Raw genomic sequence first — 115343 nt, 5'->3', positions numbered from 1 at the left:
TTAGCTAATACAATAAAATCATACCATATAGCAAATTGTGGTTAACTTAAGAATTTTAAACTGACAATTAATACAATCAAAATGACTGCTCTACAGAATATAAAATCTAGTTTTATAATTCTCTTGAACAGTCATTTTTTTATACTGAATAGGTAATACCTTATAAAATTGATTACTTAGTAAATCAACATACAAAAATAACTTACTAGTTTTTTATTACTTAACATCAATCTTATATCTAATTATTTATTTTTATTATAGCATCTATAGCACTTTTTACACTATCTACTACATAATTTGCACTTTGTTTTACTTCTTCTCTTGCCTTTGACATTACAAAACTGTATTTAAAGCCTTCTAACATACAAATATCATTTGGAGAATCTCCAATAGTAGCAACTTCATCTGGACTTACATTCAGAGTTTTTATTACATGTTCTATACTACCTCTTTTTGATACACTTTTAGGAACTATGTTTAAAGTATAAGTACTAGAAAAATATATTTCCAACACTTCGCTAAACTCACTTTTTAAATATAACTCTATTCTAGACAACTCTTCTAAATTTTCAGAGCATATACCAATATTACCTATAAGATTATCAAAACTATCTCTTTTCTCAAAATCAGGGTCCACTATAAAATCACTAGAATAATGTCTAAAAGCTGTCGTATCACTATCTACAATTACATCTCCTTTATATTTAAAATACAATTGTGCATCAGTTGATTCAAATCTATCAATAACTTTTTTTACTAATTTATCATCTATAGTTTGCTTAAAAATCACATTATAATCTTTATCGTGTATAAATGCGCCATTTTCACATATATAATAGCCATTCATATCTAAGCTCCCTTCAATAATATCACGAGCTTGCTTAAAAACCCTACCTGTAGCAACATTAAACTGTACTCCGCTTTTTTCTATTTCCTCAATTGCTGTTATGTCCTCTTTTGTTATAGCTCCATTTTCATATAAAGTTCCATCTAAATCACAAAATATATGTTTTATCATAAATTAAAAGCCTCCAAAAATGATTTTATATTATACCAATACTTTAAATATGCCCAATATCATAATAATTTAAAGTTTTTCTAATTGTATTCTCAGTTCATTAAGTAAATCTCTAGTAGCTCTTAATCTTATCTTTCTTCTATCTCCATTAAATATATTTTTTTTCACTATTATCTTTCCATTTATATATATTGCAGTATAAACCAGTCCTACAGGCTTTTCCTCAGTCCCTCCACCAGGTCCAGCTACTCCAGTTGTAGATATGCCTATATTAGCTCCAAGCCCTTTAGCAATGCCCTCAGCCATTTCTATTGCTGTTTGCTCACTTACTGCTCCAAAGTCTTCTAAAGTTTCTTTTTTTACTCCCAATCTTTTCATTTTGGCTTCATTAGAATATGTTACACATCCTTCAAGAAATACAGAAGATATTCCTGGATAGTTTATAAGAGATGAAGATACCAAACCTCCAGTACAAGATTCAGCCACTGCTATTGTTAAGTTTTTTTCTACAAGAAGCTTAGAAACAGCATCCTCTAATGCAGACTCTCCTTCAGATACTGAAATATCGCCTTCAGTATATACATATTTCCCTACTCTGTCCTTTATCTTTTCTTCTACTGGTTTTATCAATTCAAAAGCTAGTTCTTCATTTTCAGCTTTTGCAGTTATTCTTATTGTAACTTCTAATTCCTTTGCATACAAAGCAACTGTTGGATTAGTTTGCTCATCAATTATATCTAAAATTTCCAATTCTAGATTTGACTCACCTATTCCATACAATCTTAAAGTTTTTGATACTAGCATTTCCTTTGTAAATTGTTGTAGGTAAGGTTTGACACTCTCATTAAACATTGCCTTCATTTCTCTTGGAGGTCCAGGTAGTACTATTATACTTTTATCATCTTTCTTTAAAATTGCTCCTGGTGCTGTTCCATTATTATTTTTTAATACTATAGCATCCTTTGGAAAATATACCTGTTTCATATTATTTTCAGCCATTGTCTTTCCTGTTTTAACAAAGAATGATTCTAAGACTTCTAATGATGGTTTATGTAATTCTAATTCTTGTCCAAAATACTCTGCTGCAGTTTCTTTTGTCATATCATCACCAGTTGGTCCAAGACCTCCTGTAGTAATTACTAAATCACTTCTTTTTAAGCTTTCATCAAAACATTCTAAGAGTCTCTGCTTATTGTCTCCAACTGTACTTTGATGATATACTTCTATTCCCAATGCTGCAAGTTCTTTAGCTAAAAATTGAGAGTTAGTATTTACTATATCTCCCAACAATATCTCTGTTCCTACACTTATTATTTCTGCTTTCAAATTTTATCACTCCTTGATTTATAGCCATTAAGACTAGTCTTAAGTTCATACCACTAATTTTAGCAAAAATAAGAACATAAATAAAGTTAAAAAATCATTCAACTCTATCTGTAAGTTAGATTATCACTCTAAAACCACACATAATATAAACTTAGCATATAGTGGTACTTTCATCATCAACCATTAATTCATATAATTAAGTAAGTAAATTAAAAAATTTAATTTAAAAATAATAAAATTTAAAATAGGAGTGTATAATATGAAAATAGCAGTTATAATGGGTGGAATATCATCAGAGAGAGAAGTTTCTCTAAATTCAGGAAAAGAAATATATAATAACCTTGATAAAAGTAAATACGATGTTGTAAAGGTAATAATAGATGATAAAAGAGATATATTTACAAAAATACCAGAAGATACAGATTTTGCAGTACTAGCACTACATGGAAAATTTGGTGAAGATGGATGCATTCAATCAGTACTTGAGACTATGGATATACCATATTCTGGATGCGGACCTCTTTGTAGTGGAATGTGTATGGACAAAAATATCACTAAAAAAATGCTTAGAGATTCAAACCTTCCTACTGCTCCATGGGCTTTAGTAAAATCAGTTGATGAAATAAATTATGATGAGATAGATAAAATAGGATATCCAGTATTTATAAAACCAAATTCAGGAGGTTCAAGTGTTGCTACATTCTTTATTCATTCCAAAGATGAAGTTGAAGAAGCAGTTCGTAAAGGTTTAGAAGTTGATGAGTTTGTAATGATTGAAAAATATATACCAGGTGGAGAATATACTTCATTTATATTAAATGGCGAAGTATTTCCTACTATATCTATAAAATCAGACTCAGGATTCTTTGATTACGAAGCTAAATACTCACTTGAAAAAGGAGCAAAAGAAGAAGTTGTTTATTTAGATGATGAACTCCAAAAAAGAGTAAATGAGATTTCTGAAACTTGTTGGAAAATTTTTAATTGCAAAGCATATGTAAGAGTTGATATGATTATAAGTGAAGGTATTCCTTATGTTCTTGAGCTAAATACTCTTCCTGGCATGACTAAAACTAGTTTAATACCTAGAAGTGCTGCTGCTAAAGGTCTTGAGTATAGCCAATTATTAGATAAACTTATAGAATACTCTTTAAATTAGATAATACAATTTGAGGTGGTAATTTGATATTTTCAAATCTAAGATTAAATGATAGTGAACCAATTTATATACAAATTAAAAATTATATAAGTGATATGATATCAAAAGGATTAATTCCAGACAATAGTAAGCTCCCTTCTACAAGGGAGCTTAGTCAGCTTTTACAAGTTAGTAGAAATTCCATAGTCTTAACTTATGAAGAACTAAAATCAGAAGGCTTAATCTACTCTGTTTCAGGAAAAGGTACATTTGTTAATTCAAAAAATAAATCTTCAAACACTACATGGTCTTTAAATTGGGATTGTTTAGAGAATACATACTCTAAAAAAGCTAATGAATTAGATATTATAAAAAGCGAAATACCTTGGAGCTCTAACCTAATATCATTTAAAAGTATATCTCCCGATGGAGATTTATTTGATATGGAGGAATTAAAAAAATCTTTTTTAAATAGAATCTCATTAGAAGGTCACAAACTACTTAACTATGGATATGCACAAGGTTATAAACCTCTTATTGACTATTTGCTGGAATATATGACAAATAAGGGGGTTGATATTAATAACAAAGATATATTAATTTCAAATGGATTTACAGAAGGCTTTGATATTATTATGTCCTCTTTCACTCAAGAAAAAGACTATATAATCTGTGAAAATCCTACTCACAACACAGCTATAAAAATTATGAAGTCACACAATCTCAATATTTTAGGTGTGGATATATGTGAAAATGGTTTAGATTTCAATATTCTCGAAAATCGTTTAATTGAGTACAAAAATAAAATAAAATTTGCATATATTACGCCTTCTTATCACAATCCAACGGGAATTGTAATGACTCCTGAAAATAGATATAGATTCTATAATCTTATGAAAAAATACAATATAGCAATTATAGAAGATGGCTTTAATGAAGAGTTACTCTACAATAGTTCTCATATATTTCCCATCTGCTCTCTTGATAATATGAATAATGGTGTTGTGTATATTGGTAGTTTTTCAAAAATTTTATTTCCTGGAATGAGGATTGGATGGATATTTGCAGATAAAAAAGTTATAGATAAGTTAGAAAGTGTAAAAAGGTGCAGAAATATACATGTATCTTTTTTAGACCAAGGTATTTTATTTGATTATTTAAGTAATGGGGGATTTGAAAAATACGTAAAAAAAATACGTAAATTCTATGGGGATAAATTTAACTTCGCCTATGAATGTGTAAAAAAATATATACAAACGGAATATATCTTAGGTGATGGTGGCTTGCATATATTTATAAAGCTTAAGAATATAGATACTAGAAAGTTACTAGAAAAATGTTATAAAAAAAATGTTATCTTCATGCCTGGAGATTTATTCTTTACAGATGGCTCTGGTTCTGACACTTTAAGACTTGGATTTTCGAGACTCTCTTTTGAGGATATTGAAACTGGTATAAAAATAATAGGAGAAACTATAGATGAAATGTCCTAGGTTAACTAAATATTGTTAGCCTAGTTTATTTTTATGATGTATAATATATATAGTTTATATGAATCTAACATGGGGGATAATATGAGTAAAAAGTCAAAACGAAAGAAGATTAATAAATTAAAACTAACAATTGTAATAACTGTATTATTTCTTGCCTTACTATCTATATATGAGATATTTTTCTCTAAATCCAACAAAGAAGATAATATAAAAAGTCAAGAAACTATGCAAGATAAAAATAATACAACAGATGATTCTAAAAATAATCAAAACTCTATCAAAAAGCAGGAAGATAACAATATTAAGCCTACTTTTTCATCTTCTTCAATACCAGATAATATAAAAAACAAAATGATTGGTAAATCTATGCCTTCTGATGAACCTATAAGCTTTGATAGTTTATCTTACTTGAAACTTACCTACTACGGATTTGATGAAAAAACTCATCAAGGTGAGATGATAGTAAATAGTGAACTAGCTCCAGAAGTTGTCGATATTTTTAAAGAATTATATGAAAAAAAATATCCAATTGAAAAAATTAAATTAATAGATGATTATGACGCTGTAGATGAAAAATCTATGTCTGATAATAATACATCTGCATTTTGTTATAGAACTATAGCTGGTACAAATACTGTCTCAAATCATGGTAAAGGACGTGCTATAGATATAAATCCATTGCAAAACCCACATGTTTCTGGAGACAATGTTAGCCCTAAGGTAAGCACTGTTTATGCAGATAGGTCTGCTTTAAAATTTGGAATGATAAAAAAGGGTGATGATTGTTATAATGCTTTTGTAAGCAGAGGTTGGAGTTGGGGTGGATATTGGAAAAACCCAGATTACCAACATTTCGAAAAATAATAGATTAGAAATAAAGGTGAATTATATGAATTTAATGACATTGGAAAACATAAGTAAAAGCTATTCTGAAAAAAAATTACTTGAAAATATATCTCTTGGTATCAATGATGGAGAAAAAATAGGACTTATTGGTGTAAATGGTACTGGTAAATCTACTTTACTTAAAATCATTGCAGGAGCTGAAGAAAGTGAAACTGGCAATATAACAAAGGCTAATGGTACTAGAGTAGAATACCTTCCTCAAAACCCAACTTATAATGAAAATTCAACTGTTATAGAACAAGTATTTAATGGAACTTCAGAAGAATTAAAACTACTTGGTAAGTATCAAGAAACTTTAGAAAAACTTAATTCTAATTTTACAGATGAACTAAATAAAAAATTATTATCTATGCATGAGAAGATAGATGCTTTAAATCTTTGGGATTTAGAAAGTGAAGCCAAATCTGTACTTACTAAGCTTGGTATAAATGATTTTAATCAAAAAATAATAGAGCTTTCTGGTGGTCAAAGAAAAAGAGTTTCTCTAGCCTCAGCTCTTATTACTCCTTGTGAACTTTTAATACTAGATGAACCAACAAACCATCTAGATAACGATACCATCGATTGGCTTGAAGAATATCTAAATTCAAGAAAAGGTTCATTGCTTATGATAACTCATGATAGATATTTTTTAGACCGTGTTACAAATAGAATAGTTGAATTAGATAAAGGTAGATTATTTAGCTATGATGGTAATTATTCAATATTTTTAGAAAAGAAAATGGAAAGACTTACATTAGAATCAAGTATGGAAGATAAACGACAAAATTTAATTAGAACAGAGCTTGCTTGGGTTAGACGTGGAGCTCAAGCTCGTAGTACAAAACAAAAAGCTCGTCTACAAAGATTTGATGAACTCGTAAATAGAGACTCTTTCAAACTTGATGAAAATATCGATATATCTGTTGCCTCAAGTAGACTTGGAAATAAAATAATAGAAATACACAATATATCTAAATCTTTTGAAGAAAATATAGTTATAGATAATTTAGAATATACTTTAGCACGTACAGATAGAATTGGTATAATAGGTAAAAATGGTATGGGTAAATCAACTCTAATAAACATAATAAATGGGAAATTGGACCCTGATAGTGGATATATCTCAATTGGAGAAACTGTAAAAATAGGTTGCTTTTCTCAAGATGATTCTCATATGGACATTAATATAAGGGCTATAGACTATGTAAAAGAAGCTAGCGATTATATAGAAACTTCTGATGGTACTAGGATTACAGCTTCTCAAATGTGTGAAAGATTCCTTTTTAATGGTACTATGCAGTATACTTTGATAGGTAAACTATCTGGTGGTGAAAGAAGAAGACTACACCTTCTTAGAATTCTTATGACAGCTCCTAATGTACTTCTTTTGGATGAGCCTACAAACGACTTAGATATTGAAACACTAAAAATATTAGAGGAATATCTTGATGAATTTAAAGGTGTAGTAATTACAGTATCACATGATAGATACTTCCTAGATAGAATCTGTAATAAAATATTCGCATATGAAGGAAATGGAAAAATTCATATTTATACAGGTAATTATAGTGACTATCTTATTTATAGAGAAATTCAAGGAATTGAATTTGAAGAATCTAAAAAAGAATCACTTAAAAATGATGATTCAACTGCTCCAAAAAAAGAAAAGCCTAAAAATGATAAAAAACTTAAATTCTCATATAATGAGCAAAGAGAGTTTGAAAATATTGATTCTGACATAGAAAAACTTGAATCTAAAATTGCAAAACTTGATGAAAGTACTTCAAAATTTGCAACTGATTTTACTAAACTTCAAGAAATTTTAGATGAAAAATCAAAACTGGAAAAAGAACTTGAGTGCAAATATGAAAGATGGGAATATCTAAATAATTTAGCTGACGAAATAGCTAATAATAAATAATATTAAAACATCTAAGTTTAGTGACCTTTACTTTAAGTTTATAAGTTATAAATATTTAAAAGAGCTATATGTTTTTAAAAACATATAGCTCTTTTATAACTATCTTCTAATTTTTATATTCAGATATATCCTATAATAATTCTTTCTTATATGTCTATATCCATTCTTTCAACATAGTGACAATTGACATCAATATGATTAAAAAAAACCAACAACCTTTCATAAAGTGGATGAGATTCTTCTCCATATTTAGATTCTAAGTTTTCACCTATTTCTCTAACAGTCTTTTGACCATCAATTTGTAAAAATACGAAACTAGAATATTCATCTAGCTCTATTTTTTTATATTTAGGTATTCTAGCTTTTAACTTTCTAAAAAATCTTTGAATCTTATGGTCCTGTTTTTCAAGTATAGTTACAATACTATTTTCATCTACTTCATATTCAAGTCCATCAGTAATTTTAAATACAATATCTAAAACATCATTACTCTTGCTCATTATTTTTTACTTTAGATAAAATAATAGGTAATGCTGTAAGTACAACTAGAACTACTAGTAAAGCAATTGCCATTGAATTTGTCGCAGCAAATCCACTTGGTACTTTTGGAGTTATAACTCCAGTTACTTGTAATATTATACCTATTAAACCAATGATAGATCCACCTGCAACAAGACCAGAAGATAAACTTATACCATTAGAAACTTTAGCTTCTTTTTCTTTTTCAGATTTAGATACTAATTCAACAAATAGACGAATTAACGCTCCAACTAATATTATAGAAGTTGTTGCTATTGGTAAATAGAATCCTATAGCTATAGTCATTATTGGTAATTTTAATGCATATAACACAATTGCCATAAATACTCCAACAATAATCATAACCCAAGGTAAACTACCTGACATAATACCAGAAGTTAATGTTGACATTAAGTTTGCTTGTGGTAGTGCAAATTGTACATTATCACCAGTAGCTTTAAGTTGGTCAGAAAGTAATAAGATTACTCCTACAACAACTATAACACCAACTATACTTGCAATTGTGAAGTAACGTTGCATTTCATTTTTGCTACCACCAATGATGTAAGTTACTTTTTGAGATTGAGTATATCCTCCAGCTATAGCAATAGCAACAACTATAAATGACCCAAATAAAAGTAATGATTTATTAGCTTCTAAATCAGTCCATCCCATTACAACAAATACTAATGTTACAATAACTAAAGAAGCTATAGTCATACCAGAAACTGGAAGATTTGATGTTCCTATTGTTCCTGTTAAACGTCCAGCTACTATGACGAATAATAAAGATAATAAAAGAGATATGATAGCTCCAATAATTGCCATAGCAATGTTACCAGAAATTAAGAACGCTGCTAAGAATCCAACTACTACTCCACCTAATAAAAGTATCATTTGTATAGATGAACCTTCTTCTGCATCTCCAGTACTTGATTTAGCTTTAAGTGTTTCTTTTATAGAAGCGATTATAGTTGGGATAAGTTTTATTGCACCAATAATACCTCCACAAAGCATCATCCCAGCACCTATATATTTTACATAACTACTAGATATAGCTCCAACATCCATTTGGTTAAGAGGCATTGCAGTATTATTCCATACCATAGCTCCATCTTTAGCCATATCAGTAAAGTAACCTATTAAAGGCGCAATACCAAAGTTTGATAAGATACTTCCTGCAAACATTGTTAAAGAAACTTCAAGCCCTACTATAAACCCAATTCCTAAAAGTAGAGGGTTTACTTCAATATCAAATTTCCATTTGTAGAATTTACTTCCTACAAGACTCATTACGTTGTTTGCTACATTTAAAAATGAACCAGTTAATACAGTGATAAATCCACTTATTACAAATCCAATTCCCATGTATTTAATTGAGTCTCCACCAGCCTCTGAAGCAACAAGTGTTTCAGATATAGCCATTGATTCTGGATACATAAGTTTACCATGTTCTTCAACTATTAAATAATTGTGAACTATTGCTGCAACTCCTATACCAAATAAAACACCACCAACTCCAACAGCTAAGCCTTCTAAAAATGTAATTTGGCTTCCAATTAAGATAACTGCTGGTAATACGAAAATGAATCCACTTGCAACAGATTCTCCACCACTTGACATACCTTGGATTAAATTCTTACCAAGAATACCCTTTTGACGAGCAAATGCTCCAACAAAAGCAGAACCTATTATAGCTCCTGGAATACCTGCTGCAACTGTAAGACCAGCTTTCATTCCAGAATAAGTTGTAGATGCGGCAAAAATGGCAGCTAAAATAATACCGATAATCAGTACAGCTACATTTCCACCGGTTCTGGACTTATCTGTGATGTATGGAACGTAATCTTTTCCACTAACCTCACCATAAGCTCCCTTAGGTAATTTTTTGTTCATAAAATTTTCACCCCTTTTCAGTTTGTATATATTATAACATATATACATATAAAACTTAACTTTTTATTATTTTACAAATAGCGAGTAAAAACTACTAAAATTTAATCTCATATTATTAATTTCTACTTTTAGATATTTTTATGCTAATTTTCTTTTTATTTTTCGATTATACTAAAAATGATTAAGATAAAAAGTAAAAAAAAATTTTATGTTAAAATTAAATTTGTTATAAAAACACTTTAAAACACGGAAAAGTATAAAAAATACAATAATCATCCTTATAAACATATTTTCACCACAGTAAAAATGTACAGAAAATTCTTTCTTTTATGTCAATTGATTAATTCTTAAAAATAGGTGTCATAAAGAAACTTTTATAGTACCTTTATAACACCTGTCATAATACAAAATCACTCTGGCAATGCCCTTTTATTTACTTTTCCAATTGGGGTAACTGGTATTTTATCTATCCTCATTATTATCGTTGGAATCATATATGGAGGTAAATGCTCATTTAAATATTCTCTAACTGTTATGTCATTTATTTTTTCGCTATCATCATCATCAATCACATAATATGCACATATATACATATCTCCGTCCTCATTTGTTCTTGATATACAGACAACACTTTTAATTTCTGCAATATTGTTTATTATGTTTTCAATCTCATACAACTCTATTCTAAATTCATCAATTTTTACTTGATTATCCATCCTACCAATATAATCTAAATTTCCATCATCTAACCATCTTACCAAATCACCAGTTCTATACATTAATTTATTATGTTCACAAGTTTTGTAAGGATTTTCTACAAATACTTGCTCTGTTAACCCTTTTTTATTTAAATAGCCTCTTGATATTTGGATTCCTGATAAACAGAGTTCTCCTGGAACTCCAATTGGACATAGTTTATTTTTTTTATCTAATACATATGCATAAGTATTAAAGATTGGCTTACCTATTGGTATTTTCCCATACTCTTTATCCACATAAAAAGAAGTTGATACAACAGTAAATTCTGTTGGTCCATACTCATTATATAACTCATAGTTACGTTTTCTATATCCTTTTAATCTTTCTCCTCCAGTCTGCACAACCCTAAGTGAACTATTGTTACAGTTTTGTATAAATAATCTTGCAAACGCTGTTGGTAATGCTAATATAGTTATATCATTTTCCTCACAATACTCATTTACTGTATATTCATCAAATTTTGCTTCTTCTGGCATAATGTTTATTGAAGCACCCATCAATAGATATGGAAATAGTTGTTTCATTACAGCATCAAAACTAAAACTTAAATATATTCCACATCTATCATTTTCTGTAGCACTTATAGCTTCTATACTATAATAACACATGTTTACTAAACTCTTATGCTCTATAGCTATAGTCTTTGGCCTACCAGTTGACCCTGATGTAGATATTGTATATGCACAGTTTGATGGTGTTATTTTTTCAGTTAAGTCATATCTGTTTTTAAATATGTCTTCATCATTTATATCAATTACTATTGTGTTTTCATTTATAACCTTACATCTAAGTTCGTCTGTAGTTATTACTACTTTTGCATTACTGTCTTCAAGAAGGTAATTTAATCTTTCTTCTGGATTACTTGTGTCTATCGGAAAGAATGCTCCTCCTGATTTCATAATTCCTATGGCTGTAACAATTATATTAATGTCTCTTGGCAACATTACAGCTACTATATCTTCACTTTTTACCCCTATATGATTTAAATAACCTGCAAGTCTATCAGTTAATTCATCAAGTTCTCTATATGTCAAATTTCTATTTTCATCTCTAGCACCTACATTATTAGGTGTTCTCTCAACTTGTTCCCTAAATAAATCAATATAACTTCTGTCATATGGTATCTCACATTTATTATCATTAAAATCTTTCAATAATATTCTTTCTTCTTTTTTACATACAAATTCCAAATCTTCTATTAAAATATTGTTATTCCTTATTATCTGTTCTATTATATAATCAAATTGATTTAATATTCTTCTAATAGTTTCTCTTTTATATATAGATGGCTTATATTTTATTTTTATTTTTAATGCCCTTTTAGTATAAACTATTACAGATAAATCATATCCTTTTTTTTCTATGTCATAGTCATATGATAAATCAAAACTTTTAGCTACAAATATTGTATTTATAAGTTTAGTGTTCAAATGATTTTTATTCTCTATATCTGATAGTAAATAATATCCATATTCTAAAGACCTACTCCATTGCCTTTTCAATTTTTTTACAACATCTATAAATTTTTCGCTTTGTCTAACCTTAACTCTTATTGGAATTATATTTATTGTTTTTCCAAAAACTACATCATCTTCATATGTATACTTTTGTAATATCAGTCCATAGATAGTTTCTATAATAGAACTTATGCTTATATTATTCATTTTAGAATACTGAATTAATTTTTCATATTTTTCAATATCAATCTTAAAAATTTCATCTACAACTTCGTCAGAACAATCTTTATAAAAAAAATCATTTGGAATTTTTGCTAGATTGGTATAATCATCTAGCAAATCCATCCAATAATTCATAGCTCGTTCTAAATTAACTTCATACATATCAAAATTCCCCCTTACTACTAAATCTATAGAAAAAATTCTTTTGGAATTTTATTTTTTTAAGTACAGAAATATATTAATAATACATATGCAAGCTCTAAACACATGAGCTTGCATAAACTTATACTTATATATTATGACTATTAAATTCGTAATATTTATAATGTTTAAAATATATTATAACACATATATGATTTTATTTTCTTACATTTATATAATATATAAATTATAAATTGTTATTTAATTAATGCATAATTATATTGTTTAGAATATGATATATTATATTAATTAAAATTTTATAAGAAGAAGTTATATTTATTGAAAGGAGTTTTACAAATGAACATTTATGCTCACAGAGGTTTTAGTGGAAAATATCCAGAAAACACTATTCTCGCTTTTAAAAAATGCTTAGATATGGATATATACGGAATAGAACTTGATGTTCACAAGACTAAAGATGGAAAAGTTGTAGTTATTCATGATGAAACAGTCGATAGAACTTTTAATGGACATGGTTTTGTAAAAGACCTTACTTTAAGAAAACTAAAAACCTTAAACTCATCCTTTGAAGGTTACCAAAACAATAAAGAATGTAAAATTCCAACTTTAGAAGAAGTATTAATTTTAATTTCGCCTACAGACTTAATCTTAAATATAGAACTAAAAACTGACAAAGTAAATTACACTAACATAGAAAAGGATGTTTTGAAACTTATTTTAAAATACAATATGAAAAATAGAGTTCTTATATCTAGTTTTAATAGTAATAGCTTAAAAAATTTTCATAAATTAGACCCCAGTATAAAAACAGCTTTATTGTGCTACTTGCCCATAAACAATGTAGTTGAATTTGCTAAATTTCTAGGAAATAGCTATCTTCATCCTCCTTTAATTCTAGTAAATGAATCTCTAGTTGAACTTTGTCACAAAAACTTACTAGGTGTCAATGTATATACTGTAAACGAAGAAGAAGATATGCTACACTGCCTAGCCCTTAATGTAGATGGTATTTTTACTAACTATCCAGATATAGCTTTAAAACTTTTACAATCAAAGCAATACAGCTAGTTATATAGTAGTTTATACTCCTTGACTTTTATATGATTAATATGTACAATTTTATTAAATTTAGCTTGGAGGTATACTTATGGATAACTTATTAAATGAATTTGAAGCTTTAAAAAGTAATTTAGATAATTTACCAATAGAAAAAATAGAAAATTACGATTTGAGTAAGACAGCTTTATTTATAATTGATGTAAATAATGGTTTTGCAAAACAAGGTGCCTTATACTCCCCTAGAGTAGAATCTTTGATAAAGCCAATTGAAATTTTCACAAAAGAAATATCAAATAAACTAAATAAAGTAATTGCATTTACTGATTGTCATACCCCCAAATCTATAGAACTTTTAAGTTATCCAGTTCACTGTTTAGAAAATGATGTGGAAAGTGAATTGGTTGATGAACTTAAATCTATAGAAAATCTACAAGTTCTACCTAAAAACTCTACTAACGGATTTTTCGCACTAGAAAATCTGAACTTTGATGGTATAGATAATATAATTATAGTTGGTGATTGCACAGATATATGTATATATCAATTTGCAATAACACTAAAATCTTATTTTAATCAATATGATATGAAAAAAAATATAGTTGTTCCTATGAATTTAGTAGACACTTATGACATTCCCAATGTTCATCCTGCGGAGATTTTAAACCTAGTATTTTTTAATAGTATGCTTCAAAATGGAGTTAATGTATTAAAAGAAATTCGTTTATAATAAATACTTTATATATTTGTATAGAGATACAGTTTTGATAATAAGATTATTCTATACAAATATTACTTAATACAATTAATTTAACATAACTAAAGTATGTAAATATAAAAATCGCAATTTAAATATTCTTCTACACATCTTCTGTAAGAGAAATTAAATTGCGATTTCTATTTTTTACATAATACTAATCAACTATACTGCTTCAATAGTTAAATTTATTTTTTAATAATCGTATTTATTTGTAGTTTCACACATAACTACTTTTATCTTTTTATTAAACATATTCTTATATTCTAATAAAAACTCATTTAATTCTGAGTCCATAAGATTTATTTTTTTATCACTACAAAGCATTATTTTTTCTTGATCTATTATTACATTAATATCATTTAAATCATTTTTTATGAATGTTGTTATACAACTCTTCGGTTGAATTTTCTCACCATATTTCTCATAAAATCCTGCACTCTTTTTAAACGATTCTAAATCTTCTGTAGATACTTTGCTGGAAGTATTATTACTCATAAAACCTGCTGTAGAAGGGTCGATTCCAAAGTTTCTAAGTTGTTTTTCTACTTCTTCAGTGTCCATACCATATCTTTCCATGAACTGTTTTTGTATTTTCATAAACTTTTCTTGAGATATGTCATTATCTTTCATATAATCAAATATTTTTCTTGAAAATTCAGCCATCGACATCTTTCCATCCATAACAGAAAAATATAAGTTATATATGTATTGCTCAAATTTATCTACATCAGAATCTTTAACTTTGTTTTTTAATTCGTTAAAGTCAATTATTCTATCATCAGACATTTTTTATCCTCCTAGCTAAATTTTTACTTGTATAAGATTATACCATACTTCTAATATATTTATATACACACTATTTTTTTAATTTAACCATTTTTTCTGTTGCATCTAATTCACACATTCTTCCTAAAGGAATAGTTATCATTGGTATACAGTGCCCAGATTGTAGATTATATATAGCTGGCTTATTAACCTTCTGTGCAAATTCTTCCAATAGTTCTATTAAATCATCTTCTTTGATACAGTTTTTAAAATCTCCAAAAATTATACCATTACATTCATCCAGTTTTCCTAAAGAATACAATTGAGTTAACATCCTGTCTAATTTATATTGACATTCTCCAATTTCTTCAATAAATAAAATTTTATCCTTTGCATCTATTTCATATTTAGTTCCTATTGTAGAAATTATTAGAGATAAGTTTCCTCCCATTATTATTCCCTCTGCTTTGCCTTCACATACAGTATAAATCTTTTCTTCTTTTGGATTTTCTAAATATAGCTCATCTTTAAATTCTAAAGCATCTACTAGAGATTTATAAGTAAATTCATCCCATTTTGCTACATCTGCTGCCATTATTCCATGATATGGTAAAAGACCACAATTTTTATAAAAAGCTAGATTTAAACCTGTTATATCAGAAAAACCTATAAATGGTTTAGGATTTTGTTTTATTATTTCATAATTTATTTTATCTAGTATTCTTGTTGTTCCATAACCTCCTCTTAAACACATAATCATATCTACTTCTTCATCTAGGAACATCTCTTCTATATCTCTTACTCTAATATCATCATTCCCAGCTAAATAACCTTTATAATTTAGTCCACAACTTTCAGAAAATTTAACTTCATAACCATACTTCTCTAAATTAAATTTTATTTCTTCTAGACTTGTATTTCTCAATGGTCCAGAAGGCGCAATTACTCCTAACATCTAAACACCTCTTATTCTAAAATGATATATTCTAATTTATGCTAAACCTCTCTACTATAATTATAAGACATTTTATTTATACTTGATACAGAATAATGATTTATATAGAATAATATAATTATAATAATGAAGAAAAATAAATTTTTAATATAGTTAGGATGTGTTTTATGATTAATATTAAAGCTCTTTGCCATGATATAAATGATTGGGTTATAGATATTCGAAGAGATTTACACAAAACTCCAGAACTTGGATTAGAAGAATTTCAAACTAAGAAAAAAATTATTAAGTATTTGGATGAAATAGGTATAAGTTATATTGAATATGAAAATCACACAGGAATAACTGCATATATAAATGTAAATCCAAACTTTGAGACAGTTGCTATAAGAGCTGATATAGATGCTTTACCTATAACAGAAGAACTCAATCCACCTTATAAATCCATTAATCTAGGTAAAATGCACGCATGTGGCCATGATGCACATACTGCTATTTTACTCGGTACTTGTAATATACTATTTAAATTAAAGTATTATTTAAATGTAAATGTAAAGTTTTTTTTCCAACCTGCTGAAGAAACTATTGGTGGTGCCAAACTTATGATAGAAGATGGATGTATGAAAAATCCAGATGTAAATTATATATTTGGTCTTCATGTAAATCCCAATATTGATAAAAGTTTAATTGAACTAAAATACAATACTTTAAATGCATCAACAGATACACTTTGTATAACTGTATATGGCTCAAAATGTCATGGAGCTTATCCACATCAAGGTGTTGATGCTATAGTTATCTCTGCTCATATCATAACTGCTTTGCAAACAATTGTTAGCCGAAATACAAACCCTACTGATTCTGTAGTTATTTCTTTAGGAAAAATTGAAGGCGGAATTAAAGAAAATATAGTTTGTGATAAAGTTATTATAAAAGGAACCTTAAGAACTTTAACCCAAGAAACCAGGGACTTTTCAAAAAAACGAATCAAAGAAGTTTGTTATTTTACTTGCAAAACATTTGGAGGAAAGATTGATGTTGAAATTGAAGAAGGTTATCCTGCCCTTATAAATTCAAATTCTCTTGTGGATTATGTTAAACAAAATGCAGTAGAATTATTTGGAAAAGAAAATATTTTGATTAAAGATACACCTACTCTTGGTGCTGAAGATTTTTCATATTTTTTGAAGTATTGTGAAGGTGCTTTTTATCACCTTGGTTGTGCAAATCAGGAAAAAAATATTAATTCTCCTCTTCATACAGCTACCTTTGATATTGATGAAGATTGTCTTATTACTGGCGTTATGCTTCATGCTAAAAATGTATTATCCTTTTAATCATATACTTCTGTCTCCTTTTTATATTGACTCTCACATGGTGTTAGGGTTTACTCTAAAATTACAAATGACAAACCAAATAATTGGAGGTAATATTATGAAACAAATTTTAGTAAATCCTATAGGAAAAATACGTGTTCAAGGTGAAGAAATTTCTATCGAATTGGATAAAAAGTATATACCTGCATTAAAAGAGCTTGATGAATTTAGTCATTTAAATGTAATCTGGTGGTTTGATGGATTTGATAACGTTGAAGCAAGAAGTATCTTAGAAACTCCAAAACCTTATAAAAAAGCACCTGATGTTATGGGAATATTTGCAACAAGGTCACCTATTAGACCTAATCCAATAGCATTAACTACTGTACAAATTATTAGCATCGACCATGAGCATGGTACAATAAAAATTCCATATATTGATGCTAATGATAATAGCCCTGTTATCGACTTAAAACCATATACTCCAAGTATTGATAGAATTGAAAATCCATCAGTTCCTGAATGGTGTAATCATTGGCCTAAATGTGTAGAAAAATCAGAAGAATTTGATTGGGAAAATGAATTTGAATTTTAGTTTATTTAAAGTAGAGTATTAAATTAAGAGATTTTAATTTAATACTCTACTTTATTATATTTTAATTCTATAAAGTATTCGTTGTATTTAATTTTCTTGAATTATATAATTGCTTTTATCCACTTTCATATTGGCAAATTATCTTGTATACTTAATGTAAATAATTATAAAGGAGAATACTCATGACAATATTTAGTCTACAAGCAGCAAATTTATTTGGATGGATAGCTATGGTTCTTGGCGTTATTATGTCAATTAATGATAGTAAAAAGCATTTGCCAAAATTTAAGAACTTAAACTATATTTTCTTTGCTTTTATGGGCTTATTCTATGCATTTACTTTATTTGCACTTGCCCAAAGTTTTACATCACATATATTTAGAATAGTAAATTGTATCATTTATATAATAGTTTTAATTGCATGCAATAAAGTTTCTACAAATAAAAATCTCAACAGTAGTTTTTGGACATTAGTAGGATTTTCAATAAATCCTATTTTAGCAATAATCATTGTATTTTTTATAAAAAACAAAAAATATAATTAGAACAAAATATTTTATTAAGGGTTATTTGATAACTACAAGATATACTTGAGTATATATTATTAGTTTATTATAACCCCCTAAATATCTTCTTTTTACTAATTCTATAGAATAATTCTATAACTCAACTCTTTCTACTAATGTTAAAACGCTACAATCATTAAACAAACTTAAAAATAATATCTATCAATGTTTTAAGTATGTTAAACTAGTAAATGTAACTACTTCTATGTTACAATCTTATATAAATATTGTATATAGCGAAACTGGTCTAATAGATACTAATAGTGTTATATTTTTAATATCAGTTATTTTTCAGTTACAGATTTAATAATAATTAATAATGAGACATAATATTTTTCTGCCTTTTATTAATTGTATATTTACTGTTATCTATTGTTATCATTAATAATAAATTTAAGGGGGATTATATTATGAAGTTATATTTAAGTGCCGATATAGAAGGTACTTGTGGCATTGTAAATTGGGATGAAACAAAGCTTGAATGCGAATTTTCAGAGCACTATAGAACACAAATGAGCAAAGAAATAGCTTCTGCATGTAATGGAGCTACTCAGTCTGGTATGCATGAAATACTTGTTAAAGATGCACATGATAGTGGCAGAAATATTAATCCAGATATTTTGCCTGAAAATGTCAAAATACTTAGAGGATGGACTAAAGACCCACTAGTTATGATGGCTGGGATTGATGAAAGTTTTGATGCATGTGTATTTACTGGTTATCATTCTGGAGCTACTTGTAATGGTAATCCACTTTCTCATACTATGGATATTGACTATGACTACTTTAAAATAAATGATGAGATAGCATCTGAATTTACTATAAATGCTTATGCTGCTGCATACTATAATGTTCCTGTGGCATTTTTAAGTGGAGATGAAATGCTTTGTGAAAGTGCAAAAAAACTAAACCCAAATATAATCACTGTTCCTGTTTCAAAAGGAATTGGAAATGGCTCAATTTCAATTCATCCAAATCTTGCACTAAAAAAAATAGAAGAAGGTGTTAGAGAATCTTTATCTGGAGATTTATCTAGACATTTAATAAAATTACCAAACAAGTTTAAAATTGAAATAAAGTTTAGAGAACATTACAAGGCTTTTAAAGCTTCTTTCTACCCAAATATGAAGAAAATAGATTCTCAAACAATACTATTTGAAACAGAAGATTATTATGAATTTTTAAGAATGTTGTTATTTATATAAATTTCATGTTATACATAAGGAGTTGATTGAGATAAGTAATAAAAGAAGGATTCCTTTAGGCGAATTTATTTCTGTATTTTTATTTTTTGCTGTTTTTTTTGGTATAACTTTTTGTATTTTCACTGTTATAGGAATTGGCTTCTTATCATTCTTAGGTTTTGAATATAAATCTCTTGGGTCTGTACTAATTTTCTTTTTAATATATTTTTGTATAACTATGCCAATTGATTTTCTATGCACTACCATTTTAGATATATTTAGATACGTAAACAAATTGCCGTATTCAATTTACAAATTTTGCGAATTTATAATTGATTTTATACTAACTTTTTTAGCTATGAACATAATTGATACATTTATGGGTTCAATAACGATTCCTTTAAGTACAGAAATTTTATTTGCCTTACTTTCTTATCTCTTATCTGAATGCATGGATTTTTTTGATAAAGATAAGAAAAAATCTTAATAAAAAGATAGATTACTTAATAGAAGATTTATATATTCCTATTATCTAATCTATCTTTATTTGTGTAATCTTTTATATTTAAAATATAGTTTCTTCTATTTCTTTAGTCATCTTTATAGCATCATCGAAAAATTTATCTATATGCACCACTTCATCACTCACTCTTGAATACTCTGCTGCAAATGCCATTATATGACTTTCTATAGCATCTTTTGCTGCTACTTTTCCTTTTTCTAAGTTTTTACTTGAAACTAATTTAATGAACTCAGCTATGAGATTTCTATCATATTCTTCTACCATATTTTTCTTATTTGATGGATTTATAACTACTTCTTCATTTTTTCCAAATTCTTTAATTCTTATCTCATTTTTATTTAAATCTCCACCAACTTCTCCATGACTAAACATCATCTTTATAGTTCTTCCATTTTCTTTAGTAAATGCACATAGATTAAAAGTAGCTGTTACTCCATTTTCAAATTGTAATATATTTACCATGTTATCTACAACATTATTATCACATCTGTAAACACATCTTCCATATGGGCTTGTTTCAAGTATCTTTAAAAGATTCTCTTTTGTAGGATTTATATGTACAGCTCTATTTATATTTCTGTCATTTTCTAGGTAAATTTGTTTTGCAGAATATGGACATTTCTTTTCTACTAAACATTGAAGGCAATTCTGTGCCATTTCTCCCCCAGCACTTTCATTATTAAGATGCTTTAAACTTCCAAATGCAGAGATTTTTTTACATCTACTACCTACCAAATATAATAGAATATCCATATCATGACAACTCTTCGCCAAAATCAAAGGGCTTGTCTCATTACTATTTCTCCAATTTCCTCTAGTAAAACTATGAGCAAAATGCCAATATCCTATATTCTCATTATATTGTATACTAACTAACTCTCCTAATTCTTTGCTTTCTACAATTTCTCTTAATTTATTGTAAAATGGAGAGTATCTAAGTACATGACAAATCATAAAAATCTTATCTTTATATTTATCACACAGGTCATTTATATGTACTAATCCATCTAAACTATTAGACATTGGTTTTTCCAATAATATATGATAACCCTTTTGAAGAGCTAAACTTGCTACGTCATAATGTCTATCATCATTTGTAGCTATTATGACTGCATCTGCCATTTTATCCTGTTTAAAGAATTCTTCTAGACTTTCAAATACATTTTTGCTATTTAAGTTATACTTTTGTGCAAACAATTCACGTCTTCCTTCTTTAGGTTCTGCTACAGCAACTATCTCACATATATCAGAATTTTCATAAACATATGGAGCATACGCATATGTACCTCTATTACCTGCTCCAATCACAGCAACTTTTACTTTTTCCATACTTTAAATTATCCCCTTTATATTATTTCTACTACTTTATTATATTCTATTTTTATATATATTTGGATATTTTTGATAAAAGAAACAGCAGTTATAGTTTTTTACTTTTAACTGCTGTTTTGACTTAATATGCTATACCTTTTTAGCTTAATATTATTTATTTTTAATATAAACTTTGATACTATTTGTTCATTTATTTTGCTTGTCAATTTCTTTATCCAATTTGTCTAATTTTTTATTGTATAAAAACATATAAAATGCTGCTGAAAATACTATTACATATCCCACAATACTTAGTGTATCTGGATAAACATTAAACAAGAATATACTCAAGATTGCTGAAAATATTATATTACTATAGTCAAATATAGAAATTTCTTTGGCTGGCGCATACTTATATGCTAAAGTTATACCAAATTGACCTAAACTTGCAAATACTCCACCCAATAACAAATACACAAGTTGCATAAGAGTCATTGGTTCATACACTGCAAAAGCTATTGGTCCTACAGTAACTAATGAAAAAACTGAAAAGAAAAACACAATTGTATAATAATCTTCTCTATCTCCAAGAATTCTTAAACAAGTATATGCCATTGCTGCAAATACAGCTCCTGCGACTCCTCCTAGATATGGAATTACTTCAACACTAAATGTTGGTTTTATTATAAATAAAGCTCCTATAAATGCAATTATAATTGCCCCTATCTGTTTTATGTTTATTTTTTCTTTTAGAATAATTGCACAAAATATAACTACGAGAAAAGGACTCATTTTATTTAGCATATTAGCATCTGAAAGCATCAACTTATCAATTGCATAATAATTAAATATAACTCCTAAAGTTCCAAAGATTGACCTATATAAAAGAACCTTCATATTTTCTTTTTTACCTGTTAAACTTCCTTTATGTTTTATAATAAGCCAAAACGCTATTATAGCCGATACCAAGTTTCTAAAAAATACTTTTTGAAAACTTGGCAAATCGCCTGCCAGTTTTACAAATGCAGACATCATTGCAAAACCAAGAGCTGATGCCATTATAAACATTATACCTTTTATTCGATTTGATTTGATTGTACTACTCATATTTACCTCTTTTCTATACAAATACATAAACCTATATTTAAAAACCACTTAAAAACTAAAATTTATAAATTGAAATAATAATTATCTAAATATTCCAATTTATACTATAATTAAAAGTATAAATTATGTCAAGTAACTAATAAATCTTTTCAATTAATAACAATAATAATTATAAGTAAAAAGTTATATCTTTTTATAGATTATTCTCCAAATATATAATATAATTCTATATAGTATAGACTTTTTTTAATTTATTATTTAGATTTTTAGTGGATTTTTTAATTATGGAGGTATTTAAAATATGGAAATAAAAAGATATGAAGGAACTGGAAGAATGAGTAGAGCTGTAGTTCACAACAATACAGTTTATTTATGTGGACAAACTCATGCTGAAGGAGGAGTAGTTGAGCAAACTACTGAAGTTTTAAATAAAATAGAAGATTTATTAAACAAATACGGTTCAGACAAACAACATTTACTATCTGTTACTATTTATTTAAGAGATATGAAAGACTTTGAAGCTATGAACTCTGTATGGGATGCTTGGGTTGAAAAAGGATTTGAACCTGCTAGAGCTTGTGTTGAAGCTAGACTTGCTAGAGAGCACTTATTAGTTGAAATGAGCGTTGTTGCAGCTACAAAATAATTTCTTTAACTTTAATAAGTAAATATAATCACTTTAACCTATAAAGAGATATAGTATTGATTTATACTATATCTCCTTATTATTTAATTTATTAATTTAATTATTTTCTATTGGCAATATCAATCTAGATGGGTATTTACCTCCATGATAAATTGTATTTTTTGCTTTTATATACTCAATACTGTTATAACCATCTTTAGTGTTACTATTTGGGAATATAAAGTTTTTTGCACTAGATGTTATATCTAACCTAATTCGATGTCCAATTTTAAATGTATTTGATATTTTTGAAGTTGTTATTGTGAACTTATAAATTTCTCCTTCTTCCATAAATTCTGACTTATAAAAACTATTTCTGAATCTAGCACTTAGTATACCATCAGCTAATTTAATTGAGTTTCCATCTGAATCCACATCCATAATTTTTATAACCCAATCAGTATCTCTTGCAGAACTTGATGCAAAGAATTCCAACTTTATATCACCTGTTATAGTAAATTCTTCACTAAAAGCATCTGATGTATAACACAACATATCACTTCTTTTCTCCAAATCTTTATAATTATTTGGAACTCCCACTTCATTTTCTGACATATCAATCAACTGTATTGAAGGGTCTTTTGGATTATATATGTAGCTATCATAACTATATTTTGAACATTCTTCAAAAGATAGTTTTCCATCCCCTAAAGATGTATTAGCATTTCCACCACTTATTAAATAGATACTTTTATCTATTTTATTTTCTATTGGCCAATTTTCTGCCATCTTCCATTCATTCGAACCTACTGAATAATACTCTATTGGAGCAGTCTTATCTATATCATTTTCTATTCCTTTTAAGTATTTATCAAACCATAATAGATAGTTATAGTCTACATCATACCTCAATGAATTATCTCCAAAAGGAATATCATTTATATCCCTTATAGTGTTTGAATTATGCATCCAGGGACCTAATATAGCCTTTCTCTTTCCTCTTTCATAATTTTTTATTACATCCAAAGCTTCTGTAGTACCCATACCGTTATCATCATACCATCCAGATATGACTAATGCAGGCACATTTATTTTATCTTTTTTTAGATGCCAATCTATCCTATCCCAATATTCATCCTTTTCTACTCTTTTTATCCACTCTTCTAAAAATTCTATTCTATATCCAAGTGCTTCAATAGGTATATTTTGTATCGGTCTTATATTTAAAACATCATCCCAGTCATCTCTTATCATTTTACTTCTATCAACTTTATTTCTTGATACCATAAATGCCCATGCAAGCATTCCAGATACAAAAGCTCCACCTTTTCTTGGTATATCAATGAAAGGGCTACCTGCTGTAACTATACTAATTAAAGCTTTTAGGTGTTTGTTTCCTGAAGATGCAGCTGCCCATTGAACATAACCAAGGTATGATGCTCCCAGCATTCCAACAACTTCATTTGACCATTCTTGTGCTACTATCCAATTTATAGTACTATCTCCATCTTCTCTTTCATATATCATAGGCTCCCACTTACCTTCTGATTCATTTCTTCCCCTGACATCTTGTATGACAACAGCATATCCCCTTTGTACATACTTATAATATATTTCTTTATCACTTTCTTTTCCATATGGAGTTCTCATAAGAATTGTGGGTACTTTTTTAGTAGAGTCTTCAAACTTAGGAAGATATACATCTGTAGAAAGTTTTATTTCATCTTTCATATCAATCATGTAATTTCCATCAAATTTTATAGGATATATCTCTTCATTTTCATGTGTTTTTTTCCACTCTTTTAATATCGTATAATCCTCATATCCATCCATAATTAATATAGTACAAGTTTCCCTAGACAAACATATAAATCCAACTACTTTATTATCCAAAACAATTACATCTAAAGGAAATTTTTTATTTCTTTGAACCCAGATATAGTCATTAAACTTAGAATATGTTTCTCCTAACTCATTTACAACTATACTTTTGTCTGTGTTTATTAAACTATTGCTATAAACATTGAAATTTTCAAATAAAAATTTCAAATCTATTTTTGTAAGATTTAAATAATATGTGCCTTCCTCTTTACTCATAGGTTTTATTTCTTCTATTTCATTTGTAAAAGGATTCAGCTTTTCAATAAGTAAAACTTCGTCAAATACTACATTACCACTATATAAACCAGATATATATAACTTAAACTTTCTCAATAAAGTCACCTCCTATAGACCAAGAAACATTTTTATTGCATATGCCACCGATATGCCTGCATAATTTCCTAATACTCCACCAATTACCCCCATAACTACAGCTACACTTACAAGCGAATTCCATTTTGCTGAAGCAGCTACTAAAGCTGATGTTGGACCATCAGCAATTGCTCCTACTATAGAAAGTATTACATATTGGTACTTTATCTTTAACATTCTAGTTACAAATAGATGGAAGGCAAATGAAGCAAATATTATGCTAAAGCAGTAAAACGTTATAGTAAAAGTTGAACCTAAAAACTCTTTTATATCTACTGAAAATCCTATTGTACATAAAAAGAATAATGCAACAAATAATCCTAAATCTAAATTACCCTTTAATTTTTTTACTGGTTTTAACTGAGCAATTATAATCGAAATTGTTGTAACTAAAAGAATTCTTGCTGCACTACTAAAACTTGAACTAAAATATCCTGAAAGTATTGTTGCAATCTCTGTAACAACAAAACCTATAGCCAACATCCAAGCAATATCTTTTATACTCCACTCTTTTGATTGCATAAATTCTTCGTTCTGGCAATCTTCTAATTCCGATTCTTCTACATGATATGGCCAAAGCTTTTGAAATTTCTTTGAATTTTTTAATACTGCTGGAAGTGCAAACATAAATATTAATGTTGGAACTCCAATTACATAATCTGCTGCATTTGCTGCTGCTAGAGTCTGCCTACTTACATTAAGACCAGTTCCAATAGCTGTAAGATTAGCGCTTCCTCCAGTATATGTACCTACAAACATCCCTGCGACTTTCCATCCTTCTGATATTTCGCCTGCAAATACCAATCCAAATAAAAACGCCATTATACTTACTGTCAATACTGCCACAAAAATTGCTATTAAAGGCTCTCTTGATAGTTTTGTCATTTCTTTTAAGTCAACACTCATCAACATTATAGTCATGGAAACTGGTATAGCATATGTAGAAATAGTTCCATATAATTCTGTACTTACTGGAACTACTTTTAAATTTGAAAGTATTATTCCCATTATGATTATTGTAAGTGCTGGCCCTAAACTTTTAGTTACTTTATATTTTTGTAAGTAAAGTCCAAATGCAATCATAGCTGTCATTATTGCAAGTATACTGCCTGTACTTGAAAAAAGTGTATTCATATTTACCCCCCTAATTTCATCATAAGTTCACTTCTATTCCTAAACCTGGTTTATTGACAAGATTCATAATATCTCCATCCATTTCAAATCCTCCAGATATACTTTCTAATTCTTCACAAAACATAAAACTATCAAGGTCAGCTTCTGTTATATTCTTCTTAGATGCTATTAAATTTGCTGCTGCTGTTATACCAATCCTTGTTTCAAGCATACATCCTAACATACAATTAACCCCACTTGCTTCAGCTATATTGTTGATTTTTATTGCAGGATAAATTCCGCCAGATTTCATTAACTTGATATTAAATGTATCAACTGCATTTTTCTTTATAGCTTTAATTGCATCTATTGGTGAATGCAATGACTCATCTATCATAATCTTGGTATTACTCTTATTTCTTATGTAGGAAGTTCCATCTAAATCCCAATGTGGAAGTGCTTGTTCAATCGCATCAACACCAAATTCTTCTAGTTTTTTGATAGTATTTATACTACTATTTACATTCCAACCTTGATTTGCATCTATTCTAATTCTTATATTATCTCCAACAGCTTCTCTAATTAATTTTACGGCTTCAATATCTTCTTCAGGTCTTATTCCAGCTTTAAGCTTCAATATTCTAAAACCTTCTCTAACTCTTCCCAGTGCTTCTTCTGCCATTTTCTCTGGTTTATCTATACCTATAGTTACATCTGTTTGAACTTTGTTATCATATCCTCCAAGAACCTTATAAAGAGGTACATTCATAATTTTACCTTTAAGGTCATACAAAGCTATATCAATTGCTGCTTTAGCAGAAGTATTACCTATTATGATTCCATCCATAATTGTATGTATAGTTTCAATATCTAATGGGTCTTTACCTATAAGTTCCTTCTTAAACATAATTAATATAGAAAGTACAGTATCTAAAACTTCACCTGTAACTGCTGCAAGAGGAGCAGCTTCTCCAAATCCATAGTAACCTTCATCAGTCTCAATTTTTAAGATTATGCTCTCTCCATATTCAATTGTTCCAAACGAAACTACAACAGGCTTTCTTAATTTGATTCTTAATTTCTCAAATTTAATATCTGTTATTTTCATGTTAACCTCCTTATTTTTGAAGTAATAATTTAATTTTTTTACTTTTATACTTTAAATTATATTATTACTTCAATACTTCTGTCAATATAATTTACTGAAAATTTACTTTTTTCTAAAATATTCTACAATAACACCCTTTAAATTAATAATCATATATTAAATTCTTCTGCATTATATTAATTCATCAATAATTTATTTTTATAAGATTTTATTTGCATCTCACTAATTGCTAATTCTTAAAATCTTCAATACATCTTTCTTGCTACTACTTCTATGTTATGCTATAATTACTTTGTTTTAATCGAATATTTTGTATAAATTTTATTATTTGGAGGTTCTTATGCTAGGGGAAAAGATGAGAAATATAAGAAAAAACAAGAAAAAAACACTAAGTGATGTTTCCAAATTGACAGACTTATCTATAAGTTATATATCTCAAATCGAAAGAGATGCTATCGAACCATCCTTGTCTTCATTAAGAAAAATCGCTGAAGTTTTAGATACTCCTTTATATATGTTTATGGATGATAATAATACTGATGATTTAGTCATCAGAAAAGAAGATAGAGTTATGATGAAGTTTCCAAAAAGTGAAATGTTTTATGAGATAGTATCTCCAATGCCAACAGCTGATTTTGCACCTTCAATTTTACTTGTAGAATTTGAACTTAATCCAGAAAGTGAAGATGCTAAAGATTGTATCTATCATGCATCAGAGGAAATCATGGTAGTAACAAGTGGTGTGGTTGATATTTGTATGGGTGAAAAGATAGTAAGATTAAATCCAGGAGACTCAACATTTATAAAAGCCAATGTACCTCATAAAATCATCAATCCAAGTAAAGATACAATAGCTCGTGGATATGGTGTTATATCACCTCCCATTTGGCCGATAAAGTCCAAGTAAATATCTATAATACAATTGTTTAATACTTAAAATGTTTAATACATAAAACCAAAACGTAAGCTCTTTTAAAATTAATGTATCTACTCAAACAAAAATAGCTATTTGACTAATTCAAACCATTTTAATAATGGCAAATAGTAAATAGCTATTTCTAAATTGTATTTTAAATTGTAACAAAAATTAATATTAATTAAATTTAAATTAAACCGCTATATCATTTAATACTTTGGCTTTAACAACTCTTATATTTTTCATACTTTTATATATATCTTGAATCTTATCTTCTTGTTCTCTCAATAATCTATGAGCTTCATATATATCTACAAATTCAAACTTTACTACATCATTTGGTTTTGCTTGTGCCAACTTATATAAATCTACACTTATAACATTCCCTATTTTAGTATATCCACCACTAGTCTGTCTATCTGATAGCATTATAATAGGTTTCCCATGTCCAGGTACTTGTATAGCTCCATAAGAAATACCATCAGAGATAATATCTGCTCCATTAAGGTGCTTTATACTCTCTCCATCTAGTCTACAACCCATTCTATCTATTTCATTTGTAACTTTGTATTCATTTGATAAGAATTTTTCTACTTCATCTTTAGAAAAAGCATCAAATTGAGGACCTTTTACAATTCTCAGTACTATTTCTGAACTATAATTTGGAATATATTTTGAATTTAATTTTTTATTTATTGTAAAATCTTTTTCCTGAGCAAAAGTATTTATATAATCACCTTTTTTAAGTGCTCTACCTTCAAATCCACCAATCTTAGCTCTTGTATAAGTTGATTTACTTCCCATTGCAAGCGGCACATCTATTCCACCAGCTATTGATACATATGCTCTAGCTCCTGATTTTACACCTCTAAATGATAATATGTCACCAGGATTTATTTGATATGACCTCCAATTTTGAATCTCTTTTCCATTTATTCTAGCTCCTAAATCTCCGCCAGTTACTGCTATTTGTGTATATTCATCAAAGGTAATTGTAGGACCTAACATTAGAACCTCCAAAGAAGCTTCATCTTCAGAATTTCCAACTAATATATTTCCTACTCTATGTGCATATTCGTCCATTGCTCCACACCCAGATACACCATATTGTCCATATCCAACTCTACCTCTGTCTTGTATTAATGTTTGGAAACCTCCTAATTCTACTTTAAATCCCATATATACCACTCCCTGCATTATCACTATTTTTAAACACTTAAATTATTTTTTTCAATTTCTATAAATTCATCTAAAGTTATTGGAACAAACTTTATAAAATCTCCAGCTCGAAGTAAAATTTGCTCTTCTCTATTTTCATCATATAGTTTTAAAGGTGTTCTACCAATTATTTGCCATCCACCAGGGCTATCTATAGGATATACGCCTGTCTGAGAACCAGCTATTCCCACACTTCCACCGTAAATTTTAGTTCTTGGTACTTCTAATCTAGGTGTAGCTATTCTTTCATCCATTCCACCTAGATATGGAAATCCAGGAGTAAATCCTAACATATATATTAAATACTCTCTGCCTGTGTGTATATTTATGACTTCATCTACAGTCAGATTATTGTAGCTTGCAACAGTTTCAATATCTATACCAAATACCTTATCATAACATACTGGAATTTCATGTATTTTAGGTTTTGGTAGCTCTATACTTTCTAAATTATTTTCTATTTTTTTTAAACTCTCAATTAAACTATCAAAATCTATTTTCAAGGGATTGTAACTTATCATAAGTGACCTGTATGTTGGCACCATTTCTGTGACAATACCTTTAAGATTGGATATTTCTATCGCTCTCATAAACGAAATTACTTTTTTATTTATATCTTCTGATATCTCATTTCCAAATTCAGCAACTACTGCTTTGTCTCCTGATAGCAAGTATCTAATTTCCATAAATGTCACCTCTTCTAAATTAAGCAAATAAAGTACTTAGACTACTAAGAGAAGTTATTCCTGCATAAGCAGATATTAAAACTACTATTAATCCAAATATCAAAAGCCATGTAGGATGTTTATAATCACCAACAATATCTTTTCTCTTAGATGCTATAAGCATTATTCCTAAAGTTATTGGAAGTATTAAACCATTTAAAGCACCTGCTAAAATTAATAAAGTTGCTGGTTTACCTATAAATGCCATTATAAGTGTTGATATAGCTATAAATGCTATTATAAAGTACTTTTCATTTTTTGCTATAAAAGGATTTAGCGTCTTTAAGAAAGAAACTGATGTATAAGCAGCTCCTATAACTGATGTAATTGCAGCAGACCATAATACAAGCCCAAAGAATTTATATCCTATCGCTCCTGCACTAAACTTGAAAGCTGAAGCTGCTGGATTTTCTGGGTCAAGTTGAAGCCCTTTTGAAACTACTGCTAATATTGCTAAAAATAGAAGTACCCTCATCATAGTTGCAACTAATATCCCTAAAAGAGATGATTTAGTTATTTCTTTTATATTTTCTTCACCTGTTATTCCAGCATCTATTAATCTATGTCCTCCAGCAAATGTTATATATCCTCCAACACTTCCTCCAAGTAGAGTTATTATTGGAAATATCAATATCTTTGGATTTTCTGGTTTTACCATTCTATAAACTGCTTCTCCAACAGGAGGATGATTTGATATTGCTACATATCCAACTATAATTATCATGCCTAATGCTAAAAACTTAGTTATCTTATCTACTAAAGAATTTGAATTCTTTGACATAAATACAAATATTGCTATTAATCCACTTAATATAGTTCCTAATGTCATATTCATATTAAACATTACATTCATACCAAGTGCAGCTCCACCAACATTTCCTATATTAAAAGCTAATCCACCAAGACCTACTAAAAAAGCTACAAAGTAACCCAATCCAGGTACTATTTTATTTGCTATATCTTGACCTCTAAGCCCTGATACACCAATTACTCTCCATACATTTACTTGAGCTCCTATAAAAAGGATAGTTGTAATTAATACTACAAATGAAAAACTTGGCCCAAAATCTTGAGTAAACTGTGCTGTCTGAGTTAAAAACCCTGGCCCAATTGCTGATGTTGCCATTATAAATGCGGCTCCTATAAGTGCCCCAACGTCTTTTTTACCTTTTTCGTTATCAGTAATATTTTTTGTACTCATATTTTATTTCCCCCTCATATTATCAACCTTACAATATGTCCTCTGATGAACAAACTTCCATATTTTCTAATGGACAAACTTCTATACTTTCTAATTCAAAACGTTTTCTTATTTCTTTAACAAACTCTATTGCTTTTGGATTGTCTCCATGCACACATATAGAGTCTGCTTTAATATGTATAATTTCACCAGTTATGGTTTCCACTGTTCCTTCTTTTACCATCTTAACAACTCTATCTATTGCAGTTTCTGTATCATGTATAACGGCTCCTTCTACATTTCTTGGAACCAAAAAACCGTTGCTATCATAGGCTCTATCTGCAAATACTTCATTTGCAAACTTAAGTCCAATCTCTTTAGCTGAACTTATCATTTCACTATTATATAGCCCTAACAAAGTAATATCTTTATTAACTTCATATATAGCTTCACAAATAGCCATGGCCAAATTTTTGTCTTTTGCAGCCATATTATATAAAGCTCCATGTGGCTTTACATGCTGTATATTACATCCATTTGAACTTGCAAATGCCATTAATGCTCCCAATTGATACTTTGTATAATCTTTAGCTTCTTGTTTTGTTATTTTTATCTCACGTCTTCCAAATCCTATTAAATCTAAAAAACCTGGATGTGCTCCTATTTTAACTCCATTTTCTTTGGCAAGTTTTACTGTTTTATCCATGTGACTAGGATCTCCTGCATGAAATCCACAGGCTATATTAGCTGATGAAATATATTTTAAGACTTCTTCATCTAAACCAATCTTATATGTTCCAAAACTTTCTCCTAAATCGCTATTTAAATCTACTTTATACAATTTATGACCCCCCTTGCTAACATTTTGATAGAATAAGTAGTTTTAATTTTTAAATTTTGTTTATTATATATATTGCATGAAATATTTTATTACTTGTATGCATTTTTATTTTTCCAACTATTTCAATACATTTAATTAATATAATTTTACCATTTAAGGAATTTTTTTGCAATTATTTTAAATCGACATTCATTTGTAGTTCTTTTTCAAAAAACATTTTTCCTATTTTTTAGTTAATAATTAATTATTTATAGATAAATTATAGCTTTTGACTTTCATTTTTAAAGCATTTTTCAATTTTAATAACTTTATATGCAAGACAGAAGTGTTTTTTTTCATTCATTTGTTTATTTCATCTATATAATTATTTATTTTTCTCCATAGAATGTCTTTAAATTCCCTTAAATACTTCATTACATACTTTGAAGAGCAAAATAAAAATATGTATACTAAATGCATGTTAAAATATTATTTTAAAAAAACGACAATATTTGTACATAATGTAGACATATAAATTTATAAATTATACAATAGTATTATTAAGATTATATATTTTTTAACATAAATTTTATATTGGAGGAAAAACAATGGAAAAAAACTATACTATGCCAATATACCAAAAGATAGCTTTGGATATTGCAAATAAAATATATACAGGTGAAATACAGGAAGATTCAGTATTGTTTGGACGCTCTGTTTTGGCTGGTAAATACAACGTATCACCAGAAACTATAAGGAGAGCTGTTAAAATTTTAGAAGATATTGGTGTTGTTAAAAGCATAAAAGGTAAAGGTGTTATTGTATTATCACCAGGCAAAGCTTCTTCTTTTATAAAAAAATATAGAGACATTACAAATATATCATCATATAAATCAACACTTTACAATTTAATAGATACTAAATCAAATCTAGAAAATGAAATCTTAGATACTATAAATAAAATTATAGATTATTCTAATAGACTCGAAATAATAAACCCCTTAGTGCCCGTTCAGTTCACAATAAATTCTAATTGTAAGTACATTGGCCAAACAGCTGCACAAACTAAGTTTTGGCAAAATACAGGGGCTACAATCGTTGCAATTAAAAGAGGTGAGGAACTTATAATCTCTCCTGGTCCATATATTGAATTTTTAGAGGGAGATATTCTTTTGGTTGTTGGGGACCAGCATATTTATAATTCTATACCAATGTTTTTATACGAAAATGAAAAATAGATTATACTACTTGGTTACAACTATACAAAAATATAAATTTGAGAATAAAAAAGTAAAAATAAAAAAGTAGAGCTTTACAAAAGCCCTACTTTTAAATTCAAATGCATCTAACCTTTAAAGGTCTTGCTCATCTTCTTTTTCCCAACTTAAAGCTCTTGACACAGCTTTCTTCCAACCTTTATATAATCTACTTCTCTTCTCTTCACTCATATTTGGATTAAACTCTTTTTCGACTGACCATTTTGATGTAATTTCATTTCTTCCAATATAGAATCCTACACACAATCCTGCTAAATAAGCAGCTCCCAAAGCTGTAGTTTCTACTATTTTAGGTCTATCTATATCTACATTTAGTATATCTGACTGGAATTGCATTAAGAAATTATTATTACTTGCTCCTCCATCAACCTTTAATGACTTTAATTTTAATTTTGAATCGTGTTGCATTGCTTCTAATACATCTTTTGTTTGGTACGCAATTGATTCCAATGTTGCTCTAATTATATGCTCTTTTTTTGCACCTCTTGTAATACCCAATATTGACCCTCTAGCATACATATCCCAATATGGAGCACCAAGACCTGTAAATGCAGGTACTACATACACACCATTAGTATCTTCTACTCTATTTGCATAAATTTCACTATCGCTTGCAGATTCAATCATTTTAAGTTCATCTCTAAGCCATTGGATAGATGCCCCTCCAATAAATATACTTCCTTCTAATGCATAAGTTACTTTTCCATCAACACCCCAAGCAATTGTTGTAAGCAAACCATGTTTAGATTTAACTATATTGTTACCTGTGTTCATAAGTAGAAAGCAACCTGTTCCATAAGTATTTTTTGCAGTACCTTCTTCAATACAATTTTGACCAAACAAGGCTGCTTGTTGGTCTCCTGCGCATCCAGCAATAGGTATTTTAGCTCCTGATAGCATACGTTCATCTGTATGACCATAGACATAGCTAGAAGGTTTTACTACTGGTAACATACTTATTGGTATATCTAGTTCTCGTAGTATGTCTTTATCCCACTCTAAGTTATTTATATTGTACATCATCGTTCTAGATGCATTTGAATAATCTGTTATATGTACTTTTCCACGCGTTAAGTTCCATATTAACCATGTATCTATAGTACCAAATAATAATTCGCCTTGTTCTGCTTTTTCTCTAGCACCTTCTACATTATCTAGTATCCACTTTATCTTTGTTGCTGAAAAGTATGCATCTATCAAAAGACCCGTTTTTTCCTTTATCGATTCCTCTAATCCTTTACTTTTGAGTACATCACAGATTTCTGATGTTCTTCTACATTGCCATACTATTGCGTTATAAATCGGTTTCCCAGTATACCTACTCCAAACAATGGTAGTCTCTCTTTGATTAGTTATACCTATTGAAGCAATTTCTTCTGGTCTTATACCTGCTGTTTCTATGACCTCTCTCATTACCCCACTTTGTGAACCCCATATTTCCATAGGGTCATGTTCTACCCAGCCAGCTTTTGGATAAATCTGTTTAAATTCCTTTTGCGCAATTTTTACTATTTCACCTTTTTTATTCACAGATTTCTGATGTTCTTCTACATTGCCATACTATTGCGTTATAAATCGGTTTCCCAGTATACCTACTCCAAACAATGGTAGTCTCTCTTTGATTAGTTATACCTATTGAAGCAATTTCTTCTGGTCTTATACCTGCTGTTTCTATGACCTCTCTCATTACCCCACTTTGTGAACCCCATATTTCCATAGGGTCATGTTCTACCCAGCCAGCTTTTGGATAAATCTGTTTAAATTCCTTTTGCGCAATTTTTACTATTTCACCTTTTTTATTAAATAATATAGCTCTTGAACTAGTTGTTCCTTGGTCTAGTGCCATTACATACTTCTTTTCCATCATTTTACTCTCCTTATCATATAATAATATTATTAACTTATTAAAAAGAAAAATCTAATATTACATAATTTTAGTACATATTCCTGTTTAAATATAAAAAATATAAATTTAATTAGATTAAATACTTATATAATAAGACATTTATTTTACATCATATCTATATATTAATATTATACATTATAGCTTTCATATTGATTAATAAATTTTAAAGGTTTATAATAAACAGTGTTCATAATAATTTTAATAGAAGAGGTGGTCATATGCCTAAGATTTTAGAAAACGTAAAGGAAGATATACTAAAAGTGTCTCGAGATATGATTTTGGAAGAAGATTACTCAAATATTAGTATAAGAAAAATAGCTCAAAGGTGTGGTATAAGTGCAGGTACAGTATATAATTACTTCAAATCAAAACGAGAAATAATAGAATATATTACAAAATCAGAATGGGATTTATTGATAAGGCGAATTGAATACTCTAATAAAAATAGTGATAATTACATTGAAAAACTAAATATTATCTTTACAGAAATAAGAAATTTTATAAACAAGGTTCATAATATTCAATATGATGATTTTTTAGATACTTTTGGAATGGAAAGATTTATCGAAATGAAAAAACATAAAAATGATTTTCATGAGCAACTTTCAAATAAAGTATATGAAGCTTTAGAACAAGAAAATTTCTTTAATAATGATAAATTAGTATGTAATATCATAATCAAAATGTTTTTTTCATACTCAACATATCTTCATATAGAATTTGAAGATTTAAAGCCGTATATTGAAAAATTAATACATTAAGGTGGTGTTTACCTTGAATTCTAATACTAGTGTTCAAAGCAAAGATAATAATCCAAAGTTATTTTTAGTACTCACTCTTTATCTTCTAGGTATATTTATGGGAGCTATTGATACTGGAATAGTATCACCAGCAAGAACAATTATACAAAATAGCCTAGGTGTAAATGAAAAAACAGGAATTTGGATGATTACTATATATACACTAACATATGCGTCTGTAATCCCTATCTCTGGTAAATTAGCAGATAAAATAGGAAGAAAATATGTATATTTAGTTAGTATATTTCTATTTGGTAGTGGCTCATTAATCTGTGGATTATCATCATTATTTTCCAACTTTTATATTTTACTAATTGGCCGTGTTATACAAGCTATTGGTGGAGGCGGAATTATGCCAATTGCTACAGCAGAATTTGGAACCACTTTCCCAGAAAACAAAAGAGGCATGGCTTTAGGTTTAGTTGGAGCAACCTATGGTATTGCAAATATTTTAGGCTCAAGTATAGGTAGTACAATACTAAGTATATTTGGAACTCAAAATTGGAAATGGTTGTTTTTTGTTAATCTTCCAATATGCTTGGTTATAATTATTGGAGGAATACTATTTATTAAAAATAATAAGTCTCCATCTACAGAGAAAATAGATAAATTAGGAACATTAATGTTGATATGTATAATAGTATCTTTGTTATATGGTCTTATGAATATAGACTTTTTTAATTTTAAAAATTCTATACAAGATACATCAGTTTATCCTTATTTATTGACATTTATAATACTTATACCTATTTTTATATTTGTTGAAAATAAAGCTAAAGACCCTATTTTGAATTTCGAATATTTTTTAAATCCAAGAATACTAATAGTACTCATTCTATCTTTAATTGTTGGCATTGGAATGATGGGTATGGTATTTGTTCCACAATATGCTGAAAATGCATTAAAAATAAATGCTGGTTCTGGTGGATATTTTGTTGCCATATTAGGATTGTTTGCAGGTATCGCTGCCCCTCTGAGTGGAAGACTTATCGATAAATTTGGTGCAAAAAAGATACTATTACTTGGATTTTCAGTATCTATGATAGGCTCTCTTTATCTAATTTTAATTGCACTAAAAACCAATACAGTATTTAGTGTATGTGTAAGTCTAATATTTATGGGATTAGGAATGGGATTTACTATGGGAACACCTTTAAATTACATGATGCTTTCAAATACAAAAATAGAAGAATCTAATTCTGCACTTGCAACACTATCTCTAATACGCTCAATTGGAACTTCAATTTCGCCTGCAATAATGATTGGATTTATAGCACATGCGGGATTATCTGTACAGGATAATATTATGGATATAGTTGGTAAGCCATCAACACCTAAAATAGTTCAACTTGAAGAACTTGAAACTATGATAGATGATTTAAAGTCAGACCCAGAAATGGCTAAGAATTTAAAAAATATTTCTATACCAAATATGAACGATTCATCAAGTATTAATATGGATATGACAGATGGCAAACTACCAAAATACTTACTAGACAAAGTTCAATCAGCAGATACAACCAATATTACCAACATCACAAAAGAAATATCAACAACAATGTTTGATGAAAAAGTTCCTTCTGTAATTACAAAAATAGAATCAAATGTTCAAAAAGGAATAGATGGTACTCAAAGTGGAATAAATGGTATTGAGGAAGGCGAAAACAAACTAAACAGTGGCATCAAAGGAATTCAAACTGGTATTGACAATATGGTAAAAGCTAGAACTGGTATTAATCAAGGAATAGCTGGAATAAAAAAAGGTATCGCTGGAACTGATAAAGGCATAAAAGGTATGGAACAAGGTATAAAAAAACAAGATAAAGCTATAAATGAAATGACACTTGCTTATAATAAAATACCTACAATACCACAAGGTACTACTCCTCCTGATAACGAAAATTCATCAAATAATCAAGAACAAAATAACACTAGTAATTCTGACTCAAACAGTAATAAAAATGATTCTACAGAAAATAAAAATAATAATTCTAGTGAGAATAAACCAAATTTAAATGAAAAAAAAGAAGCTCTAAATGCTCAAATACAACAACTTAAAAAAGCAAGAGCTGAGTTAAATACCAAATTACAAAAAACTAAGTCTCAAAGAAAACAATTACGTAAAAAACTTAAAAACATGGAATCTCAAAAGAAAGAACTTCAGACAAAATTAAATGATTCCATGAATAAAAAACAAGACATGGAAAAAGGTTTTGACACAATGGAGCAACAAAAAAAATCGCTTCAATTAGTTCTAGCAAAGACACAGGAAGTAAAAGATGAAATCCCAAAAGCTTTTAATAAGTCAAAACTCGATTATATAAATTCTATAGAAAACAATAAAATAAAAATAGAAAATACACTACAATCTACTCTAAATTTAGGATTTAGACAGATGTATATAACAGTTTTTTGTGTAAATTTACTTGCATTCATAATATTGTTATTCTATAAAGAAAACAAAACTAGATAAACAAGTCCAATAGTATTATATTGTAAGCCTATATTATATTTTAAACATTTGAAATTCTTTATCTTTAACTAATATAAACTACAATATAATACTATTCTCTTTCTAATATCTATTCTTAGTATAATTTTTATATATTCTTCATTATTAGAAAATTATATTTTCATACCCAAGTATACTTTAAAAGTAATCTATAAAATATATTATTGAAACTACTTTATTTTCAATATCTACTTTTGCCTATTAAAAGATATCTATAAATCAAAATAAACCATATATTTTCAATTATAATATGTTAAAATCATAGTATGAGTATATTAATTTAAGCAAAATGTCATTTAGACTTTATTTTAGTAATTTTATAGAACAAAAGGAATATACCTCGATTTTTAATGTCATCTAGACTTTTATTTATGAAAAGAAAGGAGTGTGTTTCATGGATACTTTAGGAAAAAGAATTGCTTATTTGAGAAACTCCAGAAAACTTACCCAGCGTAAACTTATGGATATTTTAAAATTTGAAAACTTAGGTAAGTTTGAAACTGGAGGTAGGAAGCCTAATTGCGATATATTAATGTCAATAGCTGATTATTTTGATGTTAGCACTGACTGGCTTCTATATGGAAAAGAAAAAGTAAACTCCAATAATAGTGTTGAAGAAAATAAGGAAGATTATTTGTATAATCTACATGTAACTGATGATGAAATGATGATATTAAATCTCTATAGGCAATTGAATGAACGTGATAAAATAAAAATAGAAGGAATGCTAGAGTTTAAGATATCTGAATATAAGGAATTAGAAAAACATTCTCCTACTGATAGTAACGATAAACCAGTTTAAACATACATAATTTGATACGAATTTACATCATTTATAAAGATTCTTTTTTTGTGCTAAATTAACAACTAAAATATGGATATTAAGTTGCTCAAATAAACTATAATTTAATTACAAACACATTTATTGTAGTTAGATTAACATATCCATATTTTAGTTTATATGTTTTTTATATATTTTTAAAAATATTCTATCTCACTATGTAATTCTTTCTATCTCTAATTAATATATTATTTATGTCTTTAATTCTTCCAACATCTTTTTATATACAATTGTACATCCTTTGTAATTTTCCTCTCTAAGAAGGATTGAACATGAAGTAGAATATTTAGTTAAAATATCCAGTTTTTCCATGTTTAAACTTCGTACACCATTGAGAGCCGTAATAAAATCATCAATTGCTCTACAGCACTCTATTACTCCTTCTGAATCTAATTTACACATAATAATATGCCCCTTCTTCATATATTAGTTATTAATATTAATCTTCTTCTGAATATTCTATATTAAGCAATTGATAAATTGATGATTTATATTTTTTTCCTGTTCTTCTGCCATTTAAAATAGCTGACAAATAGTTTTCATTAACACCGACTTTTTTTGCTAATTCCCTTTGAGTCATGTTTAATTCAATAAGCCTTTGCTTGACCTGTATTCCCAAAAAAGGTATCCATTTTTTTCGAGTATCCATTTAATCAAGTTTCCTTTCTAAGTGGATTTATATTTAATTTTATTATTAAATTTATACACCTCCCTCTGTTTAGTATATTTTTTAAATATGTACAAATATTAAGTACATGAATTTATTTAATACTAAATAAGATTTTTTGATTACTTTGTGCTAAAATTAGGATGTAATTTCGTATCATTAAATTAATTATAAAGTCATTTTGACCTTAAGTCAATATTTTTATGTCATTTTGACCTTAAATTTGCAACTATTTATATTTTAAAAAGTCTTTCTGACATTAATTGAATGGAGAGTGTTTATGGATACTTTAGGAGAAAGAATTGTTTATTTAAGAAAAACAAAGAACCTTAAGCAATATGAATTAGAAGAAATGTTAAACTGTGATAATTTGAGTAAATTTGAAAGAAATATTAGAAAACCAAATTATGAGATATTAAAATCCATAGCTGATATATTTAATGTTTCTGTAGACTGGCTATTAAATGGAGATAATATATCACAAGAATCAAATTTAATTTGCGATTCCTCACCAAACTATCCATTTAATAGCATAAGTTCTGATGAAATAAAACTTTTAAAAAACTTTAGAAAACTAAGTGATTATGATAGAGCAAAAATAGAAGGTATGATTGAATTAAAACTTCATGAATATGAAAAAGAGAAAGACTTTGAAAAAACTGAGTATAATAAAAATAAAGATAAAAAAATAGATAAATAATTTTTATGTTGCTTTTGATACGATTTTACATCATTTCTTTGCTCTAATATTTTTATTTCATTTATTTTCTTTTTTATAGTTTTATGATAAAATAATTAGTATATTTTGCTTTACTTGAATGTAATTATTTATACAAAAGTCAAACATAATATAAATGTAGTAAATTTTTAGTTTCAAGTAATCTCTCGTTATTATAACTAAATATTTATTAAAATTAGGAGGATAAAATGGGCTTAAAAGACAAATTCGCGCAATCATTTGCTAGATCAAAAACTATGAGTGGCCCTGAGAAAAAGGCTAATGAAATAATGGGTAAATTACTTCTTAAGAAGGCTATATTACCTATCGTTTTAATGTTCGTGATAATAATCGCTGGAGCTATGCTGAAAATCAATTCTTGGGTTACACTTGGCATAAATTTAGTTATTGCTGTTGGTGCTTTCTTCTACATAAGAAATTCTAGTAAAAAGTATCAAAACTTTAAACCTTATGTTGGCAATTTGATTAGTTTAGAGAAAAAAGGTAAAAAAGAGTATGTTGCTATTATAAAACAAGGTAAATTACCAGTTAAATTACAAATTGCTTATGGTGGTGAAGACCTTGAGCATATTAAGAAAAATCAAATGGTTCAAATAAGTTATAATCCAGATGCTAAGATAGCTATTTTAGTTAACAGACAATAATTTTATAGTTTAATTATAAAAAGAGGTAGCATTTAATGCTACCGCTTTTATATTTGTTCATTTTTTTAATTTGTTTCGTTTTATTTAGTTTTCTAATTAAGCTAATTTATTCAAGTTTCCTATCTATTTGTTTTACACATTTATTTATATATATTTCTTTATTTATATTTTAATTATGCTTTTCTAAGTACTTTAACACAAGCTCAAAAGTTTCTTTTCTATCATTCCCAACAAATTCAATATATTTATCAGAATAATTTTTTACGACTTCAGTAGATTTTCCACCTATAGAAAAAATGTTTTTTGCCATTTTATTTTTATAGTCCTTTATATCAATTAATAAGCTTTTTTCTATATAAAATGACATTATGGTTGCAATTGCTTTATCAACTTCTCCAGAATATACTATTACATTTTCATAAGATTCCTGTAAGTTATCTTCTTCTTTTATATTTTTATTTAAAATGCCCTCTGCTATTAGTTTTGCAATTGTGTGTTTGCTTCTAATATAATAATCAGTGTCTACTTTACTGTCTACAAAACAAGTTTCGATTAGTATTGCTGGTGCTTTTGTATGATTAAGCCAGTATAGGTTTCTTATATCTTCTTTCGCTCCTCTATTTTTAAACACAGTTGAAAGTTTTGAGTTTACTCTTTTTGCATATATTTCTCCGTTATTTGTTTTATATATTGTTTCTGTTCCCATAGGATTTAGAGTTGTTTTATTTGCATTAAAATGGATTTGTACTGCTAGGTCTACATCTTGTTTGTTGGCTATTTGACATTGTTCTGATAGATATTCATTTGATTTGTCTATTTTACCAGTATATGTTGTTGCTCCTCCTAGTTTTAGCCATTTTACTATTAGGTCTGTTAGGATTCTGTTTTCTTTTCCTTCGTCTATATAGCCAACTGCCCCAGTTCCTTTTCCTGACAATGTGTGACCTGGTACTATTGCTACTTTCATATTATACACCTTCTTTTTGTAACATATCTTTTATATCAGTTACATTTTCTTTAATTTCCTCTACATCTATCTTCATTATTCCCATCTGTACAAGTATATTTTTATTTATTTCTTGTTGTTGAGTAGATAATTCTATAAAATTCTCTACAGTTTTTTTGTACATATCTCTATCTTCTTTTTTCTCTTCCATAGTGTTTTTAAATAGAAGAGCACATAATATCCCTATTGCCCCTAGACTACTCAATTCGGTTATTAACTTATCCATTATAGTCTCCTATCATCTAATTTTTTTATACTTACATCTTGAATTTTTACTATATTTTAATATCATATAGTACTCTATATTTTGACACTGCTACTTATATATTTAGTGTTTTAATTTTTTATTTCTTTTATAAATTAATTAAATCTATAAAATATTAATATAGCAAAAAATAAGTACAAGGTCTTGACTTTAGTAAGTAAGACCTTGTACTTTGCATAAAAAAAATAACTACTCTATAGTTATTCTAAGTTTACTATTCAACTGGTATTTCTAGTTCTTCACATCTAATTCTAACTTGTTCTCTAATTATTGTTGGTACCTCTTCTATAGTTTTCTTTCCTCTTAAAATTAATGCTACATATACTTCTACCATTCCACTTTCACCTCCAGATTTTGATGTATTAAATGCGCTTATACTGCGAACTTCATTGACAGGATTTTGACTTAATAACATCTCATATATTTCTGCATTTGCTATAAAGTTACTTGTTATATCATCATCTTGCTTTACTTGACCTGCACTTATGTCTGAAATATCTTTATATTGCATTTCTACTTTTCTACCTTGTTTGATTTGCTCTATTTTGTTTTTATCAAATTTAAACAATTTTTAACACCTCCATTTTAAGCTTCTGATTCGTTGTTTTCTGCATCATATCTAAAAATCATAGATGGACGTTTTATAGCTGTCCATTTATCTCCTTTTTCTACTATGATTTTGGGTTGAGCACTTTTTATGTTGGCTTCTTCTAATTCATAGATTTCTTGATAGCTTGAGTCTGATTTTTTGATTTCAACTAGCTTCATGTCTTTAAATAAATCAGATTTATTTATTTTTACTTGAACCTTGGTTTTATTTATTAATTGATATATAGGGTCTCCAAGATTTAAATCTTCTTCAAGCCCTCTATCTAGTGTAATCGTAATGTCTTGTTCATTAGATGTTGTATTGACTACCTTGTATATTCTATTACCTATCATAACATAAGAATCTTTAATTATAGAATTTCCAGTGCTCTCTTTAAAAATAAATAAAGAGGCATATAAATCATCACCTTTACAATAAGCTCTAAATAGTATCTTATTCTCTCCTATTTTAATTTTATCTGATGGCACTTCAAATGATATTTTTTCAGTAGTTAAATCATTTACAGATTTTACACTTTCACCATTTATAAGCAATTCTATTCTACTTATATCTTTATTAGGATCTTGTATTTTTATCTTAATTGATGAAATCGACTTTTCAGTAATTTCTATAGCAGCATTTGTTGTTCCTACTTCTGATATAATATATAATGTATTGTCTGTTGCAAGTACATCCTTTACTGTATTTACATCTTCAGAAATAGGTACTATAGTGAATTCTTTTAAAAATTCTACTGGTTGCTCAATTTTATATACATCTCTATTTTTTCCAGTAACCCATACTGAATTATCATTTTTAAGTACTAATATATGGTCACTTCCATAAGATTTTATTTCTCTTATGTCTGTCAATGCTTTTGTAAAGAATTTAATTATAGTATTTTCACTATCACTTCCTAATCCTAAAGTACCTTTATCATTATACCCTTGTACAAATAATTCATTGCCTGTAGTTACTACTAAAGTATAGTTTTTACCACAATGTACTTCTTTACAGCTAGATACAGTTGTAATTCTTTGTAATTCAGTAACTGGATTATTATGCCCTATACCTAATTGATACTCTGAGTTTTTACCAATAGACCAAAGACTATCATCAGATTTTATAAAGTAAGTAAAATTATCTCCACATGAAATATGTTTTACATCTGATACATTAATCTGTACAAATTCATCTACTTGATTTATAGATAAGTCTTGTAATAGTTCTCCATGATAGTTTGTACCACATCCATACATTGTTCCATCATTAAGCAATACAATAATATGAGTTTTAGAAATAGATACTTCTTTTATATTTTCATATGGAAGTTCAGTATAAAGGTCTCCTTTATATAAGTTTCCTAATACTAAGCCATAGTCTATATCTTTTGTAGTAGGTATAACTATCTTATTGTTTAGAAGTATAAAATTATGTCTATTTTTAATAGATGTTAAATCTCCCATTACAAAATTCATATGCTTATAATTAAATATTCTATTATCATTATTTCTACTATCATATCTATTACCAACACCTAATTGCCCATAATTATTTAATCCACAAATATATATATCATTAGTATCTTTTATTGCTATATTAGCATACTCTAGAGGAAGTATTTTCTTTACTCTTGTATTGGTTTTTATAAATGTATCTCTTTTTGCTACATCACCAAGACCTAATTGTCCATAATCATTAAAACCTGTACCATATAAGTCCCCATTATCACTTACATAATATCCACATCTATAATTCATTCCAATATCTTTTGCTTTTGATGCTATTTTTTTAATCTTCTCTGGAGTCTCACTTCCTGTACCTGCACCATTACTACATTTACCTGCAGTATATACATCCCCTTCACTTGTAAGTAAAAGTACTGCATTATTTCTGTTTGGTGCTACCTTTACCACATTTGAAATTGGAATTTCAGAAAATGCACTTTGGTTACTATTACTATTTAGTCCTAAGCAATAATCAGTATTTAGCCCTGTACTATATGCAGTATTATAGATTGTTATTATATAAGTATTTATTTCATTTGGTATAACTTCTTTTACATTTTCCATACATTTTATAAAACTATACTGGTCAGTAGTATTTCCCATACCTAGCTGTGAATTATTATTGTATCCACAACAATATGCAATATTTGTGTCTTTTACAATGAATGTTGTTGTATCTGAGCAGTATACATCTCTCACATTAGTTATGTTATTTACAGTAAATGTCAATACATCTGGATGATTACTTTCACTTCCCATACCTAGTTGCCCATGAGTATTTTCTCCACATGAATATAATGTGTTATCCTCTTTGATTGCATGTGAGTGAGTAGTTCCCAAAACAACATCCCTTATATTTTGTATATTTACTTTTGTAAATGTATTTCTATTTACTATATCACCTAGTCCCAATTGTCCTTTGGTATTTAATCCTGTAGAGTATAGTGTTCCATCATTTTTAATTGCAAATGTTGTGCTACCATCTATACTTGTTGATATTTTCTTTATATTATCAAGGTTTATTTGAGTAAACTTATTTCTATTTATTGTATCTCCCAAACCTAATTGTCCATAGTTATTATTTCCTGTGGCGTAGGCTGTACCATCATTTTTGACTATAAACATTGTATTTCTTGATGTTGTAATTTCTTTTATATCATCCATAAATATAAATGAGTTTGATTGTTCAGTTATATTTGTGAATTTTCTTATTGGTTCATTATTATATTCTCCTATGCCTAGTTTATTAAATTGATTTGCTCCTGTTACATATATATTGTTATTTTTATCTACTACTACAACAGTGTTATTTTTTACAATTATATCTTTTATGTCTTTTAACCCTGTATCATAATTACTTACACCATCTAGGCTTGTTATATTTCCAAATTCTCCATTACTGGCAACACCATCTCCAAGTAATTTAGAATTAGAAGATTTAATTATAAAATTGTTTCCTAAATTTGAGTTTTCACATCCTAAACTTGAATATCCTCTGTATCCTGTAAAATTTGAACCAAATGTTTTTGGATAACCAGTGATATATGTAGTTCCTTTTTTAATATATAGTATATTACTAGGATTACCAACTACCTTTTCTATGTCAGAAAAATCTGGACTTAGTACAAAACTATAGTTATAATTATCATTTGTTCTATCAACATATTTTCCATATCTAGAGAAATTGTTTATAGTAATATTGCTAGATTGTGTATTTGAGTAATTATGTAGTCCTGTTAAATAAACCTTTCCATTTAAATCAACAATTGCGCAACCATAATCAAAAGGAAATACATTAATTATCTTTGGTAGATCAACCAACTCTTGATAAGTACTAGATTGTGAATATGGTCTATACTGTTTTACTAATGAAATTCCATAATCACTACCATAAGTGTTAACACCAAGCTGAGCATAATTATTTAATCCTCTAACATATAACCTTCCTTCATGGTTTATCATATAAATAGAATAATTATATGAAGCTATTTTTTCTATATTAGCAATATTTTGCTTATATGGATAATTTGATTTTGAATCTATATTTGTATATATACGATTACCCCATCCATACACTTCTTTTGAGTGATTTAAAGCTATAATATAATCATTTTCTACAGAAAAATCTTTTACATTTTCTAGCTCAATTTTTGTAAATATATTTCTATTAACTTCATCCTTTAAACCCAATATCCCATAAGTATTTAAACCACATGAATATAATGTTCCATTATTCTTAAGCACAAAAGTCGAGTTTCCATTTCCCTTTATATCCAAAACATTATCTATATCTACCTTAGTCATAACTGACCTATTAATAGTATCTCCCAGTCCTAACTGTCCATTATTATTTAAACCACAAGCATATAATGTCCCATCATTCATAACAATAAACATATTACTATTTGTTAATTCTATCTTCTTATAATCTTGAAAATTATCACTTAACTTTACATTTAAAAATTCACTATTATCCTTTGTAACATACAAATAATCATCATTGACCAATAGACCTGAATAATTATCTAAACTTGAAGATTGTATCTTTGAAAACTCATACAGAAAAGTTGTATGAAAAAATGAACCAAGTTGACCTGCTAAATTACAGCCAGATACAAATATCTCTTTTAAACCATTTATTAAAAAGTTAAATTGAGAACCACACTTAATATCCTTTATATTTTCTACGTTAACCTTAGCAAAAGTATTTCTTGCTGCTACATCTTTATTGGCATTTGCTAGTTGACCATAATTGTTTTGTCCTGTACTAAATAGTGTATTATCATATTTTAATATCATAGTATGGTTATTTCCACAAGAAGCATACTTAACATTATTTATACTAGAAAGAGTAAATACAATTGAATTGTTATTATTTCCTGTACCAAGCTGACCAACTCCATTATATCCTGTAGTATACATAGTTCCATCATTTTTAATAAGAATTGTATGACTACTACCACACGCTATCTGTTTTACATTATCCATACCTTCTATTTTATTAAAAACACTCTTATTTAAAGTACTATTAATTCCCAACTGCCCACTTGAATTTAATCCACATGCATGTGCTGTTCCATCCATTTTTATGATAAATACAGATTGATTATAAGTTACTACATCCTTTACACTATCTATATTCACCTTAGTGAAAGTGGCTCTGTTGTTAGTATCACCTAGTCCAAGTTGACCACTTGAATTTAAACCTGCTGAATATAATGTTCCATCATTTTTAAGTATAAAAGTAAAGTCATAACCACATGCAACAGTTTTTACATCATCTATTGGTAACTTAGTAAATTCATAATATACTGTAGACTCAATTACACCTAATTGACCTACATTACTCGTTCCTGCTCCATATGCAAATCCATCTTTAGTCACTGCTACACTATGCTTTGAACCACAAGATACATATTTTACATTGTCAATCTTTACTTTGCTAAACATCCTTCTTTCTGATGAATCTTTTCCCACACCTAATTGAAAACCTATGTTGTCTCCACAAGCATATAAATTACCATCTGACTTTAAACCAAAGGTACTATTACTTATACCAGTAAAAAATTCTGCAAAATCATAATCATTATATCTTTTATCAAAATCATCAATCAATATGTTCTTATCGTTAAAATAAGCACCACGTTGTAAAAGTTTATTTTGCTTCATTATCAGAACTCCCCCCTTTATTTATCTTATTTCATATGAATACTTATTTAGAGTTATATCTTTTTGTTCTTTTAAATAAGTATTACTAGATTTTGTCTCAACAAAGTTATTATCCATCTCATGTATATATCTAACTCTATTTGCACTAAATGGCAATACCACATCTCTAAAAATCACATTACCCATTTCACCTGTTATACATTTTCTATTTAAATCTAACTTAAGTCCTTCTATAGCTACTATGTTATTTCCATTTGCTAATGTATCATACCAATAACCAGCCTCATCTACAGTTACTTCTGACTCTAATTCTAGGTATATTAATATATCTAGCACTTTTTCAGATAATTTGTTATAGCTATTTTTTAATACTGATATATCAGTTTGTATTTGACCACTTATAACATCATCAAAAGATATGTTTTCTATTTTTTTAACTACCTCATTTATAGCTCCTGATAAATCTTTGGAATCTGTAGTTAATATATTTACATCACCAATGTTTACTTTTATTTCTTTTATATTCTTATCAAACTTATCATCTAAATCTTGAATATCCTTTTGAGTTACAAAAACCAATGTAGGGTCTACTTCTAATGTAATATTTGAAGTATTAGACAGCTGTAAAATCATCTTTACAACTAAATCTTTAATACTTCCATCTTCAGCACGTGGCTTATACGTCTCTGGATATTTGCCTATAGCTATTATATTATTTTCATTATCCAAAACAGCAGCTTCTCTTATCATAAATCCACCAACTGTTCCTGGTAAAATAGTCTCTATAACTATCCAATTAGGATTCTTCTCATCAATTCTTAGAGAATTTATATTTCCTTCCCAAACTACATTTTTTAAAGCAGTTTGCTCTTCTGTCGGCTCATAATATTCTCCATTACTATCTCCAACTTGAAACTTGGTTAATCCTACAAGCTCTCCTAGTGCAGTCGCATTTGCTATTTTTTCTCTACCAATTTTGGTTAATATTATATAAAACTTTTCTTCCAACTATACCACCTCCGATTTAGGATAAACTATTACATTTTCTACACCAGTATTATTTGCAATAGCTATATTAATCTTACAATTACTCTCAATACATTTAATACTTAAAGGATAGACCTTTATTTCTTCTCTACTTATCATTCCAGCTCCGCAATTTACAACAGCGCTACACTTTATAATTGGTTCAAAGTATGGATGAACTTTTACCTCTTCACTGCACACCATCCCTCCACCACAATAAACCATACTTTCATCTAATATTATAGGCTCTAGATAATGTAACAAATGCGCAGGCTTTACCTTTTCAATCATATCACTACAATCTAAAAGAGTTTTATAGTCACAATTATTTGCTATAAAACTCAGTACGAATGTAAACTTATCACTATAAACTTTTATATCTGTTTCTGATTTTGTATATGCCTCACAGATACTTTTTATAACCTCAATAGTACTAGTACCTCTGCTTCTCATTTTGGCTTTTATATTACTACGTCTTGTATTAAAATCAAGGTCTTTTTTTTCAATGCAGAGTATATCTTCCCACATATCTAGTCCCCATGTTGCTGTATCAACAAATAATTGGTTAAAAGTATCATCAATATCTTCTTTAAGAATATTTAATTCTGTATCATATGCACCTTGTATCTCTTCTACAATGTGATTTCTATCAAATGATGGTAGTTTATCAATTAGTTTCATTGATTTTCCACCTCACTAAAATCAACAGATGTTACACTTGGTATTTTGTCCTCATTAATAGTTATATTGTCTGTACTTCCATTTATAAGTAAATTGCTTAAATCATGTACACCAGTAGTATTTATAAGTATTCCCATGACTTTCGTATAGATTATTTCCCCTCTAATCTCTCTAAAATACGAATTTATACTTTCTAAGAAAGATTCTTTGACATTATCTAATGTATATCCATCTTCTAGTTTCATCACTGCACTTATATTTATTTCTATTGGTAATGGTGTTGTAACTGTTACAGTTGGCCCAATAGGTTTTTCTTCATCTATATGTTGCTGACATCTTTCAATTGTTTCTGTATCAACAGCCTGATTGTTTTTCCCAAATATCAAAACTTTAATTGTTCCTGGACCACCCCACCTTGGATAAACCTTAACATTATAGACTCCATCTACCTCTAAAGCCCATTCTTCATAGTGAGCTTTATTTCCACTTGTAGCTTTATTTTTCTGTATTTTATAAAATCTTTCTTTTAATTCTTCATCTGTCTCTATATCTGTACCACCTTCAAAGCTTTTAGTGTTAATAATCTTTGTTACTCCAGATATGTTATCAACTAATTTAAATTCACAATTTGTAGGTAGATTATATCTCTTTCCAACTTCTAGAGCTTGAACTGGACTATTATCACCTTCTTCACTACCAATAGTTACATCTTTTATTACTACAAATAGTAAATCTCTATATGATATTACTGTGCCATTAGTTATTACAGTTCCTTTCTCTCCAATAAATTCAACTTCCCCATTTGACTCTGTTCCCAACTTTCTATATACACCAAATTCATTAACTCTTTTATCAAGAAATTGGTTATATGTGTCTTGTATAAAAGCCATTTTATGTATTTTAGAAAGTTCTATATACATTTTTGCAAGTTCTAGATTATTTCCAGATACCATGTTGTTTATAAAAGAACCCTCACCTTTATAAATATCAAGCTTAATATTTTCAAGAGTTCTATTTTTTATTATTTCATATGTCTGGTCACTATACATTTAATTCCACCTCCCCATAGATAGTGGATACTTTTACATTTGCACTCAATATGTCTCTGTTAAAGTTAGCATTTTTTACATTTACTTCTAATATATATGGATTTATTAAAAGAGCTTCTTTTATAAATCTACTAGCTTCACTTTCTGTAAGACCTTTTGTATACTTTTGTCCTATAAGTTCTGAAAGCTCTGTACCATACTCTAAAGAGTATATCTCATGTTCATATCTATTTGTTTTTATACACTTGTATATCCAAACTTTTAAAGCTTCTTTTTTTTCAATTATTTTAAAATCACCTTTTTCTAAAATAGGTTCATCTTTTTCAAAATCCCATGCCACTTCACGAAAGATTGGTAACTCTTCAGTTTTAGGTAAGATATAATCTTCTGGGACACCTATAAAAGGGAATATTGTACTCATTATAAGCTCACCAACTTACTTACAACAGCAAATTTTTCGCCTATTCTAAACATTATTACCATATCTCCAGATTCAAAAGTATCTATAAATGGATTTTTTACTTCATGTTTGTGTTCTTGATTGGTTTCTGTATCAAATGATTCTATCTGTCTATCAAGCATCCAACTATCTATCAAAATATCTTCTTTTTCTAATATGATGTTATTTGTCTCTATTTTTAAATCTGGTAATTTATTTTCAATTTTTCCAATAAAAAAAGAAGGTTGGTTATGATACTTTCCTTCTTCTCTCATTATTCCTATAAATTCATTTATTGGATTAGCCATTATATCACCATCCTTTTATAATACTCTCCTAGCTGTATTAAAATCTTTTCTACTGCTTAACTTACTTATTTTAACTACATCACCTTTTTTTGGAGCATGTAAAAACTCTCCATTGCCTATATATAGTCCAACATGGCTGACTGGATTATGAAAAAATACTAAATCTCCTGCTTGAAGATTTTTTTGTTCTACTTTCTTGCCTTTTTTAGATTGTTGATTTGACGTTCTTGGTAAACTAACATTAACTTTTTTAAAACAATAGACCATTAAACCAGAACAGTCAAAACTACTTGGTCCATTTCCACCCCATTTATAAGGTTTACCTAGATGTTTTTTTGCTTCTGATATTACTATTTTAGCTTTATCAGATACATTACCAGAATAACCACCAATAATAATTTTTCCTTTTCTTCTTCCAAATTTACTAGCTTCTTCAACATTTCCAAATAAAATATCTATGTGGTATGTTCCATTCTTTTCTATGGTTATTGCAGGTCCTACATCATTTACTTTATAGACTCCATCACGACCAGAAACTCCTGTAATTACCTGTATTTCATCTCCATAGTTCAATAGAGGATGTTTATTTAAAAACTCTTTTGTATAATAAGTTTGCTCATATTTACCAACCATAGGAGCAGCACAAGTTTTTTTAGATGGGTCAAGTTTTTTCTTTCTACAATCTGTATCTCCACCTTCTTCTTTTCTAGGACAGTAAGCTGTAAATTCTGCTGTAAACTCTTTTCCCCCTGTATAACCTTCTCCTCCTAAATTACTTTCTTCCTTAGGTTCATCCTGTCCTGCTGATTTTTCATCCATAAGATTTTGAAAATTAAGTTCAAGTTCAATTTGATACTCTCCATTTTGCCAGGTATGCTTATCTGTATCTATATAAAATAGTCCTACAAGCTTTGTATAAGAATCTTTAACTTTTACCCCTCTACCAGTTATACAACTTACATCTCCATAACCTTTAAGAGAACAGCTTTTTTCTATACCTTTAAACTCACTATCCACATCTACATCTTGATTCTCTTGTTTCTGAATTACTTTTTGCATTATTACATTTACTTCTTTAAAAATTTCATTATCTATTTTTTCACTAATTTTACTTCCATACTGGTCTACTACTATTACCTTATTTTTTACATTTTCCATACTCTCTGAAAAGGTGGTATTTATAATATTAAATCCCTCTTCAAACATAACACTTAATGTAACAGTTCCTTTTTCAATAACATTAAACTTATCTAAATTGGCTTCTATCATATACTTTTTCTTTGTCTTTTTACTTGCCTCTGTATATGCACTCATTATCGTGTCATATCCATTTACTCCTATAAACATCTTAGTATACTTAACATTAGTCTTTGCTATTGTACCAACTGCAAGCTTATTTTCAGCAAATACTTGCTTTGCTATATCTTCAACTAACTTGTCTTTAAAATTGTATGACACTTCACTTTGTGTAAGTAGAAATCCCATATCTTTGGATACAAAACTAATTTCATTACTACTTGAATCTTTAGACCTATTAATTATCATTCCTCTAAAAAGCTCTTTCTCATCTAAATAAAAACAAATCGTACTAGCTATTGGTATATCTATTTGTTGAAAATTCACATCAAAAGAGGATTGGATTATTGAAAACTCTAGAGTTCTTGATGGAGATTTATAATCACCTGACCAAGAAACTTTATCTACTATATCAGTTATATCATATATACTTCCATTTTTTATGTGTACCCAAATTTTAATAATAAAAATCACCTGCCTTTTCATTTAACTCTATCAGCAGTTATTTACAACTTATTATCCATAATAGCTATTTTTTTGGAGTTACTTTTGGTATTTTTATTCTCTTATATTCTTTTAAGTCTAATGTAAAATACACATCTCTAGTCCCATCTCTTTCTTCATAGCTAAAACCCTCAATTATGACCTCCATATTTATATTTGTTTCTGTAATTATAAATCTTAATATAAGCCCTTCATTCATCCATTTTTCAATCTTATTTACACAGTCATATGGTGATGGAAAACCTGTATAATCACAGAAAGTATAGTCTTTATTTGGAAAAAAACTTGATATTGAAATACTTTTAAGAGCTACACCTCCAAAAGTTGCTATTTCACCTATTTTGAGTATACTAGAAGAGTTTACAGCAGCTTTTCCATTAATACTAAAGGAAGATGGAAATACTGGAAATCTAAATCTATCTTCTGCTTGTCTAAGCCATATTTCCATTATAATACACCTCCCAATTGTGCCATTTTTATACTTGAAACTAATTTTGATGTAACTTTTTCTATATCAGCTTCTTCTCTAATTACTATTGTGTCAGCTAATTTTGCTATACTTATATTTCCACCACTTTTTCCACTTCTATATTGATTGGCTTCTTGTTTAGTTAATACCATTTCTCCCTCATGAAGCCTTGTTGGATAGTCATTGTAAGGTACATAATTTAATCCAAATGCATTATTACCAGATTTATTTGCACCTGAATTCCAGTCATCAATTATAGACCTAACTGTATCAATAATTGGATTTTTATTAATTTTATCAATTAAATTTTGCCACCATTTACAAACGTCTTTTATAATATTACATATATCATTAAATAGACTAAAAATTCCCCCTAAAACTGGTTCTACAATAATCCAAGCATCCTCTAAAAGCGGTCCTATTGTTGCCCAAACTGTTTCCCAGATAACACCTAGTGTCTGTATAAAGTTATTTATTTGGGGAGCATATTCACCTAAGAAAGTAAAAATTCTTGTGATAATAGGACTAACAGCCTCAACTACAGGCCCGATTAGTTGAAATGCCGTAGTTACTATCGTTCCAAATATACTTATTAACCCTTGTGCAACTGGTGATTTATTGTTTATATTGTCTAGTAAATTATTTACTAAGTTTACTACTGGTAATAATGAATCTATCAATGCAGTAAAGTCAATATTTTGTAATAGTGTACTTCCTGTATTAACAATTGCTTTTGGAGCATTCCCTATCATTGTTGCTGCATGATTCTCAAAATTTTCTTGTTTATTTTCAGCCATCATTTTTCGCTTTTCAACTGCATTAGAAATTCTATATTCATTAGAATCAGAAAACTCTTTTCCACTTTTCATACTTCTAAACTGCATTTGGTCATATTTATTACCAATAATCACCTTACCATTCATTACATTGCCTATCTTACCAGCCATTTTTTCAGATAAACCAGCTAAATTTCCTAATCCACTCTCTATAAAATCTTTTATTTTACCTATTCCTTGACCTAAAATATCATCGAAAGGTTTAACAATACTCTTCAATCCATTATTAATACTTGTTTGAGCACCTGCTATTATACCTGGTATTGTATTACTCATTTCTTTAGCTAATCCCATCTGCTTTATACTTATACCTTCCAATGCTTCATCAAAAGTTTTATAATTTTCTCCTACCAAAGTATTAAGAGATTCCATATTACCCTTTGCTGCACTTAAAAAAGCTGCTGATACATCTTGTGTGCTACTTGTATCCATATTTAAAGCTCTAACATCTACCATAGCCTGAGTTATATCTTCTTCTTTTTTACCCCCAGTAATATTACTAATCATTTTAGCTTTAGTTCCCATTGCAACAACATCTTCAGGATCAAAAGGTGTATCATTTGCCAGATCTACTAAACGATCATAATACTTATCAACATCTTTTTTACTAGTACTCCCAGTATTTCTTTTCATTACACTTTCTAGGACAACTTTCTGATTTTGCTCTTGACCAAGTAAGTCAACACCCTTTTTCACAGCAACACTTATAGTAACACCATTCGTCAAATCTGATATCTTCCCTTTTATAGAGCTAAGTATTCCACTCGCCATGTCCTTTACAGCTATTGCACCGTTCCATACCTTACCTGCAAACAATCTTAACTTAGGAAATACCCTACTTATAATACTACTTGCCATATCCTTTATAGCTATTACACCTCTCCAAAGCGAACCTTTAAATAACATTAATTTAGGTAAAATTTTTCCAATAATACTACTTGCCCTATCTTTAAGATTAACAATTCCTTGCCAACGATTTTTAGTCAGTTGTTTTAATTGTTCTGAAAGACTATGTGCTTTATCGATAGCTTTCTGTACACTAAAACTTTCTATCTTTAACCTTATATTAGATGCAAGACTTTTTAAGGATCTTATTTTTGAATTAGTTTTTTCTATTACATTATTCTTAACTCTAAATATTAATGTAATTATAGGATTTGAATTAAACTCATTTTTCTTTTGAATCAGCTTACTAAAATAATCAATACTCATAGCTATAGTTACTGCTAGTCTCATAATACTTCCATTTAAACTTCCAATCGTTCCTGAAGTAGCATTTATACTAGAACTTAACTTTGTCATAGTGGAACTTGCACTACTAGCAGTAGTCTGAACTTTTCTTAAAGAAGAATTCAAACTATTTAATCTACTACTTGCACTTCCAATAGAATTTTTTATACTACTAGCCATCACATTAGTTGAAAGTGAAACCGCCACAGTTGCTCTTCTAAAAGTATCCGTTACTGATATAATTTGATTCATCTTTGGAGTGTAATTATCTGTAAGATACATATTTATACCTTCTTCTCTTACATTACCCACTATATACCACCTCCCGTCAAAGGACAAACTCCATATCCATGCTTCATTTTCTCAACTTCTTCCTCAATTTCTAAGGCGAAAAAAGCTTCAATAAGCTTTAATTCGCCTTTATCCATTGCATAAAAAAGGGACGGTCTAATACCTTTTTTCTTCCAATAATAATACATTATTGTAGTTTTAGTATCCGTCCCTATTAGTTTTTTACCTCTTCTATTACTGCATTTTTACCATAACCCATTACATCTTGAAGGATTCTATATAAATTAGTAATTTCACCTGGTAACAATAGCTTTCTCGCTAATTCCTTTGGAGTTGGAGCCTTAAATTTATCCATTAACTCCTTATTTTTAAATAAAAGATTTCCATCTAAATCACATATACCTTCTATAACTGTAAGCATCTGCATTTCTGGCAAATCTATATCTGTTTTCATGTTTTCATCAATTTTAAGACATGTATTTTGTATCTCTTCATCTTTACTTATTGTCAATGCTCTACACATTACTTTAAACTCTTGGCCAAATACATTAGATAGTCTTTTTAGTTCAACTATAGTACTTGGTCTTTCTAAATTTTCTGTATCTGCATTTAAAAGTAAGTCTACTATATTTATATTTTTTTGTAATCCATTTTCACTCATTGTTATTTACTCCTTTATCAATAAATTTCTATTCACTGACTATTTATATTTATTAACTATCTATACTTATCAACTCTTCACACAAAACTAAATTATATCAAGAAAGTCATACTCAGTAAATGTAAAAGGAGCTTCTATTTCTCCCTTTACTCCAACTTCCCAATCAGCTAAAGTTAAATCATCAAAAGCTATATTTTTTACTGCTATTCTTTCCGCTCCATAAGAATCTGGGTCATTTAACTTAGATATAGCTACAAATCTAGGTTCAGAACCTCTTTTTATTTTCTCTCCAATTAACTTATGCATTCTTGAGCTAACATGATATAAAGTTATTGAGCCTTTCCCTTTATATCCCATATACTTCGTATCAGTTCCCATTTGACCTGCTATTATAATATCTTCTTTTGTAAATTCCATCTTTGCTTGAAATTTCTTTACTTCCGCTACTTTATCTCCATCAAGCCAAAGTTCTCCCCAAGTACCACTCATTACATTTCTAGCTTCCATATTTGCCATATTAACAATCCTCCTATATTTCTATTGATAAATCTATATCTTCCATAGCATCTAGTGCTTTTATTGTTGCTTTTAAAAATACTTTAGAGCCAGTATTAGCTTCTTTTATTTCTTGTGAAGTCATATAAGATAAATCTATTCCCTTTGATTTCAGATACGATTTTTGTGCTTCAAAATCTATTTCAACAGTAGAATTGGACTCTATAAGAGCAGATTTTTCTAGTTCTTCTAAATAACTTTTTATAGATACTATTAATAGACATTTATTATCGTAACTATTAGTAACTTTTCCTATATAGTCATCTATAATTACCTTTCTTATATCACTATGTATAATATCCAAAGTGTCAACTATCTTGATTTTTTGGAACATCTCTCCTTTTTCTTCAGTTAAATCAGTTAAAGAATTTATTCCTCTAGCAATTCTTATAGCTCCAGCTTCTTTAATAAGGATAAGCTCTCCATTATTAACTTTTGACTCTGCATCGGCTTTAGTACTTTTAGGTATATCAACAACATCACTAAGCTTAGTATAAGTTATTGATTGACTTAAAGGTGTCCCTGTTATAATACCAGCTATCCTACTCGTAAACTCATCAGCACTATACTTCTTTGTTCCAACTAGTGCATCTTCTGTAGTAAAATTAATTATTCCCTCATGATTTCCTGCAACTTTGCCCAATATAGCTTTAACTTTAACTTTGTCTGTATCTCTAAGTTTAATTATCCAGCTTTTGATAACAATCTTATCAGCTTCTATTGCTTTAGGCATACATAAATAATTAAATTCTTTAGTTTCTAAAAAGTCTAAGGCACTTTGAACCTCTTCCTCTTCTCCTAACACATAAACTAATACTTTATTTGGTGCATTGACATTTCCCATCAAAGCCATATTTATATAGTCTTTATTTTCAGCAGATAAATCAGCTGGTATATCTTCTTTTTCATGTATCTCATTGAATCCTAGTGCTTTGGTATCTTTAAGCACTATTGCAATTATTCCTCTAGCTGAACGCTCTTTAACAGTTGTAGCTAGCTCCTTAAATGATATATTGATACTTGGTAATCCTATAGCCATACTATCACTCTCCTAAGTTTAAATTTATTTCTTCCATATTTTCATATACTTCTTCCTCATATATACTATCAAGAAAGTTTAATGTAATTGAAAAGTTCAATGTATAAATTGACTCTTCTTTTTTAATACTTTGTTCAATTTTAGTTATATTTAATTTTCTATTTCTTACATTTACAGTTCTATTAAATAGTTTATCAAGTTCATCTGAAACTTCATACATTCTTATATTATTTGATTGTGGTCTTGGTAAATATTTTATAGACATAACAACATCTTTGTTGTTTGTCTTTAACATTATGGGTGTACAAAGAGCTGATACCATACTTACAAAAAAACAAGACCCTTCAGAGCCTTGCACACTTTCATCATCAATAAAAATACTTTCATCAAAACTTTTTTTAAGTATATCAATAATTGTTTCTAATATTTCTTTGTATTTAAGCAAATAATCACCACTCTATCACTAAATATTTTTTTACTTAATGTGACAATCTTCTTATGAGTAGCATAAGTAATTTTTAAAGATACATCTAATTTCTATATTTTTAGGTAATATCATATTTTTCAATTCCTCACCTCCCTCACTATAGATTTCTTTCACAATAACATTATCTCACATATTTTAGGGGCTGTTGTTGCTATAATGTGTATAAAGTGTTGTAAAAGTGTTATGTTTTTTATAATATTTCACTTAGCTTACAAATCATCTTTTTCTTTAAGTTGTAGCAAGAAGTTCTATCTAAATGCAATTTCATAGAAATATAGGTCATGTTATTTTTTGTCTTACTATTATAGAATAGATTAAAAAATTCCATTTCCATATCATTTAGACAAGTTAAAGCATTTTCTATTTTTTCCTTTTCTATTTCTATATCATCTTTTTCTATTTTTAATTTTCTTAATCTCTCCTCTTTTTTTACAACTTCATTTTCAACAGAAGAGCTTATATTATATGTAGTACTAGTCTTTTCAGTATAAACTACAGCTCCACATCCAAAGTATTCATTTTCACATCTTTTTATATCTAGGTTAATATTCTTTATTTTTACATCCAAATACTTGTAATTATGTAATCTTTCATCTATTTCCTTAAGTAATATATCTTTTTTATTATCCATTATATTTCTCCTTTTTATATTTTATTGTCTTTAGCTTTAACTTTATAATGATAGTTTATAATCAATAGTATTATTGCAAATTCCACAATCTTTAAAGAACATTTTGTTCTATATATATTCAAAAAATTTTAGCTATATTTTGTTCTAAAATAACAGAATTTTTTTATGCAAAATGAATCATAAATTTTTATGTTTCTTTCTATTCTTGATACATAATTATTTGTAATTCCTACTTTTTTCAAGTTTAGCTTGTGCCAGACTGATAGACTCTCTGTAATCTTTTAAATTATTTTTAAACATGCTTTTCTCCTCCTAGTATAATTAAGAATATTTTGTTCTTATCTATTACCATTATATAGAATTGTTTGTTCTTTATCAATATTTTTTAGAAAAAATTATTCTTTTTTCTTTTATTAGTTTTAATTTTTAGAACAATTTGTTATAATTTATACATAAGGTGGTGTTATAATGTTTGCCAAAAGATTAAGAGAACTTAGAAAGGAATTTGGATTTACTCAAAGAGAACTTGGTGAAAAAGTAGGAGTTTCTCAAAGAGTTTTAGGATACTATGAAACAGAAAACAGATTTCCTGATGAACATATTTTAAATAAATTGGCTGATGTATTTAATGTATCAGTTGATTACCTTCTTGGAAGAACCTTGGTTAAGGAAAATATTGACACTGTTGCGGCACATAGAAAAAATCCACATGAAGACTTGCCTGAAGAAGCTCAAGAACAACTTAATGATTATATAGAATTTTTACTAAATAAATATAAAAAAAAATAAACTATATAATGAGCAGATTTATTTCTCTGCTCTTTTAATATAACTTTTCATCAAACATACATTCTATATTAGGGGGATTTTTATGAATAATTTGGATAAACTTTTTGAATTAGCTTCTCAAGAAGAGATAGTAATTCATTATACCACTCATATTGCAGGTGACTTAGAAGGATTATATATAAACAAACATGGTACAAAAGTTATATCATTACTCAATAACTTAAAACAAAATACCAATAAACTTACATCCATATTAGCAGAGGAACTTGGACATCATTTCACTAGTTTTGGATACTATATATCCTCTTATAACGATTATTACACAAAAATCATTATAGACAAATGTGAAAATAAAGCTTTAAAATGGGCTTGTGAATTTTTAATTACAGAAGAAGATATAATAAATATAATTAATTCTGGTATTACTTGTGTTTATGAAATGGCTGACATACTTAATGTAGATATCAAATTTTTTCAAAAAAGATTGGAATTCTTATCATTAAAAAAACAAGCTTTACCACTTGGTAATAATAAATATCTTGTATTAACTAATTTGCCATATTTCTACATATTTGATCCAATTTCATAATAAAATGGTAGTGATTTTAATTGACTTAATAGCAAAAATCTATATATTTATTTTAGCAAATTTTGGTTTCTATAAACTCAATATTAATATATAATAATGATAGCACATTATTTAAAATTCTAAAAACAAATACATGCTTTTTTAAGAAAGGTTGTTTGATGAATGTATAAAGAAAAGTTTTTTGATAATTATTTTAAGTTCTTAGCACTATTTTTTTGGCCAATTATGTGGTATAAGTGGATAGTAATTTCAAATGGTACCCTTGAAAATACATTATTTACTGCTTATACAATTGTTGCAATTATTTACATCATTTTATATTCAAGATTTATAATAAAATATAAAGACATTACACAAATAGATTTCTTTTACAGGATAAGCACTTTACTTGCATTTATGTTTACTCTTTTTAGTTTTTTAATATATCCAAAGAGTTTACTTTTCTTGTATCTAAAGATAGTTTTTACTGGAATATATTTTTATTATTCAATAGTGAAAACACTTAAATTTAAACATGAAGAAGGAATAGTGGGAATTATGGGCTCAATTTTATTGACTGTAATCACCTTGTTCTATTAAATTTAAGTCTATTTGACTTAATATGACTTTAAATGTTAGACATCTACATCGTTTTCTGATATTATTTAAGTTGGTAGCTTTATATTAATAATGAAATACACTATAAAAGGAGTTAACTATTATGGAAAATATGGAAAAACAAGTTTTAGTAACAGTTGGAGAAAAAGAGATAACTAATATCGATATTGAAAATGCATTAAAATCATTAGACCCTTATCAAGCAATGCAATTTAAAACTGAAGAAGGAAAAAAACATTTATTAAATGATTTAGTAAACCAAGAACTATTCTTCTTAGATGCTAAGGAAGAAAAATTAGATGAAGAAGAAGTATTTAAATTAGAAATGAAAAAGATAGAAGCAAATGTATTAAAGCAATTTGCTATAAATAAAGTTTTATCTAGTGTTGATGTAACAGAAGATGAAAAAGTAAAATTCTTTGAAGCTAATAAGAGCTCTTTTTCTAAACCAGAAAGCGCAACTGCTAAACATATACTAGTAGATAGTGATGAAAAAGCTAAAGAAATACTTGCTCAAATAAAATCAGAAGAAATATCTTTCGAAGATGCTGCTATTAAACATTCTTCTTGCCCATCTAAAGATATGGGTGGTGATTTAGGAACATTCGGTAGAGGACAAATGGTTCCTGAGTTTGAAGAAGCTGTATTCTCTATGGCTAAAGGTGAAGTAAGTGAGCCAGTTAAAACTCAATTTGGATACCATATAATAAAGTTAGAAGACCTTCAAGAAAGTACAGAATCTACATTTGATGAAGTTGAAGCTGAAGTTGAAAAAAGTTTATTATACCAAAAACAAAATGAAGTTTATGGAAATAAAATAAATGCTCTTAACGCTAAATATGGAAATCTTGTAAAATACAACGACTAATAATAAAGCAACAGATAAAAAAAGCTGTCTTATCTATAATTCTTAGAAAAGACAGCTTTTATATTAAAGTTTAAGAATTTAATTTCACATTATTATTCTTTTATTACAAAGAATAGAAGTAGAAACTTGAAAAGTTTCAAAAATTTTTCTAATTATCATCTGCTAAATTTTTATATCCACGTATTATCTCATAGCAATAACCTATTACATCTCTTCTTTTTATTATCCCAATAAATGTGTCTTGGTCATCTATAACAGGAATAAAATTTTGATTTAAAGATTTTATTACTAAATCTTCAATGTCTGCATTGATGGAAACAGGAGAATTATCCATTTTTCTATTGATATCTGTTACTGGAACATCTTCCAATCCTTTTAGGTCCAGATTTAAGTCGTTTTTTAATGTCCATAAAAAATCACCTTCTGTTATAGTTCCAATATATTTACCTTCTTTGCTTATTATTGGAATCGCAGAGTATTTGTGATATTCCATTTTTTCTAGGGCTTGCCTTATAGTGTAGTCTTCATATATATATGCTACTTCACTTTTTGGTGTTAGAAAGAATAATATGTTCATTACACTACCCACCGTTACTGAAAACTTACAAATATTATCCAATATTCATAATGTTACTTTTTTGCAGTAACTTTCTCCTTTCTCATTTTCTAAGTATTTTTTAGATACTATACGCTGTAACAAGCGTTTTTCTTTTAATAGCTTTAAATGTCTATGCTTTATTAATATTTTTGTATGGTCTATCAGCGTCACTTATTCTTTTTATAGAAAATTAACTAGAGGTTAATTAACTTAAACTTAGCCATAATAATTTTACTCTACACTATTAATTTTAACATATTTATCTTATTATTAATGCCTTTATTTTAATAATTTTAATTTATTTTGAAATTAATTTAGTTTCCAAAAAACTGAAAAAACCGCTAAACGATTAGCGGCTTATCTGTCATATTACTAGAATACTAATATATATGAATTTTTAATTATAATCTAACTACATTAGCAGCTTGAGGACCTTTAGCTCCATCTACTACTTCGAATTCAACACTTTGTCCTTCTTCTAATGATTTGTATCCATCTCCTGTTATAGCTGAGAAATGTACGAAAACATCTCCTTCACCTTCTACAGATATAAATCCAAATCCTTTTTCATTGTTAAACCATTTAACTACACCAGTTTTCATTAATAAATCCTCCTAAAAAAACACAATTATTTAGCTACTATTTCCTGTAACCTTATTACTACTTTATCACATATAGCTATGTTTGTCAATTATTATTATTTTTATACATTAATAAGCATTTTTTTTAATTTATAATATTAAATCATTGTTATCTTTTATACTTTATTTTTCTTTATAAATTTTTAATAGTTTATTTTTATTATATGGAATCTTATAGATTTATCACTCCAACCTAAATCCCATGGCACAAGCATTCTATCAGTATTATGACAGGTTACCAAAGGATATCCTCTTGAATCCAATCCTGTTACAGTTGAAACATGCGTTATTCTACCTTTTTTTTCATATCCTACAAAATCTCCAGGACGTAGATTATAAGCTTCTTTGTAAACATCTTCGTAAGAACCTTTAGCTATTAATGAGCCTCTTCCACTATAGAGAGCATAATTTTTAAAAGCTTGTGCATTTACCCATGCTTTTGTTCCTGCTCTTTCACTATAATTCCAAATTGAATTTTTCTTAAACTTTCCACTTTCAAACATTATCTGTGATGCAAAGTTGGCACAATCTCCACCTTCTGGATTATAATCTCTATAATTTGGATTAAACTTCATACCATGTTCTTCGTCTGCTGCTGCTCCACAGTATTTATGTGCATAATCTATAGCCTTCTTTTGCTCCTCTGTGAGCTGTAGCTCTACAGCATTTTGTTGACCAATATAGCTTCTTATATCATCAGATTTTATATTTTCTAAATTTAAAGAATCTGCAAAAGGGTCTGTATACCACTCTTTAGTTATGACATATTGATTATCTATGATTTTTACATTTAGATAATGATATGTACCTATTCTAAATGAATTTTCTTTGTCCTTTTGATTTTCATATGAGTACTTATACTCAGTTGATACAGAACATATTATGCCATATAAGTCTTTTTCTTTTTCTTTTATTTTTTTAACTTTGACTCTTGTTTTTATATCTTTAAACTTTACACCTTGTTTACTAGACCAATTTTCTAAATACTTCATCTTTTTTACTTCATTTTCATAAGCCCAAAGACCAAACTTTTTTTCTGTCTCATAAAGGCCTTTTAAAATATTTTCATTTTTCTCCAATATTGCCTTATTTCTGTAGTCAAATAAATTTTCAAGCAATAGCTTATACTGGTCTTTTACATCATCACCTTCAACAGTAGCAGATTCTATAACTTTTTCTTTCATATTTTTCATACTTAAATCATTAATTAAAAATACACCTGCTGTAGTAGCTAAAGATAAAAATACAAATGCCATTATACCTTTGATGTACTTATTTTTATTTTTCAGTATTTTCAAAGCTACACCTCCCAAATAGTACACCTTACGAATAAATTCACAAAAAAGCTGTTATTATATACAATAGTTTTCATATTTAATAATTCTCTATCTTATTATGTCCAATATTAAAAATTAATTGTATTGATACACTGTTTTTTTTACAAATTTTTATTTTATAATCTACTTTTTTCTTTTTTTTATAGTAATATATATATATAAATATTTTGTTATCATTATGATTAATACATACTAATGGAGGGTTTTTTATGCAAAAAAAAGTCGCAGCAATTAATGACTTATCTGGAATAGGAAAATGTTCATTATCAGTTGCTATACCTATACTTTCAGCATTAAAGGTTCAATGTTGTCCATTTCCAACAGCTATACTTTCAAGTCAAACTGGTTATCCTGAGTTTACATTTTTAGATTGTACTGATGAGATGGTAAAATATTCAACTGTTTGGAAAAATTTAAAAGTCAACTTTGACAGTATATATAGTGGTTTTTTAGGTTCAAAACATCAAATTGAAATAGTGGCAAATTTTATAAATGATTATCCAAATGCTTTTATTGTAGTTGACCCTGTAATGGGTGATAATGGAATTATGTATCCAATCTTTACAGAAGAAATGAGACATGAAATTAAAGAATTAGTTAGACATTCAGATTTAACTACTCCTAATTTAACAGAAGCTTGTTTCTTAACTGGAAATGACTATACAAAAAAGGATTATAATAGAGATGAACTTATAAATATTGCAAAGTCTGTATCTTCTTTAGGACCTAGTAAAGTTGTAATCACAGGTATATTAGAAGATGATAATATATTAAATTTAGCTTATGATAAAGATACTGAACATATATTTTTTACATCAGTTAAATACAATAATTGCTCTTATAGCGGAACAGGAGACATATTTACATCTATACTTTGTGGTATGCTAGTGAATAACCATGACTTAGGAGTAGCTGTTAAAACAGCAACTGACTTTATATATAAAACTATAAATTACACATCTCAATTTGATACCGATAGAAATGATGGGGTTATGTTTGAAAACTTTTTATCAGATTTAACTAGTATATAAAATTCAAAAAAATTATCCATTTTGCAAATACCTATAATATAAAATTTAGGTATTTAAAAAATGGATATTATTTATTAAATTATTGGTATTTCAATTGTTACCATGGCACCACCAGTTTTTATAGAGTTTTCAATATACAAAGTCCCATTATGTTTTTGGACAATATTATTTACAATGTATAGACCCATACCGTAATGAGATTTAGAGTTCCTACTTAAATCACCTGTATAAAATTGTTCTTTAGCTTTTGATAAATCTTCCTTAGAAAAACCTCTTCCACAATCTGTAATTACAAATTTTAAGTATCTTTGATTTACTAATACATCAAAATATAAATTACTTTGATTTGTTGAATAATCAATAGCATTTGAAATTATATTCATAATAGCTCTAAATAATAATTCTCTATCTATTATTATATTCTTAGGTAAATCATCTTGCTTATAAAATTCCACACTTAAACTTTTTGTACTGGAGAGTGCTTCTATTTGCACCAAAACATCCTCTATAAATTTATCAATATTAATACTTTCTTTATTAATCATATAACCTTTATCTGCTTTAGATATGTATATTAGAGTATTAATATATTTTTCTATCTGAGTAGCGCTATTTGCTATATATTCCATATATTCTGATAGCTCAGCATTTTCATTTATTTCAATTAATAAATCAGTGTTTCCATGTATAATGGTTAATGGTGTCTTTATATCATGTGCTAATGCAGATATCTGTTCTTTTCGAGTTTCTTCCAGTCTCCACTGCTTTTCTAAAGAATCTTTTAATGCTAACTTCATTTTTTCTATAGAAAAAAGAACATTGTCAATTTCATAAATATCACTAGACTCTATTGTAAAATCTAAATCTTGCTGTTGTATTTTTTCTGTAGCATTTTTCAAAAGGTCCATTTTTGCATTAATTTTTTTACCAAAGGATTTTGATAGTATAACCATTTCAATAAAAAATGCTATAACAAAAATAATAATCCCTAATACTTCTGGTTTTGGTAAATATTTTCTTAAAGCTGGAGAATTGAATTCTGATACTATATCATATCTTATTATACAGACTTCATTTGGTCTAAAAAGTTTTATATAATTGTCTGACGAATGTCCGCTTTTTACTTCGATACCTTTCATTAAATTCCAGGTTTCTTTTGCTTCTTCATTATTAAAAGTTCCTGAAGTTAATCTACCATCTAAAGTATAGATTCCATAATCACAAAAATCTGGTATTATATCTTTAGTTACTTTTTCACTTGAAATAATTTCATCTTTATATTTATAGATTTGCTTTTCTGCATAATTGGATGGCAATACTACTCCTAATGATAATAACACAGAAAACAAAAATACTAAAAGAATTCCCAAAGTAATTGTTATAACAAAGAATACAGATAAATATCTTACAAAAATAGTTCTTAACTTTACAACTTTTTTATTATTAAACTTTTTTTCCCAAAACATTCGTATCATATCCTCCAAACAGTTTAATTAACAAATAAACAACTATGTATCTGATTATTTTTATCTCTTTTATGCTATCAAATTATACTATAATATAATAATACAAATAATCTAAATAAACAATTAGTTATTTTATTCTTCAGATTTCTTACCTTCCCATTTAGAAAACCAAATACATAAAATTACAAATGCAAAAATAGTTGCAAAACCACAAATTAAACCTATTAACTGAAACTCTTGAATGGATTCAATTTCTTTAGAACTTGAAAAAGATGCCCAAACACTTACAAATCTAACGCCCCATGCACAAGGAATATATTGCCATATACCATCTCCTAGTCCAGTTAGTAATAGTGCTGAGAGTAAAGTTTCCACTATACCTACTCCAATTGATGCTCCTTTTCCAAATCTCAAACTTAAGAATAAATGTAATATATATTCAAATAGATTACTTCCAACTAAAATTAAAATTGAAATCATATAAAAACTTAGTGTAAAAAGATTATTATTAAAAATAGTATTTATACCAAATTTAAAACCTAAAACAGAAACTAATGTTGCTCCAAAACCAAGGCATATTAAAATTATATATTTACTCATGAGTGTAAGGTATTTTGGATTAGATGCTGTTAGTATATACTTATAATTTCCTGAGTAATATTCTTGTTCAACACACATTGAACACATAATACTTGATAATAAAGGAAAAGCTATAGCTATAACTTGTAAATATGCTACTATTTTTGATATACTATCATAACCTGAAATATTGTAATATCCTAAAAATAAGCCTATTCCTACTAATACAATACAAAAGTGTATTAGTACTATGTAAGTTCTTTTTAGTTTTATCAAGTCAGAATTAAATAGTCTTATTAGTTGTGCCATATTATTTCACCTCTCTATTTTTAAACCAAACACTTGTAGCTAAAGTAAATAATATAAATAAAACAATAGATATTAATATCCCTGGTAAAATAACATTAGTACTTAAAAGTTCATTCCCTTCTGGTACAGGAAGTCCATTTGGTAAAATATGCAATACCGCAGCCATTAATCTTGATGGAATTGAATATGGAAATAAGTACCATGAACTTGTAGTTGAAAAAACAGCTACTCCAAGCACAGTGAAAAACATATTTATTAAAACTGTAATAAACAAACCAAATTTTGAAGCTAAAAACATACAAAGTGGAATTTGCCACATAAATAGTAAGATAAGTACTATAGTTCCAATAATATTTTGATTTATTAAAATAGTTTTCTTATAAACTACTCCAATAAAAACTATCCCTATCATGAAAATAATTGAAGATATACAAAGTATAATGGTACAATAAAGTATTTTTCCAGTCCAGATATTTTTTTTGTCAACTGGCAATGACAAGACACCTCGATACTTCTTTTTTTCATCTTTTTGTACTACTAAAGAACAAATTAAAGTTATTGCTCCTGGAAGAAACATAATATACCACCAATTGTAAGTACCATTTTGTCCTCCACCTAGTCCAAAACAGATAAGTATAGAAAATATTGGGGCTATCCAAGACAATCTCATTCCAAAAGTTCTTTTCATCTTTTGGAACTCTGCTCTAACAAATCTTTCCATCTTACTTACCTCTCTTTCTATTTTCAGCTACAACTTTCATAAAAAGTTCTTCTAAATTTTGTTCTTTTGATACTTCTCCTTGATACCCTATTACTCCATTAGAAATTATTCCAATTTCATCTACAACTTGCTCAACCTCAGACAAAATATGACTTGATAAAATAACTGTAATTCCTTGCTTTGGAAAAGAACGAATCAATTCTCTAAGTTCTTCAATTCCAATAGGGTCAAGTCCATTTGTAGGCTCATCTAAGATTAAAAGTTTTGGGTGATTTAATAATGCGATAGCAATACCAAGACGCTGCTTCATACCTAGAGAAAACTGACCTGAACGCTTTTTAAAAGTATCTCTTAAATCAACAATCTCTAAAACTTCTTCAATGCGAGAGTCAGGAAGACCAAGTAATGTAGTATGAACTTTTAGATTCTCTCTTGCTGTTAAATTCTCATATATAGCAGGTGATTCAATAAGAGACCCAATGTTTGCTAAGTCTTTTCTAGTCCATCTATGACCTTCAAATAATATCTTTCCAGAAGTGGGGTTTAAAATCCCTGTTATTATTTTTAATAAAGTAGATTTCCCTGCTCCATTTGGTCCTAATAATCCATAAATAGAATTATGTTTAATTGCAATTGAAATATTATTAACTGCAGCCTGCTCCTTAAATTTTTTAGAAACTCCTTTTACCTCCAAAATATAATTACTCATAATTTTCATCCTTTCTTTTGTCAAACTTATTTACAAGAATCATTTTAAATCATAAATATAAGGATTTTATAAGGATTAAAAAATTATAAAAAAAATGATGTGCTTTTAAATAAAACACATCATTTCTTATGTTAACTCTATTAATTCTCCATTGTAGTATATCTCTACTTCTTCAACCCAAATACTATTATCATCTTCTTGAATGACATTTTTGATAATATTATTTATAGTATATATTATATTTTGTTCATTTAAATAATCCTCTTTCCAAGAAACTCTCCCCTTTTCATCAGGTTCAACTAAGTTTATCTTAACTAGACTATCTTTTTCCTGAACTTCAACTTCCATATCTAAACCATTAAAATACTCATGTGATAAAGTATCTAAGATTAACTGTAGTTTATCTTTTAATGTACTTTCTTCATCTATTTGCAAGTATTTTACTATCTTTTCATCCTTTGAAACTATCTCTATAGGTATTTTAGCTGTTTTTTTAGGATTAATTGTATCAGTTTCTTCTTTGATGTCTTCACCTTTCTTTACAACTGCAGAATCTCTAGAATCAACCAATTCTACTTTGTCAACTTTATAATCCATACATGCTGTACTCAATAAAGTAGTAGCAATTATTAAAAAACTTACTGCTATTTTATTCATAAGTATCCCTCTCCCAATTCTATTTCGATACTTATTATACCATAGTATAGACTATATTTTTATACTTTTAGGTCAATTTATTAATTGTAGTAATAAATTATTTACATTTCTAATTTATTTGAATTTATTTTTATAGTATACTCTTGTTCTAAATTCGACAAGTTTTCATTTAAAAGCCCTTTTATTTCTCTTATATTTTTATATGAGTTATGATTTTCTTCACTGTGTTCATATCCATCTGAACTATCACTGTATTCTTCTGCTTCATCATTAATATCTTCTATTCTTTCTTTAGACTTTATGTCGCAATTAAACTTATACTTATTTACTGGTAGAGTAAGACTTACTTTAGAATTTGGAACATCTATATCTAAATTTTTAGCAATTGGAAAATCACAATATATGCTAAAGTTGTTATCATAGTGCGAATTCCTACCTATTTTTTCCTTTATGTTTATATTTTCAGGTATATATTGTTCTACATTATTGACAAATATGTCTTCATATTCTGAAGATATATCTAATGATTCTGATTCTATATTTACGTTTTTAACACCTAAAACTGATTTTGTAGATAATTCAAGATTATTACTAGATATTAAATTTAATGTATCTAGCTTATTTATATTATTTTCAGTTATAACTCTCTCAAATCTTCCATAAGAACTCTTATATGTTATATTATTTGAAGCTACATTATCATATACTAATAGAGATGAATCTACACTTGATACATTTATATCTACATTATTTGGTACATAGATTACTATTTCCCTATAATCTCCTGAAAACATACTATTTATAGATGTATTAAATAATTGGTCAAAATTTTTAATTTTTTTAACACGATTTTCATATTTTCGTTCACCTTTTACAACTAATGTCTTATCCTTTAAAGTTACATTATATTTGTAAAACTCATTATTTCCCCTTGTTGTCACACGTACATCTTCACTTGAGTGTCTCTTTATCGTAACATTTATATTGTCAACAGATACATCTAACTTGTCAATATTTACTTTTTCTTGATAAAGTTTATTTTCTTTTTTAAATTCAGCTTCTTTTTCGAGTCCAAAGTTTATTAAGCTTGGCATAACTAAAATCCCTGACCATGTTGTTCCAATTATACCTATTACTAATAAAACCGCAGCAAATATGGCAAGTTTCTTATTCATGTTTATCTTCTCCTTTCTTATCATCTGTCTCTTCAAAATCTTTATACATTGACTCAAAATTTATGCTATCGTCATTGTAATTATCAGATTCCCTTATATCTTCTTTTTCTATATTGTAATAATCATCATATAAATCTTCATTACTATCTTTATTCAAATCTTTCTCACTTAAAGTATCTTTATTTCTTTTTTCCATCTTTTCATTTGCATTTATATAAATGTTTTTTCTCTTTATCCAATTTATATAACTACTTAACAATTGTTTGCCTAACTTTATAACAAACAGTAAAATTTGCCATGCCAGTATCTCTAAACCTATAAATGCTATAGTCGCAAATATACAAAACATTGTAACATCTGGAACCATTGAAATAAATTTAATTACAAATGGAATTGATATGACAAAAGCAATCAATGTACATACTAACCCAATAGCAACTGAAATAATAGCACATACAAATGCAAATGCTGGAATAATCAATAATAAGGATAAAAATACTAATAAAATCTTTATAGCTTCTCTAGATACTCCTACAACACCTTCTTCTATACTTGGAGTAAGTTTATCATTTACTCTTTCTTTCGATTTATTGTATTTTTCTTTAGCTTCATCTTTTAAAATAGAATATCCCTTTTTCATATCTAACTTGAATTTACTAAACTTATCATTTAAAATATCTGTGTTTATTATTTTTTCATCTTCAATGTTTTTTTCTTTTGTCTGTAGAATAAGTTCTCTTGCTATAGATTTTGGTGAACCAAGTGATGATATTATCTCCATATCACTCTTTCCTTCTATAATCCCATCTACAAAATATTCTTCATAATCTCTCAATATATCATTAACTTCGCTCTCAGAAAAATCCTTTCTTAGATAATCCTTTAAAATTTCCAGAAACTCAGTTTTATTCAAGTTCATTACCTCCCTCATCTTCACTTATTAAAATCTCAACAGCCTTTACAAATTCTCTCCATTCTTCCATCAAATTGGATAAGTTTTCTTTTCCTAGTGAAGTTATTCTATAGTATTTTCTAGCAGGACCCTCATTAGATTCTAGTATATATGTTTCAAAATACAAATCTTTTGTCAGTCTTCTTAGAATAGGATATATCGTTCCTTCATTTACATCTATTACTTTAGAAATATTATGTACTATTTCATATCCATACATATCTTTTTTAGATATTAGCGCGAGTACACAAATTTCTAAGACACCCTTTCTAAATTGTGTGTTCATATACTCCATCCTTTCTTTAAATACACAGTATTGTGTTTTACAAGGTACTATGTTAAAACTTCTTATGCTTTCATAATAACACAGTACTATGTTTTACACAATAGTTATTTTTTAATATTATTATTGATTAAATTCTTCTGTAAATGTATAATACTCTAATCAGATATATTTTATGAAAGTGGTGATAAATTGTCTAAAACAAAAGAAGATAAAACTATATTAATCTTAACAGCTCAATTTGGTGCTGGTCATATAAGTGCTGCAAAAGCAGTTAAGGAATGTATCATTGAAAAATATAGTAATTACAATGTTGTTATACAAAACTTTATAAATGCAAGTATCCCTATGATGAATAAGCCTATGGTGAAGCTTTATGAAAACAATACAAAATATACTCCTGGATTATATAATTATTATTACTATTTTAAGAAATCGTTTGACTCAAGACATGATTTCTCTCATAAATTATATACACCTAAACTTTCTGAGTATATTTCTGATATAAATCCAGATTTGATTATCTCTACATTTCCACTAGCTGCTGCTTGTGTAAATAATTTTAAGATAAAAAATCCTGACATAAATATACCAACATTGACAGTTATTACAGATGTTGTAGACAGTATGGAATGGGTTTTTGAAAATACAGATTTATATTTTGTTCCATCTCCAGAGATAAAAAATAGATTTTTTCAAAAAGGAATAAATCCAGATTCCATAAAAGTTACTGGAGTTCCTGTAGATAAGAGATTCCAGATTGAAAGTAAAGAGCCTTGTTATGGAAAATATAGATTATTGCTTTTAGGAGGAGGAAGAGGTCTGTTTGATATAGATGAGGATTTTATACATTGGATAGATGACTTTATTGAAGAACATATTAATTCCATAGAGATTACAATAGTTACAGGTAAAAATAAAAAACTATATGATAATTTAACTCATAAAAAACCTCTAAAAAATATAAAAGTACTTGGATTTGTAAATGATATGTACAATCTGATAGAAGAATGTGACTTAATGTTGACTAAACCTGGAGGAGCAACTATATTTGAAGCAATCCAGTCTCAAACTCCAGTACTCGTTAAAATGCCAAAAGTTGGTCAAGAAATTGAAAATGCCAAATTTATAATAGATAAGGGTCTTGGAATGATTTATAGCGATGACCTAGACCTAAAAAATATATTTTACAAGTTAGTGTCAAATGAATTTGATTCTATAATAAATTTTATGAAAAAGAATCTAGAAGAATTTAAAACAGTCATTCATCCAGATGAAATTGCTGATTATATATCAGAATTAATAGATAATCAATATAATTAATTTAGATTAATTTTATTGTAAAACTTAAAATCAAAAATTAAAGGCAATTGAGTATGATTTTTACATTTGAGATTTAACTCAAAATGATTTAATCATACTTAATTGCCTTTATAATATCAAAATCAAATTATTATCATTTTATCTTAGTATATATTTTTCTTGTATTGCATATATAATTGTTGTATTTCTTCCATGCTTCTCTTTAGTTCTATTTGTAAATCCGAAGCAGTTTGATAATCTTTATTTTCTACAGCTTCTCTTACTCTAGTAAATAGTGATTCTCTAGTTAAAGTGTCTTTCATAATATTAAACTTTAAGTCTGATATTGAATTCCAAACTACTTCATCAAGTGCATCCATATTTTCTTTTGTGTGTACTTTTACAATACTTCTTATCTTTTGAATTCCCGCTTCTATTATTCTAGTTTTTAATTTTTTTTGCCACTTATCTATTGCCCCAACTTTAAATGATTCTATTATGCTATCAGTAAATACATCGCCTTGTTTTAAAGATTTTAATTTAGAAGCATATATCTCTAGATTTTTCATATTTTCATAAACTGTTGCTGGAGGTGTTCCAAATCTTGCATTTCTTTCTTCTAAATTATAATGTTCAAATACATCATTTTCATCTCTATATGCTCTGTCTTTTTCTAAATAGAAACTTTCTTCTCCCACATTTTTAGATAATTCTTTTTCTAGTTCTTTAGTACTAAGTCCACTCTTAGCTGCTGCTTTTATGCCATCTAACATTGTTTGATAACATCCTGCTATTACTAGATAAGTATTAGATAGAGGACTTGGTGATCTTAACTCAAATCTTACAGTCTTTGGATTCTTTATATCTCTTATTAACCCAACAAGTACTGACCTATTTCTAGATGGCATTTCATAACTATGACCTAAAGATGTAACTATACATACAGGTGCTTCAAATCCAGGAACTAGTCTATTAAATCCATCATTAGAAGCTGTTACAATTGGATTTAATACTTCATAATTATAAAGAAGTCCCATAAGAGCTCCATACCCTAATTCACTTAGATAATCTTCTTTTAAATCTTTTGGAGCAAATAAGTTTTTGCTACTTCCATCTTTTAATTTTGCACTTACTCCTACATGTGTATGACCACCACTTCCTGCAACTCCATGAATTGGCTTTGCTTTAAATGTGACTTCTAATCCATGTGATGTAAATACATCTTCTATAACATCTCTTACTAATAATTCATTATCTGCCGCTTGTAATGGTGTAGAAAACTTCCAAGAAACCTCTAATTGCTCCATAGCATGGTTTGTCTTTCCATCTATACTTATAGAACTTTGAATTCCCCCAACCTCTTTATGAGCCATTTCAGGGCTTACACCTAGCTTTTGAAGTATTATTAAACTTTGTTCTAGACAAGTTCTTATAATACCATGAGTTCTTTTCCAGTATTGTTCTTTTAAGCTTTGTGATACATATAATTTTTCTAAGTCAGCCTTATCTTCAGGAGTATTAACCCAAAATTCAAGTTCTGTAGCTGCTGTTAACATTATTTCTTCTATATCATCTACTGAGTTTATTCCTATATTGTTTATTACATGTGGATATTCTCTAAATATTTCAAACATAGATTTCTTAAAATATTTATCTGCTTTTTGAAGAATTCCCCTAGAACATACTTTTTTATTATCATGTATTAGAAATGCAGGTATCTTTAATGTTCCTACAGGTAATCCTGCTTCTTCATCTATGTATTCCATGTTGTAATCTACATACCAATGACAACTTTTATCTGGCATTAAGTCTACTTTTGCATTATTTAGTGTTGCTATATTATAAAGCTCAACACTTGAACCATCAGTTTGTATAGCTGATTCTAAGAATTTATCTATATCCTCTAAAAATAATTCTACAGGAATTTTTTCGTCTGTTGCATTTCCTCCTAAGTCAACACCCATTAAAGAAACGAATCTTATGTTTTTATTGCTCTTTAGGATTTCTCTTATCTCTTCATTGGTATGCTTATCTTTCTCTATTACATATAATAAACTCTCCATCTTTTCACTCTCCTATGATTTTTGTGTAAATTTTATTTTATTAAATATACAAGATAAAATTCATTTTTCCTTATGTTTATGAATTTTTCTTGCAAAATATTCGTGTTTTATTCGTGTTTTTATTTATATTATTATATATCAAGTACAAAAAGTTCGCAATATTTTTTCTTGGAAAAATATTATACATACAATAGTTTAACATTTTTATAAATATGGGGTATACTAAAATAAAAGTATTTTTGTTTAAAAATTTAATTTAGCTTATAATATAATCTATACTAGTAATAATACAAAAATTTAGGAGATAAACTTTATGGAATACATAATTTTCGATTTGGAATTCAACCAAGGCTTTGACAAAAAACTCAATAAAACTGTGTCCAATGAAAAATGTCCTTTTGAAATTATACAAATAGGAGCAATTAAACTGGATTCTAAATTTAATATAGTAGATACATTTAATAGCTATATTAAACCTACACTATACAAGGCAATGCACCCTTTTATTAGTCGTATGACTAATATTAAAGACTCTGATTTTAACAATTCGCCTACTTTTCCTGAGGTTTACAACAATTTCATAAAATTTATAGCATCACACGACCCTATACTATGTGTTTGGGGAGTTGGAGATTTAAAGGAATTATACAGAAATATCAATTATCATAAGCTAGCATCAGATATTTTACCTAAGTCTTATATTAATATTCAACAACATGCATCTAAATATTTTAATAATCCAGCAGGAAAAAGTATTGGCTTGCAAAATGCTATTTCTATATTGGAACTTGATGAAAAAATGTCTTATCACAATGCTTTAAATGATGCATACTATACATCGAAGGTTTTTATTAAGATATACAATCCAAGTATAGTACCTGATATATATGTATATACAAATATTAAATCTAAATCTATAAAGTATTCTAATAAAAAAAGAGTTGACTATGATAAATTGTTTGATGAGTTCAAGAAAATTCTAAATCGCGATTTGACTAAAGATGAGAAAAAAATTATTAATTTAGCTTACAACATGGGAAAAACAAATCAATTTGAATTAGAAAATTGTAAACAAGGAAAAAATAAGTGAAATTTATCTAGGTTAAAAACAGGCATGTAGATTAAAAGAATAATTAACTTTAAATTTACATCTACAGCCCAATTTTTATCCTTATGAAACTTCTATCTTATCTCTAATTCTACTGGACAATGGTCTGACCCCAATACCTCAGTGTGTATATTTACATTTGTCAATCTATCTTCTAATTTTTTAGATGCACAAAAATAATCTATTCTCCATCCAGCGTTATTTTTTCTTGCATTAAATCTATATGACCACCAACTATACACTCCTTCTTTATCAGGATTAAAGTATCTATATGTGTCTATAAATCCACTATCTAATAATTTAGAGAATTTTTCTCTTTCTTCCTTTGTAAAACCTGCGTTCTTTGTGTTGTTTTTAGGATTTTTCAAGTCTATTTCTTTATGTGCCACATTCATATCTCCACACACTATTACAGGCTTATGATTATCTAATTTAACCAAATAATCTATAAAGTCATCTTCCCATCTAGTTCTATATTCTAATCTCTTTAACTCAGATTGAGAATTTGGAGTATATACAGTAACAAAATAAAAATCTTCAAATTCTAAAGTTATAACTCTACCTTCTTTATCATGTTCTTCTATATTTATTCCATACATTACTTTTAAAGGCTCTTTTTTGGTAAATATAGCAGTACCTGAATAACCTTTTCGCTCTGCATAATTCCAGTATTGAAAATAACCCGGCAAATCTAACTCTATTTGCCCTTCCTGTAATTTAGTCTCTTGTAGACAAAATATATCTGCATCAATATCTCTAAAAAAGTCTAAAAATCCTTTCCCTACACATGCTCTTATCCCATTAACATTCCACGATATAAATTTCATATTCCACTCCTCATCTAAATAGTAATTTTCTATTAGTTTTTTCATTTATTTTTCTGTTTGTTTTTATTTTAACATTGATATACTATAATTTTATTTTAAAATTATTATTTCTTTAATACCTAAAAAGTACATCCTTTAATCAAATTTTAATTTTTTTGTTAATTCTTCAGGATTCATTGAAGAAACATACATATTTGTTCCAAGTTCAAATCCTCCAAGGTTATACTTTCTTGGTATTATGTGCATATGAACATTAAAGTATGATTTTGTTTCAATTTTTGTTGGATGAGTATGGATACACAAGTTAAATGGCATATATCCATTTATATTATATAATTTTTTAAATAACTTTTCGAATATCATAGAAAGCTCTTTTATATTGTTATCTGTTAATTCATCAAACTTTATGCTGTCTTTAAATATTACTCTTACTTCTCCACTGTACTTAGTTGCATATGGTATAATTACTAAAAAAGCATCTCCATTATAAACCACTCTTTTATTTAAACTTATCTCATTTTCTACCAAGTCATTATACAAAGAACTTTTATTACTATCATAATACTCTTTTGAAACCAACAACTCATTTGTAATTTCAGGTGGAATAAAAGACATAGATAGTATTTGAGCATGTGGATGCATCAAAGATGCTCCAGCCTTTCTCAAGAAATTTTTAAAAATACTCACATATTCTACTTTGTCATCTTTCGACAAATCTTTAAATCTATTTCTATACATAAAAAAAACATCTTCAAATTCTTTTTGATTCATATTGTAAAAACTGCTGTTATGTTTATTACTTTCTATCATTACCTCATGAATACCATATATATCTCTTGCCAAATCATCAATTATAGGAAATTTATTATATATAGATTTTACAAGCCAACCTTCATCACCTTTTATTTCAAATAGTGTATCCGTTGCATAAACTTCATTTCCCTTACAAAATGGGCATCCTTCATCGTATTCATTAGTTTCTTCTTCATCATTTGGTACATCAATTGTATCTAATGGCCTTTTCAACCTATCAGTAGCAAATATAACAACATCATTAGTAATTGGATCTATTCTTAATTCTCTCATAATTAACACCTCTTAGTTAATAGCCTTTAATATAATTATATGATATTTATTGTATCTGTTAAATAAATTTATAATATTTTTTATAATTTTACATATTTAGTATTAGGTATTTTAATTTTGTAATACAAAAAATTATAACTAATATATACATATATTATCATACTATAAATAAGTTTATGTACATATAATTTATTAGTATAAATACGAGTATTTCACTCTAATTTGTTAAAAGTTTATTTTAAAGCTATATTAATTTTTTTTGATGATTTTTACCTATAAGTATGTTATTATTATCTTGTAAAGATGTCTTGTATTCCAATATACAATTTACATAATACAATATACGTATTTAAATTAAATAGGGGGTATTAAAATGAATTATTCAAACAGAGTTAGTGCAATGCAAGCCTCTCCAATCAGAAAACTTGTTCCATTTGCACAAGCAGCAAAAGATAAAGGAATCAAAGTATATCACTTAAATATAGGTCAACCAGACATAAAAACTCCTCAAGGGTTTTTTGATGCTGTTAAAAACTTTGATAGCGAAGTTTTAGAATATGCTACTTCTGAAGGTATTCCAGAATTATTAGAAGCACTTCAAAATTACTACAAAACTTACAATATGGATTTTGAAAAAGATGAATTATTAGTAACTAATGGTGGTAGTGAAGCTTTACTTTTCACTATGATGGCTGTTTGTGACCCAGGAGATAATTTATTAGTTCCAGAACCATTCTATACTAACTACAATGGATTTGGTCAATGTGTAAACGTAGAAGTTAATGCTGTTACAACAAAAGCTGAAAACGGTTTCCACCTTCCATCAAAAGAAGAAATAGCTTCTAAAGTAGATGATAGAACTAAAGCTATAATTCTTTCTAACCCAGGAAATCCAACTGGTGCAATTTATACAAAAGAAGAACTTAATATCCTAGCTGAAATAGCTAAAGAAAAAAATCTATGGATAATAGCAGACGAAGTTTATAGAGAATTTGTTTATGATGGACTTGAATACACTAGCTGTGGTAACTTAGAAGGTGTACAAGACAGAGTTATAATAATAGACAGTGTTTCTAAGAGATACAGTGCTTGTGGTGCTAGAATCGGTTCTATCGCTTGTAAAAATAAAGGTCTTATCGCTCAAATACTTAAATTATGCCAAGGAAGACTTTGTGTTCCTACATTAGAACAAATAGGAGCTGTTGAATTATACAAAACTCCAGTTTCTTACTTCAAAGAAGTTAATGAAGAATACAAAAAAAGAAGAGACGTATTATACAATGAATTAATGAAAGTTGAAGGTGTTATCTGTAAAAAACCAACTGGTGCATTTTATATAGTTGCTAAATTACCAGTTGAAAATGCAGAAGATTTCACAATCTGGATGTTAAAAGAGTTCAGTAAAAATAATGAAACTGTTATGGTTTGCCCTGCTGAAGGATTCTATGCTACTCCAGGTTTAGGACGTGACGAAATAAGATTAGCTTACATCTTAAATGAAACTGACCTTCATAGAGCTGCTACATTATTAAAAGAAGGTTTAGAGCAATATGTAGCTTTACACAAATAAATTTTAAAAGTTTACCTTATGTAAATTTTATTAGATAAAAAATCCCCTTTTCAACCAATATTTGAAAAGGGGATTTTTCATAGTTTCCTATTTAAATTCATCTTTATTTAATATATACTGAAGAGTATTTATTGCTCCTAGATAGTTCTTTCTATCTTCTTCAGTTAGTCTAGAAAGCTTTTCTTCCAATCCATCACTTAATTTATCCATAAAATCAGAAGCTATCTTATCTCCTTCTTCTGTAATGTCAATTAAATACTTTCTTCTATCAACTAAATCTCTTTCTCTTGTTACATATTTTTTTTCTGTTAAATCATCTACCATACTAGTTAGACTGCCTTTTTCTATATTTAATTTAGAGCATAAATCAGTCATGCTTATTACTCCATAATTTCTTATAAATACTAATGCTCTCAATTGTGTTTTATTTACATTATAGTCTGGTGCGAATTTTTTTAGGTCTTCTAAATATAAACTAGAATAAATCTTAGGAAATGTTTTTACCAAAAAACTTATAGTATCTTTTACTACGTATTTCATACAATCACCTCGGTTGTTTTAAAATTTATTAAATTATCTAACTAACTTTATTTCAGTTTACATTAAAAATATTGCAAGTACAATAGTTTTTGAATAATGATTAAATTTAATTAGTAATCTTATTATTTTTCTTGTTTTTAATTATATTTTTCTGATTAAATATTATTTATATAGCTATTTTATTGAATTCATGATATAGTAAATAAGGAAGAACTCTTCACAGCGGTGAAGAGCAGACGCTAGCCCATTAAAATGGCTATCTTATTTATAAATAAGATAGCCGTTTTTAATTATATTTTATCTATAAAACTTACACTCTTAAATCCACATCTACTTTTCCTAAATCTTCTTTATAATCTTTTATAGCTGGTTCTACAACTTCATTTACAAATTCTACAACTTGTTCTGGAGCTCTACCTATAAAGTTTTTTGGGTCCATTATAGATAATATTTCTTCCTTGCTCATTTTAAATGAATCATCATTCATTATAAGCTCAATTAAATTATTATCTTTTCCTTCATGTTTAACTCTATAAGCAGCTTTCATAGAATATTCTCTTATTATCTCATGTAATTCCTGTCTATCTCCACCTCTTTTTACAGCTTCCATAAGTATTGTTTCTGTAGCCATAAAAGGAAGTTCTTCATTTACACGTTTATTTATCATATTTTCATATACTACTAACCCATCAGTTACATTTATACCTATTTCAAGTATAGCATCTGCTGCCATAAAAGCTTGAGGTATAGCTAATCTTTTATTGGCTGAGTCATCTAATGTTCTCTCTAACCATTGAGTAGCCTGTACCATTGCAGGGCTTATAGATTCAGATATTATATATTTAGATAAAGAAGCTATTCTTTCACTTCTCATTGGATTTCTTTTATAGGCCATTGCTGATGAACCTATTTGATTTTTTTCAAATGGCTCTTCTAATTCTTTTAGACTTTGTAAAAGTCTTATATCATTAGTCATTTTATGCATACTTTGAGCTATTCCTGATAATACACTTATTACTTGATAGTCTAGCTTTCTAGTATATGTTTGTCCACTTACTGCATAAGAAGAACTATATCCCATTTTTTTACAAATTTTCTTATCTAGCTCTTTTACTTTTTCATGGTCTCCTTCAAATAAACTTAAAAAACTTGCTTGAGTCCCAGTAGTCCCTTTAACTCCTCTTAATTTCATATTATCTATTCTATAATTTAAGTCTTCTAAATCAAGGATTAAATCTTGAGCCCACAAACAAGCTCTTTTCCCTACTGTTGTAAGTTGTGCTGCTTGAAAGTGCGTAAAACCAAGAGCTGGCATATCCTTATACTTAAGTGCAAATTCTTTTAAGTTATTTATTAAATTTACAAGCTTTACTCTTAGAAGTTTTAAGGCTTCATTCATTTGTACAACGTCTGTATTATCTCCAACATAAGCAGATGTTGCTCCTAGATGGATGATTCCTTTAGCTTTTTCACATTGTAAACCATACGCTTTTACATGAGACATTACATCATGTCTTACTTCTTTTTCTATTTTTCTAGCTTCATCAAAATTTATATTATCTATATTAGCTCTTAACTCATCTAATTGTTCTTCAGTTATATTGATTCCTAACTCATGCTCACCTTCAGCAAGAGCAACCCATAATCTTCTCCATGTAGAAAATTTAAATTGTGGAGAAAATATATAACTCATATCTTTACTACAGTATCTATCTGTAAGCGGATTTGAGTACGTAGTATATTTGTTATCTATCATTATATTAGCACCTTCCTTAAATCTTTTGTTGTATAGTTATTATGTACATATTAGTACATAAATAATTATATATAATTTTACGAACTATAACAAGACTTTTTTATTTTTTGTTCACATTTATATAGAGTGTTTTTTACGTGCTAATACTTTTTATTTATATCTAGATTATCTTTCTCAATTAAATAATCCACAATCTCGCTATCAACAAAATTCAATACATATTTATATCTAATTGCATAGTATTTATCACTCCAGCCAAGTTGATTTTTTACGTCACCCTCATCCGCCCCAAGTCTTAAACTTATTGCTGCAAATGAATGTCTAAAGTCTCTTGCTGAATATTGAGAAAGTCCTGCTAAATCTAATGCTTTTTTTACTATCAATCTGACATTTCTATCTGTTATAGAATTGCTTTTTTGAGTTGTAAAAATAAAATCATCATTAGGTATTATTACTTCTGGAAGTCCAGAATAATTTCTGTAGTCTTCTAAAAGCCTAAAAAAGTATGGATGTAACTTTACTACTCTCTCTTTTCTTCCCTTTCCTAGTCTAACATACGAGTTATCGTTTTCATCTACCATAAGGTCTTTCCACTTTAAGCTAACTAATTCATTTAATAAACACCCAGTAGTAACTAGACAGACTATTATCACTCTATCTCTTATATTCAGTTTTGGTAAAATACCTATAAGCTTATTTATTTCCTGTATGCTTAAAACATCATCCTTTGTCTTTATTCTAGTTACTGTTGGTTTTTCTACATGTCTAAATGGATTTATATCTATATATCCTTCTTTTTTTAAAAAGTTATAAAAACTATGTAAATAACTATATATCTTTTCACAGGTTGATTTTGCATATTTGGTTTGTATATAGTCCACAAAATTTTTACAATCTTCTTTTGTTACATAAATTAATTCTTTTCCTTTTAGAAACTCTTTAAATAACATAACCTTTGATAAATAATCGTGTTTTGTACTTGGGTTTAATTTTGTCGAAAAAACATTAAAAGTTTCATACTCATAATCATCCAATATTTTCGTACTATACATAATAACTCCTTTCCTTTTCATAAAATAAAATAGTTATACTTTTACTATACCATATATTTCCCCTTCATATATACCCCTTATTCAATAGACAAGTTTCAAGTTTATTTTTTTAAATTATGAAGGTTTTATGAAAATATCAATCTTCCATTGTGCACTACACAGTACTGTGGTATTATAAGTTAGTAAAAGGTGGCATATTTTATTAATATTTGAGTAAAATATGCTACTATAAATTTGTATTGGAGGTATTTAAATTTGGAAACATTTAGTTTGCTTGAAGTTTTTAAAGCAGTCATTTTGGGAATAGTTCAAGGAATTACAGAATGGCTACCAGTAAGTAGTACAGGGCATATGATATTAGTTGATGAATTTATAAAATTGAATTTTTCATCTACATTTATAAATACATTTTTAGTTGTAATTCAATTTGGTTCAATATTAGCTGTACTTGTTATATTTTTTAGGAAGTTAAATCCTTTTGATAGTGCAAAGAATACTAAACAAAAAAAAGAAACAGTTCGCTTATGGCTTAAGGTTATAATTGCAGTTATACCATCTGGAGTTATTGGTATACTGTTTGAGGATGATATAGACAGATTATTCTTCAATTCAACAGTAGTTGCAATTGCTCTTATTGTATATGGTATAATAATGATAGGACTTGAAAGTAGAAATAAAAGACCAAAATATAAAGATTTTTCTCAAGTTACATATAAACTAGCTCTTTGTATAGGTTTATTCCAATGTCTAGCTCTTATTCCAGGTACATCTAGATCTGGTTCAACTATAATCGGTGCAGTATTACTTGGTACTTCTAGATACGTAGCAGCAGAATTTTCATTCTTCTTAGCTATTCCTACAATGCTTGGAGCTAGTGCATTAAAACTTTTAAAAGCTGGATTTGGATTTACTGGATTTGAATGGCTTATTCTGGGTGTTGGCTCTTTAGTAGCTTTTGTAGTTTCAATCGTAGTTATTAAGTTTTTTATGGATTATATCAAAAAACACGATTTTAAAGTCTTTGGTTATTATAGAATAATTTTGGGTATAGTTGTTCTTGGTTATTTCTTTTTATTCTAGAGTATTTTAATTTAATGACAAATGATAAGGAGAAAAATTATGAGTGTTAAAAAGGAAATATTTGATTGGATTAAGTCAATAGCCATGGCTATTGTACTTGCATTTGTAATATTACAATTTATAAGACCTTCTATTGTTAGTGGAGAATCAATGTATCCTACTTTAGACGATAAAGACTATTTAATTTTAAATAGAATATCATATAAAGTTGGTAAACCCGAAAAAGGTGATATTGTAGTTTTTAAAACTGATTTAGTTGATGGAGATACTGGAAAGAAAAAAGATTTAATAAAGAGAGTTATAGCTACTGAAGGTGACAGTATAAAAATATCCAATTCTAAAGTGTATGTAAATGGCAAATTAATAACTGAACCATATATACATAATAATTATACTTCTGGAGATGTAGATACAGTCGTTCCAAAAGGAAAGTTATTTGCAATGGGTGATAATAGAGAAAATAGTAATGATAGTAGATTCCCAGATGTAGGTATGGTTGATGAAGATGAAATTATTGGTAAGGTCATGGTAAGATTATTACCTTTTGATAATATTGGAAAAGTAAGTTAAAAAAATAAGAGACTGAATTGGTAATATTTATTCCACACAATTCAGTCTCTTTTAATTTTTTGAATTCAAAATACGTTTTATTTCCTATCCTCTTTTGATTCTGTAATAATTCTTATTATATCACTTGCATCTTCATTAAAGGTTGTTACTATACTTAGATAGTCAGTTGCCCTGCTCATAGCCAAATAAACCTTATTTAAATCACCTACAAAGTCATTTACTTGATAATCTTGCTCTGTATCATTTATTGTTTGATTATATAACATTTCTAACTCACATATTATTATCGATTTATATTCTAAATTCTTTATTGTATATATATTTGCTATTGTCGTTCCTATCTTCTTACTTATGTTTGTTAAGTTATCTTCTGCACATATATAAGGAATTTGTGCTTCTTCTAATGCCTTTTTTAACATGTATTGAAAATAAATAGTTTTTCCACTTTTTAATTTCTTCTTATTATAAGGATATACAATAGCAACTTCAGAATAATCAAGACCTTTTTTGCTTATCAAATATTCGATTTCCCATATTACAGAACTTATTTGGTCATCTAAATCACTTACTTTTATTATATCAACCGACTTATTACCACCTCTAAGTGCTTTTGTATTAAAAAAAGTATTAAACTTTGTATTAGGTCTTAATTCATTAATATAAGCATTAGAATTATTTGAAAAATTATTTGTAAAATCAACAATTTCTTTAGCTTGCCTATAATTTTTATTTAATATGATTTTATCATCAAACTCTATATTACTATATAGTTTCCTAAATATATTTAATCTATTAAAGATATTTAAAGAGTTACAAGAATACACATTAAATATGAATTTTGTTTTATATAAAAACTCTCTTATAAAATCTATTTCATAATCTAAAAAACTTTCTGCTTCATCAATGAAAATAGCCTTAAACATGTTTTTATTCTTTATAATGTTTTGTGCTTGCTTTACAAGATTATTAAATGTTTTTTCATAATCATTTTTTAACATATTGTAGTCAATGATTAGATTATATTTTTTAGCTAATTTAAATATAAAAGAACTAAATGTATGAACTTCTAAATTGTTGTTATCTTTATATAATAATTCAATTCTTTCTCGAAGTTCATTACATAGTTGTTTTGTATGTGTAAATATTAGTAATTTATGATGTGGATATACTTTTGCCAGTTTTATAGCTCTAGAAAGCATATTTGCCGTTTTCCCTATACCAGAACCGCCTTCAATAAGTGTATTTCCATATTTAATAGAAATAGCATCTTTAATTTGAATTTCTTCCATCATAGTTGCTGTATATTTATAGTCATCATTGTAGAAGGAAATTTTTTTAAATTTTTCGTTTAGGTGAAGTGTGTCATTTATTATATAGTATTCTGAACATATATCTAATAAAAATAAATTTAAATTTATTTCATCATTTTTTTCCTTAAGATATTCATCCAGTGAAGCACTAGCCATTATATCTTGAAGCTTATTTTTATCTATTATATTATTATTCACAAATTCTTCAAACTCATAAGCTTCGTCTACTTCAACATATGGCATAATATAAACATAATTATAGCTTATATTTCTATTCTTTTGTCTCATTTTTAGTTTCAAAAGCTCATATTCCTCATGCATAACTTCAAGTAACTCTTCTTCCAAAATAAAATATATATCTTCTGTTGTATCCATAAATTTTATAAATAAAATTTTTCCATCTTTTATATACAACAAGTCAGTATTTATTCCTTTAAAAGGAGTAACTTTTGGCACTACTTTAACGTCCTCATTGATATTTTCGTAAAATACTTTCTCGAATTCTTTCAATTTCAGGGCGTCTAACTGAGAGTTTATATTTATGTATTGGCTCACTTACATTACCTCCTTCTGTTATAATTAATTATACCATTTTAAACTATATTTTTATATATACTTTTTATAGGCAAATTTAGCAAACAAATTCAAAATAAGTACAAATAAATACAAAACTATTAAAGAAAAATTGCAATAACTATAGATATTTATTGTTATAAAATATTTTATGTAGATAATAAATTGATAAATTTCATAATTAATGTTTAAAATAATAAGTAAAATCTTTAAAATGACGAATCTTCTCGTCTAGAAATATAAAAACTTAGTATTAAAAAATTTAAAAACCTGCTAATAAAAATAGATTGATTTTTAGCAGGTTTTATTTATAATCTTTGTATATTGATACTATTATATTAAATTTTATATTTTGCTGTGATATTTAATTTTTATTTTCTGATATGAGACTAAGACTTGATATATCTGTATAAATCGCATAAAAAACAGGATAACGATTTTGATATAACTCGTTTACAAATGTACCTTGCATTCTTACAGGGAAAATATGACCATCTGTATGACACAAACGGAAAACCACTTCAAAAGTCTCTCTCTTAGAAATTGCTTCTCCTAATGTATTAAGTACTATTTGTAAGTCATCTTGTAATACTGGTGAAAGAACATCAAAGTTTGCAGATGAAACAACATGTGCAGAATATCCAGTGAATTCAAGCATTTTTTGATTAAAATAAAGTAATTTCAACTTTTCCATACAAGCAAATTTGACAATACCATCAGTAGCCATTTCCAATAATACTTTTATATCTCTAGGGTTTATGTGAAATGACATACTATCCATAGAATCATCCGAAAATACATGATAAGAATTTTTCCCATGGCTTTTTGCATAATAAAGTGCTTGGTCTGCTTTTTCATATAACTCAGAATATACGCAACCATGTTCAGGATACATTGCTACACCAATACTACATGTAATAGAAAACTCCTCTTGCTCAGCAAATTTCTTCTGATTAATTTTAGAACAAAAACGCTCTAATTTATCTATAAGTACATAGTTATTGCTATTAAAGTTTTTTATCAATACTACAAACTCATCTCCACCAATACGTCCTATAATATCATCCTCTCGAAATTGAGATTTCAATTCTAATGCAAATTCATTTATAATAAAATCTCCAAATGCATGACCATATTTATCATTTACATTTTTAAAATCATCAATATCAAATATTAGAAAAACATGTTCTGAATCTTGATTGTTCTTGTTTTCTAGAAATGAACTAATAAATTCCTCTGTTACACCCTTATTGTAAAGGCCAGTAAGAGAATCAAGTTGAGAGCGTTCAAGTAGTAATAATTCTCTATTTTTTTCCTCATCTATATTTTTACGATAAGATATCATACGAACAGATTCATCTGATGTCCAAAAGAAAATTCGTGCATTAATTCTAATCCAGTGATAATTTTCCCCATCTTTCTTAATTAAAAAATCATAGCTTATATTATTAATTCCGCTATTATAACACTTAAGAACATTTTCTGGTAAGAACGTCTCTAAATAACCCTGTGCATACTCTCCTTTGATTTGTTCTTTAGCAATTGTATATAGTGCTTCATCATATGGTGTATTAAGCCCTAAGCCAAACTCATGAAAATATCTATTTGAATCTTCACAACCAGCTCTATTATTAGTAACATCAATCTCAAAAATATTTTCATAAAGTTCTTCAGTAGATTGACTTAACAACTTTTGATATTCTAATTTCTGAGAAACACTAAGCTTCATTATTTGACTTTTATACTTCTTAAGTACACGTGTAATTGTAAAAAGTACAAATATTATAATCAAAATTATAACTGCAATTCCTTTTAAAAATTGTATCTGAAGTTGCTTACTCATTACAGTCAAATCAGTCTCTAAAACAAGATGCCATTTTAAACTAGATATATACTGACATACAACATAACTTTTTGATTTTTCAGATGAATGCCAAAAACTCCTCTGCTCTTTTTTATTATTTAATATTAACTCCTTTGAATCATATAAATCACTACTAGAATTTTCAAAGAAATTTATATGCTCATAACCAGTTTTTTCTGATGTTAATTGTACAAATCCTTTATCATCAATTAAATGTGCTACAACATCAAATTTATCATCATATTCTTTAAGCAACATTTGTAATGAATTAACCTTTAATCCAACTCCTATAATTCCCATAGTTGATCCATTATCATCTTTTATCTTACAGTTTACAAATACTGTAATACTATTATTGCTTGCTTCATCATTATCAACATTTAATGAATATTCATCATTATTCTTTAAGAAATTATAATACCATTGATTCTCTGAATTATTAACACTAAGATTTCTATCAAGCCCATTAAAATGATAATAGTTATTTGTTTTAGCGGATACTAGAAAAACAGAATCATATGAGTATTTATTCTTGTATGCATTCAAGTAATCTTGTAATTTATAAGTAAATTCCTCATCATTTATATGTTCTTTCTCACCATCTAAAAAGTTTTTTAATAAACTATCATTTGCCATGGTAAGAGATACATTTATAGGTTCTGAAAGGAGTTTATCTATCTGATAATAGATACCTTCAGCAGCCAATGTGGATACATGCTCAATATCATTTTTAAAAATATTAGTATTAGATTGGTATCCAATTACAGAAGTAGCTACAAAACCAAGAGTAATAATAGTGCAAACAATAACATTTGTATGTAAAAGTGTATTTTTTTTCATAGTATGTCCCCTCTTTAACCCTCACTTTGGCTTCATTGTATTTTCACCTTCTTTAAATATAATTATTTCAAGTAGTAAACTCTTTAAAACTTTAAATTTTTATATTCATCTGTTACTTTTTATAAAACAACAGAAATATACAAATACATCATATAAAGCACATCATCAAAATTAAAAGTCTAAAAAGATTTATATTTTTTTCAAATATATTATTTATCGTTCACAATAACGTTGATTAAAAGTTTTTTGATATGACATTCCTATAGTCAATTCTGCCTAACTATAATTTGTCATATAATAGATTATTTTATCACTTCATTATATCAAACAAACTTAAATAATTATACAAACAATGTGTATATAAGGATTAATTTTATTAATTCTTTATAATTAATTAATCTTTATCCCCTTTATACTTATTTCAAATTGTATCATTTTAAGCCCTAAAAATTAAAAAACCACAGGATAAATCATTCTATCCTGTGGCAAATTTAAATTTTTAAAAATATTTTTGTTATCATTTAGATATTTATATTTTATTTTGCATATTCTATAGCTCTTGTTTCTCTTATTATACTTACTTTTATTTGTCCAGGATATTCAAGCTCATCCTCTATTTTCTTAGTCATATCTCTCGCTAATAAGTGTATTTCTTCATCATTTATGGCTTCTGGTTTTACCATTATTCTAATCTCTCTACCAGCTTGTATAGCAAATGATTTTTCTACACCTTCGTATGAATTAGCTATTTCTTCTAATTTTTCAAGTCTCTTAATATAAGCTTCCAAAGTCTCTCTTCTAGCACCAGGTCTAGCAGCTGATATCGCATCTGCTGCTGTAACTAATACAGCTTCTACGGTCTGAGGCTCATAATCTCCATGATGTGTACTCATAGCATGTATAACTTCTTTAGATTCCTTATAACGTCTAAGTAAATCCATACCTATTTCAACATGTGTACCTTCCATTTCATGGTCTACAGCCTTACCTATATCATGTAATAAACCAGCTCTCTTAGCTAATCTAATGTCTGCACCTATCTCAGCAGCCATTATACCAGCTATATGAGCAACTTCTATAGAATGTTTAAGAACATTTTGTCCATAACTAGTTCTATAATTAAGTCTACCTAATAATCTTATTAATTCTGGATGAATTCCATGTACACTAGTTTCAAATGCAGCTTGTTCACCATATTCTTTTATAATATTGTCAACTTCTTTTCTCGCTTTTTCAACCATTTCTTCAATTCTAGCTGGATGTATTCTTCCATCTGCTATTAATTTCTCTAGAGCAATTCTTGCAATTTCTCTTCTTATTGGATCAAATCCTGATAAAATTACTGCTTCTGGAGTGTCATCTATTATAAGGTCTATCCCTGTTAAAGTTTCTAGAGTCCTTATATTTCTACCTTCTCTACCTATTATTCTACCCTTCATTTCATCATTAGGTAAGCTTACTACTGTAACAGTAGTTTCAGCTACGTGATCTGCTGCACATTTTTGAATTGCATATCCTATAATTTCTCTTGATTTCTTATCAGCTTCTTCTTTAGCTTGACCTTCTATCTCTTTTATCATTATAGACATTTCACGTCTTACATCTCTCTCAGCATTTGTTAAAATAATTTCTTTAGCCTTATCAGATGTAATTCCTGATATGCTTTCTAATTTTTCCAATTGTTGAGTTTTTATTACTTCGACTTCTTCTTCTTTCTTTTCAACTGTCTTTAATTTTTCACTTAGATTTACTTCTTTAGATTCTAAATTTTGTAATTTTCTATCTAAGACTTCTTCTTTTTGTACTACTCTTTTTTCATACTTTTGTACTTCTGTTCTTCTTTCTTTGTTTTCTCTTTCAGCTTCTGTTCTCCACTTATGGATCTCTTCTTTAGCTTCTAATAACTTTTCTTTCTGTACTGTTTCTGAGTCGTGGTGTGCTTTATCTATTATTTCTTTGGCCAAGTTTTCAGCTTGTCCAAGTTTTGCTTCAGATATATTTTTTCTAACAAAATATCCAGCTATAATACCAACAGCTGCACCTATTACAATCATTACTACACTATCTATGACATCCACCTCCTTCGTTAATAATCCCAAAATGTCATCACTATGATTAAAAAATATTCCTAATAATTAAAATTAAATTTAGATATTTTATCCTCACTTAATTTTATAATTTTTTCAACATTGTGTCAAGCTAATAGGGAGCGTGGTATGTCCTTATTTAATAGTTATTTTTTTATATTTTCACTTATTTTTCAACAACGTCTTCTGATACCAAAGTACCGGCTTCTTCACTAACCTCATTTAAATTGTAAAATGTTCTAACTTTTTCATCTATTTCATTAGTTAAATCCATATTATCCTCTAGGAATTTTTTTACATTTTCTCTTCCTTGTCCAAGTTTAGTATCATTGTAACTATACCATGAACCTGATTTTTTAACTATATCTATGTCAGCAGCTATATCTAAAAGATCTCCAATTTTTGATATACCTTCTCCATACATTATATCAAATTCAGATTGTTTAAATGGTGGTGCTACTTTGTTTTTAACAACCTTAACTCTTGTTCTGCTTCCTATAACCTTGTCACCTTGTTTTATTGTGTCTATTTTTCTAACATCCAATCTAACTGATGAGTAGAACTTTAATGCACGTCCTCCAGTAGTCGTTTCTGGATTTCCAAACATTATTCCTACTTTCTCTCTTAATTGGTTTATAAATATAGCAACACAATTTGATTTTTTAATCGAACCAGTTAATTTTCTAAGTGCTTGAGACATAAGTCTAGCTTGTAAACCTACATGAGAATCACCCATATCTCCGTCTATTTCTGCTTTTGGAACCAATGCTGCAACTGAATCTATTACTATTATATCAATTGCACCACTTCTTATTAATGCCTCTGCTATTTCTAAGGCTTGTTCTCCTGTATCTGGTTGAGATATGATTAGATTATCAACATCCACACCTAATGCTTTTGCATATACTGGGTCAAGTGCATGTTCAGCATCTATAAATGCAGCTATTCCTCCATTTTTTTGAGCTGATGCTACACAACTAAGTGCAACAGTCGTCTTACCAGAAGATTCTGGACCATATATTTCAACTATTCTCCCTCTAGGTAGACCTCCTATACCAATAGCTATATCTAAACCGATTGCTCCTGTTGATATAACATCTATAGACATAGACGTTGCTTCTCCCAATTTCATTACTGAACCTTTACCAAAATCTTTTTCAATTTTACCTAAAGCTTCATTCAACGCTTTTAATTTTTCTTGATCTACACTCATCTCTATACCATCCCTTCATTTATCTACAAACATTTGTTCTCTTGTTATATATTAATTATATAACATAAATCAAACCTAGTCAATTTAAAAACGCTCCTAATGATTATATTTTTATTTGCTACATTTTATTTATAAACCATTATCAATAATTATATACACAAAAGAAAATATTACCGAAAAAGAAAAGAGGTATACTATAATAGTATACCCTTTTTTACATTTTTAAAGTTTTAAGTTGCTATTTTTTATTTATTAATCAATCAATTTATGTTTTTTAAATGATAATATTCTATTTTGAGGACATGAAAAGTTCTTTATTTTTATATAGGTATTCCCATCCAGAATATAAAGTAAGCAGTGTTGCTATAAGTATAAGAATTCCACCTATATTTAGTATTAATTCATTTTCAAACTGAGCTCCTAACAATAAAATCACTACTGATACCATTTGAGTTATAGTTTTAAGTTTTCCACTGCCACCAGCTGCTATTACTTTTCCATCAGCAGCTGCTATAGCCCTCAATATACTAACTGTAAGTTCTCTAGCTACTATTATAATTACCATCCAACTACTTACTAGACCATCTTCTATCATACATGTAAGTGCTGAGATTACTAATAATTTGTCTGCTAATGGGTCCATAAACTTCCCAAAATCAGTGACTAAGTTATACTTTCTAGCTATTTTTCCATCTAGTGCATCAGTAATTGAAGCTACTATAAAAATAATACAAGCTAATAAAAACTTGTTTGGTACATTAAATAACATTATTAAAACAAATACTGGAATTAAAAATATTCTAAACAAAGTTAATTTGTTAGGCAAGTTCATATACAACATCTCCCATTAAATCGTATTCCATTGCATCATTTATTTGAACACTTACGAATTCTCCTACTTCAAGATTATCTACACTTTTTACATATACTATACTATCAATTTCTTCTGCATCGCCCTGTGTTCTTCCTGTATATACATTATCTTCTATTTGCTCTTCTATTAGTACTTCATATGTTTTTCCTATTTTTTTATCATTAAGTTCTTCAGATATTTTTTGTTGAATCATCATTAAAGTATCTCTTCTTTGTATTTTTACTTCTTCATCTATATGATTTGGTAATTTATCTGCTGGTGTATCTTCTTCTCTTGAATATGCAAATGCACCTAACCTATCAAATTTGACTTCTTTGACAAAATTTACAAGCTGTTTAAAATCTTCTTCTGTTTCACCAGGAAAACCTACTATTATTGTAGTTCTAAGTATAGCATCTGGTATATTCTTTCTTATAAGTTTAATTTTATTTAATATATCCTCTTTACTAGTTTTTCTATTCATTAACTTTAAAATACTGTTACTTGCATGTTGTATTGGCATATCAAAATAGCTACATATATTATCATGTTCTTTTATAACTTTAATCAATTCTTCTGTTATTGATTCTGGATATGAGTACATGACTCTTATCCATTTAAGCCCATTTATCTTTGCAAGTTCTTCTAAAAGTTCTGGTAATCTCTCTTTACCATATAAATCAAAACCATACTTTGTAGTATCTTGAGCTATAACTACAAGTTCTTTTACTCCAGATTCAGCCAATTTATTTGCTTCTTTAATTATATCTTCAAATCTTCTACTTCTATATTTACCTCTAAGCTTAGGTATTATACAATAAGTACAATTATTGGAACATCCTTCTCCAATTTTTAAGTATGCCATATAGCTAGGCGTAGATAGATATCTTGGTAAGTCCTCATTAAATACAAACTCTATATCATCAAGACTTACAATTTGATGTTTCTCACTCAAATCTTTAAGTATATCATCTATATTTTGGTAGCTTCCTGTACCAACTATTGCATCTATTTCTGGAATTTCAGTTTTTAATTCCTCAGAGTATCTTTGAGCTAAACATCCTGTTACTATCAACAGCTTTAGATTCCCAGTCTGTTTTAATTCTGCAAATTCTATTATAGTATCAATTGATTCTTGCTTAGCTGACTCTATAAACCCACAAGTATTTACTATAATTACATCAGCTTCTTCAAAATCTCCTATCAATTTATAACCTTTTTTATTTAAAATTCCCATCATTATTTCTGCATCCACCAAATTTTTTGAGCATCCTAATGATTCTAATGCTATCTTTAACATTTTTTCTCTCCTTCCAATATGCTCTCATATAAGCCTATAACATATTCTAGGGCTTTTTGTGTGTCATCAAAATTTACAATTTTATTATACTTATATTTTTCCACTGAATGCATATAAAGTGGGTCGTAATATTCTATAAGATATTTTTTTACAAGTTCTTCATATTTGCCTAATTCTAATAAATCAATATATTCATCTACTGCTTTATGACCCAATCTTTTTCTGAATTTATTTATACACTCTTTTAAAACCAATATATTATCTTCATCTTTACCATAAATATAATCTCTACAAAGTCTATTGACTCTATTATCAATATCACATTCCAGTAGTATATGATACCCATCTCGTATCATTGCATCGAAGATTTCATTAGGAACTGTGACACTTCCAACTCGCTTACTTTCACTTTCAACAAATATATAATCCTTTTTTGAGAAAAATATACTTTCAAATAATTTAGTTTCAAAGTTCTTTTGAGATGGTGGCTTCTCATCAAATGTTATAAAACCAAAAGTTGAACCACTATTTTTAGCTATTCCTTCTAAATCTAATACATCTATTTCTTTTTTCTTCAATAAATGCAATAAATCAGTCTTTCCTGAGCCAGTTAATCCATGCACAGATATAAAGTTCTTTGTATTCATTATATTTCTTAAGTAATCCAATACAAAGTTTCTATAAGCCTTATATCCACCTTCAAGTTGATAAACATTTACACCTAATGATGACAATACATTTACTATACTTCCACTTCTCATTCCGCCTCTTGCACAATATATGACAATATTATCATAATTTGCTGTAAGCTCTGCTGCTTGTAAATATATATCCTTTAGCTTATACGATACATAATCAAATCCCTTTTGTATTGCTTCATGCTTTCCCTGCATCTTATAAATAGTTCCAACTTCATTATGCTCATTGTTTTTAAAAAGGGGCATATTAAAAGCATTTAATATATGGTCTTCTTCATATTCCCCTTCTGTTCTTACATCTACAAAAACTACTTTTTCTAGCTTAAGTGCCTTTTCTATTTCTATAACCGACAATTCTATTCACCTTCTAAATTCTGCAAATCTTGTTTGCTTATTAGTACCTTTCTTGGCTTGCTTCCCTCGCTAGCTCCAATTATACCTCTTTCTTCCATAGAGTCAATAAGTCTAGCCGCTCTATTAAATCCTATTTTAAATCTTCTTTGCAACATAGAAGCAGATGCTTGACCACTTTCTACAACAAATTCTATTGCCTCACTTAAAAATTCATCCTCATCGCTAGATTTTGATGTATTAACTTTAGATATAGTTTCAATTATATCTTCCTCATACTTTATTCCATCCTTAACCTGGTCTTTTACAAAATCAATTACTCTTTCTGACTCACTTTCTGATATAAATGCACCTTGAAGTCTAACTGGTTTTGCCGCTCCAAGTGGATAAAATAGCATATCACCTTTACCTAAAAGTTTCTCTGCCCCACCCATATCAAGTATTGTTCTTGAATCAGTTTGAGATGACACTGCAAATGCTATTCTAGACGGTATATTAGCTTTTATAACACCTGTTATGACATCAACGGATGGTCTTTGTGTAGCTACAATCAGGTGCATTCCAGCAGCTCTGGCCATCTGAGCTAATCTACAAATATAATCCTCTACATCATTTGCGCTTGCCATCATTAAATCTGCTAACTCATCTATTATTATTACTATTTTAGGTAATTTTTCCTCTGATTTTTCATTATAACTTGTTACATCTTTTACTTGAGCATCTGCAAATAGTTTATATCTTCTATTCATCTCTGTCACTGCCCAGTTTAAGGCATTAGCAGCTTTTTTAGGGTCTGTAACTACAGGTATCAGAAGATGTGGTATTCCATTATAATTTGCAAGTTCAACCACTTTTGGGTCTATTAAAAGTAATTTTACTTCATCAGGGTTTGCCTTATATAATATACTACTTATCAAAGTGTTTACACAGACACTCTTTCCTGAACCTGTAGAACCAGCTATAAGTAAATGTGGCATCTTACCTATATCTCCAATTATAATTTTGCCTGCTACATCTTTCCCAAGCCCCATTGCAAGAGGAGAATCAAAATTATTAAACTCTTCACTTTCTAGAACTTCTCTTACTCCAACCATTTGAGCTTCCTCATTTGGAACTTCTATTCCAATTGCACTTTTCCCAGGAATTGGCGCTTCAATTCTTATACTTTTAGCTGCTAAACTTAAAGCTATATCATCAGTTAAGTTTACAATTTTACTTACTTTAACCCCTGGACTTGGCTGTATCTCATATCTTGTTATAGTTGGACCAACTGTAACTTGATTAATCTTTGCTTCTACTCCAAAATCTGAAAGTGTCTTTTCTAAAAGAGAGGCATTTTTTAAAACCTTCTTTTTGCCATTTTCATCAGATTTTTTATTTACTTTATTTAAAAGTTCAACACTAGGTTTTTTATAATTTGAATAGTCTTCATTATTTGACTCTGATACAATGCTTATTGGTTGAGTTTTTTCTACATCTAAATTAGATTTGCTTATATCAACTTTCTTTTCTGGTTTAGTCTCTACAACTGAATTTTCATTTGTAGCTTTCTGTAACTCTTTTAAAACATCTAGTTCTGGCATACTTTGAGTTCCTTCTAATATTTCTAAATATTCATCTTCTGCCTTGTTAAAACCAACTATTTTAATAGTCTTATCGTCTACACCATCACCATCTTCTTCATTGTCACGACCTTTTGACATTAACCCTTTAAAAAATCCAGGCTTCTTATTTACAGTAGTATCGTCCACTTCATCAGTTATCATATCTATTGCAGATTTTTTCATATTTGAAATTTTATCTTTAAAAGTTAAATTACTGTCTTTTGATGCTTTAGATTTTGACTTTGCATTTGATACCAAACCTTTTATAGAAATATTAAATATAAACATTATAGAAAGTATAAGAGCAAATATACTTATTAGCCATCCACCTGCTATACCAAATATTTTACTCATATAATACGCAATGGTTGTTGCTATTAAGCCACTACCTTGTCCACTTACACCCAATTTCATAACATCATCAAACATATTACCTTTTAGTGGGCTATCTACAGGAAGAGTTCCTGCATTTAACAATCCATAAAATACAAAAATAAATAAAATAATTATGTAGTATAATTTAGTCTTTCTCAATCTATATATATATTCATTTCCATCAAAAAACCCTAGAAGTCCTGTTATAATTACTATAAATGGTATTGCTATGGAAAGTCCTCCAAATAATCCTTTAAAGAGATTTTGCATTATCACAGGTATCCATCCCATAGAATTAGAATTTAAACTATATAATAAAAATACACCTATAAATATTGTTATCAAATTATGATATTCTGCATTAAAGCTTAAGGTATTTACCTTCTTTTTTTTCTTCTTTTTCGTGGCCATTAATATCACTCCTTATTTTTAGCAAGTTTTACCCCTTCATAGCAAAAAGTGCTAATGCCTTAACACTAACACTCCTACTTTATTACATCATTATATCATAAATTTTATTATTTAAACAAATTTTAATCATTATTTTTTTCTTCCTCTGATTCTTTTATAAGGTCTTTTAATTTTTTAATAGCATCTTTTAATCCACCAACTTCATCTATAAGCCCGTAATCTACAGCTTCTTTTCCTATTAAAACACTACCAACATCACTTATAAGCTCATCTTTCTCATGCATAAGTTTATCAAGTATATCTCTTTCGATATTAGATGTTCTTATGATAAATTGAATTATTCTCTCTTGCATCTTTTTAAAATACTCGAAAGTTTCATTTATACCTATTACAAGTCCAGTTGTTCTTACAGGATGTATAATCATTGTTGCAGTTGGAGCTATAAATGAGTAATCACCTGCAGTAGCAAGAGGAACACCTATACTATGACTTCCCCCTAATACAAGAGTAACTACTTTTTTGGATGTACTATTTAAAAGTTCTGCAATAGCTAGACCTGCCTCAATATCTCCTCCAACAGTATTTAAAACAACTAGTACTCCTTTAACATCATTACTTTCCTCAATTGAATAAAGCATTGGAATTATATGTTCATACTTTGTAGCTTTTTTCTGAGGATTTCCTATAAAATGACCTTCAATTTCTCCAATTATAGTTATACATTGGGTATCTTTAGGAGGCTGAGGAGGCATCTCACTAGTGCCAAATTGTTTTATACATTCTCTTTCCTCACAGCTAGAATCTCTTCTACAATTATCTTTATCAAATGTTTCATTATCATCTTTATAATCTTTCATAAAAAAACTCCTATCAAAATATATTTAACTTAGTTTTACCAAATAAATCAAATATATTAAGATATACGAAAAATTATTAAATTTTGAATAAAAGTAATTGCATTACGATTCTTATTTTACATAAAATTGTTGGTGTATTGCATGTACTGCTGTATGCATATCTTCTTCACTAACTAAACAAGATATAGTCATATTTGAATCTGATGTTTGTAAAAGAGATACTCCTGCTTTTGATAAACCTCTAACTACTTTTGACATGATACCAGACATTTCATCAGCTATTCTTGAACATATCAATGTTACTTTAGCACAATCTCTATTTACTTCATAATCTAATTCAAATTTATCTAGTATTTCTTTTAATTCTTTTATATCAGCATCTTCAATAACAAAGGCTTTTTCTGATATAAAGAAATTTATCATATCTATATTTATAAGTTTCTTTTCTATTTCATTTAATACTTCTGTAAACACTTCTTCTGCTGATTTAATCTTAACTTGAGCAACACTATCTTTATTTGCAACAGCAACTTTAAGGTCTTTTTCTTGTTCATATTCTATATTTTGTTCTAAATGCTTACATAAAGAACCTATTTTTGTACCTTCAAAAGTTGGATTCATTGTATTTTTTATTGCTAGAGTTATATTTCCACTTTTAGCTAACTGTACTGCTCTTGGATGTATTACCTTAGCTCCTTTATCTGCCATTTGAAATACTTCTTCATAATCTATAAAACTCAATACTTTAGCATTTGGTTCTACTCTAGGGTCTGCAGTCATTATACCATCTACATCAGTGTAAATTTCAACTGTCTCACATTCCAAAGATTTACCAATAGCAACTGCTGATGTATCACTTCCACCTCTTCCAAGAGTAGTTACTTCACCATCATCTGTTACACCTTGAAATCCAGCTATAACAACAACTTTGCCATCATCTAATGCTCTTTTTACCTTTTTAGGGTTTATATATTTTATTTTAGCATTAGAATACTCATCACTTGTAATTATACCTGCTTGTTGACCAGTAAAGAAAACAGATTCTATACCTTTTGCATTTAATAAATTAGCAAGAATTGTCCCTGATATTATTTCACCACAAGACATTATTAAATCAAGTTCTCTTTTATTTGGTTCATCATTTACTGAATTACACAGATTTATAAGTGTATCTGTTGCATATGGAGCGCCCTTTCTACCCATTGCTGAAACTACTAATACTAATTGTAACTCTTCATCATTATCTCTGTATGCTTTTACTATCTTACATACTTCATTCATTTTTTCATATGATTCTACTGATGTCCCACCAAACTTTTGCACTAAAATACTCATTTTTTCCTCCTAAATATATCCCTCATATTCTATAATTATCATATCATTGCCTATTTTTTTTACATTTCTCCATGGAACTTCTAAAAATGACTTATCTTTTCTTCTGGCAAAAAAGCCTTTTTCTTTTGGAATTAAAAGCGCCAATATCCCGCCTGTAGTTTCATCTAGTATAAGGTCACACTCTCCAATAACTCCTAATCTTTCTCCTGTGACTAAGTTAACTATTTCCTTACCTGCTATTTCAGATAAATTCATATTTTATACCTCCAGAGATTCACTTTTTAAAATATTAATCCAAATGCAGAATATCTTCTACATCTCTTCCAACTATACATGTACCAATATTTTCTATATTGAATACCTTATCAACAACTTTTTTTACTGAATTAATATCAACATTATTTATACATTCAAGTATTTCATCTGTAGTTTTTACTTTTTTACTCAACAACATAGATTTACCAGTAGACATCATTCTACTGCTAGTACTTTCTAAATCCAATATATAATTACCTTTTAGTTGTTCCTTACTTTCAAATATTTCTTTTTCTGTAAGATAATTTTTTCTTATATTTTCAATTTCTTCTTTTATTAAATTATAAACATCTTGCAAATTTTCTGTACTCATACTTGCGAATATACCTAATTCACCACATTTTCTGTATAGTGTTTGTGACGAGTATATTGAATATACTAAACCTTTTTCCTCCCTTATCTTCTGAAAAAGTCTTGAGCTTATACTTCCACCAAAAATATTGTTTACCACCGCCATTGAATAAACTTCATCATCATTTTCAAATGGAATACCTTTTAGACACATAGCTAAGTTTACCTGTTCAGTATCTTTGTTTTTTGATATAAAACAAGGATTAAACTTGGCCTCAGTTATGTCTATACTTAAGTTTCTCTTTTTCCAGTTTCCAAATTTAGATTTAAGTTTATCTACCATATCATCAAAATCAAAGTTTCCAACTATAGAAATAACAGCATTATTTGGAATATAATATTTGTTTAAGTACTCTAACATAGACTCCTTAGTTATATTGTATAGAGAATCTTTTGTCCCAATTATATTCATCCCTAAACCATCATTAGCATATATATTTTCGACTAATAAATCATAAGATAAATCGTCTGGAGAATCTTCATACATCTTAAGTTCCTCCAATATTATAAGTCTTTCCTTATCTATATCATTTTTATCAAATCTAGAATTTAGTATCATATCACTTAATACATCTATTCCTGTATCTATATGCTCATCTATTAATTTTACATAATAACATGTACATTCTTTACTTGTAAATGCATTGATTTGCCCACCTAAATTGTCAATTGTGCTAGCAATCTCTTTTGAGGTTCTATTTTTGGTTCCTTTAAACATCATATGTTCTATAAAATGAGAAGTTCCACTTACCTCTTCTTCTTCTATTCTAGACCCTGCATTTATCCAAATACCTAACGTTATTGACTTTAGATATGGTATTTCTTCCCCAATTATTGTAAGCCCATTTTCCAGTATTTTTGTCTTATACATTACATTCTCCTAAAAATTTATTCTTTATGTTACATTGGATTATTGAAAACACTATGTTCTAATTCTATTTATTTTTATATGTATTACATTATAAGTCAGTCTTTTAATTAATTCAACTACAACTTATACAATCTTAATCAAATATTTATACTTTGTCTACTTAAATACATCACTAAGTTTACCTGGTTTTAATCCTTTTTCTCTTACAATTGCTATAATATCATCTATACATTTTGTCGTTGCATCAGTTGGGTGCATTAAGATTATACTACTATCTTTAATATCTTTTTTCTTCATTCTATCTATAATTACTTCTGGTTGATCTTTATATTTCCAGTCTATAGTGTCAGCATCCCATTTAATTGAAGTATATCCTAATTCTTTAGCAGCCTTTACTGTTTCTGCTCCAAAAGAACCTGCTGGAGCTTGAAAAAACTTAGTCTTCTCATTTATAATTTCTTCAATTATCTTTTTAGAGGTTTCTATTTGTTCATAGTTATCCTCATATGATAGTGTCGAATAATCTAAATGTTTGTATCCATGATTGCCTATTTCATGCCCTTGTTTCTTTATCTTCAATAATTCGTCTTTATTTTTTTCTGCCCACTTCCCAGTTACATTAAAAGTAATCTTTACATTCTCTTTTTTAAGAGTTTCCAAAATAGATTCTATGTACTCTGTTTCCCATCCAAGGTCTACGTTGCATGTTAATGCAACGTATCCACTTTTATCTTTTGTACCTCTCTCATATGGTAAATCTACTCCATTAAACAAGTTAAAAACGGGCTTATTGTTAAACAATTTTAATACCATTACCCCTCCTGATAATCCTAATAATATCACTAAAATTAGTATTATAATTTTTTTGAGCTTACTCTTATTAAGTACCATCATTATCATTAAAACTCCCCCTAATTATGTACAAATTGTTTCTTATTTAATACTATTAAAGGAAAGCTCTATTTATGCACTAAATATAACATAAACCTTTCTCTGTATATCAATAAAAAATTCTATTAAAAATCTCTTAAATAAACCTATATTATTAAACAGCTTTTTAATTAGCTCTTTACTTTTCCTATCATTTTAGAATTTCCTACAGTACTTTCTACTGTTACTTTTAATACAATAGTATGTAATACATTTTATATAAAAAGCCTCTGTTAGAAAGAGTAACAGAGGCTTTTTATTTCATGTTCAAAAGTTTAATTTCATACTTGAAAATATATTATAATAACTAGAATATGTTTATGTAATTGTACTTTTGAAATCTATAAATAATCTTTAATTTGTTGATTTCTTTAAACTTTTTCTTTCTACAAAAAAGAGAGCCACTAAAAGCTGAACTACTGCAACAATTGAAATACAAATAAATGCAACATCTATTCCAAATACATTTGCTGTAGTATTTGTCATACCTCGTGATGTTACTGTAGCAGTTGTCATTACTGCAACAAAAACTGCTGAGCCAATAGCACCAGCTATTGTACGCAGTGAAGTAAGTAATGCTGTTCCATGAGCAATATTTTTTTCCCCAAGCACACTCATTCCCCAAGTAACAATAGGCATCATAATTAATCCAATAGCTATCAGACGTATAATATAAAAAGCAGAGATATACAATATTGAAGTATCTTTTCCTACAAAAGATACACCAAGACAACTTATTGCCAAGAATATACTTCCACATACAACTAGCTTTCGTATTCCAAACCTATCATAAAATCTACCTGCAAAAGGACTTATAAGTGCCATTACAAGAGAACCTGGCATCATAATGAGACCACACTTAGTTGCTGAAAATCCTCTTACTGTCTGGATATATATTGGAATTAAAGTGGAACCTGCCATCATTACAACATATAGAAGCATACTTATAATTACAGCAAGTCTATAACTTTTATTCTTAAGAATACGAAGTTCTAGGAATGGCTCTTTTGAGTGAATCTGACGCAAAGAAAATGCTATAATTGATACTATACCTACAAATAATGGTAAAGCAATATTTATACTGAAAAACTCAGTTGTTCCAATATTCCCAAGTCCAATCAAAAGACCACTAAATCCTACTGCACATAAAATCATAGAAAACGTATCAAATGATTGTTTTTTTGTCTCTATTACATTTTGTAACACTCTAGATGCTATAATAATATCAATAATACTTATAACTAAAGAAAACCAAAAAATAGCTTGCCAATTAAAAATATCAATGACAATTCCTGCTAGAGTTGGCGCAAATATTGGAGCAGCCCCAGCAGCCAAGCCGTATATACCCATTATGGAACCCATTTGCTCTGCAGGATAAATTGTTAAAATTATTACTTGTGTCATAGATAGCAACACTCCATTACCCATTGCTTGCAATATACGTCCAAACAAAAGAGGTGTAAATGAAGATGCACTAGCAGAAAGCAACAATCCTACCGCAAAAAGACTCATAGCACTAATGAAAAGTGGTTTTGTTGGAAATCTCCTAATCAAAAATGCAGTGGCAGGAACCATAATTCCCATAGCAAGTGTATATGCACTAGTAAGCCATTGAGCTGTTGTGGCTGATATATTTAAATCCCCCATCATAACTGGCAATGCAGTAGTAAGAGATGTCTGAAGTAATGAGCCAACTATAGATCCAATCAATAGTACAGCAAAAATCATATTTCTAGATTGCTTATTTAAATTCATGTCTTTACCTTCTTTCTGTTTTTATTAGCAACGCTTAAGAAATATCTTTATTTTTTATCTTCAAAAAACTTTATAATCTTTTTTTGAATACGTATATAAGCAATAGCATCTTCTGGACCTAGTGCTTTTAAAAATTCAACTGTATACTCTAAAAATTCTTTTTCATTTATTTTCTGCTGTTGTATTCCCTTAGGCATTAATTGAACTAGTGTCTGTCTACCATTTTGTGGGTCAACACAGCGCTCAATCATTTCCTTTGATTCTAACTGATTAAGAATAGCAGACATTCTAGCAGTACTAACATTCATAGTACTACTTATTTCTTTTGGGTTTACTTTTTTATTGTTTTTAGATAAATAACCCAATACAAATTTTTCACCACTTTGTATATCTGCAATTTTATCTTTATGTGGTATTTTTACCATCAACGTCTTAACCTTTCCAAGTTCAAGTGCTAATTCCATATAGTCCACATTATCACCTCCTTAATTGCTAACACTATTAGTAATTTACCATATATTGTCAATAAAATCAATATTAACATGATGTTTAATAGTCATTATCACATTAGCAATAAAATATTATAATAAGAGATTATATATTCGCAATGATACTTAATTATTTAGCACTTAAACTTCTCAAATATTTGTACTAAGTATATTTATACAATAAAAAAAGCAAAACCCTAAGATTTTGCCTTTAATTATTTAATATATTATTTATTTTTATGCTCTGGTTTTGGTAAAAGAACTTTTCTAGATAAGTTAACTCTTCCTTTTTCATCTATTTCTGTAACTTTAACTTCAACTTCATCTCCTATATTTAATACATCTTCAACCTTAGCGACTCTTTCATGAGCTATATGAGATATATGAAGTAATCCTTCTTTTCCTGGAAGTATTTCAATAAATGCTCCAAAATTCATTATTCTACTTACTTTACCTTTGTAAGTTTTTCCTACTTCTGGTTCAATAACTATATTATTTATAAGTTCTTGAGCTCTATTAATCATATCAATTTCAATACCTGATATGAATACTTCTCCAGTTTGTTCAATATCTATCTTAACTCCAGTTTCATCTATTATCTTAGTTATTATCTTTCCACCAGGTCCTATTACATCTTTTATTTTGTCAGGATTTATTTGCATTTTAACAATCTTAGGTGCATATGGTGAAAGCTCTGGTTTTGGTTGAGATATAGTTTTTCTCATTTCTCCTAGTATATGGATTCTACCTTCCTTAGCTTGTTTTAAGGCACGTTGTAGAACTTCTTTATCTATACCATCTATTTTTATATCCATTTGTATTGCAGTTATACCATGTTCTGTCCCAGCCACTTTAAAGTCCATGTCTCCTAAGTGGTCTTCCATACCTTGTATATCTGAAAGCACTGCTACCTTGCCATCATGCTTTATAAGTCCCATTGCTATACCTGCAACCATGTCTCTTATAGGTACACCTGCATCAAGCAGAGATAATGTTGAACCACATACACTCGCTTGAGATGTAGAACCATTTGAACTCAATACTTCAGAAACTAATCTAATAGCATAAGGGAAGTCTTCTTGAGATGGTATCACTGGTAATAAAGCTCTCTCAGCTAAAGCACCATGTCCTATTTCTCTTCTACCTGGACCTCTTGATGGTCTAGCTTCTCCAACACTATATGCTGGGAAATTATAGTGATGCATATATCTTTTGTTTTCTTCTTCATCTAATCCATCTAACTTTTGAACATCTCCTAAAGCACCTAAAGTAGCTACATTAAGTACTTGAGTTTGTCCTCTAGTAAATATAGCTGAACCATGAGCTCTAGGTATCATACCAGTTTCACACCATATAGGTCTGATTTCTTCTAATTTTCTATTATCTGGTCTTACATTTTCATGCACTATAAGTTTTCTTACTTCTTCCTTTATTATATCTTGTAATACTTCCTCTATATCACCAATAAGTTCTTCAAAATTTTCAATAGTTTCTTCAAAATGAGCTAGAGTTTCTTCTTTAACTCTATCCATCTTTTCCATTCTTTCTAATTTTTCAAAAGTTTGAACTGCATCTTTCATCTTAGCAGTTGCAAATTCACGAACCAATTGAGTTATTTCTTCCCCTGCATGGTATAATTCAACAACAATTTTTTCTTTTCCAACTTCTGCAACTATACCATCTATAAATTCAACCACTTTTTTTATTTCTTGATGAGCAAATAAAATAGCATCTAGCATTATATCATCTGGAACTTCATCTGCTCCAGCTTCAACCATCATTATTGCTTCTTTTGTACCTGAAACAACTAGATGCATTGAACTTTTCTCTCTTTGCTCTGCATTTGGATTTACAACGAATGCACCATCTACAAGACCAACACATACTGAACCTGTTGGGCCATTAAATGGTATATCTGATATAGAAAGTGCTATAGATGAACCTATCATTGCTACTATATCTGGTGTGCAGTCTTGATCTACTGATAAAACTGTTGCAACTACCTGAACATCATTTCTAAATCCTTTTGGAAATAATGGTCTTATTGGTCTATCTATCAATCTTGATGTAAGTATCGCTTTTTCTGAAGGCTTACCTTCTCTCTTTAAAAAACCTCCAGGTATTTTACCTACAGAGTATAATTTTTCTTCATAATCTACACTTAAAGGGAAAAAGTCTATTCCGTCTCTAGGCTTAGCTGACTTAGTTGTATTTACCATTACCATACTGTCGCTGTATCTAACTATACAGCTACCGTTAGTCATTTCACAAATTTTTCCTATTTCTACAGAAAGTTCTCTCCCTGCGAAATCCATTTTAAATATTTTATGTTCAAACATTAATGCTTGTCCTCCTCTTATTAAAAACACGTATATCACTCTATTTACTATATTATCAAAAATACTATAAATTAACAATATAAAAATTATCTTTGCCTATATATGCAAGAAGCTTATATTTCTGCTAATTAGAACAACTTATAGCTAATATATCCGGCCCTGTATGAGAGCAAATAGAAACTCCACCTCTAGTAAACAAGACTCTTCTTGCTTTTATTCTTTTATTTACTTCTTCTTTTAATATTTCATAATCATGTAGATTATCTCCACAACCTATTGTTACTATTTTCCCTTCTAAAGACCCTTCATTCATTTCTAAAATTATATCTACTAGTTTACTTGCTATATTTTTTACTCCTCTAACCTTGTTTACCAACTTAGCTTCCCCATTATCAAAGAAAAATATAGGTTTTATATTCAACATATTTCCTATTAAAGCAGTTGCTACTGGAACCCTTCCACTTTGTTTTAAGAAATCAAGGGTATATGGAGCAAAAAGTAATCTTATACTGCTACGAATGTTTTCTAACTCATTTATTATTTCTTCAAACCCCAAACCTTCTTCAACAAGTTCACAGGCCTTTATAACATATTGCCCACTACCAAGTGATAAGTTTCGAGTATCAAATATATGTATTTTTTCTTTTTCATTCATATCATTTTTAGCTATTACGGCACTTTGAAAAGTTCCTGAAGCATTTGATGCGCCTGTTAAACAGATTATATGGTATCCCTCTTCTATAAACTTATCAAATACTTCTTTAAACTCCATATATGTAGCTTGTGAAGTCTTAGGTATTTGTTTTATTTCTTTTACTTTCTTGTAAAACTCTTCTTTATCTATATCCACTCCTTCTATATATTCTCTATCATTAAAAATAACTGTAAGTGGAACTATTTCTATACAATCTTTCTCTGATATTTCATCTGGAATATCGCACAAACTATCACATACTAACTTTATTTTCAAAATAATTTCCTCCTTATTCTAACTAAATATTATAGTATAAAATTTCTATATTTATCTTGTCTTTCCTTTTTAATTGATTATGTATTACCTTATATTCTTACCCAATATTATTCATTTTATAATTTTTTATAATGTATAAATTACTTTTATTATTAACTATTTTACTCTATAATAAATTAACTATAAAAAAGCAGGTATACACTATACCTGCTTTTTTATAAAGAATGAAATTACTTTCTTAATCCTAATTTAGCTATTAATGCTCTATATCCTTCAAGATCTTTTTCTTTTAAGTAAGCTAATAAGTTTCTTCTTCTACCAACCATTTTTAATAGTCCTCTTCTTGAATGGTGGTCTTTCTTATGAGTTTTTAAATGTCCATTTAGATCATTTATTCTAGCTGTCAATAAAGCTATTTGTACTTCTGGAGAACCAGTATCTCCTTCAACTCTTCCATATTCTTTGATTATTTCTGTTTTGTTTATCATTTAGATTACCTCCGTATTTTTTTAGAAACGCCTATTACTAAGCATTGATTGGAGTATTCAAAAGCTGAGTAATGGTTATTTTCCTTAATCATTTTATCATACATTACTTGTTTTTGCAAACATAGTTTTCATATACATAGTTTGTGTCATTAGACAATTGATTTTTTAAGTCATTTATTGAATTAAATTTTCTCTCATCCCTTATTCTTTCCAAAAATTCAACAATTATATTTTTACCATAAATATCTCTGTCAAATTCTAAAATGTTTGTTTCAATAGACAAAGATTTTCCATTAACTGTCGGGTTATAACCTACATTTGTAGCACCAAAATAAACCTCATCTCCAATATGTACAATAGAAGCATAGATACCTCTCTTTGGAACGAGCATATTATTCTTAAGGTCAATATTTGCTGTTGGGAATCCCATAGTTCTTCCAAGGTGTTTAGAATGTATAACACACCCTTCTAACTTGTAATTACGGCCTAAATACTCTTTAACATTAGTCATATCACCTTGGGATACTAAACTTCTAATATAAGTACTACTCACTCTTACATCATTTATTTTGATTGGTTTTATTACTTCCACCTCAAAACCAAATTCATCTTCTAAGCTTTTTAATAGATTGACATTCCCTTCTTTAGCTCTGGCAAACGTAAAGTCATGTCCAATCACTATTTTTTTAGCCTTTAATTTTTTTACTAGTATCTCCTCTACAAAATCATTTGCAGGTATTTTAGTCATATACTCATCAAATGGTATAATTACAACTATATCTATTCCCAATTCTTCTAATAAATTTATTTTGTCCTCATTACTTATAATATTTTTTGTTGAGTTTGGTCTAAAGTAGTTTACAGGATGATTTGCAAATGTAAATACAATACTCTGTATATTTTCTTTTTTTGCATATTCAACTGCTTTTTTTATAAGAACTTGATGTCCTTTGTGTATGCCATCAAAGTTCCCTATAGTAATGACACTTTCTTTTATGTTTGCTATTTCTGCTATAGATTTTATAATCACCATAATAAATTTTCCCCGCTAAAATTATAATTTACTCTTAACTTATTCACAAACTATTATAGCATAAGTAAAAGAGATAGACTATAGAAGTTATTATAGCACTATCTCTTTTGGTGTTTTTCAAATACATTGATTATATAAACATCTTATCACTTTTAACACTTACTGTATTATTATGTTTTGATAATTTTCCTAATCCTAAGAAGTTATCTTTACTATATACTCTTACAAATTCATCATCTTTACTGAGATTATTCTTTAAAAATCTCTTATCATCTATTGAACCACCATTACTATAATATTTTATAGCATTAGGGTTTAATACAACATAATTAAACGAATCCAATACATAATCTATATCATATAAGTGTTTATCCAGAGTTTGATTTGCATAAAATAATTCTAATTCTTCTAGAGTTATCGAATTTTCCAAGTTAAATTTACCAGAAGATGTTCTATTTAAAAATGACATATGTCCTCCACACCCTAGATATTCTCCTATATCATGGCAAATGCTTCTCACATAAGTCCCTTTAGAACATTCAACATAAAACATTACTTTATTACCTTTTATACTAAGGATTTTTATATCTTTTATGTTTATTCTTCTAGTTTTTAAAGTAATCTCAGAGCCTCTACCACTTCTTACTAAATCACACATTCTCTTTCCATTTACTTTTAAAGCTGAGTAAATTGGAGGAAGTTGGTCTATTTCACCTTTTTGTGTATCAAAAGCTCTTTCTATATCTTCATTACTTAACTTAAAATCATCAATTTTTTTTATAATTTCTCCAGATGAATCATAGGTATCTGTACTTATACCTAAAGTAAGTTCACATATATACGATTTATCTTTGTTTAAAATAAGTTCACATACTTTTGTAGCTTTTCCTGTGCATATTGGTAAAACACCTGATGCATCTGGGTCAAGAGTACCTGTATGCCCAACTTTTTTCATATTTAAAATCTTTCTTACCCTACTTACAACATCATGAGATGTCATACCTGTGGGTTTCAATATATTTATAATCTTATTCATTTTATTGTCACCTTAAATTGATTTTAACACTGCCTCTAATACCATTTGTTTAGCATTATCAATACTATCTTTGATAGTACATCCAGCAGCTCTTATATGACCACCGCCACCAAATACTTTAGCTATTTCACTTACATCAACATAATTTTTTGACCTAAAACTCACTTTAATTTCATCTTGTTTTTTTTCTTTAAATAAAATTCCAACTTCAATACCTTTTATATCTCTAGTATATGTTGTTATACCATCAACATCATTGAAACTCATGTTATTCCTATTCATCATATCCTGAGTTAAAATTATACTAGATACCTTTGAATCAAATATCTCCAAAGATTTTAAAGCTTCACCTAATAATTTGTAATAATCAGAAGAATTACTTTGATATATATTTTGTATTATAGTATTTTTTTCTGCACCTAAAACAAGTAAATTCTTTGCCATCTCAAAACTACTTGCATGCACATTTGAATAGGAAAAATTTCCAGTATCAGTCACAAGACCTGTATATAAACATGTTGCTATATCTTTATTCATAATCTTAATGTCTTTTATTTCTTGAAATCTAACTAATAAATTATACACTAGTTCACAAGTAGAAGATGCATCAATATCTACATAGTTTAAATCTCCATATGAATCATTACTAGCATGATGGTCAATACAGATTACTTTTGATGCATTATTTTTGATTTCATCACTTACACATATTCTCATCTTATCTCCGCAGTCAAGTGCAATTAGAGAATACTTATTTATATCAAATTCATGAGACTTATAAATTTCTACACCTTCAACTAAAAACTTCAAATTCAATGGGGCTTCATCATCAAGTACATAATATACATTTTTCCCTAAACTTTTTAGTGTATAATACATTGAAAGTGTTGAACCAATATTATCTCCATCTGGACTAATATGAGAGGTAACTATAAAATAGTCACCCTCATATATATAATTTATAATACTATCAATATTATTCATCATAATTTTCATCCTCATTTTTTTGAGTATTTTTTTCATTTACTCTCTTTATAAGGCTATCCATATACATTCCTTTTTCTATTGAATCATCAAGTTTAAATATTATCTCAGGAATATATCTAAGCTTTATATTTTTTCCTACTTCTCTTCTTATATACCCTCCAGCACTCTTAAGTCCTGCTAATGTAGATTCTTCATCTCCACCTAGAATACTTACATATACATAAGCATATCTTAGGTCATTTGTAACTTCTACATCAGTTACACTTACCAAAGATGTTATTCTAGGGTCTTTTACTCCATTTATAAGCATAGTGCTTACTACTTTTCTTATTTCTTCTGCAATTCTTCTTGTTCTATTATATGATGCCATACCATCGACCTTCTTTACTAACTGATTTTCTTTGATACGAATTTATAATTTTCTTTCTACTTCTTTAGTTATATAAGCTTCTACTATGTCGCCTTCTTTTATGTCATTATAATTTACAAAACTCATACCACATTCGTATCCAGAATTAACTTCTTTTACATCATCTTTAAATCTCTTAAGTGCTGCAAGTTCACCTTCATGTATTATTATACTATCTCTAACTAATCTTATTTTACAGTTTCTAAATATTTTACCATTAGTTACATAACATCCAGCTACTGTTCCAATACCAGATATTTTATATATTTCTCTTATTTCAGCTTTTCCTGTTTCTTCATCAACATATTCAGGGTCTAACATACCAGTCATAGCAGCTTGTATATCTTCTATAGCCTTGTATATTATAGTATATGTTCTTATATCAACATTTTCCTTTTCTCCTAGAGATTCTGCGCCTGGAACTGGTCTTACATTGAATCCTATTATTATTGCATTAGAAGCTGCTGCAAGTAATATATCTGATTCTGTTACAGCTCCAACACCTCCATGTATTACTTTAACTTGTACTTCTTCATTTGATAATTTTTCTAAAGATTGTTTAACTGCTTGTACTGAACCTTGTACATCTGCTTTTATAACTATGTTAAGGTCTTTTATAGCACCT

General features: G+C 28.1%; 107 protein-coding genes (2 of these 107 cut by a window edge). 29 read left to right on the top strand and 78 right to left on the bottom strand.

All coding sequences use genetic code 11. The features are described 5' to 3' along the window. On the top strand, positions 1-45 hold the end of the coding sequence (locus tag KGF48_RS00790) for a zinc dependent phospholipase C family protein (RefSeq protein WP_227827281.1). 540 nt of this gene lie to the left of the window's left edge; 45 of the gene's 585 nt are visible here — the last part of the coding sequence; the start codon falls outside the window, past its left edge; its stop codon occupies positions 43-45. A 193-nt stretch (positions 46-238) separates the two neighbouring features. Here KGF48_RS00790 and KGF48_RS00785 read toward each other — a convergent pair whose 3' ends face one another. Continuing rightward, a complete protein-coding gene (locus KGF48_RS00785; protein ID WP_227839553.1) occupies positions 239-1018 on the bottom strand; it encodes an HAD family hydrolase in 780 nt (259 codons plus the stop codon). Positions 1019-1087: 69 nt separating this feature from the next. Continuing rightward, complete coding sequence (locus KGF48_RS00780) at positions 1088-2344, bottom strand: competence/damage-inducible protein A (protein WP_227867656.1); 1257 nt, start codon at positions 2342-2344, stop codon at positions 1088-1090. A gap of 259 nt (positions 2345-2603) precedes the next feature. Here KGF48_RS00780 and KGF48_RS00775 point away from each other — a divergent pair, with 259 nt between their 5' ends. From KGF48_RS00775 to KGF48_RS00760, 4 genes are all read left to right on the top strand, one after another. Next, the gene (locus KGF48_RS00775; protein ID WP_227867655.1) at positions 2604-3503 is read left to right on the top strand and encodes a D-alanine--D-alanine ligase; all 900 of its coding nucleotides are present in this window, start codon (positions 2604-2606) and stop codon (positions 3501-3503) included. Between the two features lie 23 nt (positions 3504-3526). Beyond that, positions 3527-4975, top strand: coding sequence for a transcriptional regulator DdlR (gene ddlR / locus KGF48_RS00770; protein ID WP_227867654.1), 1449 nt, complete (start codon positions 3527-3529; stop codon positions 4973-4975). 81 nt (positions 4976-5056) lie between these two features. Further along, on the top strand, positions 5057-5839 hold the full coding sequence (locus KGF48_RS00765; protein ID WP_227839549.1) for a M15 family metallopeptidase: 783 nt from the start codon (positions 5057-5059) through the stop codon (positions 5837-5839). Between the two features lie 25 nt (positions 5840-5864). Continuing rightward, complete coding sequence (locus KGF48_RS00760) at positions 5865-7784, top strand: ABC-F family ATP-binding cassette domain-containing protein (protein WP_227867653.1); 1920 nt, start codon at positions 5865-5867, stop codon at positions 7782-7784. A 146-nt stretch (positions 7785-7930) separates the two neighbouring features. Here KGF48_RS00760 and KGF48_RS00755 read toward each other — a convergent pair whose 3' ends face one another. The 3 genes from KGF48_RS00755 to KGF48_RS00745 all read right to left on the bottom strand — a co-directional run bounded on the left by KGF48_RS00755 (position 7931) and on the right by KGF48_RS00745 (position 12799). Continuing rightward, a complete protein-coding gene (locus tag KGF48_RS00755) occupies positions 7931-8284 on the bottom strand; it encodes a PqqD family protein (protein ID WP_227867652.1) in 354 nt (117 codons plus the stop codon). Continuing rightward, positions 8271-10199, bottom strand: coding sequence for an OPT family oligopeptide transporter (locus KGF48_RS00750; protein WP_227839547.1), 1929 nt, complete (start codon positions 10197-10199; stop codon positions 8271-8273). Before KGF48_RS00750 ends, KGF48_RS00755 begins: the two co-directional genes overlap by 14 nt. A 410-nt stretch (positions 10200-10609) precedes the next feature. Continuing rightward, on the bottom strand, positions 10610-12799 hold the full coding sequence (locus KGF48_RS00745; RefSeq protein WP_227867651.1) for an amino acid adenylation domain-containing protein: 2190 nt from the start codon (positions 12797-12799) through the stop codon (positions 10610-10612). Positions 12800-13135: 336 nt separating this feature from the next. On the opposite strand from KGF48_RS00745, the gene KGF48_RS00740 reads away from it, so the two are divergent. Both KGF48_RS00740 and KGF48_RS00735 read left to right on the top strand, forming a co-directional pair. Beyond that, complete coding sequence (locus KGF48_RS00740; RefSeq protein WP_227827272.1) at positions 13136-13867, top strand: glycerophosphodiester phosphodiesterase; 732 nt, start codon at positions 13136-13138, stop codon at positions 13865-13867. 79 nt (positions 13868-13946) lie between these two features. Further along, positions 13947-14585, top strand: coding sequence for an isochorismatase family cysteine hydrolase (locus KGF48_RS00735; RefSeq protein WP_227867650.1), 639 nt, complete (start codon positions 13947-13949; stop codon positions 14583-14585). A gap of 222 nt (positions 14586-14807) precedes the next feature. Here KGF48_RS00735 and KGF48_RS00730 read toward each other — a convergent pair whose 3' ends face one another. Together KGF48_RS00730 and KGF48_RS00725 are read right to left on the bottom strand one after the other, a co-directional pair. Next, positions 14808-15401, bottom strand: coding sequence for a DUF3867 domain-containing protein (locus tag KGF48_RS00730; protein WP_227434304.1), 594 nt, complete (start codon positions 15399-15401; stop codon positions 14808-14810). Between the two features lie 70 nt (positions 15402-15471). Beyond that, the gene (locus KGF48_RS00725; protein WP_227827270.1) at positions 15472-16335 is read right to left on the bottom strand and encodes a S66 peptidase family protein; all 864 of its coding nucleotides are present in this window, start codon (positions 16333-16335) and stop codon (positions 15472-15474) included. A 167-nt stretch (positions 16336-16502) separates the two neighbouring features. On the opposite strand from KGF48_RS00725, the gene KGF48_RS00720 reads away from it, so the two are divergent. From KGF48_RS00720 to KGF48_RS00700, 5 genes are all read left to right on the top strand, one after another. Then, positions 16503-17672, top strand: a complete 1170-nt coding sequence (locus tag KGF48_RS00720; RefSeq protein WP_227867649.1) for a M20 family metallopeptidase — start codon at positions 16503-16505, stop codon at positions 17670-17672. Positions 17673-17769: 97 nt separating this feature from the next. Beyond that, entirely contained in the window at positions 17770-18246 is a 477-nt protein-coding gene (locus KGF48_RS00715; RefSeq protein ID WP_227839543.1) for an SAM-dependent methyltransferase, read from the top strand. Positions 18247-18428: 182 nt separating this feature from the next. Then, complete coding sequence (locus tag KGF48_RS00710; protein ID WP_227827267.1) at positions 18429-18791, top strand: hypothetical protein; 363 nt, start codon at positions 18429-18431, stop codon at positions 18789-18791. Positions 18792-19222: 431 nt separating this feature from the next. Next, positions 19223-20017: a M55 family metallopeptidase gene (locus tag KGF48_RS00705; RefSeq protein ID WP_227839542.1), complete on the top strand. Its 795-nt coding sequence runs from the start codon at positions 19223-19225 to the stop codon at positions 20015-20017. 22 nt (positions 20018-20039) lie between these two features. Next, positions 20040-20483, top strand: coding sequence for a regulatory YrvL family protein (locus tag KGF48_RS00700; RefSeq protein ID WP_227839541.1), 444 nt, complete (start codon positions 20040-20042; stop codon positions 20481-20483). A gap of 78 nt (positions 20484-20561) precedes the next feature. Here the strand turns inward: KGF48_RS00700 and KGF48_RS00695 are convergent, their stop codons facing one another. Both KGF48_RS00695 and KGF48_RS00690 read right to left on the bottom strand, forming a co-directional pair. Continuing rightward, complete coding sequence (locus KGF48_RS00695; protein ID WP_227867648.1) at positions 20562-21848, bottom strand: Gfo/Idh/MocA family protein; 1287 nt, start codon at positions 21846-21848, stop codon at positions 20562-20564. A gap of 189 nt (positions 21849-22037) precedes the next feature. Further along, entirely contained in the window at positions 22038-22937 is a 900-nt protein-coding gene (locus tag KGF48_RS00690) for a DMT family transporter (protein ID WP_227827263.1), read from the bottom strand. A 301-nt stretch (positions 22938-23238) separates the two neighbouring features. Between KGF48_RS00690 and KGF48_RS00685 the strand changes: the two genes are divergently transcribed. Continuing rightward, positions 23239-23583, top strand: a complete 345-nt coding sequence (locus KGF48_RS00685) for a RidA family protein (protein WP_227434296.1) — start codon at positions 23239-23241, stop codon at positions 23581-23583. Positions 23584-23679: 96 nt separating this feature from the next. Here the strand turns inward: KGF48_RS00685 and KGF48_RS00680 are convergent, their stop codons facing one another. The 3 genes from KGF48_RS00680 to KGF48_RS00670 are packed head-to-tail and all read right to left on the bottom strand — an operon-like array spanning position 23680 to position 28036. Further along, positions 23680-25785, bottom strand: coding sequence for a CocE/NonD family hydrolase (locus KGF48_RS00680; protein WP_413894776.1), 2106 nt, complete (start codon positions 25783-25785; stop codon positions 23680-23682). Between the two features lie 3 nt (positions 25786-25788). Next, the gene (locus KGF48_RS00675; protein WP_227827261.1) at positions 25789-26949 is read right to left on the bottom strand and encodes a DUF819 domain-containing protein; all 1161 of its coding nucleotides are present in this window, start codon (positions 26947-26949) and stop codon (positions 25789-25791) included. A gap of 19 nt (positions 26950-26968) precedes the next feature. Then, the gene (locus KGF48_RS00670; RefSeq protein ID WP_227839538.1) at positions 26969-28036 is read right to left on the bottom strand and encodes a dipeptide epimerase; all 1068 of its coding nucleotides are present in this window, start codon (positions 28034-28036) and stop codon (positions 26969-26971) included. A 340-nt stretch (positions 28037-28376) separates the two neighbouring features. Here KGF48_RS00670 and KGF48_RS00665 point away from each other — a divergent pair, with 340 nt between their 5' ends. Then, entirely contained in the window at positions 28377-28943 is a 567-nt protein-coding gene (locus KGF48_RS00665; protein WP_227827259.1) for an XRE family transcriptional regulator, read from the top strand. A gap of 201 nt (positions 28944-29144) precedes the next feature. Here the strand turns inward: KGF48_RS00665 and KGF48_RS00660 are convergent, their stop codons facing one another. Genes KGF48_RS00660 through KGF48_RS00645 form a run of 4 tightly spaced genes read right to left on the bottom strand, consistent with a single transcriptional unit; the run spans position 29145 to position 32916 of the window. Continuing rightward, positions 29145-30131 (bottom strand): biotin-dependent carboxyltransferase family protein, encoded by a 987-nt coding sequence (locus tag KGF48_RS00660; protein ID WP_227827258.1) that lies wholly within the window; start codon positions 30129-30131, stop codon positions 29145-29147. Positions 30132-30160: 29 nt separating this feature from the next. Then, on the bottom strand, positions 30161-30856 hold the full coding sequence (gene pxpB, locus KGF48_RS00655) for a 5-oxoprolinase subunit PxpB (protein WP_227827257.1): 696 nt from the start codon (positions 30854-30856) through the stop codon (positions 30161-30163). Positions 30857-30875: 19 nt separating this feature from the next. Continuing rightward, on the bottom strand, positions 30876-32096 hold the full coding sequence (locus tag KGF48_RS00650) for an NRAMP family divalent metal transporter (RefSeq protein WP_227839537.1): 1221 nt from the start codon (positions 32094-32096) through the stop codon (positions 30876-30878). A gap of 28 nt (positions 32097-32124) precedes the next feature. After that, entirely contained in the window at positions 32125-32916 is a 792-nt protein-coding gene (locus KGF48_RS00645) for a 5-oxoprolinase subunit PxpA (RefSeq protein WP_227839536.1), read from the bottom strand. Between the two features lie 587 nt (positions 32917-33503). Between KGF48_RS00645 and KGF48_RS00640 the strand changes: the two genes are divergently transcribed. Next, a complete protein-coding gene (locus KGF48_RS00640; RefSeq protein ID WP_227827254.1) occupies positions 33504-34133 on the top strand; it encodes a TrkA C-terminal domain-containing protein in 630 nt (209 codons plus the stop codon). Positions 34134-34247: 114 nt separating this feature from the next. Here KGF48_RS00640 and glpK read toward each other — a convergent pair whose 3' ends face one another. Further along, positions 34248-35702, bottom strand: coding sequence for a glycerol kinase GlpK (gene glpK, locus KGF48_RS00635; protein WP_227867646.1), 1455 nt, complete (start codon positions 35700-35702; stop codon positions 34248-34250). Next, a complete protein-coding gene (locus KGF48_RS00630; protein WP_227867645.1) occupies positions 35695-36036 on the bottom strand; it encodes an FGGY family carbohydrate kinase in 342 nt (113 codons plus the stop codon). The genes glpK and KGF48_RS00630 overlap by 8 nt, the downstream gene beginning before the upstream one ends. 260 nt (positions 36037-36296) lie before the next feature. Here KGF48_RS00630 and KGF48_RS00625 point away from each other — a divergent pair, with 260 nt between their 5' ends. The 3 genes from KGF48_RS00625 to KGF48_RS00615 all read left to right on the top strand — a co-directional run bounded on the left by KGF48_RS00625 (position 36297) and on the right by KGF48_RS00615 (position 40192). Next, positions 36297-36839, top strand: coding sequence for a TetR/AcrR family transcriptional regulator (locus KGF48_RS00625; RefSeq protein WP_227867644.1), 543 nt, complete (start codon positions 36297-36299; stop codon positions 36837-36839). A gap of 4 nt (positions 36840-36843) precedes the next feature. Beyond that, on the top strand, positions 36844-39351 hold the full coding sequence (locus KGF48_RS00620; protein WP_227841477.1) for an MDR family MFS transporter: 2508 nt from the start codon (positions 36844-36846) through the stop codon (positions 39349-39351). A 433-nt stretch (positions 39352-39784) separates the two neighbouring features. Beyond that, positions 39785-40192: a helix-turn-helix domain-containing protein gene (locus KGF48_RS00615; protein ID WP_227839626.1), complete on the top strand. Its 408-nt coding sequence runs from the start codon at positions 39785-39787 to the stop codon at positions 40190-40192. A gap of 231 nt (positions 40193-40423) precedes the next feature. Here KGF48_RS00615 and KGF48_RS00610 read toward each other — a convergent pair whose 3' ends face one another. Beyond that, a complete protein-coding gene (locus KGF48_RS00610; RefSeq protein WP_227827249.1) occupies positions 40424-40633 on the bottom strand; it encodes a hypothetical protein in 210 nt (69 codons plus the stop codon). A 37-nt stretch (positions 40634-40670) separates the two neighbouring features. Beyond that, complete coding sequence (locus KGF48_RS00605; protein ID WP_227434281.1) at positions 40671-40880, bottom strand: helix-turn-helix transcriptional regulator; 210 nt, start codon at positions 40878-40880, stop codon at positions 40671-40673. Between the two features lie 298 nt (positions 40881-41178). On the opposite strand from KGF48_RS00605, the gene KGF48_RS00600 reads away from it, so the two are divergent. Both KGF48_RS00600 and KGF48_RS00595 read left to right on the top strand, forming a co-directional pair. Further along, a complete protein-coding gene (locus KGF48_RS00600; RefSeq protein WP_227839625.1) occupies positions 41179-41598 on the top strand; it encodes a helix-turn-helix domain-containing protein in 420 nt (139 codons plus the stop codon). A gap of 227 nt (positions 41599-41825) precedes the next feature. After that, a complete protein-coding gene (locus tag KGF48_RS00595) occupies positions 41826-42281 on the top strand; it encodes a hypothetical protein (protein WP_227434279.1) in 456 nt (151 codons plus the stop codon). Positions 42282-42450: 169 nt separating this feature from the next. Here KGF48_RS00595 and KGF48_RS00590 read toward each other — a convergent pair whose 3' ends face one another. From KGF48_RS00590 to KGF48_RS00505, 18 genes are all read right to left on the bottom strand, one after another. Then, on the bottom strand, positions 42451-43248 hold the full coding sequence (locus tag KGF48_RS00590; RefSeq protein WP_227867643.1) for an N-acetylmuramoyl-L-alanine amidase: 798 nt from the start codon (positions 43246-43248) through the stop codon (positions 42451-42453). Position 43249: 1 nt separating this feature from the next. Next, complete coding sequence (locus KGF48_RS00585; protein ID WP_227839623.1) at positions 43250-43513, bottom strand: hypothetical protein; 264 nt, start codon at positions 43511-43513, stop codon at positions 43250-43252. A gap of 253 nt (positions 43514-43766) precedes the next feature. Beyond that, positions 43767-44120: a CD1375 family protein gene (locus KGF48_RS00580; RefSeq protein WP_227839622.1), complete on the bottom strand. Its 354-nt coding sequence runs from the start codon at positions 44118-44120 to the stop codon at positions 43767-43769. 17 nt (positions 44121-44137) lie between these two features. Next, the gene (locus tag KGF48_RS00575; protein WP_227867642.1) at positions 44138-49318 is read right to left on the bottom strand and encodes a chromosome condensation regulator; all 5181 of its coding nucleotides are present in this window, start codon (positions 49316-49318) and stop codon (positions 44138-44140) included. A gap of 21 nt (positions 49319-49339) precedes the next feature. Beyond that, on the bottom strand, positions 49340-50326 hold the full coding sequence (locus tag KGF48_RS00570) for a phage tail protein (RefSeq protein ID WP_227839620.1): 987 nt from the start codon (positions 50324-50326) through the stop codon (positions 49340-49342). Next, positions 50327-51025 carry a putative phage tail protein gene (locus KGF48_RS00565; RefSeq protein WP_227839619.1) on the bottom strand — a complete coding sequence of 233 codons (699 nt, stop codon included), beginning with the start codon at positions 51023-51025 and terminating at the stop codon, positions 50327-50329. Further along, positions 51022-52074, bottom strand: a complete 1053-nt coding sequence (locus KGF48_RS00560; protein WP_227867641.1) for a baseplate J/gp47 family protein — start codon at positions 52072-52074, stop codon at positions 51022-51024. The genes KGF48_RS00565 and KGF48_RS00560 overlap by 4 nt, the downstream gene beginning before the upstream one ends. Continuing rightward, the gene (locus tag KGF48_RS00555; RefSeq protein ID WP_227839617.1) at positions 52067-52495 is read right to left on the bottom strand and encodes a DUF2634 domain-containing protein; all 429 of its coding nucleotides are present in this window, start codon (positions 52493-52495) and stop codon (positions 52067-52069) included. The genes KGF48_RS00560 and KGF48_RS00555 overlap by 8 nt, the downstream gene beginning before the upstream one ends. Beyond that, the gene (locus KGF48_RS00550; protein ID WP_227867640.1) at positions 52495-52821 is read right to left on the bottom strand and encodes a DUF2577 domain-containing protein; all 327 of its coding nucleotides are present in this window, start codon (positions 52819-52821) and stop codon (positions 52495-52497) included. Before KGF48_RS00550 ends, KGF48_RS00555 begins: the two co-directional genes overlap by 1 nt. 15 nt (positions 52822-52836) lie before the next feature. After that, positions 52837-54366 (bottom strand): NlpC/P60 family protein, encoded by a 1530-nt coding sequence (locus KGF48_RS00545; RefSeq protein ID WP_413894778.1) that lies wholly within the window; start codon positions 54364-54366, stop codon positions 52837-52839. A gap of 280 nt (positions 54367-54646) precedes the next feature. Further along, complete coding sequence (locus tag KGF48_RS00540; protein ID WP_227839614.1) at positions 54647-55069, bottom strand: phage baseplate protein; 423 nt, start codon at positions 55067-55069, stop codon at positions 54647-54649. Then, entirely contained in the window at positions 55069-57468 is a 2400-nt protein-coding gene (locus KGF48_RS00535) for a hypothetical protein (RefSeq protein ID WP_227867638.1), read from the bottom strand. Before KGF48_RS00535 ends, KGF48_RS00540 begins: the two co-directional genes overlap by 1 nt. Beyond that, positions 57468-57635 (bottom strand): hypothetical protein, encoded by a 168-nt coding sequence (locus KGF48_RS00530; protein ID WP_074080522.1) that lies wholly within the window; start codon positions 57633-57635, stop codon positions 57468-57470. The genes KGF48_RS00535 and KGF48_RS00530 overlap by 1 nt, the downstream gene beginning before the upstream one ends. Positions 57636-57661: 26 nt before the next feature. Beyond that, the gene (locus KGF48_RS00525) at positions 57662-58108 is read right to left on the bottom strand and encodes a phage tail assembly chaperone (protein ID WP_227841956.1); all 447 of its coding nucleotides are present in this window, start codon (positions 58106-58108) and stop codon (positions 57662-57664) included. Between the two features lie 87 nt (positions 58109-58195). Next, positions 58196-58624: a phage tail tube protein gene (locus KGF48_RS00520; protein ID WP_009896262.1), complete on the bottom strand. Its 429-nt coding sequence runs from the start codon at positions 58622-58624 to the stop codon at positions 58196-58198. Between the two features lie 13 nt (positions 58625-58637). Beyond that, positions 58638-59702: a phage tail sheath subtilisin-like domain-containing protein gene (locus KGF48_RS00515; RefSeq protein ID WP_227867637.1), complete on the bottom strand. Its 1065-nt coding sequence runs from the start codon at positions 59700-59702 to the stop codon at positions 58638-58640. A 4-nt stretch (positions 59703-59706) separates the two neighbouring features. Further along, the gene (locus tag KGF48_RS00510; RefSeq protein ID WP_227867636.1) at positions 59707-60147 is read right to left on the bottom strand and encodes a DUF6838 family protein; all 441 of its coding nucleotides are present in this window, start codon (positions 60145-60147) and stop codon (positions 59707-59709) included. A gap of 232 nt (positions 60148-60379) precedes the next feature. Continuing rightward, a complete protein-coding gene (locus KGF48_RS00505; RefSeq protein ID WP_227839610.1) occupies positions 60380-60820 on the bottom strand; it encodes a hypothetical protein in 441 nt (146 codons plus the stop codon). Between the two features lie 468 nt (positions 60821-61288). Here KGF48_RS00505 and KGF48_RS00500 point away from each other — a divergent pair, with 468 nt between their 5' ends. From KGF48_RS00500 to KGF48_RS00490, 3 genes are all read left to right on the top strand, one after another. Next, positions 61289-61609, top strand: coding sequence for an XRE family transcriptional regulator (locus KGF48_RS00500; RefSeq protein ID WP_227434265.1), 321 nt, complete (start codon positions 61289-61291; stop codon positions 61607-61609). A gap of 82 nt (positions 61610-61691) precedes the next feature. Next, entirely contained in the window at positions 61692-62198 is a 507-nt protein-coding gene (locus KGF48_RS00495) for a hypothetical protein (protein ID WP_227839609.1), read from the top strand. Between the two features lie 709 nt (positions 62199-62907). Beyond that, positions 62908-63663 carry a peptidylprolyl isomerase gene (locus KGF48_RS00490; RefSeq protein ID WP_227827479.1) on the top strand — a complete coding sequence of 252 codons (756 nt, stop codon included), beginning with the start codon at positions 62908-62910 and terminating at the stop codon, positions 63661-63663. Between the two features lie 148 nt (positions 63664-63811). Here the strand turns inward: KGF48_RS00490 and KGF48_RS00485 are convergent, their stop codons facing one another. The 3 genes from KGF48_RS00485 to KGF48_RS00475 all read right to left on the bottom strand — a co-directional run bounded on the left by KGF48_RS00485 (position 63812) and on the right by KGF48_RS00475 (position 66200). Continuing rightward, a complete protein-coding gene (locus tag KGF48_RS00485; protein WP_227434263.1) occupies positions 63812-64240 on the bottom strand; it encodes a CBS domain-containing protein in 429 nt (142 codons plus the stop codon). Positions 64241-64662: 422 nt separating this feature from the next. Further along, complete coding sequence (locus KGF48_RS00480; RefSeq protein ID WP_227434262.1) at positions 64663-64863, bottom strand: cold-shock protein; 201 nt, start codon at positions 64861-64863, stop codon at positions 64663-64665. Between the two features lie 182 nt (positions 64864-65045). Then, complete coding sequence (locus tag KGF48_RS00475; protein WP_227839608.1) at positions 65046-66200, bottom strand: amidase domain-containing protein; 1155 nt, start codon at positions 66198-66200, stop codon at positions 65046-65048. Positions 66201-66448: 248 nt separating this feature from the next. Between KGF48_RS00475 and KGF48_RS00470 the strand changes: the two genes are divergently transcribed. Further along, positions 66449-67270, top strand: coding sequence for a pyridoxamine kinase (locus tag KGF48_RS00470; protein WP_227839607.1), 822 nt, complete (start codon positions 66449-66451; stop codon positions 67268-67270). A gap of 74 nt (positions 67271-67344) precedes the next feature. Here KGF48_RS00470 and KGF48_RS00465 read toward each other — a convergent pair whose 3' ends face one another. The 8 genes from KGF48_RS00465 to KGF48_RS00430 all read right to left on the bottom strand — a co-directional run bounded on the left by KGF48_RS00465 (position 67345) and on the right by KGF48_RS00430 (position 74124). Next, positions 67345-68736: a sensor histidine kinase gene (locus tag KGF48_RS00465; protein ID WP_227839606.1), complete on the bottom strand. Its 1392-nt coding sequence runs from the start codon at positions 68734-68736 to the stop codon at positions 67345-67347. A 132-nt stretch (positions 68737-68868) separates the two neighbouring features. Continuing rightward, the gene (locus KGF48_RS00460; RefSeq protein ID WP_227867635.1) at positions 68869-69624 is read right to left on the bottom strand and encodes a lantibiotic immunity ABC transporter MutG family permease subunit; all 756 of its coding nucleotides are present in this window, start codon (positions 69622-69624) and stop codon (positions 68869-68871) included. Position 69625: 1 nt separating this feature from the next. Then, on the bottom strand, positions 69626-70345 hold the full coding sequence (locus tag KGF48_RS00455; RefSeq protein ID WP_227867634.1) for a lantibiotic immunity ABC transporter MutE/EpiE family permease subunit: 720 nt from the start codon (positions 70343-70345) through the stop codon (positions 69626-69628). A gap of 1 nt (position 70346) precedes the next feature. After that, the gene (locus KGF48_RS00450) at positions 70347-71054 is read right to left on the bottom strand and encodes a lantibiotic protection ABC transporter ATP-binding protein (protein WP_227867633.1); all 708 of its coding nucleotides are present in this window, start codon (positions 71052-71054) and stop codon (positions 70347-70349) included. A 126-nt stretch (positions 71055-71180) separates the two neighbouring features. Further along, entirely contained in the window at positions 71181-71711 is a 531-nt protein-coding gene (locus KGF48_RS00445) for a hypothetical protein (RefSeq protein WP_227827223.1), read from the bottom strand. Between the two features lie 101 nt (positions 71712-71812). After that, entirely contained in the window at positions 71813-72886 is a 1074-nt protein-coding gene (locus KGF48_RS00440; protein ID WP_227839603.1) for a DUF4097 family beta strand repeat-containing protein, read from the bottom strand. Continuing rightward, a complete protein-coding gene (locus KGF48_RS00435) occupies positions 72879-73805 on the bottom strand; it encodes an HAAS signaling domain-containing protein (RefSeq protein WP_227867632.1) in 927 nt (308 codons plus the stop codon). The genes KGF48_RS00440 and KGF48_RS00435 overlap by 8 nt, the downstream gene beginning before the upstream one ends. Then, on the bottom strand, positions 73792-74124 hold the full coding sequence (locus KGF48_RS00430; protein WP_009889116.1) for a PadR family transcriptional regulator: 333 nt from the start codon (positions 74122-74124) through the stop codon (positions 73792-73794). The genes KGF48_RS00435 and KGF48_RS00430 overlap by 14 nt, the downstream gene beginning before the upstream one ends. A 189-nt stretch (positions 74125-74313) precedes the next feature. On the opposite strand from KGF48_RS00430, the gene KGF48_RS00425 reads away from it, so the two are divergent. Continuing rightward, the gene (locus tag KGF48_RS00425; protein ID WP_227839601.1) at positions 74314-75444 is read left to right on the top strand and encodes an MGDG synthase family glycosyltransferase; all 1131 of its coding nucleotides are present in this window, start codon (positions 74314-74316) and stop codon (positions 75442-75444) included. 143 nt (positions 75445-75587) lie between these two features. Here the strand turns inward: KGF48_RS00425 and KGF48_RS00420 are convergent, their stop codons facing one another. Beyond that, on the bottom strand, positions 75588-77486 hold the full coding sequence (locus KGF48_RS00420) for a glutamine synthetase (protein ID WP_227827219.1): 1899 nt from the start codon (positions 77484-77486) through the stop codon (positions 75588-75590). 313 nt (positions 77487-77799) lie between these two features. Between KGF48_RS00420 and KGF48_RS00415 the strand changes: the two genes are divergently transcribed. Further along, positions 77800-78576: a 3'-5' exonuclease gene (locus tag KGF48_RS00415; protein WP_227827218.1), complete on the top strand. Its 777-nt coding sequence runs from the start codon at positions 77800-77802 to the stop codon at positions 78574-78576. A 92-nt stretch (positions 78577-78668) separates the two neighbouring features. Here the strand turns inward: KGF48_RS00415 and KGF48_RS00410 are convergent, their stop codons facing one another. Further along, entirely contained in the window at positions 78669-79421 is a 753-nt protein-coding gene (locus tag KGF48_RS00410; RefSeq protein ID WP_227846390.1) for an exodeoxyribonuclease III, read from the bottom strand. Between the two features lie 135 nt (positions 79422-79556). Beyond that, the gene (galT, locus tag KGF48_RS00405; protein ID WP_227867631.1) at positions 79557-80507 is read right to left on the bottom strand and encodes a galactose-1-phosphate uridylyltransferase; all 951 of its coding nucleotides are present in this window, start codon (positions 80505-80507) and stop codon (positions 79557-79559) included. Between the two features lie 373 nt (positions 80508-80880). On the opposite strand from galT, the gene KGF48_RS00400 reads away from it, so the two are divergent. After that, positions 80881-82077, top strand: coding sequence for a pyridoxal phosphate-dependent aminotransferase (locus KGF48_RS00400; RefSeq protein WP_227827216.1), 1197 nt, complete (start codon positions 80881-80883; stop codon positions 82075-82077). Between the two features lie 87 nt (positions 82078-82164). Here the strand turns inward: KGF48_RS00400 and KGF48_RS00395 are convergent, their stop codons facing one another. The 3 genes from KGF48_RS00395 to KGF48_RS00385 all read right to left on the bottom strand — a co-directional run bounded on the left by KGF48_RS00395 (position 82165) and on the right by KGF48_RS00385 (position 85425). Continuing rightward, positions 82165-82617 (bottom strand): MarR family winged helix-turn-helix transcriptional regulator, encoded by a 453-nt coding sequence (locus KGF48_RS00395; protein ID WP_227827215.1) that lies wholly within the window; start codon positions 82615-82617, stop codon positions 82165-82167. A 310-nt stretch (positions 82618-82927) separates the two neighbouring features. Next, positions 82928-84373, bottom strand: coding sequence for an adenylosuccinate lyase (purB, locus tag KGF48_RS00390; protein ID WP_227839597.1), 1446 nt, complete (start codon positions 84371-84373; stop codon positions 82928-82930). Between the two features lie 140 nt (positions 84374-84513). Beyond that, positions 84514-85425 carry a tyrosine-type recombinase/integrase gene (locus KGF48_RS00385; RefSeq protein ID WP_227839596.1) on the bottom strand — a complete coding sequence of 304 codons (912 nt, stop codon included), beginning with the start codon at positions 85423-85425 and terminating at the stop codon, positions 84514-84516. 255 nt (positions 85426-85680) lie between these two features. Here KGF48_RS00385 and KGF48_RS00380 point away from each other — a divergent pair, with 255 nt between their 5' ends. Together KGF48_RS00380 and lepB are read left to right on the top strand one after the other, a co-directional pair. Beyond that, positions 85681-86505: an undecaprenyl-diphosphate phosphatase gene (locus tag KGF48_RS00380; protein WP_227839595.1), complete on the top strand. Its 825-nt coding sequence runs from the start codon at positions 85681-85683 to the stop codon at positions 86503-86505. 39 nt (positions 86506-86544) lie between these two features. After that, entirely contained in the window at positions 86545-87075 is a 531-nt protein-coding gene (gene lepB / locus KGF48_RS00375; protein WP_227827212.1) for a signal peptidase I, read from the top strand. 77 nt (positions 87076-87152) lie between these two features. On the opposite strand, the gene KGF48_RS00370 is transcribed toward lepB, so the two are convergent. The 23 genes from KGF48_RS00370 to infB all read right to left on the bottom strand — a co-directional run. After that, the gene (locus KGF48_RS00370) at positions 87153-88940 is read right to left on the bottom strand and encodes a UvrD-helicase domain-containing protein (RefSeq protein WP_227867630.1); all 1788 of its coding nucleotides are present in this window, start codon (positions 88938-88940) and stop codon (positions 87153-87155) included. 382 nt (positions 88941-89322) lie between these two features. Further along, entirely contained in the window at positions 89323-91662 is a 2340-nt protein-coding gene (locus KGF48_RS00365; protein WP_227839906.1) for a diguanylate cyclase, read from the bottom strand. Positions 91663-92198: 536 nt separating this feature from the next. Next, the gene (rny, locus tag KGF48_RS00360; protein WP_227827476.1) at positions 92199-93740 is read right to left on the bottom strand and encodes a ribonuclease Y; all 1542 of its coding nucleotides are present in this window, start codon (positions 93738-93740) and stop codon (positions 92199-92201) included. Positions 93741-93915: 175 nt separating this feature from the next. Continuing rightward, the gene (gene recA, locus KGF48_RS00355) at positions 93916-94962 is read right to left on the bottom strand and encodes a recombinase RecA (RefSeq protein ID WP_227827209.1); all 1047 of its coding nucleotides are present in this window, start codon (positions 94960-94962) and stop codon (positions 93916-93918) included. A 289-nt stretch (positions 94963-95251) separates the two neighbouring features. Further along, the gene (gene pgsA / locus KGF48_RS00350; protein ID WP_227827208.1) at positions 95252-95794 is read right to left on the bottom strand and encodes a CDP-diacylglycerol--glycerol-3-phosphate 3-phosphatidyltransferase; all 543 of its coding nucleotides are present in this window, start codon (positions 95792-95794) and stop codon (positions 95252-95254) included. Next, positions 95781-97115 carry a 30S ribosomal protein S12 methylthiotransferase RimO gene (gene rimO, locus KGF48_RS00345; RefSeq protein ID WP_227839907.1) on the bottom strand — a complete coding sequence of 445 codons (1335 nt, stop codon included), beginning with the start codon at positions 97113-97115 and terminating at the stop codon, positions 95781-95783. Before rimO ends, pgsA begins: the two co-directional genes overlap by 14 nt. Beyond that, on the bottom strand, positions 97109-98167 hold the full coding sequence (gene mnmH / locus KGF48_RS00340; protein ID WP_227839909.1) for a tRNA 2-selenouridine(34) synthase MnmH: 1059 nt from the start codon (positions 98165-98167) through the stop codon (positions 97109-97111). The genes rimO and mnmH overlap by 7 nt, the downstream gene beginning before the upstream one ends. Before the next feature lie 2 nt (positions 98168-98169). Continuing rightward, positions 98170-100554, bottom strand: coding sequence for an FtsK/SpoIIIE family DNA translocase (locus KGF48_RS00335; protein ID WP_227867629.1), 2385 nt, complete (start codon positions 100552-100554; stop codon positions 98170-98172). Positions 100555-100676: 122 nt separating this feature from the next. Beyond that, entirely contained in the window at positions 100677-101411 is a 735-nt protein-coding gene (locus KGF48_RS00330; protein ID WP_227827204.1) for a ClpP family protease, read from the bottom strand. 111 nt (positions 101412-101522) lie between these two features. Then, positions 101523-102746: an aspartate kinase gene (dapG, locus tag KGF48_RS00325; protein WP_227827203.1), complete on the bottom strand. Its 1224-nt coding sequence runs from the start codon at positions 102744-102746 to the stop codon at positions 101523-101525. A 9-nt stretch (positions 102747-102755) separates the two neighbouring features. Continuing rightward, positions 102756-103001 (bottom strand): YlmC/YmxH family sporulation protein, encoded by a 246-nt coding sequence (locus KGF48_RS00320; RefSeq protein WP_003419503.1) that lies wholly within the window; start codon positions 102999-103001, stop codon positions 102756-102758. A gap of 34 nt (positions 103002-103035) precedes the next feature. Beyond that, complete coding sequence (locus KGF48_RS00315; RefSeq protein ID WP_227827202.1) at positions 103036-104283, bottom strand: M16 family metallopeptidase; 1248 nt, start codon at positions 104281-104283, stop codon at positions 103036-103038. A 156-nt stretch (positions 104284-104439) separates the two neighbouring features. Further along, positions 104440-105183 (bottom strand): polysaccharide deacetylase family protein, encoded by a 744-nt coding sequence (locus KGF48_RS00310; RefSeq protein WP_227827201.1) that lies wholly within the window; start codon positions 105181-105183, stop codon positions 104440-104442. Positions 105184-105567: 384 nt separating this feature from the next. Next, entirely contained in the window at positions 105568-106968 is a 1401-nt protein-coding gene (locus tag KGF48_RS00305) for an MDR family MFS transporter (protein ID WP_227867628.1), read from the bottom strand. Positions 106969-107015: 47 nt separating this feature from the next. Continuing rightward, the gene (locus KGF48_RS00300) at positions 107016-107432 is read right to left on the bottom strand and encodes a MarR family transcriptional regulator (protein WP_227827475.1); all 417 of its coding nucleotides are present in this window, start codon (positions 107430-107432) and stop codon (positions 107016-107018) included. 251 nt (positions 107433-107683) lie between these two features. Beyond that, on the bottom strand, positions 107684-109795 hold the full coding sequence (gene pnp, locus KGF48_RS00295; RefSeq protein ID WP_227827199.1) for a polyribonucleotide nucleotidyltransferase: 2112 nt from the start codon (positions 109793-109795) through the stop codon (positions 107684-107686). A 124-nt stretch (positions 109796-109919) separates the two neighbouring features. After that, the gene (locus tag KGF48_RS00290) at positions 109920-110765 is read right to left on the bottom strand and encodes a DegV family protein (RefSeq protein WP_227827198.1); all 846 of its coding nucleotides are present in this window, start codon (positions 110763-110765) and stop codon (positions 109920-109922) included. 230 nt (positions 110766-110995) lie between these two features. After that, positions 110996-111253: a 30S ribosomal protein S15 gene (gene rpsO / locus KGF48_RS00285; RefSeq protein ID WP_227434225.1), complete on the bottom strand. Its 258-nt coding sequence runs from the start codon at positions 111251-111253 to the stop codon at positions 110996-110998. Positions 111254-111356: 103 nt separating this feature from the next. After that, positions 111357-112286, bottom strand: coding sequence for a bifunctional riboflavin kinase/FAD synthetase (locus KGF48_RS00280; RefSeq protein ID WP_227867627.1), 930 nt, complete (start codon positions 112284-112286; stop codon positions 111357-111359). 130 nt (positions 112287-112416) lie between these two features. Beyond that, entirely contained in the window at positions 112417-113322 is a 906-nt protein-coding gene (gene truB / locus KGF48_RS00275) for a tRNA pseudouridine(55) synthase TruB (RefSeq protein WP_227867626.1), read from the bottom strand. A 12-nt stretch (positions 113323-113334) separates the two neighbouring features. Further along, the gene (locus tag KGF48_RS00270; RefSeq protein ID WP_227827195.1) at positions 113335-114306 is read right to left on the bottom strand and encodes a DHH family phosphoesterase; all 972 of its coding nucleotides are present in this window, start codon (positions 114304-114306) and stop codon (positions 113335-113337) included. Next, positions 114299-114679: a 30S ribosome-binding factor RbfA gene (rbfA, locus tag KGF48_RS00265; RefSeq protein ID WP_227434221.1), complete on the bottom strand. Its 381-nt coding sequence runs from the start codon at positions 114677-114679 to the stop codon at positions 114299-114301. Before rbfA ends, KGF48_RS00270 begins: the two co-directional genes overlap by 8 nt. Before the next feature lie 42 nt (positions 114680-114721). Beyond that, positions 114722-115343, bottom strand: the 3' portion of a protein-coding gene (gene infB / locus KGF48_RS00260) for a translation initiation factor IF-2 (protein ID WP_227839923.1). Its footprint extends 1319 nt past the window's final position; only the last 622 of its 1941 coding nucleotides appear in the window; its start codon lies off the right edge, out of view; the stop codon is at positions 114722-114724.

Source organism: Clostridioides sp. ZZV15-6388, from assembly GCF_020657755.1.
GTDB lineage: Bacteria > Bacillota > Clostridia > Peptostreptococcales > Peptostreptococcaceae > Clostridioides.
The sequence above is the reverse complement of the archived record's forward strand: the minus strand, read 5'-3'. Positions and strand labels throughout refer to the sequence as shown.

Coding starts and splice junctions, on each gene's coding strand:
- KGF48_RS00785 (WP_227839553.1), bottom strand. CDS start 1,018: ATGATAAAACATATATTTTGTGATTTAGATGGAACTTTATATGAAAAT.
- KGF48_RS00775 (WP_227867655.1), top strand. CDS start 2,604: ATGAAAATAGCAGTTATAATGGGTGGAATATCATCAGAGAGAGAAGTT.
- KGF48_RS00765 (WP_227839549.1), top strand. CDS start 5,057: ATGAGTAAAAAGTCAAAACGAAAGAAGATTAATAAATTAAAACTAACA.
- KGF48_RS00760 (WP_227867653.1), top strand. CDS start 5,865: ATGAATTTAATGACATTGGAAAACATAAGTAAAAGCTATTCTGAAAAA.
- KGF48_RS00755 (WP_227867652.1), bottom strand. CDS start 8,284: ATGAGCAAGAGTAATGATGTTTTAGATATTGTATTTAAAATTACTGAT.
- KGF48_RS00750 (WP_227839547.1), bottom strand. CDS start 10,199: ATGAACAAAAAATTACCTAAGGGAGCTTATGGTGAGGTTAGTGGAAAA.
- KGF48_RS00745 (WP_227867651.1), bottom strand. CDS start 12,799: ATGTATGAAGTTAATTTAGAACGAGCTATGAATTATTGGATGGATTTG.
- KGF48_RS00740 (WP_227827272.1), top strand. CDS start 13,136: ATGAACATTTATGCTCACAGAGGTTTTAGTGGAAAATATCCAGAAAAC.
- KGF48_RS00735 (WP_227867650.1), top strand. CDS start 13,947: ATGGATAACTTATTAAATGAATTTGAAGCTTTAAAAAGTAATTTAGAT.
- KGF48_RS00730 (WP_227434304.1), bottom strand. CDS start 15,401: ATGTCTGATGATAGAATAATTGACTTTAACGAATTAAAAAACAAAGTT.
- KGF48_RS00725 (WP_227827270.1), bottom strand. CDS start 16,335: ATGTTAGGAGTAATTGCGCCTTCTGGACCATTGAGAAATACAAGTCTA.
- KGF48_RS00720 (WP_227867649.1), top strand. CDS start 16,503: ATGATTAATATTAAAGCTCTTTGCCATGATATAAATGATTGGGTTATA.
- KGF48_RS00715 (WP_227839543.1), top strand. CDS start 17,770: ATGAAACAAATTTTAGTAAATCCTATAGGAAAAATACGTGTTCAAGGT.
- KGF48_RS00710 (WP_227827267.1), top strand. CDS start 18,429: ATGACAATATTTAGTCTACAAGCAGCAAATTTATTTGGATGGATAGCT.
- KGF48_RS00705 (WP_227839542.1), top strand. CDS start 19,223: ATGAAGTTATATTTAAGTGCCGATATAGAAGGTACTTGTGGCATTGTA.
- KGF48_RS00695 (WP_227867648.1), bottom strand. CDS start 21,848: ATGGAAAAAGTAAAAGTTGCTGTGATTGGAGCAGGTAATAGAGGTACA.
- KGF48_RS00690 (WP_227827263.1), bottom strand. CDS start 22,937: ATGAGTAGTACAATCAAATCAAATCGAATAAAAGGTATAATGTTTATA.
- KGF48_RS00685 (WP_227434296.1), top strand. CDS start 23,239: ATGGAAATAAAAAGATATGAAGGAACTGGAAGAATGAGTAGAGCTGTA.
- KGF48_RS00675 (WP_227827261.1), bottom strand. CDS start 26,949: ATGAATACACTTTTTTCAAGTACAGGCAGTATACTTGCAATAATGACA.
- KGF48_RS00670 (WP_227839538.1), bottom strand. CDS start 28,036: ATGAAAATAACAGATATTAAATTTGAGAAATTAAGAATCAAATTAAGA.
- KGF48_RS00665 (WP_227827259.1), top strand. CDS start 28,377: ATGCTAGGGGAAAAGATGAGAAATATAAGAAAAAACAAGAAAAAAACA.
- KGF48_RS00660 (WP_227827258.1), bottom strand. CDS start 30,131: ATGGGATTTAAAGTAGAATTAGGAGGTTTCCAAACATTAATACAAGAC.
- pxpB (WP_227827257.1), bottom strand. CDS start 30,856: ATGGAAATTAGATACTTGCTATCAGGAGACAAAGCAGTAGTTGCTGAA.
- KGF48_RS00650 (WP_227839537.1), bottom strand. CDS start 32,096: ATGAGTACAAAAAATATTACTGATAACGAAAAAGGTAAAAAAGACGTT.
- KGF48_RS00640 (WP_227827254.1), top strand. CDS start 33,504: ATGGAAAAAAACTATACTATGCCAATATACCAAAAGATAGCTTTGGAT.
- KGF48_RS00630 (WP_227867645.1), bottom strand. CDS start 36,036: ATGGAAAAGAAGTATGTAATGGCACTAGACCAAGGAACAACTAGTTCA.
- KGF48_RS00625 (WP_227867644.1), top strand. CDS start 36,297: ATGCCTAAGATTTTAGAAAACGTAAAGGAAGATATACTAAAAGTGTCT.
- KGF48_RS00615 (WP_227839626.1), top strand. CDS start 39,785: ATGGATACTTTAGGAAAAAGAATTGCTTATTTGAGAAACTCCAGAAAA.
- KGF48_RS00610 (WP_227827249.1), bottom strand. CDS start 40,633: ATGTGTAAATTAGATTCAGAAGGAGTAATAGAGTGCTGTAGAGCAATT.
- KGF48_RS00605 (WP_227434281.1), bottom strand. CDS start 40,880: ATGGATACTCGAAAAAAATGGATACCTTTTTTGGGAATACAGGTCAAG.
- KGF48_RS00600 (WP_227839625.1), top strand. CDS start 41,179: ATGGATACTTTAGGAGAAAGAATTGTTTATTTAAGAAAAACAAAGAAC.
- KGF48_RS00595 (WP_227434279.1), top strand. CDS start 41,826: ATGGGCTTAAAAGACAAATTCGCGCAATCATTTGCTAGATCAAAAACT.
- KGF48_RS00590 (WP_227867643.1), bottom strand. CDS start 43,248: ATGAAAGTAGCAATAGTACCAGGTCACACATTGTCAGGAAAAGGAACT.
- KGF48_RS00585 (WP_227839623.1), bottom strand. CDS start 43,513: ATGGATAAGTTAATAACCGAATTGAGTAGTCTAGGGGCAATAGGGATA.
- KGF48_RS00575 (WP_227867642.1), bottom strand. CDS start 49,318: ATGAAGCAAAATAAACTTTTACAACGTGGTGCTTATTTTAACGATAAG.
- KGF48_RS00565 (WP_227839619.1), bottom strand. CDS start 51,025: ATGAAACTAATTGATAAACTACCATCATTTGATAGAAATCACATTGTA.
- KGF48_RS00560 (WP_227867641.1), bottom strand. CDS start 52,074: ATGTATAGTGACCAGACATATGAAATAATAAAAAATAGAACTCTTGAA.
- KGF48_RS00555 (WP_227839617.1), bottom strand. CDS start 52,495: ATGAGTACAATATTCCCTTTTATAGGTGTCCCAGAAGATTATATCTTA.
- KGF48_RS00550 (WP_227867640.1), bottom strand. CDS start 52,821: ATGGCTAATCCAATAAATGAATTTATAGGAATAATGAGAGAAGAAGGA.
- KGF48_RS00545 (WP_413894778.1), bottom strand. CDS start 54,366: ATGATAATTAATAGGTCTAAAGATTCAAGTAGTAATGAAATTAGTTTT.
- KGF48_RS00540 (WP_227839614.1), bottom strand. CDS start 55,069: ATGGAAATATGGCTTAGACAAGCAGAAGATAGATTTAGATTTCCAGTA.
- KGF48_RS00530 (WP_074080522.1), bottom strand. CDS start 57,635: ATGTATTATTATTGGAAGAAAAAAGGTATTAGACCGTCCCTTTTTTAT.
- KGF48_RS00525 (WP_227841956.1), bottom strand. CDS start 58,108: ATGAGTGAAAATGGATTACAAAAAAATATAAATATAGTAGACTTACTT.
- KGF48_RS00520 (WP_009896262.1), bottom strand. CDS start 58,624: ATGGCAAATATGGAAGCTAGAAATGTAATGAGTGGTACTTGGGGAGAA.
- KGF48_RS00515 (WP_227867637.1), bottom strand. CDS start 59,702: ATGGCTATAGGATTACCAAGTATCAATATATCATTTAAGGAGCTAGCT.
- KGF48_RS00505 (WP_227839610.1), bottom strand. CDS start 60,820: ATGGATAATAAAAAAGATATATTACTTAAGGAAATAGATGAAAGATTA.
- KGF48_RS00500 (WP_227434265.1), top strand. CDS start 61,289: ATGTTTGCCAAAAGATTAAGAGAACTTAGAAAGGAATTTGGATTTACT.
- KGF48_RS00495 (WP_227839609.1), top strand. CDS start 61,692: ATGAATAATTTGGATAAACTTTTTGAATTAGCTTCTCAAGAAGAGATA.
- KGF48_RS00490 (WP_227827479.1), top strand. CDS start 62,908: ATGGAAAAACAAGTTTTAGTAACAGTTGGAGAAAAAGAGATAACTAAT.
- KGF48_RS00485 (WP_227434263.1), bottom strand. CDS start 64,240: ATGAACATATTATTCTTTCTAACACCAAAAAGTGAAGTAGCATATATA.
- KGF48_RS00480 (WP_227434262.1), bottom strand. CDS start 64,863: ATGAAAACTGGTGTAGTTAAATGGTTTAACAATGAAAAAGGATTTGGA.
- KGF48_RS00470 (WP_227839607.1), top strand. CDS start 66,449: ATGCAAAAAAAAGTCGCAGCAATTAATGACTTATCTGGAATAGGAAAA.
- KGF48_RS00465 (WP_227839606.1), bottom strand. CDS start 68,736: ATGTTTTGGGAAAAAAAGTTTAATAATAAAAAAGTTGTAAAGTTAAGA.
- KGF48_RS00460 (WP_227867635.1), bottom strand. CDS start 69,624: ATGGCACAACTAATAAGACTATTTAATTCTGACTTGATAAAACTAAAA.
- KGF48_RS00455 (WP_227867634.1), bottom strand. CDS start 70,345: ATGGAAAGATTTGTTAGAGCAGAGTTCCAAAAGATGAAAAGAACTTTT.
- KGF48_RS00450 (WP_227867633.1), bottom strand. CDS start 71,054: ATGAGTAATTATATTTTGGAGGTAAAAGGAGTTTCTAAAAAATTTAAG.
- KGF48_RS00445 (WP_227827223.1), bottom strand. CDS start 71,711: ATGAATAAAATAGCAGTAAGTTTTTTAATAATTGCTACTACTTTATTG.
- KGF48_RS00440 (WP_227839603.1), bottom strand. CDS start 72,886: ATGAATAAGAAACTTGCCATATTTGCTGCGGTTTTATTAGTAATAGGT.
- KGF48_RS00435 (WP_227867632.1), bottom strand. CDS start 73,805: ATGAACTTGAATAAAACTGAGTTTCTGGAAATTTTAAAGGATTATCTA.
- KGF48_RS00430 (WP_009889116.1), bottom strand. CDS start 74,124: ATGAACACACAATTTAGAAAGGGTGTCTTAGAAATTTGTGTACTCGCG.
- KGF48_RS00420 (WP_227827219.1), bottom strand. CDS start 77,486: ATGGAGAGTTTATTATATGTAATAGAGAAAGATAAGCATACCAATGAA.
- KGF48_RS00415 (WP_227827218.1), top strand. CDS start 77,800: ATGGAATACATAATTTTCGATTTGGAATTCAACCAAGGCTTTGACAAA.
- KGF48_RS00410 (WP_227846390.1), bottom strand. CDS start 79,421: ATGAAATTTATATCGTGGAATGTTAATGGGATAAGAGCATGTGTAGGG.
- galT (WP_227867631.1), bottom strand. CDS start 80,507: ATGAGAGAATTAAGAATAGATCCAATTACTAATGATGTTGTTATATTT.
- KGF48_RS00400 (WP_227827216.1), top strand. CDS start 80,881: ATGAATTATTCAAACAGAGTTAGTGCAATGCAAGCCTCTCCAATCAGA.
- KGF48_RS00395 (WP_227827215.1), bottom strand. CDS start 82,617: ATGAAATACGTAGTAAAAGATACTATAAGTTTTTTGGTAAAAACATTT.
- purB (WP_227839597.1), bottom strand. CDS start 84,373: ATGATAGATAACAAATATACTACGTACTCAAATCCGCTTACAGATAGA.
- KGF48_RS00385 (WP_227839596.1), bottom strand. CDS start 85,425: ATGTATAGTACGAAAATATTGGATGATTATGAGTATGAAACTTTTAAT.
- lepB (WP_227827212.1), top strand. CDS start 86,545: ATGAGTGTTAAAAAGGAAATATTTGATTGGATTAAGTCAATAGCCATG.
- KGF48_RS00365 (WP_227839906.1), bottom strand. CDS start 91,662: ATGAAAAAAAATACACTTTTACATACAAATGTTATTGTTTGCACTATT.
- recA (WP_227827209.1), bottom strand. CDS start 94,962: ATGAGTGTAGATCAAGAAAAATTAAAAGCGTTGAATGAAGCTTTAGGT.
- pgsA (WP_227827208.1), bottom strand. CDS start 95,794: ATGAACTTGCCTAACAAATTAACTTTGTTTAGAATATTTTTAATTCCA.
- rimO (WP_227839907.1), bottom strand. CDS start 97,115: ATGTTAAAGATAGCATTAGAATCATTAGGATGCTCAAAAAATTTGGTG.
- KGF48_RS00335 (WP_227867629.1), bottom strand. CDS start 100,554: ATGGCCACGAAAAAGAAGAAAAAAAAGAAGGTAAATACCTTAAGCTTT.
- KGF48_RS00330 (WP_227827204.1), bottom strand. CDS start 101,411: ATGAAAGATTATAAAGATGATAATGAAACATTTGATAAAGATAATTGT.
- dapG (WP_227827203.1), bottom strand. CDS start 102,746: ATGAGTATTTTAGTGCAAAAGTTTGGTGGGACATCAGTAGAATCATAT.
- KGF48_RS00320 (WP_003419503.1), bottom strand. CDS start 103,001: ATGAATTTATCTGAAATAGCAGGTAAGGAAATAGTTAACTTAGTCACA.
- KGF48_RS00315 (WP_227827202.1), bottom strand. CDS start 104,283: ATGTATAAGACAAAAATACTGGAAAATGGGCTTACAATAATTGGGGAA.
- KGF48_RS00310 (WP_227827201.1), bottom strand. CDS start 105,183: ATGATAATGATGGTACTTAATAAGAGTAAGCTCAAAAAAATTATAATA.
- KGF48_RS00305 (WP_227867628.1), bottom strand. CDS start 106,968: ATGAATTTAAATAAGCAATCTAGAAATATGATTTTTGCTGTACTATTG.
- KGF48_RS00300 (WP_227827475.1), bottom strand. CDS start 107,432: ATGGAATTAGCACTTGAACTTGGAAAGGTTAAGACGTTGATGGTAAAA.
- pnp (WP_227827199.1), bottom strand. CDS start 109,795: ATGTTTGAACATAAAATATTTAAAATGGATTTCGCAGGGAGAGAACTT.
- rpsO (WP_227434225.1), bottom strand. CDS start 111,253: ATGATAAACAAAACAGAAATAATCAAAGAATATGGAAGAGTTGAAGGA.
- KGF48_RS00280 (WP_227867627.1), bottom strand. CDS start 112,286: ATGGTGATTATAAAATCTATAGCAGAAATAGCAAACATAAAAGAAAGT.
- truB (WP_227867626.1), bottom strand. CDS start 113,322: ATGAATAAGATTATAAATATATTGAAACCCACAGGTATGACATCTCAT.
- KGF48_RS00270 (WP_227827195.1), bottom strand. CDS start 114,306: ATGAATAATATTGATAGTATTATAAATTATATATATGAGGGTGACTAT.
- rbfA (WP_227434221.1), bottom strand. CDS start 114,679: ATGGCATCATATAATAGAACAAGAAGAATTGCAGAAGAAATAAGAAAA.